The 110245-nt window shown below is 67.1% G+C and carries 123 protein-coding genes, 6 tRNA genes and 3 pseudogenes (1 of these 132 only partly in view); 22 read left to right on the top strand and 110 right to left on the bottom strand.

The genetic code is table 11. The features are described from left to right. Both senB and selD read left to right on the top strand, forming a co-directional pair. Positions 1 to 637: the 3' portion of a selenoneine biosynthesis selenosugar synthase SenB gene (gene senB / locus GBA63_RS13950; protein WP_207956791.1), read on the top strand. It extends 416 nt beyond the left edge of the window; the window shows 637 of its 1053 coding nt (coding positions 417-1053); its start codon lies beyond the left edge, outside the window; the stop codon is at positions 635 to 637. Then, a complete protein-coding gene (gene selD / locus GBA63_RS13955) occupies positions 616 to 1656 on the top strand; it encodes a selenide, water dikinase SelD (RefSeq protein ID WP_166177021.1) in 1041 nt (346 codons plus the stop codon). The genes senB and selD overlap by 22 nt, the downstream gene beginning before the upstream one ends. A 558-nt stretch (positions 1657 to 2214) precedes the next feature. Here selD and GBA63_RS13960 read toward each other — a convergent pair. After that, positions 2215 to 4695, bottom strand: coding sequence for a YfhO family protein (locus GBA63_RS13960; RefSeq protein ID WP_166177023.1), 2481 nt, complete (start codon positions 4693 to 4695; stop codon positions 2215 to 2217). 373 nt (positions 4696 to 5068) lie between these two features. Here GBA63_RS13960 and GBA63_RS13965 point away from each other — a divergent pair, with 373 nt between their 5' ends. After that, a complete protein-coding gene (locus GBA63_RS13965; RefSeq protein WP_166177025.1) occupies positions 5069 to 5323 on the top strand; it encodes a histidine kinase in 255 nt (84 codons plus the stop codon). Between the two features lie 55 nt (positions 5324 to 5378). Beyond that, entirely contained in the window at positions 5379 to 5612 is a 234-nt protein-coding gene (locus GBA63_RS13970) for a putative signal transducing protein (RefSeq protein ID WP_166177027.1), read from the top strand. Between the two features lie 54 nt (positions 5613 to 5666). Here GBA63_RS13970 and GBA63_RS13975 read toward each other — a convergent pair whose 3' ends face one another. Genes GBA63_RS13975 through GBA63_RS13985 form a run of 3 tightly spaced genes read right to left on the bottom strand, consistent with a single transcriptional unit; the run spans position 5667 to position 8022 of the window. Further along, entirely contained in the window at positions 5667 to 6434 is a 768-nt protein-coding gene (locus GBA63_RS13975; RefSeq protein ID WP_166177029.1) for an indole-3-glycerol phosphate synthase TrpC, read from the bottom strand. Continuing rightward, a complete protein-coding gene (gene trpD, locus GBA63_RS13980) occupies positions 6431 to 7456 on the bottom strand; it encodes an anthranilate phosphoribosyltransferase (RefSeq protein ID WP_166177031.1) in 1026 nt (341 codons plus the stop codon). Before trpD ends, GBA63_RS13975 begins: the two co-directional genes overlap by 4 nt. Before the next feature lie 2 nt (positions 7457 to 7458). Beyond that, on the bottom strand, positions 7459 to 8022 hold the full coding sequence (locus tag GBA63_RS13985; RefSeq protein ID WP_166177033.1) for an anthranilate synthase component II: 564 nt from the start codon (positions 8020 to 8022) through the stop codon (positions 7459 to 7461). 51 nt (positions 8023 to 8073) lie between these two features. Between GBA63_RS13985 and GBA63_RS13990 the strand changes: the two genes are divergently transcribed. From GBA63_RS13990 to GBA63_RS14005, 5 genes and pseudogenes are all read left to right on the top strand, one after another. Continuing rightward, a complete protein-coding gene (locus GBA63_RS13990) occupies positions 8074 to 9024 on the top strand; it encodes an ornithine cyclodeaminase family protein (RefSeq protein ID WP_166177035.1) in 951 nt (316 codons plus the stop codon). Between the two features lie 173 nt (positions 9025 to 9197). After that, complete coding sequence (locus GBA63_RS13995; protein ID WP_166177037.1) at positions 9198 to 10217, top strand: MFS transporter; 1020 nt, start codon at positions 9198 to 9200, stop codon at positions 10215 to 10217. Positions 10218 to 10464: 247 nt separating this feature from the next. Further along, positions 10465 to 12008, top strand: a pseudogene (locus GBA63_RS24585) (TIM-barrel domain-containing protein); the annotation flags it as partial. A gap of 15 nt (positions 12009 to 12023) precedes the next feature. Next, entirely contained in the window at positions 12024 to 12638 is a 615-nt protein-coding gene (locus GBA63_RS24040) for a DUF5110 domain-containing protein (RefSeq protein ID WP_456115166.1), read from the top strand. Positions 12639 to 12757: 119 nt separating this feature from the next. Continuing rightward, on the top strand, positions 12758 to 13648 hold the full coding sequence (locus GBA63_RS14005; RefSeq protein WP_207956795.1) for an alpha/beta hydrolase: 891 nt from the start codon (positions 12758 to 12760) through the stop codon (positions 13646 to 13648). 92 nt (positions 13649 to 13740) lie between these two features. Here the strand turns inward: GBA63_RS14005 and GBA63_RS14010 are convergent, their stop codons facing one another. The 3 genes from GBA63_RS14010 to GBA63_RS14020 form a co-directional block, all read right to left on the bottom strand. Next, a complete protein-coding gene (locus tag GBA63_RS14010) occupies positions 13741 to 14403 on the bottom strand; it encodes an HAD family hydrolase (RefSeq protein WP_166177039.1) in 663 nt (220 codons plus the stop codon). Next, entirely contained in the window at positions 14393 to 14674 is a 282-nt protein-coding gene (locus GBA63_RS14015; protein WP_207956796.1) for a hypothetical protein, read from the bottom strand. Before GBA63_RS14015 ends, GBA63_RS14010 begins: the two co-directional genes overlap by 11 nt. 102 nt (positions 14675 to 14776) lie before the next feature. After that, positions 14777 to 15259, bottom strand: coding sequence for a YbaK/EbsC family protein (locus tag GBA63_RS14020; protein ID WP_166177043.1), 483 nt, complete (start codon positions 15257 to 15259; stop codon positions 14777 to 14779). A 79-nt stretch (positions 15260 to 15338) separates the two neighbouring features. On the opposite strand from GBA63_RS14020, the gene GBA63_RS14025 reads away from it, so the two are divergent. Continuing rightward, a complete protein-coding gene (locus tag GBA63_RS14025; RefSeq protein WP_166177045.1) occupies positions 15339 to 16460 on the top strand; it encodes an MFS transporter in 1122 nt (373 codons plus the stop codon). Between the two features lie 132 nt (positions 16461 to 16592). Then, positions 16593 to 17291, top strand: a complete 699-nt coding sequence (locus GBA63_RS14030; protein WP_166177047.1) for a glutathione S-transferase N-terminal domain-containing protein — start codon at positions 16593 to 16595, stop codon at positions 17289 to 17291. Between the two features lie 73 nt (positions 17292 to 17364). Here GBA63_RS14030 and GBA63_RS14035 read toward each other — a convergent pair whose 3' ends face one another. The 3 genes from GBA63_RS14035 to GBA63_RS14045 form a co-directional block, all read right to left on the bottom strand. Continuing rightward, entirely contained in the window at positions 17365 to 17766 is a 402-nt protein-coding gene (locus GBA63_RS14035; RefSeq protein ID WP_166177049.1) for a GlcG/HbpS family heme-binding protein, read from the bottom strand. A gap of 14 nt (positions 17767 to 17780) precedes the next feature. Then, the gene (locus GBA63_RS14040; RefSeq protein ID WP_166177051.1) at positions 17781 to 18752 is read right to left on the bottom strand and encodes an ABC transporter substrate-binding protein; all 972 of its coding nucleotides are present in this window, start codon (positions 18750 to 18752) and stop codon (positions 17781 to 17783) included. 144 nt (positions 18753 to 18896) lie between these two features. Beyond that, positions 18897 to 19400, bottom strand: coding sequence for an ABC transporter substrate-binding protein (locus tag GBA63_RS14045; RefSeq protein WP_166177053.1), 504 nt, complete (start codon positions 19398 to 19400; stop codon positions 18897 to 18899). A gap of 184 nt (positions 19401 to 19584) precedes the next feature. On the opposite strand from GBA63_RS14045, the gene GBA63_RS14050 reads away from it, so the two are divergent. Then, a complete protein-coding gene (locus GBA63_RS14050; protein WP_228282577.1) occupies positions 19585 to 20136 on the top strand; it encodes a DUF998 domain-containing protein in 552 nt (183 codons plus the stop codon). On the opposite strand, the gene GBA63_RS14055 is transcribed toward GBA63_RS14050, so the two are convergent. From GBA63_RS14055 to plsY, 5 genes are all read right to left on the bottom strand, one after another. After that, positions 20133 to 21710, bottom strand: coding sequence for a lactate racemase domain-containing protein (locus GBA63_RS14055; RefSeq protein WP_166177055.1), 1578 nt, complete (start codon positions 21708 to 21710; stop codon positions 20133 to 20135). The genes GBA63_RS14050 and GBA63_RS14055 overlap by 4 nt on opposite strands. A gap of 202 nt (positions 21711 to 21912) precedes the next feature. After that, entirely contained in the window at positions 21913 to 22947 is a 1035-nt protein-coding gene (locus GBA63_RS14060) for a zinc-dependent alcohol dehydrogenase (protein WP_228282578.1), read from the bottom strand. Positions 22948 to 22964: 17 nt separating this feature from the next. After that, entirely contained in the window at positions 22965 to 23120 is a 156-nt protein-coding gene (locus tag GBA63_RS14065; RefSeq protein WP_166177059.1) for a hypothetical protein, read from the bottom strand. Between the two features lies 1 nt (position 23121). Beyond that, complete coding sequence (locus GBA63_RS14070; protein WP_166177061.1) at positions 23122 to 25374, bottom strand: HAD-IB family hydrolase; 2253 nt, start codon at positions 25372 to 25374, stop codon at positions 23122 to 23124. Further along, positions 25375 to 25977, bottom strand: a complete 603-nt coding sequence (gene plsY / locus GBA63_RS14075; protein WP_207956797.1) for a glycerol-3-phosphate 1-O-acyltransferase PlsY — start codon at positions 25975 to 25977, stop codon at positions 25375 to 25377. Positions 25978 to 26029: 52 nt separating this feature from the next. Here plsY and GBA63_RS14080 point away from each other — a divergent pair, with 52 nt between their 5' ends. Then, positions 26030 to 26218, top strand: a complete 189-nt coding sequence (locus GBA63_RS14080) for a hypothetical protein (RefSeq protein ID WP_166177063.1) — start codon at positions 26030 to 26032, stop codon at positions 26216 to 26218. Here the strand turns inward: GBA63_RS14080 and GBA63_RS14085 are convergent. Beyond that, positions 26215 to 26811, bottom strand: coding sequence for a TetR/AcrR family transcriptional regulator (locus tag GBA63_RS14085; protein ID WP_166177065.1), 597 nt, complete (start codon positions 26809 to 26811; stop codon positions 26215 to 26217). The two genes, GBA63_RS14080 and GBA63_RS14085, sit on opposite strands and share 4 nt — an antisense overlap. A 97-nt stretch (positions 26812 to 26908) precedes the next feature. On the opposite strand from GBA63_RS14085, the gene GBA63_RS14090 reads away from it, so the two are divergent. Then, complete coding sequence (locus GBA63_RS14090; protein WP_166177067.1) at positions 26909 to 28531, top strand: AMP-binding protein; 1623 nt, start codon at positions 26909 to 26911, stop codon at positions 28529 to 28531. A gap of 114 nt (positions 28532 to 28645) precedes the next feature. Here the strand turns inward: GBA63_RS14090 and GBA63_RS14095 are convergent, their stop codons facing one another. Continuing rightward, positions 28646 to 28900, bottom strand: a complete 255-nt coding sequence (locus GBA63_RS14095; RefSeq protein ID WP_166177069.1) for a hypothetical protein — start codon at positions 28898 to 28900, stop codon at positions 28646 to 28648. A gap of 275 nt (positions 28901 to 29175) precedes the next feature. Between GBA63_RS14095 and GBA63_RS14100 the strand changes: the two genes are divergently transcribed. Both GBA63_RS14100 and GBA63_RS14105 read left to right on the top strand, forming a co-directional pair. Beyond that, entirely contained in the window at positions 29176 to 29925 is a 750-nt protein-coding gene (locus GBA63_RS14100; protein ID WP_166177071.1) for a 3-keto-5-aminohexanoate cleavage protein, read from the top strand. A 639-nt stretch (positions 29926 to 30564) separates the two neighbouring features. Next, entirely contained in the window at positions 30565 to 31683 is a 1119-nt protein-coding gene (locus tag GBA63_RS14105) for an alpha/beta fold hydrolase (RefSeq protein ID WP_166177073.1), read from the top strand. Positions 31684 to 31738: 55 nt separating this feature from the next. On the opposite strand, the gene GBA63_RS14110 is transcribed toward GBA63_RS14105, so the two are convergent. The 17 genes from GBA63_RS14110 to GBA63_RS24045 form a co-directional block, all read right to left on the bottom strand. After that, a complete protein-coding gene (locus GBA63_RS14110) occupies positions 31739 to 32179 on the bottom strand; it encodes a hypothetical protein (protein WP_166177075.1) in 441 nt (146 codons plus the stop codon). 134 nt (positions 32180 to 32313) lie between these two features. Next, complete coding sequence (locus tag GBA63_RS14115) at positions 32314 to 32625, bottom strand: hypothetical protein (RefSeq protein WP_166177077.1); 312 nt, start codon at positions 32623 to 32625, stop codon at positions 32314 to 32316. A 274-nt stretch (positions 32626 to 32899) separates the two neighbouring features. Beyond that, positions 32900 to 33406, bottom strand: a complete 507-nt coding sequence (locus GBA63_RS14120) for a hypothetical protein (RefSeq protein WP_166177079.1) — start codon at positions 33404 to 33406, stop codon at positions 32900 to 32902. Between the two features lie 2 nt (positions 33407 to 33408). Further along, positions 33409 to 33783, bottom strand: coding sequence for a hypothetical protein (locus GBA63_RS14125; RefSeq protein WP_207956798.1), 375 nt, complete (start codon positions 33781 to 33783; stop codon positions 33409 to 33411). 376 nt (positions 33784 to 34159) lie between these two features. Continuing rightward, positions 34160 to 36319 (bottom strand): response regulator, encoded by a 2160-nt coding sequence (locus GBA63_RS14130; protein WP_166177083.1) that lies wholly within the window; start codon positions 36317 to 36319, stop codon positions 34160 to 34162. 456 nt (positions 36320 to 36775) lie between these two features. Then, on the bottom strand, positions 36776 to 38302 hold the full coding sequence (gene trpE, locus GBA63_RS14135) for an anthranilate synthase component I (protein WP_166177085.1): 1527 nt from the start codon (positions 38300 to 38302) through the stop codon (positions 36776 to 36778). Beyond that, on the bottom strand, positions 38286 to 38924 hold the full coding sequence (gene hisIE / locus GBA63_RS14140) for a bifunctional phosphoribosyl-AMP cyclohydrolase/phosphoribosyl-ATP diphosphatase HisIE (RefSeq protein WP_166177087.1): 639 nt from the start codon (positions 38922 to 38924) through the stop codon (positions 38286 to 38288). Before hisIE ends, trpE begins: the two co-directional genes overlap by 17 nt. After that, complete coding sequence (locus tag GBA63_RS14145) at positions 38921 to 39472, bottom strand: cysteine hydrolase family protein (RefSeq protein ID WP_166177089.1); 552 nt, start codon at positions 39470 to 39472, stop codon at positions 38921 to 38923. The genes hisIE and GBA63_RS14145 overlap by 4 nt, the downstream gene beginning before the upstream one ends. Then, the gene (hisF, locus tag GBA63_RS14150; RefSeq protein ID WP_207956799.1) at positions 39465 to 40250 is read right to left on the bottom strand and encodes an imidazole glycerol phosphate synthase subunit HisF; all 786 of its coding nucleotides are present in this window, start codon (positions 40248 to 40250) and stop codon (positions 39465 to 39467) included. The genes GBA63_RS14145 and hisF overlap by 8 nt, the downstream gene beginning before the upstream one ends. Before the next feature lie 182 nt (positions 40251 to 40432). Further along, entirely contained in the window at positions 40433 to 41284 is an 852-nt protein-coding gene (locus GBA63_RS14155) for a DUF429 domain-containing protein (protein WP_166177091.1), read from the bottom strand. Beyond that, the gene (gene glmM, locus GBA63_RS14160) at positions 41281 to 42609 is read right to left on the bottom strand and encodes a phosphoglucosamine mutase (RefSeq protein ID WP_228282580.1); all 1329 of its coding nucleotides are present in this window, start codon (positions 42607 to 42609) and stop codon (positions 41281 to 41283) included. The genes GBA63_RS14155 and glmM overlap by 4 nt, the downstream gene beginning before the upstream one ends. Then, entirely contained in the window at positions 42606 to 43043 is a 438-nt protein-coding gene (locus tag GBA63_RS14165) for a GNAT family N-acetyltransferase (RefSeq protein WP_207956800.1), read from the bottom strand. Before GBA63_RS14165 ends, glmM begins: the two co-directional genes overlap by 4 nt. Positions 43044 to 43121: 78 nt before the next feature. After that, on the bottom strand, positions 43122 to 43514 hold the full coding sequence (rpsI, locus tag GBA63_RS14170) for a 30S ribosomal protein S9 (RefSeq protein WP_166177093.1): 393 nt from the start codon (positions 43512 to 43514) through the stop codon (positions 43122 to 43124). Then, positions 43515 to 43946, bottom strand: a complete 432-nt coding sequence (rplM, locus tag GBA63_RS14175) for a 50S ribosomal protein L13 (protein ID WP_166177095.1) — start codon at positions 43944 to 43946, stop codon at positions 43515 to 43517. It lies immediately after the preceding gene. A 293-nt stretch (positions 43947 to 44239) separates the two neighbouring features. Next, a complete protein-coding gene (locus GBA63_RS14180; RefSeq protein WP_166177097.1) occupies positions 44240 to 44620 on the bottom strand; it encodes a Fur family transcriptional regulator in 381 nt (126 codons plus the stop codon). Positions 44621 to 44702: 82 nt separating this feature from the next. Next, positions 44703 to 44942 (bottom strand): membrane protein insertion efficiency factor YidD, encoded by a 240-nt coding sequence (gene yidD / locus GBA63_RS14185; RefSeq protein WP_166177099.1) that lies wholly within the window; start codon positions 44940 to 44942, stop codon positions 44703 to 44705. A gap of 1 nt (position 44943) precedes the next feature. Further along, positions 44944 to 45075, bottom strand: a complete 132-nt coding sequence (locus GBA63_RS24045) for a hypothetical protein (protein WP_266096274.1) — start codon at positions 45073 to 45075, stop codon at positions 44944 to 44946. Between the two features lie 114 nt (positions 45076 to 45189). On the opposite strand from GBA63_RS24045, the gene GBA63_RS14190 reads away from it, so the two are divergent. Genes GBA63_RS14190 through GBA63_RS14200 form a run of 3 tightly spaced genes read left to right on the top strand, consistent with a single transcriptional unit; the run spans position 45190 to position 47767 of the window. Continuing rightward, the gene (locus GBA63_RS14190) at positions 45190 to 46164 is read left to right on the top strand and encodes a metal ABC transporter solute-binding protein, Zn/Mn family (RefSeq protein ID WP_166177101.1); all 975 of its coding nucleotides are present in this window, start codon (positions 45190 to 45192) and stop codon (positions 46162 to 46164) included. Continuing rightward, positions 46161 to 46925 carry a metal ABC transporter ATP-binding protein gene (locus GBA63_RS14195; protein ID WP_207956803.1) on the top strand — a complete coding sequence of 255 codons (765 nt, stop codon included), beginning with the start codon at positions 46161 to 46163 and terminating at the stop codon, positions 46923 to 46925. The genes GBA63_RS14190 and GBA63_RS14195 overlap by 4 nt, the downstream gene beginning before the upstream one ends. Further along, complete coding sequence (locus tag GBA63_RS14200) at positions 46925 to 47767, top strand: metal ABC transporter permease (RefSeq protein ID WP_207956804.1); 843 nt, start codon at positions 46925 to 46927, stop codon at positions 47765 to 47767. The genes GBA63_RS14195 and GBA63_RS14200 overlap by 1 nt, the downstream gene beginning before the upstream one ends. A gap of 211 nt (positions 47768 to 47978) precedes the next feature. On the opposite strand, the gene GBA63_RS14205 is transcribed toward GBA63_RS14200, so the two are convergent. From GBA63_RS14205 to radA, 64 genes and pseudogenes are all read right to left on the bottom strand, one after another. Further along, entirely contained in the window at positions 47979 to 48653 is a 675-nt protein-coding gene (locus GBA63_RS14205; RefSeq protein WP_166177103.1) for an O-methyltransferase, read from the bottom strand. Between the two features lie 2 nt (positions 48654 to 48655). Further along, a complete protein-coding gene (truA, locus tag GBA63_RS14210) occupies positions 48656 to 49405 on the bottom strand; it encodes a tRNA pseudouridine(38-40) synthase TruA (RefSeq protein WP_166177105.1) in 750 nt (249 codons plus the stop codon). After that, positions 49402 to 50193, bottom strand: coding sequence for an energy-coupling factor transporter transmembrane component T family protein (locus tag GBA63_RS14215; RefSeq protein WP_166177107.1), 792 nt, complete (start codon positions 50191 to 50193; stop codon positions 49402 to 49404). The genes truA and GBA63_RS14215 overlap by 4 nt, the downstream gene beginning before the upstream one ends. Beyond that, entirely contained in the window at positions 50190 to 51011 is an 822-nt protein-coding gene (locus GBA63_RS14220; RefSeq protein ID WP_166177109.1) for an energy-coupling factor ABC transporter ATP-binding protein, read from the bottom strand. Before GBA63_RS14220 ends, GBA63_RS14215 begins: the two co-directional genes overlap by 4 nt. Further along, complete coding sequence (locus GBA63_RS14225; protein ID WP_228282127.1) at positions 51008 to 51838, bottom strand: ATP-binding cassette domain-containing protein; 831 nt, start codon at positions 51836 to 51838, stop codon at positions 51008 to 51010. The genes GBA63_RS14220 and GBA63_RS14225 overlap by 4 nt, the downstream gene beginning before the upstream one ends. After that, entirely contained in the window at positions 51831 to 52667 is an 837-nt protein-coding gene (locus GBA63_RS14230; protein ID WP_166177111.1) for an LLM class flavin-dependent oxidoreductase, read from the bottom strand. The genes GBA63_RS14225 and GBA63_RS14230 overlap by 8 nt, the downstream gene beginning before the upstream one ends. A gap of 29 nt (positions 52668 to 52696) precedes the next feature. Then, entirely contained in the window at positions 52697 to 53062 is a 366-nt protein-coding gene (rplQ, locus tag GBA63_RS14235; RefSeq protein ID WP_166177113.1) for a 50S ribosomal protein L17, read from the bottom strand. Then, positions 53049 to 53996 carry a DNA-directed RNA polymerase subunit alpha gene (locus GBA63_RS14240; protein ID WP_166180219.1) on the bottom strand — a complete coding sequence of 316 codons (948 nt, stop codon included), beginning with the start codon at positions 53994 to 53996 and terminating at the stop codon, positions 53049 to 53051. The genes rplQ and GBA63_RS14240 overlap by 14 nt, the downstream gene beginning before the upstream one ends. A gap of 33 nt (positions 53997 to 54029) precedes the next feature. Beyond that, positions 54030 to 54632: a 30S ribosomal protein S4 gene (gene rpsD / locus GBA63_RS14245; protein ID WP_166177115.1), complete on the bottom strand. Its 603-nt coding sequence runs from the start codon at positions 54630 to 54632 to the stop codon at positions 54030 to 54032. Between the two features lie 6 nt (positions 54633 to 54638). After that, on the bottom strand, positions 54639 to 55058 hold the full coding sequence (gene rpsK / locus GBA63_RS14250; RefSeq protein WP_166177116.1) for a 30S ribosomal protein S11: 420 nt from the start codon (positions 55056 to 55058) through the stop codon (positions 54639 to 54641). Then, the gene (rpsM, locus tag GBA63_RS14255; protein WP_166177117.1) at positions 55059 to 55433 is read right to left on the bottom strand and encodes a 30S ribosomal protein S13; all 375 of its coding nucleotides are present in this window, start codon (positions 55431 to 55433) and stop codon (positions 55059 to 55061) included. 1 nt (position 55434) lies between these two features. Next, on the bottom strand, positions 55435 to 55548 hold the full coding sequence (gene rpmJ / locus GBA63_RS14260) for a 50S ribosomal protein L36 (protein WP_166177118.1): 114 nt from the start codon (positions 55546 to 55548) through the stop codon (positions 55435 to 55437). A gap of 21 nt (positions 55549 to 55569) precedes the next feature. After that, positions 55570 to 55791: a translation initiation factor IF-1 gene (gene infA / locus GBA63_RS14265; RefSeq protein ID WP_166177119.1), complete on the bottom strand. Its 222-nt coding sequence runs from the start codon at positions 55789 to 55791 to the stop codon at positions 55570 to 55572. A gap of 94 nt (positions 55792 to 55885) precedes the next feature. Beyond that, complete coding sequence (gene map / locus GBA63_RS14270; protein WP_166177120.1) at positions 55886 to 56668, bottom strand: type I methionyl aminopeptidase; 783 nt, start codon at positions 56666 to 56668, stop codon at positions 55886 to 55888. After that, positions 56665 to 57303, bottom strand: a complete 639-nt coding sequence (locus GBA63_RS14275; RefSeq protein ID WP_166177121.1) for an adenylate kinase — start codon at positions 57301 to 57303, stop codon at positions 56665 to 56667. The genes map and GBA63_RS14275 overlap by 4 nt, the downstream gene beginning before the upstream one ends. After that, positions 57300 to 58583, bottom strand: coding sequence for a preprotein translocase subunit SecY (gene secY, locus GBA63_RS14280; RefSeq protein ID WP_166177122.1), 1284 nt, complete (start codon positions 58581 to 58583; stop codon positions 57300 to 57302). Before secY ends, GBA63_RS14275 begins: the two co-directional genes overlap by 4 nt. 1 nt (position 58584) lies before the next feature. Further along, positions 58585 to 59046 (bottom strand): 50S ribosomal protein L15, encoded by a 462-nt coding sequence (gene rplO, locus GBA63_RS14285; RefSeq protein ID WP_166177123.1) that lies wholly within the window; start codon positions 59044 to 59046, stop codon positions 58585 to 58587. Then, positions 59046 to 59231, bottom strand: a complete 186-nt coding sequence (rpmD, locus tag GBA63_RS14290; protein WP_166177124.1) for a 50S ribosomal protein L30 — start codon at positions 59229 to 59231, stop codon at positions 59046 to 59048. The genes rplO and rpmD overlap by 1 nt, the downstream gene beginning before the upstream one ends. Next, on the bottom strand, positions 59228 to 59863 hold the full coding sequence (gene rpsE, locus GBA63_RS14295; protein WP_166177125.1) for a 30S ribosomal protein S5: 636 nt from the start codon (positions 59861 to 59863) through the stop codon (positions 59228 to 59230). The genes rpmD and rpsE overlap by 4 nt, the downstream gene beginning before the upstream one ends. A gap of 13 nt (positions 59864 to 59876) precedes the next feature. After that, on the bottom strand, positions 59877 to 60227 hold the full coding sequence (gene rplR / locus GBA63_RS14300) for a 50S ribosomal protein L18 (RefSeq protein WP_166177126.1): 351 nt from the start codon (positions 60225 to 60227) through the stop codon (positions 59877 to 59879). A gap of 18 nt (positions 60228 to 60245) precedes the next feature. Continuing rightward, positions 60246 to 60779 (bottom strand): 50S ribosomal protein L6, encoded by a 534-nt coding sequence (gene rplF / locus GBA63_RS14305; RefSeq protein ID WP_166177127.1) that lies wholly within the window; start codon positions 60777 to 60779, stop codon positions 60246 to 60248. Between the two features lie 14 nt (positions 60780 to 60793). After that, entirely contained in the window at positions 60794 to 61192 is a 399-nt protein-coding gene (gene rpsH, locus GBA63_RS14310; protein WP_166177128.1) for a 30S ribosomal protein S8, read from the bottom strand. Positions 61193 to 61196: 4 nt separating this feature from the next. Beyond that, entirely contained in the window at positions 61197 to 61382 is a 186-nt protein-coding gene (locus GBA63_RS14315) for a type Z 30S ribosomal protein S14 (protein ID WP_166177129.1), read from the bottom strand. 2 nt (positions 61383 to 61384) lie between these two features. Further along, positions 61385 to 61927 (bottom strand): 50S ribosomal protein L5, encoded by a 543-nt coding sequence (gene rplE / locus GBA63_RS14320; protein WP_166177130.1) that lies wholly within the window; start codon positions 61925 to 61927, stop codon positions 61385 to 61387. After that, entirely contained in the window at positions 61920 to 62237 is a 318-nt protein-coding gene (gene rplX / locus GBA63_RS14325; protein ID WP_166177131.1) for a 50S ribosomal protein L24, read from the bottom strand. The genes rplE and rplX overlap by 8 nt, the downstream gene beginning before the upstream one ends. Positions 62238 to 62240: 3 nt before the next feature. Then, positions 62241 to 62609 carry a 50S ribosomal protein L14 gene (gene rplN, locus GBA63_RS14330; RefSeq protein ID WP_166177132.1) on the bottom strand — a complete coding sequence of 123 codons (369 nt, stop codon included), beginning with the start codon at positions 62607 to 62609 and terminating at the stop codon, positions 62241 to 62243. After that, on the bottom strand, positions 62609 to 63058 hold the full coding sequence (gene rpsQ / locus GBA63_RS24440) for a 30S ribosomal protein S17 (RefSeq protein WP_407690818.1): 450 nt from the start codon (positions 63056 to 63058) through the stop codon (positions 62609 to 62611). The genes rplN and rpsQ overlap by 1 nt, the downstream gene beginning before the upstream one ends. Next, on the bottom strand, positions 63058 to 63255 hold the full coding sequence (gene rpmC, locus GBA63_RS14340; protein WP_166177133.1) for a 50S ribosomal protein L29: 198 nt from the start codon (positions 63253 to 63255) through the stop codon (positions 63058 to 63060). The genes rpsQ and rpmC overlap by 1 nt, the downstream gene beginning before the upstream one ends. Beyond that, on the bottom strand, positions 63256 to 63672 hold the full coding sequence (rplP, locus tag GBA63_RS14345; RefSeq protein WP_166177134.1) for a 50S ribosomal protein L16: 417 nt from the start codon (positions 63670 to 63672) through the stop codon (positions 63256 to 63258). Between the two features lie 42 nt (positions 63673 to 63714). After that, positions 63715 to 64347 (bottom strand): annotated as a pseudogene (rpsC, locus tag GBA63_RS14350) (30S ribosomal protein S3); the annotation flags it as partial. Between the two features lies 1 nt (position 64348). Next, positions 64349 to 64717 (bottom strand): 50S ribosomal protein L22, encoded by a 369-nt coding sequence (rplV, locus tag GBA63_RS14355; RefSeq protein ID WP_166177136.1) that lies wholly within the window; start codon positions 64715 to 64717, stop codon positions 64349 to 64351. Next, the gene (rpsS, locus tag GBA63_RS14360) at positions 64714 to 64995 is read right to left on the bottom strand and encodes a 30S ribosomal protein S19 (protein WP_166177137.1); all 282 of its coding nucleotides are present in this window, start codon (positions 64993 to 64995) and stop codon (positions 64714 to 64716) included. Before rpsS ends, rplV begins: the two co-directional genes overlap by 4 nt. Then, positions 64996 to 65835 (bottom strand): 50S ribosomal protein L2, encoded by an 840-nt coding sequence (rplB, locus tag GBA63_RS14365; RefSeq protein ID WP_166177138.1) that lies wholly within the window; start codon positions 65833 to 65835, stop codon positions 64996 to 64998. Between the two features lies 1 nt (position 65836). Then, positions 65837 to 66124: a 50S ribosomal protein L23 gene (rplW, locus tag GBA63_RS14370; RefSeq protein ID WP_166177139.1), complete on the bottom strand. Its 288-nt coding sequence runs from the start codon at positions 66122 to 66124 to the stop codon at positions 65837 to 65839. Continuing rightward, the gene (gene rplD, locus GBA63_RS14375; RefSeq protein ID WP_228282581.1) at positions 66124 to 66759 is read right to left on the bottom strand and encodes a 50S ribosomal protein L4; all 636 of its coding nucleotides are present in this window, start codon (positions 66757 to 66759) and stop codon (positions 66124 to 66126) included. The genes rplW and rplD overlap by 1 nt, the downstream gene beginning before the upstream one ends. A gap of 1 nt (position 66760) precedes the next feature. Next, complete coding sequence (gene rplC / locus GBA63_RS14380; protein ID WP_166177141.1) at positions 66761 to 67378, bottom strand: 50S ribosomal protein L3; 618 nt, start codon at positions 67376 to 67378, stop codon at positions 66761 to 66763. A gap of 4 nt (positions 67379 to 67382) precedes the next feature. After that, entirely contained in the window at positions 67383 to 67694 is a 312-nt protein-coding gene (gene rpsJ / locus GBA63_RS14385) for a 30S ribosomal protein S10 (RefSeq protein WP_166177142.1), read from the bottom strand. A gap of 1 nt (position 67695) precedes the next feature. Then, a pseudogene (gene tuf, locus GBA63_RS14390) lies at positions 67696 to 68897 on the bottom strand (elongation factor Tu). 42 nt (positions 68898 to 68939) lie between these two features. Then, complete coding sequence (gene fusA, locus GBA63_RS14395; RefSeq protein ID WP_166177143.1) at positions 68940 to 71090, bottom strand: elongation factor G; 2151 nt, start codon at positions 71088 to 71090, stop codon at positions 68940 to 68942. 11 nt (positions 71091 to 71101) lie between these two features. Continuing rightward, entirely contained in the window at positions 71102 to 71572 is a 471-nt protein-coding gene (rpsG, locus tag GBA63_RS14400) for a 30S ribosomal protein S7 (RefSeq protein ID WP_166177144.1), read from the bottom strand. 8 nt (positions 71573 to 71580) lie between these two features. Next, positions 71581 to 71949, bottom strand: a complete 369-nt coding sequence (gene rpsL, locus GBA63_RS14405; RefSeq protein ID WP_166177145.1) for a 30S ribosomal protein S12 — start codon at positions 71947 to 71949, stop codon at positions 71581 to 71583. Positions 71950 to 72268: 319 nt separating this feature from the next. After that, positions 72269 to 76126 (bottom strand): DNA-directed RNA polymerase subunit beta', encoded by a 3858-nt coding sequence (locus GBA63_RS14410; protein WP_407690852.1) that lies wholly within the window; start codon positions 76124 to 76126, stop codon positions 72269 to 72271. A 30-nt stretch (positions 76127 to 76156) separates the two neighbouring features. Continuing rightward, complete coding sequence (rpoB, locus tag GBA63_RS14415; RefSeq protein ID WP_228282582.1) at positions 76157 to 79516, bottom strand: DNA-directed RNA polymerase subunit beta; 3360 nt, start codon at positions 79514 to 79516, stop codon at positions 76157 to 76159. A 373-nt stretch (positions 79517 to 79889) separates the two neighbouring features. After that, complete coding sequence (gene rplL, locus GBA63_RS14420; RefSeq protein WP_166177149.1) at positions 79890 to 80270, bottom strand: 50S ribosomal protein L7/L12; 381 nt, start codon at positions 80268 to 80270, stop codon at positions 79890 to 79892. Between the two features lie 25 nt (positions 80271 to 80295). Then, a complete protein-coding gene (gene rplJ / locus GBA63_RS14425; RefSeq protein ID WP_166177150.1) occupies positions 80296 to 80823 on the bottom strand; it encodes a 50S ribosomal protein L10 in 528 nt (175 codons plus the stop codon). Positions 80824 to 81001: 178 nt separating this feature from the next. After that, positions 81002 to 81691, bottom strand: coding sequence for a 50S ribosomal protein L1 (gene rplA / locus GBA63_RS14430; RefSeq protein WP_166177152.1), 690 nt, complete (start codon positions 81689 to 81691; stop codon positions 81002 to 81004). Then, positions 81684 to 82121, bottom strand: coding sequence for a 50S ribosomal protein L11 (gene rplK, locus GBA63_RS14435; RefSeq protein ID WP_166177154.1), 438 nt, complete (start codon positions 82119 to 82121; stop codon positions 81684 to 81686). The genes rplA and rplK overlap by 8 nt, the downstream gene beginning before the upstream one ends. A gap of 19 nt (positions 82122 to 82140) precedes the next feature. Continuing rightward, positions 82141 to 82677 carry a transcription termination/antitermination protein NusG gene (gene nusG, locus GBA63_RS14440; protein WP_166177156.1) on the bottom strand — a complete coding sequence of 179 codons (537 nt, stop codon included), beginning with the start codon at positions 82675 to 82677 and terminating at the stop codon, positions 82141 to 82143. 19 nt (positions 82678 to 82696) lie between these two features. Further along, positions 82697 to 82960, bottom strand: coding sequence for a preprotein translocase subunit SecE (secE, locus tag GBA63_RS14445; RefSeq protein ID WP_207956806.1), 264 nt, complete (start codon positions 82958 to 82960; stop codon positions 82697 to 82699). 30 nt (positions 82961 to 82990) lie between these two features. Beyond that, positions 82991 to 83063: transfer RNA gene (locus tag GBA63_RS14450), tRNA-Trp, on the bottom strand. 13 nt (positions 83064 to 83076) lie between these two features. Next, entirely contained in the window at positions 83077 to 83226 is a 150-nt protein-coding gene (gene rpmG / locus GBA63_RS14455) for a 50S ribosomal protein L33 (protein WP_228282128.1), read from the bottom strand. Between the two features lie 62 nt (positions 83227 to 83288). Then, on the bottom strand, positions 83289 to 84491 hold the full coding sequence (tuf, locus tag GBA63_RS14460; protein ID WP_166177158.1) for an elongation factor Tu: 1203 nt from the start codon (positions 84489 to 84491) through the stop codon (positions 83289 to 83291). Between the two features lie 43 nt (positions 84492 to 84534). Continuing rightward, positions 84535 to 84608 (bottom strand) — tRNA-Met (locus GBA63_RS14465). Between the two features lie 38 nt (positions 84609 to 84646). Continuing rightward, positions 84647 to 84718 (bottom strand) — tRNA-Thr (locus GBA63_RS14470). Positions 84719 to 84727: 9 nt separating this feature from the next. Beyond that, positions 84728 to 84812, bottom strand: a tRNA-Tyr gene (locus tag GBA63_RS14475). A gap of 92 nt (positions 84813 to 84904) precedes the next feature. Continuing rightward, positions 84905 to 84976, bottom strand: a tRNA-Thr gene (locus GBA63_RS14480). A 252-nt stretch (positions 84977 to 85228) separates the two neighbouring features. Next, the gene (locus tag GBA63_RS14485) at positions 85229 to 85720 is read right to left on the bottom strand and encodes an NYN domain-containing protein (protein WP_166177160.1); all 492 of its coding nucleotides are present in this window, start codon (positions 85718 to 85720) and stop codon (positions 85229 to 85231) included. 1 nt (position 85721) lies between these two features. Further along, positions 85722 to 86417 carry a 23S rRNA (guanosine(2251)-2'-O)-methyltransferase RlmB gene (gene rlmB / locus GBA63_RS14490; protein ID WP_166177162.1) on the bottom strand — a complete coding sequence of 232 codons (696 nt, stop codon included), beginning with the start codon at positions 86415 to 86417 and terminating at the stop codon, positions 85722 to 85724. 3 nt (positions 86418 to 86420) lie between these two features. Next, positions 86421 to 87836, bottom strand: a complete 1416-nt coding sequence (gene cysS / locus GBA63_RS14495; RefSeq protein ID WP_166177164.1) for a cysteine--tRNA ligase — start codon at positions 87834 to 87836, stop codon at positions 86421 to 86423. Positions 87837 to 87964: 128 nt separating this feature from the next. After that, complete coding sequence (locus GBA63_RS14500; protein ID WP_166177166.1) at positions 87965 to 89278, bottom strand: glutamate--tRNA ligase; 1314 nt, start codon at positions 89276 to 89278, stop codon at positions 87965 to 87967. Positions 89279 to 89282: 4 nt separating this feature from the next. Beyond that, on the bottom strand, positions 89283 to 89762 hold the full coding sequence (ispF, locus tag GBA63_RS14505; RefSeq protein ID WP_166177168.1) for a 2-C-methyl-D-erythritol 2,4-cyclodiphosphate synthase: 480 nt from the start codon (positions 89760 to 89762) through the stop codon (positions 89283 to 89285). Next, a complete protein-coding gene (ispD, locus tag GBA63_RS14510) occupies positions 89762 to 90490 on the bottom strand; it encodes a 2-C-methyl-D-erythritol 4-phosphate cytidylyltransferase (RefSeq protein ID WP_166177170.1) in 729 nt (242 codons plus the stop codon). The genes ispF and ispD overlap by 1 nt, the downstream gene beginning before the upstream one ends. Before the next feature lie 22 nt (positions 90491 to 90512). After that, a complete protein-coding gene (gene disA, locus GBA63_RS14515; RefSeq protein ID WP_166177172.1) occupies positions 90513 to 91577 on the bottom strand; it encodes a DNA integrity scanning diadenylate cyclase DisA in 1065 nt (354 codons plus the stop codon). 17 nt (positions 91578 to 91594) lie between these two features. Next, positions 91595 to 92977, bottom strand: coding sequence for a DNA repair protein RadA (gene radA / locus GBA63_RS14520; RefSeq protein WP_166177174.1), 1383 nt, complete (start codon positions 92975 to 92977; stop codon positions 91595 to 91597). 75 nt (positions 92978 to 93052) lie between these two features. On the opposite strand from radA, the gene GBA63_RS14525 reads away from it, so the two are divergent. Further along, a complete protein-coding gene (locus GBA63_RS14525; protein WP_207956807.1) occupies positions 93053 to 93697 on the top strand; it encodes a hypothetical protein in 645 nt (214 codons plus the stop codon). A gap of 324 nt (positions 93698 to 94021) precedes the next feature. After that, the gene (locus GBA63_RS14530) at positions 94022 to 95185 is read left to right on the top strand and encodes a DUF4352 domain-containing protein (protein WP_166177178.1); all 1164 of its coding nucleotides are present in this window, start codon (positions 94022 to 94024) and stop codon (positions 95183 to 95185) included. Positions 95186 to 95287: 102 nt separating this feature from the next. On the opposite strand, the gene GBA63_RS14535 is transcribed toward GBA63_RS14530, so the two are convergent. The 11 genes from GBA63_RS14535 to GBA63_RS14585 all read right to left on the bottom strand — a co-directional run bounded on the left by GBA63_RS14535 (position 95288) and on the right by GBA63_RS14585 (position 108770). Next, the gene (locus tag GBA63_RS14535; RefSeq protein WP_166177180.1) at positions 95288 to 97807 is read right to left on the bottom strand and encodes an ATP-dependent Clp protease ATP-binding subunit; all 2520 of its coding nucleotides are present in this window, start codon (positions 97805 to 97807) and stop codon (positions 95288 to 95290) included. A 378-nt stretch (positions 97808 to 98185) separates the two neighbouring features. Continuing rightward, positions 98186 to 99652, bottom strand: coding sequence for a lysine--tRNA ligase (gene lysS / locus GBA63_RS14540; protein WP_166177182.1), 1467 nt, complete (start codon positions 99650 to 99652; stop codon positions 98186 to 98188). A gap of 58 nt (positions 99653 to 99710) precedes the next feature. Continuing rightward, a complete protein-coding gene (greA, locus tag GBA63_RS14545; RefSeq protein ID WP_166177184.1) occupies positions 99711 to 100196 on the bottom strand; it encodes a transcription elongation factor GreA in 486 nt (161 codons plus the stop codon). Between the two features lie 348 nt (positions 100197 to 100544). After that, entirely contained in the window at positions 100545 to 101309 is a 765-nt protein-coding gene (locus GBA63_RS14550) for a type III pantothenate kinase (RefSeq protein WP_166177186.1), read from the bottom strand. Between the two features lie 7 nt (positions 101310 to 101316). Beyond that, positions 101317 to 101805, bottom strand: coding sequence for a 2-amino-4-hydroxy-6-hydroxymethyldihydropteridine diphosphokinase (folK, locus tag GBA63_RS14555; protein ID WP_207956808.1), 489 nt, complete (start codon positions 101803 to 101805; stop codon positions 101317 to 101319). Next, positions 101802 to 103163, bottom strand: a complete 1362-nt coding sequence (locus GBA63_RS24190; RefSeq protein ID WP_323127015.1) for a Clp protease N-terminal domain-containing protein — start codon at positions 103161 to 103163, stop codon at positions 101802 to 101804. The genes folK and GBA63_RS24190 overlap by 4 nt, the downstream gene beginning before the upstream one ends. 71 nt (positions 103164 to 103234) lie before the next feature. Then, positions 103235 to 104092 carry a dihydropteroate synthase gene (folP, locus tag GBA63_RS14565; RefSeq protein WP_207956809.1) on the bottom strand — a complete coding sequence of 286 codons (858 nt, stop codon included), beginning with the start codon at positions 104090 to 104092 and terminating at the stop codon, positions 103235 to 103237. Position 104093: 1 nt separating this feature from the next. After that, on the bottom strand, positions 104094 to 106004 hold the full coding sequence (ftsH, locus tag GBA63_RS14570) for an ATP-dependent zinc metalloprotease FtsH (protein WP_207956810.1): 1911 nt from the start codon (positions 106002 to 106004) through the stop codon (positions 104094 to 104096). A gap of 215 nt (positions 106005 to 106219) precedes the next feature. Next, on the bottom strand, positions 106220 to 106759 hold the full coding sequence (gene hpt, locus GBA63_RS14575) for a hypoxanthine phosphoribosyltransferase (RefSeq protein WP_166180233.1): 540 nt from the start codon (positions 106757 to 106759) through the stop codon (positions 106220 to 106222). After that, positions 106756 to 108105, bottom strand: coding sequence for a tRNA lysidine(34) synthetase TilS (tilS, locus tag GBA63_RS14580; protein WP_166177188.1), 1350 nt, complete (start codon positions 108103 to 108105; stop codon positions 106756 to 106758). The genes hpt and tilS overlap by 4 nt, the downstream gene beginning before the upstream one ends. Positions 108106 to 108311: 206 nt before the next feature. Further along, on the bottom strand, positions 108312 to 108770 hold the full coding sequence (locus GBA63_RS14585; RefSeq protein ID WP_166177190.1) for an Asp23/Gls24 family envelope stress response protein: 459 nt from the start codon (positions 108768 to 108770) through the stop codon (positions 108312 to 108314). A 212-nt stretch (positions 108771 to 108982) separates the two neighbouring features. Between GBA63_RS14585 and GBA63_RS14590 the strand changes: the two genes are divergently transcribed. Continuing rightward, on the top strand, positions 108983 to 110050 hold the full coding sequence (locus GBA63_RS14590; RefSeq protein WP_166177192.1) for an alpha/beta fold hydrolase: 1068 nt from the start codon (positions 108983 to 108985) through the stop codon (positions 110048 to 110050). A 51-nt stretch (positions 110051 to 110101) separates the two neighbouring features. On the opposite strand, the gene GBA63_RS14595 is transcribed toward GBA63_RS14590, so the two are convergent. After that, a tRNA-Met gene (locus GBA63_RS14595) sits at positions 110102 to 110175 on the bottom strand. Positions 110176 to 110245: the final 70 nt, after the last annotated feature.

Consider the following 110245-nt stretch of genomic DNA (forward strand, 5'->3'; position numbering starts at 1 on the left):
GCCCATCCGCCCGCAGCCGCGGGCGAAGACCTTCTTCGACGTCTGCGTGGTGGGCAACCTGCGCGCCGAGAAAGACCCCTTCCGCTGCGCCCTGGCCGCCCGGCTGCTTCCGCCCGCCTCGCGCGTCCGGATCACGCACGTAGGGAAGGCCCACAGCGAGGAGTTCGCGGATCGGGCCGCGGCGCTCGCATCGTCCGAACCGCGCTACCGATGGCTCGGGGAGGTACCCCGCTGGCGTGTGCGCCGGCTGCTGTCGCGGGTGCACCTGCTGGTGCAGAGCTCCATCATGGAGGGCGGGGCAAACGCGGTCGCCGAGGCGCTGGCAGCCGGGGTGCCCGTGATCGCCTCCCGCATAGCAGGCAACGTCGGGATGCTCGGCGAAGACTACCCCGGTTACTACCCGGTCGGGGATGAGAGTGCCCTGGCCCTGCTGCTGGAACGGACCGAGACAGACGTCGCTTTCCACGAGTTGCTAGAGGCGCGGTGCGCCGCGCGCCGCCCACTGACCCTGCCCGAACGCGAACGCGGGGCGCTGGGCGGCCTTGTCGAAGAAGTCGCTGGAGGCTTCCCGAACGGCCGGGCGCAGGCCACGGGCGAGGGGGTTATACTCGCGCCATGGACGAAAAGACGCGCATAAGGATGACGAAGTACTCGCAGAAGGCCGGTTGAGGCTCTAAATTCGCTCCAGGGGTCCTGGAGCAGGTGCTTCACTCGTTAACGCCGGGCTCGCCCTCCGCGGACAGCTTCGTGAGCAGCATGGAGACCCGCGACGACGCGGGGTACGTCCCGTTCGGCGGCGGCCTGCTGCTGCAGTCCGTGGACTTCTTCCCGCCGATCGTGGACGACCCCTACAGGTTCGGCCAGATCGCCGCCGCCAACGCCCTCTCGGACGTCTACGCGATGGGCGGCGAGCCTTTGACTGCTATGAACCTCGTCGGCTTCCCCGAGAGGCTGGATCTCGGCATCCTGCGCGAGATCCTGGCCGGGGGGCAGTCCAAGATCGAGGAGTCCGGCGCGAAGCTCTGCGGCGGCCACTCGGTGCAGGACGACGAGCCTAAGTACGGCCTCTCCGTGACGGGCTTCGTGGAGGAGGACCGGGTGGTGCGCAACACCGGCGCGCGGGCCGGCGACGCTCTCGTGCTGACGAAACCATTAGGCTTTGGCATCCTGACGACGGCCCTGAAACGCGACCTCGTCTCCGAATCCGAGATAGAGGACGCCGTCGAGGTGGCGGCGACCCTGAACAAGGGCGGGCGCGCCGCGCTGCGCGAGGTCGAGGTCTCTGCCGCGACCGACGTTACGGGCTACGGTTTTCTGGGCCACCTCTCCGAAATGCTGGAGGCGTCGGGGCTCGGGGCCGTGGTACGCAGGGGCGACGTGCCCGTCTGGGAGCGATCCGTCTCCCTCGCCGCGGAGGGGTGCTATCCCGGCGGCCTCAAGAACAACCGGGAGTACCTCGGCGACAAGGTATCCGCGGACGGGGTCGGCCCGGACGACCTGCTGCCCCTGTACGACCCGCAGACGAGCGGCGGCCTGCTCGTGGCCGTGCCGGAGCAGCAGGCTCCAGCGTTCGTGCGGGCCCTGGAGAAGAACGCCACGCTCGCCGCGGTGGTCGGCGAGGTCGTCGAAGGCCAGACGATCAGGGTCGTAACGTAAGCGCACCCGGGTTTCGCTCCAACGCTAGATCCGGTAACCGTCGATGTCGGGCTTGCGCCGGGCGTAATCTCGGCGCCCATGGCCGGTTCGTAGACCCCGCTTTGGGGATCGCATCGTGCCTCGGCGGCTTCTACGCGCACGATTCACCACGGAGCATCGAATGCTTCGCACGGACCGTGGGCGGGGCGCGTAGGCCTTCTCTTCGTCCGAGACGTCGCCCGGCGGGCGAGAGGGCGGAGAAATCCTAAGCCTGCCGGGTGCAGACCCCGCCGCCTGGTGTATTCGACCTGCTTTTCGCGCCAGAGCTCCGAGAAGCGGTCGGCTTTCTGCCCAACCAACCCCCTCCGATGCTCGTTCATGTCCAGAGGGTCGACGAGCGTACCTTAAATGTCGAAACCTAGCGACTCGGGCACGTCAAACCTCCCTTACACCACGATTTCCGCGTGGACTCCGCGCGCGTTTCGACGGAGTCCCGTTCCATCCTCGACGTCCCGGCGCAGGCGCCCCTGCTGACCTCTGGCTGGCCCTCGTACGTCCGAATCGGTTGCGCCCGCCCTCTCAACGGGCGATCCCGGCGTCGGATTCGGGTGGGCGGCACGCGCTCGTCGGCTTTTCCGGCCGGTGCCTTGCTCTGGCGGCCACAAGGCCGACGAGCGCCAGGCAAGAGCCGAGCGAGATGGCCATCCCGGTGCGCAGGGACCACGACTCGTAGCGCAGCTCGACGGTGTGCTCGCCGGCGGGCACCGGTACCGCGCGCAGAACGTGGTCGGCGGCGTAGAGGGGGACCGGTTGGCCGTCGACGTAAGCCTTCCACGCCGGGTAGTACGCCTCGCTGAGCACGAGCAGGCCCCGCGCCCCGGTTGAGGTCTCGAGCTCTATCTGATCTGCTTCGTACTTCGTTACCGTGGCGCGGTCGGCGGAGGGGTCCGCCGGACGTTCGAGATCCGGCGGTGGCCGCTCCAGAAGCGCCGTCTGCCTCGGGTCTACCGCGCCGGAGCCCAGTCGCTCGAGCGTCTCCGCCCGCGGGGCCTGTCTTGCCGAGTGGACGATCCAGGCCCGGGGAAGCGCGTCGCGGTTCTCGAGGACCTCCACCCGCCCGTCCGCGTACACGGTTGGGTGGTCACCCTTCAACTCCAGCAGTTCGTCCTGGTCCGCGTCCACGTCCGCCGGCACGATCACGTACCGGACGTTGAGTAGATCCAGCAAAGGGGAATCGAGCCCCCGGGGGACCACGTCCGCGTTGTGGTACCCCTGCGACCTCCCGTTGAGCGCCTTCATGTACTCGTCGTAGCGGGCGATGTGGACGGCGTTGTAACCCTGGATGCCGTCTAGCCCCATCGGGGTCGCCATGTTGCTCGCCAGGAGCGCGCTCGTGTCCCGCTCGGCAAACCAGTTGTTGTAGTTGAAGCTCCATCCATCGCCCAGGCGGCGAGGACCGTAGCCGAAGTAGCGGGCCGGCTCGTTCTCGGTCTCGGCCCTGATGAATTTCGCCGCGCCCGTGGGCTCGAAAAACCGCGGCAGGTCCACCTTCACCAAATCCTTCCCAAGGTCGGCGGTCGCACGCTCCGCGACGGTCGCCCGCCCCGCGGCGAGCAGGTCCGCGAACAGCACGAGCACCATTAGCAATACCGCGCCCCGGCGTCCGGCCGGGGCGCGAGCGTAGACCACCAGGCACCCGTTGATTACGACGAGGGCCGACAGCGAGACCAGCGAAACGCCGATTCCATGGCCGGCCGGGGGGCCTTCCGTCGCGAGAAGCGCGACGGCGCAGATCGCCAGCAAGAGCGAGGTCACGACCGGGACGGCGAGCAGGGTCCCCGTGTTTCGCTCTCCCAGGCGGCTCAGCGTGGCGCCGGCCAAGAGGGCTAAGCCGAGGTACAGGATCACTTTTATCCGCCCGGGGCCGTGGGGGTGCATCCATTCGAAACCGGGCAACAATTGGTACAGCGCCGAATGAAGCACCGTCCCGTCCGGGGCCGACAGGACGAGCGCGCAGAGGGAGAGGACGAGGAAGAAAGGCACGGCGTGCCGCCCGCGGGCGACCAGGGGCGCCGCGAGCGCCAGCGCAAGGACCGCAATGCCCGGGTACACGAGCCCGGGCGTCAGCAACCTCTGCCAATCTTCGGACGTCCATCCCCCCCAGGCGGCCCTCACGCCCTCGATGTTGCCGTAGCCGTCCGCCAGGGTGGAGAGCGTCTGGTACTCCACCCGGGGGAGCAGCCCGGCGGCGGCCAGGCCGAACCCGCACAGCAGCACCCCGCCACCGTAGAGCAGAAAGGTGAGGGTCCGGCCCCGAAGACCCCGGACGTACTCGGGCGGGGAGAGGAGCGTGCGGTAGGCCACGTAACCGCCCAGGGCGAGCAGGGCGTAGTAGGAGCCCTGCCCGGGCCACGCGGCCATTATCTGGCTCAACGCCAGCCCCCCCACCCCGAGCCAGAAGCCCCTGTCCGTCCGGCGGGGACTCCGGATCGCCAGCTCCACGCCCAGGATCGCGAGCGGGAGCCAGGCCATGACGCTGGCGTACGGGGAGCAGCACAGGTTACGCCAGTACATGAACACGTTGAACTCGTAGGCCACCGCCGCCAGCAAGGCACCGGCGAGGTTCATGCGGAGCGCCCGCGCCAGGGCGTACGTGAAGACCCCGGCGAGCAGCAGGTGGACGAACAGGTAGCTCTTGGCCGCCGCCGACACCGGCAGCGCGGTGAACAGGACCATCGCCGGCAGGTAGGTCCAGCCGGACAGGGGATCGCCCGCGAACGGAGCCCCCGAGAACTGGTGCGGGTTCCAGGCCGGAACGTCCCCGGAGCGCAACCTCTCGCCCAGGTACGAGTACCAGGTGTAGTACTGGGTGATGGTGTCCTTACCGACGACGGTCCCGCCGGCCACGAGGTCGCGCACAGCGACCAGGCTGAGGACGACCAGCAAGATCCCGACGGCGAGATCCTTGTGGCGTTCGACGCCGGGGAGCAGCCGGGAACGGAAGAGCTTGGCCGCGAGGTTCACTCGCCGGTCCAGCCCCTCCTCGCGGACCGCGGACACCTGGCGTGAGCCTCTCCGCCGCGCGACGCTCCGCGGTTGCGCCCGGACAGGAACCCGCAAATCTTTCGCACGCCGTTCCCTTTCCGTGGGGGGTTCTTTGTGGGCCATTGTGCCACCAGCAGGGTAGCAGCGTGGGACGATAGGCACGAAGACGTTTATCCCCTGGCCGGGGCCCGCCAGCGAGATTTAAGCCTGTCGCAATGAGCCCGTAACCGTCGCGTAAGCGCGTCGGGGTAGTGTACCGATAATGTCGAAAATCTACTTGCAGAGAGCTGACCGGCACCGCCAGGCGGCCAGGGACCGGGGACATGATGCGCGGTGCCGGTCGACGGCGGGATATAATCCGGCGGAGAAGAGAGGAACAGGTTCAGCGGTGGCCAAGGTCCTGATCGTCGACGACGAACGGAACCTCCTGGAGGTGGTCGCCGGTGCCCGCTACCTCTCCTCGGCCCGCCGCGAGCTCGCCGAACTCAGCAGCCTAATCGACGATCTCTTCGAGCTCGCCGGGGTGCCGCAACTCACCCCGGAAGAGGTTTCCCTGCACGACCTGATCTCCGACACCATCTCAAGCGTCCAATGCGACCCCGGACGGGGCTCGCGCTTCTGCTTCACGCTTCGCCGCTCCTAGCCGGACGGCTTCGCGAATACGAGCTTCGGGGGACGGCCCGGGGTAGGATACGTTTATGGAAGAGAGGTGGGTGAAGGTGGCCGCGGCCCCGAACGAAACCGACGCGCTGCTGATGGACGGCGTGCTGAAGGACGCCGGCATCCCGGCGTTGATCCAACGCGCGGCAGGCTTCGATGCGCCGGACTTCCTGGCTGCCGGTCCGAGGGACGTGCTGGTGCCGGGTGCGTTTTTCGAGGAAGCCAGGCAGGTACTCGAAGACACCACGGGGCTCGGGTCGTACGCATCTTAGCGGTGCCGCGGTAGCCTACCGGCTGCGAATTGGCGGCCCATCAGGCCCGTTTAGTCAGGTGAGCGAAGCCATCCTCGCAACGAGTTCCGGATTCCGCATCGCCGCCTCCCCGACAAGCACCGCGTCGGCCCCGGCGTCGCGCATCCTGCGGGCGTCTTCGACGGTCCTGACACCACTCTCGGCGACTAGCGTGGCGCCGGCGAGCTTCGGGGCTAGGCGCTCGAAGGTGCCGAGGTCGACGGTGAAATCCTTAAGGTTTCGGTTGTTGACGCCAATGACCCTGGCGCCGGATTCCAGGGCGAGGTCGGCCTCCTCTTCGTCGTGGATCTCCACGAGCGGCGTCAGGCCGACTTCTACGGCTAAAGAGACGTAGCGGGCGAGCGTTGCGGCGTCGAAGAGGGCCGCGATGAGAAGAACTGCGTCGGCGCGGGTGCCGGCTTCGAGGACCTGGGCCTCGTCCACGGTGAAGTCTTTGCGGATCACGGGGATGGTGGTATTGTTCCTGGCCGCGTCGAGGTCTTCGAGGGAGCCCTTGAAGCGATCCGGCTCCGTCAGGACGGAGAGGCAACTCGCGCCTTCCCGCTGGTAGCCCCCGCCCCACTCGGCCGGGTCGACCTCCCGAATGGCGCCCGCCGAGGGCGAGGCCCGCTTTATCTCGCTTACGACGGAGAGGCCGGGGTTGCCGAGCGCAGCGGCGAAGTCGCGCTTCTCGAAGAGGAGCGCCTCCTGGTAGAGGGTGTCGAGGTCCGTCCCTTCTCGGAGCTCGCCCGCGCGGAGGAGTGCCGCGGCGGCGAGCTCTTCGAGCACGGTCGCCCGGCTCATGGGGTTCCCACTTTCCGGCGGGTGGCTTTTACGAAGTCTTCCAGGGCCCTTTCGGCCGAGCCCGTCTCTATGGACTCCTCCGCCCGGCGGACGCCCTCCTCGATAGTGTCGGTCTTGCCCGAGACGAAGACGGCGGCGCCGGCGTTGAGGAGTACGACGTCGCGGGCCGCGCCGGTCTCTTTGCCCGAGAGGACGTCGCGCAGGATGCGGGCGTTCAGGTGGGCGTCGCCGCCGAGCAGGCCGTCCGGGGCGTGCCGCCTCAGACCGAAGTCTTCGGGGGAGATCTCGTACTCTTTCAGCCCTCCGTTCGAGACCTCCGCGACGATCGTCTCGGCGCTCGTCGTGATCTCGTCCATCCCGTCCGTCCCGTGGACCACGAGCGCCCGCTCGGCCCCGAGGTCCCGTAAAGCCTCGGCCACCGGCCGCACGTAGGCCCCGCCGAAGACGCCGACGAGCTGTCGCTTGGCGCCCGCGGGGTTCGTAAGGGGGCCGAGCAGGTTGAAGATCGTTCGGAACGGCAACTCGGCCCGCACGGGGGCGACGAAGCGCATGGCCGGGTGGTGCGTCCTGGCGAACATGAACCCGATGCCGGCCTCCTCGATGCACCGCGAGACCTGCTCGGGCGCGAGCTCTATCTCGGCGCCGAGGGCTTCGAGCACGTCGGCGCTGCCGGCCCGGCTCGTAGCGGCCCGGTTGCCGTGCTTGGCGATCACGACACCGGCACCCCGGGCCACGAACGCGGCTGCGGTCGAGACGTTTATGGTCCCCTTGGCGTCGCCGCCGGTGCCGCACGTGTCGACGACGTCGGGAGGGGCCTCGACCGAGGCGGCGAAGCGGCGCATGGCGCGGGCGAAGCCGACGATCTCGGGCACCGTCTCGCCCTTGACCCTGAGCGCGGTGAGGAGCGCCGCGGTCGCCGCCGGGGGGACCGTCCCCTCCATGATGGCCTCGAGCGCCCTCTCCGCCTCGCCCTCCGTCAGGGACTCTCCGCCGGCGGCCTTTCGGAGCGTCTCGCGCAGCACTTCTAGGACCCCAGGAAGTTCTTGAGGAGGTCGCGTCCGTGGCGGGTCAGGACGCTCTCGGGGTGGAACTGGACGCCCTCGACGGCGTACTCGCGGTGGCGGACGCCCATGATCGTGCCGTCCTCGGACCGGCTCGTCACTACCAGGCAATCGGGCAAGGAATCTGGCTCTATCACGAGGGAGTGGTACCTGGTCGCCTCGAAGTTCTGGTCTATCCCGGCGTAGACGCCCTCTCCGTCGTGGGCTATCTTCGCGGTCTTCCCGTGGACGGGCTCGCCGCGCACGATCCTGGCCCCGTACGCCTGCCCGATGCTCTGGTGCCCCAGACAAACACCGAGCAGCGGCACGTCTTTTCCGACCTTCTCTATGAGCTCCACGGAAATTCCCGCCTCGTTCGGCGTGCAGGGGCCCGGCGAGACGACTATCCTGTCCGGGCGGAGCGCGGCCACCTCCTCGGGCGTTACCTCGTCGTTGCGGCGCACGAGGACCTCGGCCCCGAGCTCCCCCAGATACTGGACGAGGTTGTACGTAAAGGAGTCGTAGTTGTCTATGACGAGAACCCGCATGAGCCACGGGATTTTAACGGATACTCCCCGGACGAACAGGGGGGAGGCTTCGTGACCCTGCTCCTCACTGAAGGCCAGGTCGAAGAGCTCATCGACATGCCGGCCACGCTCGACGCCGTCGAGGCCGTCCTGCGCCAGCAGGCGGAGGGCCGGGCCACCAACCGCGCCCGCCGCCGCGTCGCCCTCCCCAAGAGCGGCCTCAACGTGATGTTCGCCGGCGCACCGGAGATAGACGCCCTGGGCCTCAAGGCCTACACCGTCGCCAGGGGCGGGGCCCGCTTCTACACTATGCTCTTCGACCCCGAGACGGGCGGGCTGCTCTCGATCCTGCAGTCGGACAAGATGGGCCAGATGAGGACCGGGGCGGCGAGCGGCGTCGCCACCAGGCACCTCGCCCGCGAGGACGCGAGAACTCTGGGCATCTACGGGGCTGGCTGGCAGGCGGAGAGCCAGCTGGAGGCGATCGCGGCTGTCAGGGACCTCGAACGCGTGATCGTCTACAGCCGCAACGAGCAGTCGCGCAAGAGGTTCGCCGCGAAGATGGGCGAGAGGCTGGGGATGGACATAGAGACCACCCACGCGGCCGAGGAGCCGGCGGCCCAGGACATCGTCGTGACCGTGACCTCGTCGGGGGGGCCGGTCCTGCACGGCGAATGGCTCAGGCCGGGGACCCACGTAAACGCCGCCGGGTCCAACTTCCTGTTCAAGACCGAGATAGACCGCGAGGTCGTCAAGCGCGCAGCCTTCGTCTGCGCCGACGCCCGCGAGGAGCTCGGCCTCGAGGCCGGCGACCTGATGCCCTCCCTCGAGACGGGCGCCATCCTCCCCGAGGCCGTCTACGAGCTAGGCCAGGTCATCGCAGGCCACGTCCCCGGCCGCAAGAGCCCCGAAGACATAACCCTCTTCGCCAGCCAGGGCCTCGCGCTGGAGGACCTCGCCGCCGCCCGCGTCGTCTACGACCGCGCCGTCGAGCGGGGCGTCGGCCAGAAGATAGAGTTCTGAGCCCGGTCGGCGGGGCGGCCCGGGTCCGATGACGCCCTCGACGACGCCGGACCTCCGGCGCGCGCGGCTGGCGGTGCTCGCCGTCTTCGCCCTCAACGGGTTCGCGCTCGGGCCTGGTTCGTCAGGATACCCGCCGTGCAGGACGGGTTGGGGATCGGGGAGGGCCTGCTCGGGTGGCACTGCTGGGCGCTGCGGTCGGGGCGCTGCTCTCGATGACCGTGGTGGGGGCCCTGATCTCGCGCCTCGGCAGCCGCCGGATGGTGGGGGCAACGGCGCTCCTTCTCCCCTTCTCCCTGATACCGCTGGCCCTCGCCCCGAACGTCGCCGCCCTGACCGCAGCACTCGTCTTCGTCGGGGCGTGCAACGGCGCCTTGGACGTCTCGATGAACGCCCACGCCGTCGCGGTCGAGACGCGCTACGAACGCCGCATCATGTCCTCCTTCCACGCGGCCTTCAGCTTCGGGGCGCTTGCCGGCTCCGTGCTCGGCGGCGGGGTCGCCTACCTCGGCATCGGCGTCCTCCCCCACTTCCTCACGGTCTTCGTCATCGCGACGCTCGCCGCCGTCCCGGCCTACCTGGCGCTCCTGCCCTCCGACGCGGACGCCGCAGACGGCGGGGCGCCGGCGTTTGCCCGCCCGACGCGGGCCCTGCTCGGCCTCGGCATCATCTCCTTCTGCGTACTCCTCGGCGAGGGCGCGATGTCCGACTGGTCCGCGGTCTACCTGGACGACACCCTGAGCACCGGCCCCGGCTTCGCCGCGGCGGGCTACGCCGCCTTCTCCCTCGCCATGGCCCTCGGCCGCCTTTTCGGCGACGGCCTCGCGGAGAGGTTCGGCCCCACCAACCTGGTCCGCCTCTGCGGCGCCGTGGCCGCCGCGGGCCTCGGCACGGCCCTCGCCGTCGGAAACCCCGTCTTCGCCCTCGTGGGCTTCGCCTGTGCCGGCGCCGGCTTCTCCGTGGTCTTCCCGCTCGCCCTCAGCGCCGCCGGACAGACGGAGGACGTGGCAACGGGCCCGGCGCTCGCCGCCGTCTCGACCGCGGCCTACACCGGCTTCCTCGTCGGCCCGCCCACCATCGGGTTCCTGGCCGAGCTCACGGGCCTCGGCACGGCCCTCTACCTGGTCGTCGGCCTGAGCACCGCGATCTTCGTCCTCGGCGGCACCGTTCGCCCCAAGAGCGGAAAGAAAACGTAGCCCCTAAAATGCGCACCCAACCGATACCCGGCCATACCCAAACAAAACCGTAAAGGCGGGCTTCAGACCCGCCCGCGAACCGAGCGGAGGTACGCCAGTGATCGAGAAACAACCGGAGACCGGCGGTGAGTACCAGCCCCTCGGCGCGGGCAAGCTCGCGGGCCACCACGATCACGGCCTGCGCCTGAGATCCGGCACGACCACGGTCGAGGTGACGGCCCTGGCCCCCGACCTGTTTCGCGTCGGCATGTTCCCGGAAGGCCGCACGCCCCGGTACAAAACCGAGGCAATAGCGAAAGATGATTGGGGTAGCGTCGAGGTCTCCATGCACGAGTCCGAGCAGGAGGTTACGCTCTCTACGGCCGCGGCCACGGCCCACGTCGCCCTGAATCCCCTTCGCGTCCGCTTCACGGACGGCTCGGGCAGGGAGTTCGCGGCGGACGACGAGGACCTCGGCATGGGCCCCGTCGTGGCGTCCGGGGCCGACGTGTTCAGCCAGCCGCTCGGGAGCCCGGTCAGGCTGTACAAGAAGCGGGCCGCGGGCGAGCGGTACTTCGGGTGCGGGGAAAGGACTAGCGGGCTGGAGAAGACGGGCTCGTACCAGGTCTTCTGGAACGTCGACCCGCCCGGCGGGCACACCGCGGATTTCAACAACCTCTACTCCTCGATCCCCTTCCTCTTCTCGATGACGGGCGGCAAGGCCCACGGCCTCTTCTTCGACAACACCCACCGCATCGAGTTCGACCTGGCCCTCGAAGACGAGGACCGCGCCTACTTCGGCGCCGAGGGCGGGGACGTCGTCTACTACGTCTTCTGCGGCCCGACGCCCGCCGACGTCCTCGACCGCTACACCGGGCTGACCGGCCGTATCCCGATGCCGCCGATGTGGTCGTTGGGCAACCAGCAGTGCCGCTACTCCTACATGGACGAGGCCGAGGTCAGGAGCGTGGCCCGAAACTTCAGGGAACGGGACATCCCGTGCGACGTGATCTACCTCGACATCCACTACATGGACGGCTACCGCGTCTTCACCTGGAACGACGAGAGGTTCCCCGACCCTGAAGGGCTGATCTCGGATTTGCACGAGCAGGGATTCCACGTCGTTACCATCGTCGATCCCGGCGTAAAGATTGACGAGGACTACCCGTCTACGTCGAGGGCCGGGACCGCGACCTCTACTGCAAGACGAAAGAGGGCGAGGAGTACCACAACGTCGTCTGGCCCGGCCTGTGCGCCTTCCCGGACTTCACGAGCCCGGAGGCCCGCGAATGGTGGGCGGGAACCACAGGGTCCTGACGGACGCCGGGTCGATGGGATCTGGTGCGACATGAACGAGCCCTCCCTGTTCGTTCCCCGCCAGTCGACCATGCCGGACGAGGTCGTGCATCCGGGCGGCCCGGGCGGCGAGTCGAAGTGGCACGCCCAGGTCCACAACACCTACGGCTCCCTCGTCGCCCGAGCCGCCCGCGAGGGCCTACTGAAGCTGAAGCCCGGCGATCGGCCCTTCGTCATTACGCGGGCCGGCTACGCGGGGCTGCAGCGGCACGCGATGCAGTGGACGGGGATAACTCCTCGTGGTGGGAGCACCTCTGGATGACGATGCCCAGCTCCAGAACCTGGGCCTCTCCGGCGTCGCCTGGGCCGGCGTGGACATCGGGGGTTCTTCGGGACGCCAACGGGGAGCTCCTCGCCCGCTGGACTGAGATGGGGGTCTTCCAGCCTTTCTGCCGCAACCACACGGCCATAGACACCAAACACCAGGAGCCGTGGGCCTTCGGAGAACCCTACGAGTCCGTCTGCCGCGAGATGCTGAAGCTCCGCCAACGCCTCCTCCCCCACCTCTACACGCTCTTCGAAGAGTGCCACCGCACGGGGGCCCCGATCCTGCGCCCCCTCCTCTTCGAGTACCCCGCCGACGAGACCACCTACACCGCGGACGACGAGTTCCTGCTGGGCAGGGATCTCCTCGTCGCCCCCATCTCCCGCCCCGGCATCGAGCACCGCCACGTCTACCTGCCCGAGGGGACGTGGTTCCACTTCTGGACGGGCGAGCGCCTCGACGGGCCGGCCCACGTCCTGGCCCACGCCCCTCTGGGCAAGCCGGCGGTCTATCTCAAGGCGAACACCCCGCTCCCCCTGGGACCGGACGCGGGCCACACCGGCGAGAAGCCCACGGACCCGCTCACCGTGCTGGTACACCCCGCAACGGGCGAAAAGGCGGGCGCCACGTCTCTGTACGAGGACGCCGGCGACGGCTTCGGCTACGAGACCGGCGAGTACGCCCGCCGCGAGATCTCCTGCGAAGCGACAAACGAACGGATAATCGTCCGCTTCGGGGAACGCGAGGGCACGTTCGTACCGGAGAGGGGACGGTCCTCGTGGAGCTGCGCGGCGTCGATTCCGCTCGGGGCGTCTCGGTGAACGGCGAGGCAACGGAGCCGCAGTCCTCCGATGGGGCATCGTGGTTGCGCTGGCCGAGACGGGGCGGAGACCACGATAGAGGTGGTCCTCTAACGGAGATTCCGCAAAAAAGAGGCGTGTTGCGGAGAGCCTTGGTCCTGCTCTGCGCCCTGGCGCTCGGGTACGTGGGCATAAGTTTCCTCGTCGTCTTCAGGATGACCTCCCCGAGCCGCCGGCGGCCCGGGGAGACGCCCACGAGCGCGGGTCTCGCCTACGAAGAGGTGGGGCTACTCAGTACCGATGGGATCAGGCTGAAGGCGTGGTGGGTTCCCATCGAGGGCTCCTCGCGGGCGGCCGTGCTGGTTCACGGCTGGGGTGGGCACCGCTCCGACGAGCACGTCCTGAAGACCGCGCCCGTCTACCTTCGCGAGGGCTACAGCGTTCTCATCATAGACCTGAGGGCGCAAGGGGAGTCAGGCGGGCGGCGCCGCACGTTGGGCTACCGCGAGGTACGCGACGTGCGCGGGGCGCTTCTCTGGCTGAAAGGGCGCGGCTACGGGCCCGGGGAGACCGTGCTACACGGGTGGTCCATGGGGGGCGCGACCGTCGTGCGGGCCGCGCCCGGTACGGGGGTGGCCGCGGTCGTTGAAGAGGCGGGGTACGCCGACCTGCCGCTCCTGCTCGAACGGGCGATACCCAGGATCGCCGGCCTTCCCCGGCTCTTCGTGCCGGGCGTCCTGCTGGCGGGCAAGCTCTGGCCGGACTTCGACGCCTGGGACGTGCAGCCCGACCGGGAGGCTTCAGAACTCCTGAGGGAAGGCGTGCCGCTGTTCATCATCCACTCCTCCGAAGACGGGCTCATCCCCGTCGAACACGCGGAGAAATTCGCCGCGGCCCACCCCGAGGCGGCGGTCTGGATCCTCCCCGACCACGACCACGTCGAGGCCTTCGCCCACCCGGAATACGAAGAGAGGCTGCGGTCCTTCCTGAGAACCGTTACGACCAAACGCCGCCCCGCCCCACCAACGTAGCGACGATCCCGAACCGCAACAAATCTTCGTCCGCCCCCAAACGTAGGGACGGGTTTCGAACCCGCCCCTGGGAAACCCGACCGCGGGATGCGTCAGCCCCGGATCAGGGCCAGCAGCCCGGGGTCCGTGAAGTCCTCGACCACCACGAAGACCCCGGCCTCTGAGAGCCGGCCCGGTTCCTGGGTCGAGGCTACGCCGACGGTCGGGATGCCGGCGTCGACGGCCGAGGTTATGCCAGAGACGGAGTCCTCGAAGGCCAGGGCTTCCTCGGGTGACACGCCGAGTCGCTTCAGGGCTTCGTTGTAGGGGGCGGGGTCGGGCTTCACCGCCTCCGTCTCGTCGGAGAGGACTATGGTGTCGAAGAAGTCCTGGAGCTTCAGGGCCGGCAGGATCGCCTCGACGTTCTCCCCGGGCGCGTTGGTGACGAGGCCGGTCGCGAGGCCGCGGCCCTTTGTCTCCCGCAGGAAATCCAGGAGTCCGGGGAGCGGCTCTAGTTCCCCGGCGCGCTCCCGGAAGCTCGCTTCCTTCGCCTCGAAGATTGAACGCCCCTCCTCGTCCGAAAGGTTTGGCAGAAGGTCGCGCACGATGTCGGCGCTCGACTTGCCGCTGATGTTCTCTTTGTAGAACGCCTCGTCGACCTCTATGCCCCGCGGCGCGAGGACCTCAACCCACGTCGGCAGGTGCAGCGAGTCGGTCTCGGCGAGGGTGCCGTCGAGGTCGAAGAGAAGGGCCCGGTACGAGACGCTAGAGCTCATACAGGACCATGTTGAGGGCGCGGGTCACGATGAGGAGCGCGCCGATGTACAGGAGGATGAACAGGTGGCCCCTCTCTTTGCGTTTCCTGAGCGGGCTCGTCTTGTACTCGGCCATGGCGAGGAGCACCCCGAGCGCGCAGAGGCCCCACACCCAGTAGAACGCGAAGTACCGGGCGGCGTTGCCCGGGTCCGGATGAAGCGTCGCCCACGCGAACGCCAGCGTCACGAAGGCGGCCACCGAGATCGAGAGCACGAAAAACACCCTGTTCACCCGGCGCCTGCGGTTCCAGGCGAGCCAACCATTGAATGTCGATACCAGTGAGTTCACGACGGCTATGTTAGCAGCCGGGAGGGGGTGATCCGGTGAAAAGTTTCAAGGTTTCACCCGGACGACGCGGGCGCCGGTGATGTTTTGCAGATCATCCGGGTCGAGGCCGAAGACGACGTGCGTGTGGCCCGCTGCGGCCCAGACCTCATCCTGCTCGAGCAGGTCCTCGTCGAAGAACGCAACGGGCGTCTCGGCGTGTGCCAGGGGCGGCACGCCACCTATGGCGAAGCCGGTCTTCTCGCGGACGAAGGCGGCGTCGGCCTTCTCGACGGGCTCCCCGAGGTGGTCCGAGATCCTCCGCTCGCCCACCCGGTTGGGGCCGCTCGCCAGGACCAGCACGGGCCCGCCGGTATCCGCGCCCTTGAAGACGAGGGACTTTACGATCTGCTCGACCCGGCAACCCAGCGCCGCCGCCGCGTCCGCGGCGCTCCGCGCGGTCTGGTCCAGCTCCACGAACTCGGGGAAGAGCCCCCGCTCCTCCACCGCGGCCCGTACCCGCCTGACGCTCTCCCTGTCCCCGTAAGCCATCGCCCAACCTCCGCGTCTCTCTTCCTTCGAGCGAGCAATACCGGTGGCAGCGTCCCTCGCTGGCAGTAGAATAACCGCCGTGCGCCGACTCCTCACACTCTGCTGCGCGATAGTCCTGGTCGACACGATCTTCTACGCCGCCCTGACCCCGCTGGTTCCTTACTTCAACGACGAGTTCGGCCTCTCGAAGTCGGCGGTGGGGCTCCTCGGGGGCGCGTTCGGGGCTGGGGTGCTCGCAGGCGCCGCGCCGGGCGGCTACCTGGCCTCGCGGGCCGGCGTGAAGGCCGCCGCGCTCGTCGGGCTCGCCCTGATGTCCGTCACGAGCATGGCGTTCGCCGTGGCGGACACCACCTGGCTGCTCTTGCTGACCCGGTTCGTCGGCGGTTTCGGCAGCGCGCTCTCGTGGGTGGCCGCGTTCACCTGGCTCGTCGCCCGGGCGCCGGAGGGGCGGCGCGGGGAACTCATAGGCGTGATGCTCAGCGCCGCCGTCGTCGGCGCCCTGCTCGGTCCGGTCCTCGGGAGCGCCGCGGCAATCGTCGGCCTCGTTCCGGCCTTTACGGGCGTCGCCCTGGCCGGCCTCGCCATCGCCCTGTGGGCCGTCTTCGAGCCCGCGCCGGCGCCGACCGGGGACGGCTCGCCCGTCGGCGCCCTGGGGGTCCTGCGACGGCCGAGGCTCCTCACCGGGCTCCTCTTCGTGGCGTTCTCGCCGCTTCTCTTCTCCGCCCTCACCGTGCTCGTCCCGCTCGACCTCTCGGCCGTCGGCTGGGGGGCCGCGGCGGTCGGGGCGGTCTTCCTGGTCAGCGCGGGCTTCGAGGCCCTCGTCCACCCGCTCTTCGGGCGCTGGACGGACCGCAGCGGCTACCGGCCGCCCGTCCTCGCGGCCCTCCTGGCCTCGATAGCGATACTCGCCGCGCTCGCCTACTCGGCCAACCCATGGCTGCTCGCGCTCCTCGTCGTGCTCGCGGGCGTCGCCTTCAACGCCCCTCTCGTCCCCGGCACGGCCCTCTTCTCCCGCGGCACCGAGAAGGCAGGCCTCGACCAGGCGGTCGCCTTCGCCATAACCAACTTCGCCTGGGCCTCGGGCTACGCCGTCGGCGCACCCCTAGGCGGCTTCCTCGCCGACCTCGGCGGCGACGCCCTCTCCTACGTTTTCCTTATAGGCGTCTGCCTCGCGGCGATGTTGCTGTTGCGGGCCGAGTGACGCGGGTTGCGGCCTGGCGGGTTTGAAACCCGCCCCCACGTTTGGGGGTCGGGCCCGGGTGTTGGGCCGTGACGTGGGCCGGTTCTTTCATATACTGTGAACCGTAGATAAAACTATCGACAGGAGCGAAGCGTGACCCAGCCCATAGACCTCCACTACTGGCCGACGCCCAACGGGTGGAAGGCTTCCATCATCCTGGAAGAGCTCGGGTTGCCTTACGAGGTGAAGCCCGTGAACATCGCGGAGGGCGACCAGTTCGAGCCCGAGTTTCTCAAGATCAGCCCCAACAACAAGATGCCGGCCATCGTCGACCCGGATGGGCCTGACGGGGAGCCGATCTCCGTCTTCGAGTCCGGGGCCATCCTGATCTACCTCGCCGAGAAGACCGGCCGCTTCCTCCCCGCCGATCCGCGCGGAAAGTACCGCGTTCTCGAGTGGCTGATGTTCCAGATGGGCTCCGTCGGGCCGATGCTCGGGCAGGCCCACCACTTCCGCCAGTACGCCCCCGAGACGATCCCCTACGCGATCCAGCGCTACACGGACGAGGCGGCCAGGATCTACCGCGTCATCGACCGCCGGCTCGCCGAATCCGAGTACATAGCCGCCGACGAATACACCATCGCCGACGTGGCCGTCTTCCCCTGGCTCGTCCCCCACGAGAACCAGGGCCAGAACCTCGACGACTACCCGAACCTCAAGCGCTGGTACGAGGCGGTGGAGTCACGCCCGGCGGTTCAGCGCGGCCTTGAAGTCTTCGCGGAGCAACGCCGCCAGCTCACCCGCGACATGGACGAGGAGACCCGCAGCACCCTCTTCGGCAACAAGAGGTAAGGCCGGCGCGGAGCGCCGGCCGCGGTCAGCTTCTTGTCTTTTGCTGAAAGCTGACCGCTGAAGGCTGACAGCTCTAAAACGCCGCCGCGCCTGCTTCGGCGACCTGCTGGTCCTGGTCCACGGTTCCCGTGCTGACGCCGACGGCGCCGACGATGTCGTCTCCGCGCCGCAGGGGTATGCCGCCGGCGAAGATGACCAGCCTGCCCCCGTGCGCGTCGCTTAGGCCGAAGAGCTCCTGTCCGGACTGGGTCAGCGCGGCCAAGTCCTTCGTCTCGGTCTGGAAGGCTATCGAGGTGTAGGCCTTGTTTATGGAGATGGAGATGCTGCCTATAAAGGCGCCGTCCATGCGGACGTGGGACTTGAGGTGGCCCCCCGCGTCCACGACGGCTATGTCCATCGGGCAGCCGATCTCGGCCGCCTTCTCCTCGGCCGCCGCGATGACCCGGCGCGCGTCCTCGAGCGTTATGGTCTCCATGTCTCTCCTTTCGTCTACCCGCCGCCCCGGCGCGACCAGTGTCCCTCGTCCACCTCGGTCTCGGCCAGCTCCAGGGTGGCGGCGTGGCCGGTGAAGTCCACGTGCTTGTTGACGGCGACGAGCGCCTGCGGGCAGCACAGGAAGACGTTCAGGGCCTCGTCGTAGACGAGCCTGTCGAGTTCCTTGCCGAGGTCGCCGAGCTTTTCCGGGTCGGTCTCGACGACGGAGCGGCCCATGAGGTCCTCGAACTCGGGCAGCACCGGCCCGGCCCGGAAGGCGCCGCCGGAGTGGAAGTACTCGCGGTGGATGACCGCGGGCGGGTAGCCGGCGGCCAGGTCGAACCAGGCGTGGACGAGCACGTCGAAGGGCACGGGCAGTTTCTTCTCGACGAGCGCCCGCTGCGCGGCGACCAGGTTTTCGTCCGGGATCGTAACGAGATCCACCCCGATCCCCAAAGATTCCCCGAAGCTTTCGGCCAGGTAACGGGCCACCGCCTCGACGTCGCCCGTGGTCGCCAGCCTGAGCGCCCGGTCGGGCGGCCACCCGGCCTCGGCCAGAAGCCTCTTGCCCTCCTCAGGGTCGTGCGGGTAGGGTTCGAGGTCGTCCGGCGACTCCCAGGAGTAGGGCGGCGCCATCGCTGCGACCGGGTGGGCGTACCCGAAGAAGACCTCGCGTACCAGGCGGTCGCGGTCCACGGCGAGGTTGAGCGCTTTGCGGACCCGGACGTCGTCCAGGGGCGCCGAGTTGCGGTTTATGAGGCCGGATACGACGCGCATGGCGTCGATGGTCACGAGGTTCGCGTGATCCGAGTCCCTGACCCTCCCGGCGTCGGCCGGGGAGACCTCGGTGACTATGTCGACCTCGCCCTCCGCGTCGCAGACGAGGCCGAGCGCCTCGGCGGGCCCGACGTCGTTTCGGAAGACCACCTTTTCCAGGCGCGGGCCGCGTTCCTTGTTCCAGTGGTCGGGGTTGGCTTCGAGGACCACCCTATCGCTGCGCGGCAGGTTCGTCGGGAGCCAGGTGCAGGTGAAAGGTTCGGCCTCGATGATGGCGATCTCGGCCTCCCAGGAGGAGAAGCCCTCGACGAGGGTGAACGGTCCCGAGCCCCACGGGCCCGGAGCGTCGATGGCTCACCAGTGTCCTTCGCCGGTGCCGTACTTACGGTACCCGAACCCCTCCTCCTCCCAGAAGCGGGTGCTAGCTATGTGAAAACCCCTGAACTTCGCGAGCGCCAGCCCGTCCGGCTCGGGGAACACAAAGCGCGCGGTGTGGTCGTCGGGGCACTCCACGCGCGTGTCCGGGTGGAAGTTCAGGTAAGTCCCGGGCGGGTGCGGGGCCTTCCACTTCTGCACCTCGTCAAAAGACCTCTTGATGCTGTGGGATGTCAGCGGCTCGCCGTCCTGGAAGCGCACGCCCTCGCGGACCTTGACGATGAGGGTGCTGCCCTCCCACCCGGAGTCCTCCATGCAGGCCCCGACGATGTTGCCCCTCTCGTCGGTGCGGACCGGCTCCTCCATCGTGTTCCAGGTTATGAACAACCAGTTGAGCGGGTGCGGGTCGACGACGTGAACGGTGCCAACCGGCGCACGGACGCCCCCTTCGGCGGCGGGCTGCCGCGTGGCCTGACCTGTCATGTTTGCTTCCTTTCCCCAGAAACCAACGGTTACAAGGTTAACAGGGGCCCCGCCCCGCGCAACTCGTTGAAACCGCCGGGCGGGGGTAGGGGGATACCCGGATCAGGCAACGATCGGGGAGAATCCGTCGAATAGATCAACGACCATCCGCGCGGCGGCGCTCGCGGGCATCTTCGGCCCCGCCATCTTCGCCGCCGCGCTCCTCACGCTGACGGCGCTCCAGTACGACTTCATGCGCGGGATCGGCTGGAAACCGCTCGAAGACCCCGCAGGCGCCTGGCCGAGCGGGCTCGCCCTCGGCCCCCACGGCTGGCTCCTGGACACAAGCTTCGTCCTGTCCGGCGCGCTGCTTTGCGTGTTCGCCCTGGGCCTTCACCGGGGCATGGGCCGGGGCTCGAAGTTAGGCCCGGCCCTGCTCCTCCTCGCCGGCGCGGCGATGGCGCTGCTGGCCTTCGAGACCGACCCCATCCGGCGCGCGGGACCGAGGACCTGGCCAGGCTTCGTCCACGACGCCGCCTTCGTCGTCTTCGCGCTGGCCCTGCTGCTCTCGCTCCTCTTTCTCTGGCGCCGCATGCAAGGGGGTGCGCGCTGGCGCGGCCACGCCCGGTTCACCCTCGTAACCGCCCTCGTCTGCGCGGCGTGCCTCGTCCTTCCTGGCGTCGCCTACTACGTCTTTCTCGCCGCGGCGCTCCTGTGGATAGAGCTCACGGCCTTTCGCCTCCTGCGCCTCTCCTAACTCACCTCGACCATAAACAGCGGCGGGATGTGCATGTACGTGATGCTAGGGCTCGCGCCGACGATGGGCTCGGCGACCTGGAGGGCTTCGGCCACGGTGTCGGCGCGTTTGTAGCCCATCCTGGACGTCGTGTGGGGATCGCCGCCGACGAAGACGACGCCGCCCAGGTGGTCGAGGGCGTGGGCGCCCCACTGCCAGGTGGTGAACGGGTGGAAGCCGTGGTAGGCGTGGGAGGACCGGTAGAGGGTCCGGTACCACGGGTCCAGGGCGTACTTGTCCTGGAACCTTCTCTCGCCCTCGTGCGGGTCGGTGGTCTCGGCGATCACCTCGTCGAAGTACGGCTTGTAGCTCGGGTGGTAGGCGTCGTCCCACTCGTTCGGGACGGGGTGGGTGGCTATTATGACGCCGCCCTCGCGAACCAGCGGCCTGCCCTTGTAGAGGTTGAAGAGGTAGCCGAGGACGTAGTTGTGGACCAGTATCGGGTTCATGATCGAGTTCACGTTGTACGGCCCGACGTACGGCACGCCGAGGAGTAGCACGTCGGCCTGGCCCTCCACGCGAACGAGCTGCTGGCGGTATATGTGCTCAAGGGTCTCGGCGTGTACCGGTTCGGTGGCGCCGGCCTGGACGCTCGTCATACGGTGCGGGGCGACTATCGACTGGAAGACCTTGCGCGCGGCCTTCCGGGGCATGAACTGCGTCGCCTTGTGATTGGCGAGGAAGTTAGCCTTGGTGATCGCGTTCCACTCGTGCTCGGGCTTCGCCATGAAGTCGAACATGGAGGGGAACGCGGCGTTGTTGAGGGTCGTCTCGATGTGGAAGACCTTTACGGCGTTGTCCAGGATCTCGCCCATCCTGTTTATGGAGCCGTGCATAGCCGAGTTCGGCGGGTCCATCAGCGAACGGGTGTTCCTGAGCGTCTCGGCGTTGTGGTGGTGGCGGATCGAAGAGTAGGGCGAGATCCCCGTGTGGACCGACTTGTGCCCCCCGTTCATCGCTACCAGGTTGATGTTCACGTACACGACGAGGTCGCTCTCGGCGGCCCGGCGGCTGATGCGCACCTCCTCCCCCCGCTCGGTGTGCCCGATCACCGTGTTCCCCTCTTCGTCCTCGGCGTCGTAGTTGTACAGCCGGTCGGGATAGAAGGACGACATGATGTCTTTCCCCAACGCCCACCGGAGCTCCTTCTCCGTCATGCGCCGGTGCAGCCCGAGGGCGGCGATGAGGTGGATGTCATCCACACCTTTTGCGTAAGCCTTCTCCAGGACCTTCTCAATTACGAGCTGCCGGTTGTCCGGCGGCTTCATCGGCGGCAGCGGGCAGGAGACGTCGTCGAAGACGATCGTCAACTTCATGCCCGGATGTAAAAGCTCGTGCAGAGGCTCCATCCCCATCGGCTCGAGCAGCGCCCGCTCGATGGCGACCTTCGGGTCCGCGAGCGGCTCGACCGGACCTGGAGGGTATATAACGCGCGTCCCCTCGGGCAGCTTCTCGTAGTGAAAACCGTCCCCCGCGTTGAACATCATCGGAGGGCTGGACTTTTCGAGGGTGGTGACGAATCCGGGTCGGGTCATTGCGCTCCCTTCGGTCGCTTGAGCTGGTCAGCCGGTCAGCATTTCAGCCTGTCAGCTTTTGGTGGAGACTCTCGGGCCGGATGATAACCCCGGCGAGGGTACAGATCCGCAGTGTCGATCCTTACCGCCTTTGGCTGACGGGCTGAGAGCCGCCGCAGGCGGCGTGCTGAGAGCCGCCGCAGGCGGCGTGCTGAGATGCTGACTAGCTCCTGTGATCGAACACCACCTTCACGTTTCCTTCGCGCCCCGCCGAGCGGGCGGCGGCTATCGCCTCGCGGTACTCTTCGAGGCGGAAATGTGGGCCCACCATGGTCTCGAGCTTTATCTCGGGCGCGAGCCGCATCGCCAGATCGAAGCTGCTGGCCCGTTCCCCGCGGTGCTCCTCGACGCCGTAGGCGTATGTTCCGGCTAGGCTTATCTCTTTGTACCAGAGCGCGGTGAGGTCTAGGACGCTTCTCGCCGCGGGCATACCGACCAGTGCGACCTTTCCGCCGGGTCTCGTCAGGCGGAGGGCGTCTTCCATGGTGCCGGACGAGCCTACGCATTCGAGGACGTTGTCGGCGCCGCCCATCACCACGGGCTTGCCCAGCTCGGGTTTGAGGGCCTCGGTGCCGAGCATTTCGGGGAGGTCGGAGTAGGTCTGCTTCGGGTGGACCACTTCGTCGGCGCCGAGCCGGATGGCCTCTTCGCGTTGACGCCCGTGCTTGGCGACGCAGATTATGCGGCCCGCGTCGGTCAGGCGGCGGAGGGCCGCGACGGTGAAGAGGCCGATGTTTCCGGCCCCGATGACGAGGGCCGTCTCGTGGGGCCTGGGGTTCGTCTTGAGGGCGGCGTGGGCGGCGCAGGCGAGCGGCTCGATGGCGACGGCCGCCTCGTCGGGGAGGCCCTCCGGGACGCGGTGGAGCTGGGTCGGGTGGGCGACCAGCGTCCTCTGGGTCCAGCCGCCGCCCGTGTCGTGGCAGAAGCCGGTCTGGATGCCGGGGCCTATGTCTCCCTTCGCGACGTTCAGGCACAGGGCGTGCCGGCCGGCGGCGCAGTAGGGGCAGGGCGGGTCGATGCCCCGGACGGCGCAGCCGAGGGCGGGCTCCACGACTACCCGCTCCCCGGCGCGGAAGCCCGAGTTGTCGTCCGCAACGGCGCCGACGACCTCGTGGCCCATCACGAAAGGGGGGCTCGTTATCGGGGAGAAGTACGGCGAGTTCTCCGAGGAGAGCGTGCCGAGGTCCGAGCCACAGATGCCGGAGAGGAGCGGCTTTACGCGGACCCAGTCAGGGCCGGGAGTTCGGGTTCCGGTGCGTCCTCCAGTTGCAGGGGGGCGAAACGGCCCGTTTCGAGGTTCTTTACCCTTTTCGCGCCGGCGCGCATCAACAAGTAACGCGGGACGGACTTGCGGTAGACGAGGGAGAGCATCCTAGATCTTCTTGGCGACGCGCTCTTTGCCCCAGTCCCGGATCTGCCACCCCCGCTCCTCCGCCGCCGCCCTGAGCCTCCTGTCCGGGTTGACGGCGACGGGACGCCCGACGGCCTCCAGCATCGGCAAATCCGAGATGGCGTCCGCGTAGGCGTAGGAGCGCGACAGGTCCACGTTGCGCTTCCTCGCGAACGAGGCGAGCATCCTGGCGCGGGCGTCGCCGGCGACGGGTGTCCCCACGAGCTCGCCGGTGTAGGTCCCGTTCTCCTGGGCCAGGGTGGAGCAGAGCACGTCGTCTGCCAAATCCTTCATCGGTTCGAGCAGGAAGTCCAGAGCGCCCGAGAGGAGGACGACGCGGTGGCCGAGGGCCTTGTGCTCGCGCAGCCTTTCGAGGGCGTCGGGGAAGATGCGCTCCAGGGTGAAGCCCGCGAAGCTCTCGCGGCCGAGGTGCTTCGCGCGTTCGGGTTTCCAGCCGGCGTAGTTCTTGTAGAAGGCGCGGTTGAAGTGGGCGCGGCTGATCTTGTCGAGGCCCCAGTAGTACGGGATCTTGGTCATAAACGCCGCTAGCCACAGGGGCCGCACGGCGGCCGGCAACTCCTGCATCCTGAGCCACGCGTAGTACGAGACGACGTTGGAGCCGACCAGCGTGCCGTCGACGTCGAAGATCGCGGCCACCTCCCCCGGCTTCTCCTCGACCTTCCGCCGCCTCTTGCGGTTGGGCCGCGTCGTGAGCGCCGGCAAATGCGTCCCGTGCAACCACTCCCGCCACCGGACCTCCGTAACGTCGAACGGGAAGGTCTCCTTGTCCTCTGGTTCGAGCCCCTCGTACAGGGCCTTCGTCCTGTCGGTAGAGAAGACGGCGTACATGTTCGCGTAGGCGCCGTAGATGCGGCTGTAGTAGAGGCTCATCCTGGCCCGCTTCTCGGCCCGGGCCATCCTCTGGCGGGCGTCCGAGACCATGTGCCCGTCCGGGAGCCTGTCCGCCACCTTCCCGCCGACCTGCAGGGCGGTGAGCTGCGCCTTGAGCGCCAGCTCCACCTTGCCCCGCCCGGGAAAGCTCCACTCCGGCACCTGCACCGGGCGCCCGCCCGAGTCCCGCAAGGGGTTCTCCACGAAGTAGTCGCGGACGTGGTCGTAGAGGTCGCGGTAGCGCAAGGGGTTTCGCTGGCCGGAGGCGACGTGGAAGACCTCGGGCTCCTCCGGGCGCCTGATACCGGCGGCGAGGATGGCGTTCACCACGTGGTCTACGGGGACTATGTCGACCAGGGTCTCGGGATCGCCGGGGAACTCGCGCAGGAGGCCCTTGGCGTAGGCCATGATTATCGGGTCGGCCATGCGGGAGCCCTGGATCCAGCCCGGGTAAGGCTCCCTGAAGCTGCTCTCTATGATCGCGGGCCGCAGGATGACGAGCGGAGAATCGCCCCGCTCCCGCACCACGGTCCTCTCGGCGAGCGACTTCGTAAAGGTGTAGACGTCGTTCCACCCGAGCTCGCGCGCCCGCTCCGTGCCTCTTTCGACGAGCCGCTCGCGCATCCAGGCCCGCCTGAGCTGGTCGACCCTTTCGGCGACCTCCTCCTGGCTGCCGACCATCCCGAGCTCGTTGCGGGCCTCGGACTCGAAGCGCCTGAGAAGGCCCCGCTCCTGCGAGGCGTTCTCGACCTCGCCCACGACGGCCTCGAGGCCCAGGATCTCCTCCCCCGCGTCGAGCGTGGTCCCGTTCGGCGTCGTCTTCCCGGGCGGCTCTTCCGGCGCATCCCCCTCGATGTTCCCCGCGACGTAGGCGGTCGAGATGTGCATGAACAGCGGCCTCTTCGACCATTCGCGGGCGAGCTTCAACAGGCCTACGGTTCCACGGACGTTCGAGTCCACGGCGGCGTCGAGCGGGGCGTCGAAGACGACGGAGGCGGCGGAGTGGATCACGACGTCCACGTTCTCCGAAAGCTCCCGCAGGTCCTCCTCCCCTAGCCCGAGCGAGGGCGCGTGAACGTCCCCTTCGAGCACCCTTACCTTCTCCGCGACGCGCCCGTCGAACCCGTCCCCGAGCTCCTCGCGCAGCCTCCTGAAGGCGGCGGAGCCGAGCATGTCCTTGTGGAAGCGGTAGTCGGCGCTCTTGTCCTTCGAGGGGCGGACGACGAGGTAGAGCCGGCCGAGGTCGGGGAGGGAACGCAGCGTCTTCTCCACGATCGCGGTGCCGAGAAATCCCGTCCCGCCCGTGAGCAGCACGCATTTACCCCTGTAAGATTCTGCCAGCACCTAGCCCTCCGCCTTCTGTCCGACCTTGCGTTCTCTGCCCTCGATCAGGGCCCGCGCGTTCTCCCTGTGCCGCCAGAGCACGAGGGCTCCGCCCACGACCGTGTAGAGCACGTACGGAAGCGGCTGCCCCGTCAACACGAACGCGAACGGGCTGACGACCATGACCGAGATCGCGCCGAGCGAAGTGTAGCGGCTCAACAGCACCACGGCCCACCAGAACGCGAAGAGCCCGAGCCCGAGGAGAGGCGCGAGCCCGATAGAGGTTCCCGCCCCCGTCGCGACCGCTTTCCCGCCCTTGAAGCGCAGAAAGACCGGCCAGCAGTGGCCCACCACCGCCGCGAGCGCCACGGCCGCGTGCAGCCACTCGCTCTCGACGAGGACCGTCGCCAGGACCACCGGAACCAACCCTTTCAGCATGTCCCCGGCGAGCGTCAGGATGGCGGGCCACTTCCCCGCCGCCCTCAAGACGTTCGCCGTCCCGATGTTGCCGCTCCCGACCCGGCGCACGTCCACGCCGAAAGCGCGTCCGACCAGATAACCGACCGGAACAGCCCCAGGAGGTAACCGAAAAGCACGAGCAGAATCCCCATCATGGCGGGGCAAGTATAGCGGAATGACGCCCCCCGGCCGCGCCCGGGTCGTCTAATATGGACCCATGAACAGCCCCACGAGAGACGGCACCGAGATCCGGCCCATGACGCCCGAGGACGTGGACGCGGCGTACCAGGCGGCAAGCGTCGCCCTCTACGAATCGGCCGAACCACCTGCGCTCCGTCTACCGCAAGCTCGGGGTAAAGAACCGCACGGTGGCCGTTCGAGAAGCCGCCGAACGGGCCTGATCTAAGCCCCACCGGACGACACGACCTCTTCGAGGATCGAACGCACGGTGCGCTCCTCGTAGTCCTCCGAAACCCAGCCGCGCTCGACGACCAGGTGCTGCCAGCCTTCGAGGTGGCCGCGGGCCCAGACCCAATCGGCCGCCGTCTCGATAGTCCAGCCGTCGGCGAGCCGGCCGTCCCGCTCAACCCTCTCGACGGCGGCGCGGAAGACGTCCCGCAGGCTGCCCATCCGGTCCCGCCAGGCCGCCCCGCCCTCCTCGCCCGTGATCTCGGCCGCCTCAAGCGCCCGCGCCACCGGAAGTATCTCCGGCACGTAGCCCAACCACGCCCGTAACAACGCCTCCAACCCCTCCACGGGCGGCAACGCCCCGCAGGCCGCGATCCTCTCTTTGAAGCCGCTCGCCGCGTCGTGGTGGCGCGCCATCGCCGCCAACAACCCGGCCCGGTTCTCGAAGTGGAAGTACACGAGCTGCCGCGAAACCCCCGCCCCGGCGGCGATGTCCGCAATCCTCACCGCCCTCGTGGTCCCACGCTCCCCAACCAGCCCCCACGCAACCTCCAGAATGCGCGAGCGCGTGTCCGTCCCCGCGGTAGTCACCAAGACACCCCTTTACTTGACACGTGTCAAATCGTCGGTTATTGTACCCGCATCTACTTTGACACGTGTCAAACAAAACCTCTGGGAAGGAGGAAGGATGAAGGGCACGGTTTCCGGTGGGTGGGGCCGGGTTGGCGTCTCGCGGGGCCCGTACCCCGATGTCGAGGTACGCGACGTTCCGCTGACGGATTTCGTGTTGTCGCGGGCGGAGGAGCTGGGTCGAAAGTCTGCCTTTGTGGACGGTCCGAGCGGCCGGGTCCTGACCTACGCCGGGCTGGCAGATGCTGCCGGGCGGGCCGCTGCCGGGCTCGCCGAGCGCGGCTTCGGGAAGGGCGACGTGCTCGCCATCCACGCTCCCAACATGCCCGAGTACGCCGTCGCGGTCCATGCGGCGGCTTCCCTCGGCGGGGTCGTTACGACGTCGAACCCGCTCAACACGGCGGGCGAGCTCGCCCGGCAGTTGTACGACTCTGGCGCGGGGTGGCTGCTGACCGCGCCGCCGTTCCTAGCGGCGGCGCGCGAGGCGGCGGGGCTGGCGGGCGTGCGCGAGATCTTCGTTTTCGGAGAAGCGGAGGGGGCGACGCCATTTTCGGCGCTGCTGAAGGGAGAAGGGGGGCCGCCGGAGGTCGAGGTGGACCCGGCAGAAGACCCGGTCTTCCTGCCGTACTCTAGCGGGACGACGGGGATACCCAAGGGGGTGATGCTCACGCACCGAAACGTGGTGGCGAACATCGCGCAGGTCACGGCGCCGGGGTTGGACGTCTTCCGGGAGGACGACACGGTGCTCGCCTCGCCGTTCTTTCACATCTCCGGGCTCGGGCCCGTGATGAACGCCAACCTGCGCGTCGGGGCGACGGTGGTGACGATGCCGGGTTTCGATCTTGGGGCGTTCCTCCAGACGATCCAGGACCATCGGGTGACAGTGGTGTGGGCCGTCCCGCCGATCGTGCTCGCCCTGGCGCGGCATCCGATCGTGGAGGGCTACGACCTCTCGTCTTTGCGTCTGGTTTTCTCCAGCGCGGCGCCGCTGGGCGACACGTTGGCGCGGGAGTGCGCCGAAAGGCTCGGATGCCGGGTCAGGAACGGCTACGGCACCACAGAGACCAGCCCGGCGCTCTGCGTGACGCCGGCCGACGCCTCCCTGGCGAAAGCGGGGGCCATCGGGCCCCCGATCCCCAACACCGGGTGCGAGATCGTGGACGTCCGAAGCGGCGCCCCGCTCGGCCCGAACGAGCCGGGCGAGGTGCTGGTGCGAGGCCCGCAGGTCATGAAGGGTTACCTGAACCGTCCGGGGGCGACCGCGGCGGCATTCGCCGAAGACGGCTGGCTGCGCACGGGGGATCTCGGGTACCTGGACGAAGATGGGTACCTTTACCTCGTGGACCGGCTGAAGGAGATGATCAAACACGGGGGCACGCAGGTCGCCCCCGCCGAGCTGGAGGCGGTCCTCATCTCCCACCCTGAGGTGGACGACGCCGCCGTGGTCGGCCTTCCCGACGAAGAAGCGGGGGAAGTCCCGAAGGCCTTCGTCGTGACGAGCGGTGAGGCGGACGCGGACGAGCTCAAGGCCTTCGTGGCCGGGCGCGTCGCCCCGCACAAGAAAATACACGAGGTCGAGTTCGTCGGGGAGATACCCAGAACCGTGACGGGCAAGATACTGCGGCGGGCGCTCGTCGAGGGGGAGCGAGGGGGGCGGCAAGCGTCTCCGCTTCGGGGGTAAACGGACGCCGCCCGGGAAAGCCCAACCGCACAGAAGGGGCGCTGAGTAAGAAATACTCACCTTTCGCCTCTTCCCGTGACAGAGTAATTCTTCCGATGCCCGCCGGGATAGCGTTTATTCGCAACCCGCGAAGGCGCCGGGCCAAGGAGGTATCGGGATGCGCGTTTTGGCGGCGAGGTCGCGGTCCACCCCATCGAGTTCGGCCGGATCACGCGCGGCCGCGTAGTGCGCGAGTGGCAGGTGGTCCAGGAAGGGCGGCTCTTGCGGGTCCTTGTGGTCCCGCGCCGCGTCGAGGCCCGTGAGGCGGAGGGCGAAGAGCGAGAGCGCATCTGGAAGCGGGCAAACCTCGCCGTTATTGGCGTTACCCACGGGTGGAGCCGGGTTGACGGGCGAGGAGTGGTGCTACTGTAGAGGACCTCGTAGAATGTGCGACCCGTGAGCGTGAGAGGAACGGTAGGATTCTTGTTGGGCGTAGCAGACCTGCTCGTGAACCCTGCGAAGCATTACCGGAGTAGGGCCGAAAGAGTGGCGGTTGCCGGTTTGGGACCGGCTCGCCCTCTTCGACGGTCGGTTGCCATTTCGGACCGTTGCCTTATGCTACGGGCTGACCATGCCGACCTCCCGGGGAGTAGGAACCCGCCACGATGTACGGCGATGACGCCCGCGTAGACCGGCCGCGCCTGCTGCAGGCGGCGCTCAACGGCGACCGCGAGCACCCCGCTACGCCCCGCACGCCCGAGGAGATCGCCGCCGAGGCGCGCGCCGCGGTCGACGCCGGCGCGGCGTCCCTGCACCTGCACCCCTACGACGGGGACGGCCGCGAGACGCTCTCGGCGGGGCCGTGCGCCGCGGCGCTGCGGGCGGTGCGCGCCGCGTGCCCCGGGGTCCCGATCTCGCTGAGCACCTCGGCGGCCATAGAGCCGGACCCCGACAGGCGCTCGGCGCTCGTCGCCGCCTGGACGGATCTCCCCGACCTGGTGACCGCCAACCAGGGCGAGGAGGGCATCCTCGAGCTGTGCGACCGTCTCGTCGCGCGCGGTGTGGGGATCGAGGCCGGCCTGCTCTCACTCGACGACGCGCGCGCCTTTGTCGCCTCGGGGATCGCGCCGCGATGCGCGCGGGCGATGGTGGAACCTTTGGACGCCGACCCCGAAGACGCGGTCGCCCACGCGGAGGCCATCGAGCGGGCGCTAACCGAGAGCGGCGTCGGGCTCGAGCAGGTCCACCACGGCTACGGCGTCGCCTCCTGGGCGGTCAACCGGCGCGCCGTGACGCGCGGCCACGGCATCCGCACCGGCCTTGAGGACACCGCCGTCCTGCCCGACGGCCGCGAGACCTCCGGCAACGGGGAACTCGTCGCCGCGGCCGCGCTGCTGCTGGCACGAGGCGGGTGAAGCCGGACGGGTGTCCTCCCTGGTTCGCGGCGACAAAAGGGCACGGCCGCTGTACCGGTTCTGGCTGCAACGGCGGCGTCGGACGGCTTCGGTGTAGGCGAAGAGGGCTCGCTGGAGCATCCCCGGGCGTCGTGTCCTCCCGGGGGCGTAGTCCCCGAGCCTCAAGGCTTCGAGCCAGCCCTCTTCGCCGCGGGTCTCGGACAGGCCGAAGAGCCTCGGCTGGCCCGGGACGAACGGCGTCTCGAACAGGACCGGCTTCCTCACCTCGAGCAGCCTGCCGACGCCGCTCCTGCCGCCCGCGGCGGCGTACTCGATTTCGTAGGCCGAAGGGGCTCCCCGCGTGCTACGCGGTGAGGGTGTGCTCCAGGAGCCACAGCAGCTCCGCCTCCTTGCCGACCAGGACCTCCTCGGCCTGGAGCCTCCAGCGCATCAGCGTGGCGTAGCCGAGGGCGTCGAGCACGCAGAACGCGAGAAAGACCGCCGGGGGGCGGCACGACGAAGACGCAGGTTCGCCCTTGGGGTAGTGTGAGCTCCGAGTCCTCGGCTGCCGACCTCTTCTCCCAAATCCAAGATTACCCGGTGCGCTTGTTGAGCGCGGCGTCTCCTGCTAAGAACAGGAAGGGGAAGAAGGTAAACAGAATGGCCTCGCACGGCAGTACCCCGTTCCACCCGTTTCGCGTCGGCAGCTACGACAACCCGGAGACCGTGCGCTGGAGGAAGTACGCCACGGGCGCCCACCTGGTTTTGCGAGGAGCCCCGGTAATGGTCGGCCGGACCCCTAAAGAAGTCGTGTGGGCGGAAGGCACGGCCAGGCTCTACCGTTACCGGCCCGACTCCGAGAAGCGGCATCCGGTCCCTATCTTGCTCGTCTACGCGCTCATACTCAAGCCGTACATTCTGGACCTGATCCCGGGCAACAGCTTCGTCGAGTACCTCGTGGGGGAAGGTTTCGACGTCTACATGCTCGACTGGGGCGCTCCGGGCAGCGAGGATGAAAACCTGTGTTTCGACACCTACATACTGGACTACATGCCGGAGGTGGTGGCGCGGGTCCTCCACCTCTCCCGGGCGGAAGGGTTGATCCTCTTCGGGTACTGTCAGGGCGGCACGATGGCCGTCATGTACGCGGCCATCTCGGCCGGGGAGTCCTTGAGGGGGCTCGTTCTTCTCGCCGCTCCGGTAGACTTCGCGCCCGACGAACCGGGCCTTACGGGGCTCTGGACCCTCTGGAGCAGGAACAGCGGGGCGTTCCTGGGTCCCGTGTCGCGGACGCTCGGGAACCTCCCCGCCGACCGCGCCGGTCGATTCGTCGAGAGGGCGACGGCCGTTGCGGCAACCGTCACCCGATGGCCCGCCGTCTACGCGGGGTTGCGGGCGTGGGCGGAGCGGGACGAGGCCGTGGGGTCGTTCCTCGCCGTCGGCAAGTGGGTGGACGACGGTGTGGCGTTCCCCGGCGCGGCCTTCGGGCGCTGGATCCGCGAGTTCTACCAGCAGGACAAGCTGGCCAGGGGAGAGATCCACCTCCGCGGCCGGCGGGTCGACCTTTCGAAGATTGCCTGCCCCCTACTGGGCATCGCGGGCGCCAGGGACTACATCTGCCCCGTATCCCAGGCCGAGGCCGTTATGCGCCTCACCGGCAGCCGGGACAAGGAATTCCTCGTTCTGGACGCCGGACACGTGGGACTCATGGCCGGCCCGGTGGCGAAGGAGGTGCTCTGGCCCCGGGTTAGGGACTGGCTCGAGATCCACCTCGGATGACACCCCCGTCCGGTCGGATACGGGCCGCCATCGAAAGGCAGTAGGTTCGCGGCCCTCACCCGCCCGCGCGAAGGGCCGCGAACCCCTCGCGGTCCAGGCTCATGAGCTCGACCAGCACGTCGGCTTCGAGCCCCGGCACGGGATCCAGGGCCACCCTCTCGACCCCGCCGCGGGGCCCGAAGAGTACGTGAAGCACGTCTTCGGGGGCGGCCTCTTCAGCCTGCCACTCGCGCCCGGAGGCCTCGAGGAGGATGAACAACCCGGCCTCCTCTTCGGAGCTGAAGATCGGCAGAACTCCTTCGCCATCAGGTAGAGCGATGGTGAAGACCGCCGCGACGTCGCTTTCGCGGTCCAGGATCAGCCAGTACCTAGAACACGGGGCTTGCGCTTGGGCGTGGCTTCCGGCGCCCGGTTGCGGGTTTTTGGTGTCTCGGGACGAACGCTTCGCCCTGTTGTGGACTTCGTACCACGCGTCTGACGCGAAGCCTACGCCCATCCAAACCTCCATTCTTCTACGCCATCTATGCGCCGACGCCGTGTGGACGCCCTTGCGGCGAGAGCGAGCGGTTCCACGGGGCATCGCTTTAAAGCGGCCCGCGGCGTCGCCGGTCGGGTGTGGCTTCTACCCTTCTACCCGCGGGCGTTCGTCCCGGCTTCGGGCGGCCCCAGGGTGATGGCCAGCCCCTTCGGCGTCTCTTCCAGGTCCAGGACGCACCCGTCGTAGGTTGCGCTCATCACAGGCGAGACATAGAGGAGGGCGTCACTGCCGAGCTCGACCGGCTCGTCGCCCTCCCTGGGTTCTCCGACCTCCATGACAACCTTCGGCTCGTCGTGCCAGATCGTCCTGTTCTTCTCCAGGCGCAGGGACATCCCCTCGGAGATATCCGCGGCCCTGGCGGTGGTGCGGACGAGCCTCTTGGCTTCTTCAGTAACGATGATCATAACCCTCCTTCTCCGGCTTCCGGTGTCACCAGGGCGGCCGAAAGAAGCAACGGCCTTCCGGTCCGGTTGCGAGCAGCGCCACGCCTCCACCACCTCGAGACCGGCGATCGAACCAATGCGGTGGGTGTCCCTGGCGGGACGGGTGCGCCCAATGACCGGGCACCCGTTCCGCACGGCTCCTCGCGCACGATCGACCATCCCGGCAGCGGGATAAACGGGTAGAGGCTTTGGGGGGCGGTAATCGTCCCCGCCGGCCGCTCAGCTTGCGCGACGCCTAACCCAGGCTGCGCTCGAAACGTTCGATGAGGGCAGGCCTGTTCTTGTGCGTCCTCTCGTAGGTTTTGAGTTCCTCTTTCTCCCTGGCGTCGAGCTCCTCCAGCCTGCGGCTCACCTCCTCGACGCTGAGACGATCGTAATCTTCTATCGGCAGGTGCTGACCGTTCGTCCTCTCCTTCGCCTGCCGGATATCCCCCTCCGTGGCCCCGGGCTCCTCGCCCGAGATCGGGGCGAACAGGAGGTCCGTCAAGGCTCCGGTCGTCTCCCGCGCCAGGGTATGCAGGGCCTCGGCCTGCTTCTCGGACTGCTCCGTCAGGGTGCGCGTCAGGCGCGCGTTCGTCTCGGCCTGCCCCTTGAGCATCCCGATCGATTCGTCGATCCACCCCAGGGTGAGCCTCGCGGCCTGCTCTTGTTGAAGCACCGCCGCATCCGCGATCGCCCGCCAGGACTCCCGCGTTGCCCCGGCTAGTAGCTCCATACCGCCGTTGATCTTTTCGTCGTTCATCTCTACGCCTCCCGTGGTAGGTCGTTTTCTTTTCGCCATCCGGCGGGATCCATCGCCCGTTCCTGAGCCCCGGTCCGCCCGGCGTCCGTAATGCTCCGGTCTTCGGGGTCGAGGCCCGCGCGGTCGTCCCCGAATTCTTCGAGGCGCAGGATCTCCCACCTGGCCTGCTTCAAGACTTCGTTAACTCGGGCTCTTGCCCCCTCGTTGTCCAAACTACTAACGCGGGAGCGAGCGATAGCCAGTTCAAGCAGTAGGGTGGCTTCTTTCGTGGCCTCCGTGCGATCCAACCTAGCCTCGTTCCTCCTGGCGGACATCCCGTAAGTACCGACGCTCACGCGCGCCAGCCGGCCAACCGTCCCGTCGAGCTCGTCCACCACTCGCACAACCTCCTCTCGTGTCCTCGCTCGCGCTTCGCGGTGGGCCCGCTCCCCCACCGGTCGGTGGGGGAGGTAATGGAGGATGGCGCGCCGGTGATTCCCGACTCTCTCCTCCTCTGGCCCCGCGTCGCCTTCGGTTCCGAAGCAAGCGCTTCGAGAGAGCCGCGGTATCCGCGTAGCCGCTAGATCGCCCTCAGGGTGCCGAGCTTAGCAGGTGACCGAAACGCCCTTCATCTTGTAAATTTCTCATTTTGTCGTAGTAGATATCTCCCACTAGAAGAGGGGGACATCTCCTCGTCCACGCCCTAATCCACGCGAACACGAGGAAGAAAGCTCGCGCAAGCGGGGTCCACCGTACCCCGGGCCGGCGCTGCTCCTAGCGGACGCGTACCACGCCGTGGCGGATGGCGAACACCAGGGCCTGAAGCCTGGAGTGCACCCCGAGCTTGTTCAGGATGCTCGTCGTGTGGTTCCTCTCCGTCTTGACGCTTATGTGCAGCCGCTCGGCCACCTTCCCGCTGTCTAGCCCTTCGGCCAGCGCCTGCAGCACCTCCACCTCCCTGGAGGTAAGCCGCCCTATCGCCTGGCGGGCCTCGTGCTCCTCCTCCCTCCGCGAGCCGGCGAAGCGCAGCAGCTCCACGGCCTCCTGCAGGGGCATCAAGGTCTCTCCTGCCTGAAGGCGCCTGACGGCGCCCACCACCTCGTTCAGGTGGGCCATCTTGTTCAGGACGCCCGCGGCCCCCGCCTCGACCGCCCTGGCTATCTCCGCGCGGTCGGGGTTCGCGCTCAGGACGATCGCCTGCGCCCCGGGGTTGACTCCCCTGAGGTCCCGGATCAGATCCCCACCGAAGCCGTCCGGGAGGCCGAGGTCGACGACGGCGACGTCCACCCCTTCCAACATGCCGCGGGCCTCCTCGAGCGACCCGGCCTGGGCGGCGACCTCGAAGCCGGCCTCCTGCTCGAAGGCGGCGGCTATGGCCTCGCGGACGGCGGCGTGGTCCTCGACGAGCAGGACGCGAACCTCTTCGTCAGGCCCGGCCCGCTCCCCCCTCGGGGCCATCTCGAAGCGCACCGTCGTGCCCTCGCCGGGCGCGCTGTCTACCCTCAGGTCCGCGCCCAGCAGGCGTGCCCTCTCGCGCATGCCCCTGGTCCCCGTCCCGCCGGGACCGCCCGCCGACGGGTCGAAGCCGCGGCCATCGTCGGAGACCTCGACGGACAGCGTGTCCCCCGGAGACCACACGGCGACCCGCACGTTGTTCGCCCCCGAGTGGCGCCGGGCGTTGGTCAACGCCTCCCCGATGATGCGCAACAGCTCCGTACCCGTCTCGCCGAGGGGGCCGGAGAGGAGCCCGTCTCGCACGTCCGTGCTTATGCGGAGGTCCGGGGCCATGGTGCGGTGCAGCTCCACCAACGTATCCAGCAGGTCGGTGAAGGGCCTTTCCCGCTCCTGGCCGAGGCGCAGATCGTAGACGGCGCCCCTCAGCTGCTCTCCCACCCGCTTTAACGCGGCCGCCAGCCGACCCAGGCGTTGGGCCGCCTCCTCCTCGGTGCAGATCGACTGCACGTGCTGGGCCTCGGCCACGGCGTAGGTGAGATCCCCCAGAGCCTCGTCGTGCAGGTCGCGTGCCACGCGACTGCGCTCGGCCTCCCTGACCCTGTCCAGTTCCTCTTGGGCCTCCTCGCGCTCTACGCGCATGGCGAGGACGTTTGCGACGCCTTGCAGGAAGTTGGCGTCGTCTTCGGTGAACGCGCGGCGGCCCCCGGTGTGCGCCCCCAGCACCCCGAAAGGCCCGTCCCAGCCGGGGATCGCGACCGTCGCGCCGCCCACCACCCCGTGCTCGACCAGCAGCGGGGGTCGGCCGAAACGCGTCTCCGTGCTAAGCTCCTCGACTATCACCGGCCCCTCCGAGAGGAGGGTGTAGCCGGCCTGAGAGCCGAGGTCCGCCCCCTCCGTCGTTCGTCCCACGACGCCCTCGTCCCAGCCCACCCCGGCGCGCACCAGCAGTTCCTCGCCGCCGGGGAGCAGTTCGACCACCTTCGCGTACTCGACGCCGAGGGCCCGGGCGACGAAGGCCACGGCATCGTCCATCAAGGCCGAGGCGTCGCCGCCGGCCAGGGCCCTCTTTCCCAGCTCGGCCAGGACGGCTTGCCGGTGGGCGCGTGTCTCCGCCTCCTCCTGGGCCCTCTTGCGCTCGGTGATGTCGCAGGAGTAGATCGACAACCCCTCCTCGGAAGGGTAGAGGCGCATCTCGTACCACGGGCCGTCGGGAGACGGGTACTGCTGCTCGAACTCCGTCGCCTTCTGCTCGCGCACGGCTTCGTGGTACTTGCGGTAGATCGTGGTGCCCACCGCGTCGGGGAACATCTCCCACACGTTCTTGCCCAGGAGATCTTCGCGGGCCAGCTCTTCACCCTTTAGTTCTCGCAAGGCGAGCAACGCCCGGTCGTTGACGTAGGTGAAGCGCCACCCGCGATCGAAGGCGTGGAAGAGATCGGTGATGCGTTCGAAGACGTCCTCGTACCGTCGATCCGGCATCCGGCAGTACCTCCTCCGCCCGCTTGCGTCAGGACGCGTCGTCCGACGGCGCAGGGCCGTCGTGACATAGGTCATGCTCCTATCCGCGCAACCCCCGAGCAGTCCAACGATGCAGATGGTTTCGGAATGGCTACACAGATTGGACAGCCGTTTCTGGGGAAGGGTTACGCTCGCCGTCACGAAGGGCAAAGTCGCGGCGGCTTGGGGCACCCAGTTCGGTCAACAACTAGACCGGTTCGCGGAAGTATCTGGCCCGTTGCGAACAGGTTCCTGGGTTTTCGGGGGTGGGGGCTCGCCTCCGGTTCCGTGGCGCACCCCCAAGAACCTCGGTGCCTCAAGACCTCACGCACGACGAGGGTCGGTCCTTGTGCAAACCGCCGTAGAGGGGTACGCGCCTGCTCCCACGGTTCAGTTTCGGGACGCTCGGGGGGACCCCACGTACCGCGTGTTCCGCCGTTACAGCCACATGCCGCGGCTTCGGGCGACCTCCAGGGCCTGCCGGATCGCGCCGGCCTTGTTGCGTGTCTCCTCGTACTCCGATGATGGGACCGAATCGGCAACGACGCCGCCGCCGGCCTGGAAGTAGGCAACACCGTCTTTGAGGAGGGCCGTTCTCAGGGTTATGCAGGTGTCGAGGCGGCCGTCGATGCCGTAGTAGCCCGTGGCGCCGGCGTAGGGACCGCGGCGGGTCGGCTCCAGCTCGTCTATGATCTCCATCGCCCGAACCTTCGGCGCCCCCGAGACGGTCCCCGCGGGGAAGGCAGCCGCCAGGGCGTCCAGCGCCGTGAGGTCTTTCCTCAAGTTCGCCTCGACGGTCGAGACGATGTGCATGACGTGGGAGTAGCGCTCGACCTCCATGAAGCCCGCGAGCTCCACCGAGCCGATCTCACCGACGCGCCCGAGGTCGTTGCGCCCGAGGTCGACGAGCATTACGTGCTCGGCCCTCTCCTTCTCGTCCGCGAGAAGCTCCTCCGCGAGGGCCGCGTCCTCTTCGGGGGTCCCGCCCCTCCACCGGGTGCCCGCGACGGGCCTGGTCATCACCCGCCGTCCCTCGACCCTCACCAGCGGCTCGGGCGAGGCCCCGACGATCGTCAGGTCACCCATCTTCAAATAGGTCATGTACGGGGACGGGTTGACCGTGCGCAGGCCGCGGTACAGGAGCAGGGGGTCGAGGTCCCCGACCTCGGCCGAGAACCTCTGGGAGGGCACGATCTGGAACGCGTCCCCGGCCCTGATGTACTCCTTGGCCTTACCCACGGCCTCTTCGTAACCCGCCCTGGTGAAGTTCGAGGACACCTCGATGGAGCCGTCCCCGAAACGCGGCGCCCGGCGGGCGAGCGGCGCCGAGAGCCTTTCGGAGATCCTGCGTATGTCGTCCGCAGCCCGCCGGTAGGCCGCCGCGAAGCCCTCGCCCTCCACGTCGCGCAGCCCGGCGGCGTCGACCAGGGAGACGACGAGCACCTTGTGCCTGAGGTGGTCGAAGACCACGAGCGTGTCCGTGACGGCGAAGAGCGCCTCGGGGACGCCGAGGTCGTCGGGCGGGGCTAGCTCCGCCGGGAGCTTCTCCAGGTAGCGGACGGCGTCGTAGGAGAAGAAGCCGACGGCGCCGCCGACGAAGGCCGGGAGGTGCGGGAGCGGGGCGACGCTCTTTTTGCCGACGATCTCGGCCAGCCCACGAAACGGGTCTTTCGCCGGCACCTCCCGCACCCCGTCCGCGTCGACGACCGTGTAGACGCCGTCGCGGTAGGAGAGCGTGCGCTTCGGGTCGAAGCCAAGGAAAGAGTAGCGTCCGAAACGTTCTGCGGCCTCCGCGCTCTCGAGCAGGAAGACCGTGTCTTCTTCCGCAAAGCGCAGGACGGCCGAGATGGGGGTCTCGAGGTCGCCTATGAACTCGGCGTACAGCGGCACGACGTCGTAGGAGCGGGCGAGTTCCCTCGCCTCGCCGATGGATGGCGTGAGGTTCAAGTCAGCCGTGCCGGTCACTCAGGATCCCCGCCACCTCTTCGATGCCAACGCCCCGTTCTTCAAGCAGGACGAGCAGGTGGTAGACGAGGTCGGCCGTCTCCTCTGCCAGCCTCTCCTCGCGCAGCGCCGCTATGACGACCTCCACGGCCTCTTCGCCCACCTTCTGGGCCACCCTCTCGGGGCCGCGCCGGATCAGACCTGCCGTGTAAGATCCCTCCGGCATCTCCCTGTGCCGCTGGGCTATGGTCCCGGCCAGCCTCTCCAGCGTCGCCCCGAAGGCCTCCCCGTCCGCCTTCTTGGTGGCAATGCCGACGCCCTCGCCGGCCAGGGTGGTGAAGAAGCAGGTCCCGGCGCCCGTGTGGCAGGCGGGCCCCCGCGGCTCCACCTTGTAGAGCAGCGCGTCCCCGTCGCAGTCCAGGCGCACCTCGACCACGCTTTGCGTGTTGCCGCTCGTCTCCCCCTTGCGCCAGAGCTCCGCGCGCGAGCGCGAGTAGTAGTGGGCCTCCCCGGTCGCGAGCGTCTTCTCGACGGCCTCGCTGTTCGCGTAGGCGAGCGTCAGGACCTCGCCGGTGTTCGTGTCTTGGGCGACGACCGGCACCAGGCCGCTGGCATCGAAGCGGACGTGCTCGACGGCCGTCACGCTTCGACCGGCTCTCTGAAGGAGATCTCCCCCGACGGGACGACCTCGGCGAAGCCGTTGCCCATCACCTCGTTGTGGTGGGCGACGATCTGGCCCGCCGAGAGGGCGGCGTCGTCCCAGGTGCCGTGCGCGTCGGCGGCGAGCGTGACGTCGTAGCCCAGGCTGAAGGCCCGCCGGCAGGTCGTGTCCACGCAGTACTCGGTCTGCATTCCGGCCAGGATCAGGCGTCCTATCCCCCTGGACTCGAGCTCTTCCCGGAGCGTGGTGTTCAAAAACGAGTCCGGCGTCTCCTTCTCGACCACCAACTCCCCGTCCAGCGGCGCGACCCGCGGGTGTATCCGCCAGCCGTCCGTGCCCTTCTCCAGCGGGTGTCCGGGGCCGCCCGCGTGCTGGACGTGGACCACCGTTACGTCCGCGCCGCGCGCTCTCTCGATCAGGCCCTCGATACTTTGAAGCAGGCGTTCGCCGTCCGGGACCGGCGGAACGCCTGGGGTCTCGAACATCCCGAGTTGCGTGTCTATGACGACGAGGGCCAGGTTTCTAGCCACTTTGCACCTCCGCTTCCGTCCGGCGGACCGGTATCCCCGACCGCTCCATCTCCTCCTTGACCTGCGCGATGCTGTACTCCCCGAAGTGGAAGATGCTGGCGGCCAGAACGGCCCCAGCGCCCGCCCTCACCGCCGAGATCATGTGCTCCGGTCCCCCCGCCCCGCCCGAGGCGACTATCGGGACGCTGGTCTTTTCGGCCACGGACGAGATCAGATCCAGGTCGTACCCGCTCTCGGTCCCGTCGGCGTCCATGCTGTTGAGCACGAACTCCCCGGCCCCCCGCCTCTCCCCCTCTACGAGCCACCCGATAGCGTCCATCCCCGTGTTGAGCCGCCCGCCGTTGAGGTAGACCTCCCATCCGGGCCCCTCCTCCTTGCGCTTGACGTCCACGCTCAGGACCACGCACTGGGCGCCGAACCGCTCGGCGCCCGCGTCTATGAGCCCGGGGTCCCGCACCGCGGCGCTGTTGACGGAGACCTTGTCCGCACCAGCCCGCAGCATGGCCCGCATGTCGTCCGCGGTCCTGACGCCGCCCCCTATCGTGTAAGGAACAAAGACCTCCTCGGCGGCGGCCCTGGCGAGGGCAGACGCGGTCTCCCGCCGCTCGTGGGAGGCGGTGATGTCGTAGAAGACGATCTCATCAGCCCCCTCCCTGTCATACAACGCCGCAAGCTCGACCGGGTCCCCCGCGTCCCTCAGGTTCTTGAAGTTCGTCCCCTTGACCACCCGGCCGCCATCCACGTCAAGACAAGGAATGATCCGCACCTTCAGCCCCAAGACACCACCTTTACAAACGCTATATCTACTTTACGTCTTACATTTAGAGGTTAAGGTACTCCCACGCGACTTGCCAACACCGCGCGCCAGCCCCGCCAACCACCCAAAAGCTGAAAGGCGCGAAGCGCCGGGCTGAAAGCGCAGGCGAAGCCAGAGCGTGCCGCGGTTCGCTTTGCGAACCGCTAAACGTACGGCACCCCGGAGGCGCGCGCCTCCTCCGCTATGCGGTCGCGCAGGGCCCCCTTCGCCGGCAGGAGGACGGAGCCCTCGGTCCCCGTCCCCACGACCATCGAGCCGTCCCGACCACGCCAGTGGCGGTGGACCGTGTAGGCCGCCAGGGTACCCTCGACGAGCGACAGGATGCGGTCGAGCTCGGCGTGGGACATCGAGGCCGACACCTCGAGCTTGGAGACGTCTATGTTCTCCTCGGCTGAGAGGTCCGCCGACAGGTTACCCGTTCGGAGGCGCAGGCCGGGCGTATCCCAGAGGACCTCGATGGCGCCCCGGATCGCCGCCGCCCGCCCTTCCTTGTTGCCCTTGCGAAGCTTCGGGTCGGCCATACCCCGCAAGACGGTTCCGGGGTCCCCGTCCTCTCCCGCGCGCTCCAGCGAGAGAACCTTCAGCGTGGCGGCCGAGTCGACCTCGACGACCACCCTCTGGCCCCTCTCCCTCGGGAACGGGTAGTCGGTGTACTCCATGCCGATCTTCTCCAGCTCCTCGAGAAGGTCCTCGGAGAGCGGAGAACCGCCGAACATCTTGCGGCTTGCAGAGTAGGCGGGAAGGGCGACCTTGGATAGTATGCGTTCGATCCTGCGGGTCCCCCGCTCGTTGGGCACGGCGAGCGGCGCGTCGACGCCGACGATCACGCCGCGCCGCTCCTCCCCGTAGGCTTCGATGGCCCCGCGCAACTCCTCGGTGCTCCCCGCGAAGGTGTTCGCGATGATGCTCCCCCGCTCGTCCATTACCACCAGGCACGAGTCTTTCTCCCCGGCCTCGCCGGGCCTCCACGCAAGCGCGCATCCAACGAACCTCAAACTTCCTCCCTCCCGGCCGCCTCGACGACCCGCGCGACCTCCGCGCAGACCTCCCGGCAGACCGCCTCGTCCTCGTGCTCGACCATTACCCTCACCACGGGCTCCGTACCGCTCGGCCTTAGCAGGATACGCCCCCCGTCACCCAAGGTCTTCTCCGCCCCCGCAACGGCCCCCTCGACGACGTCGAGCGCGGCGACGGCCTTCGCCGATGCGGCCCCGCCCACGGCGACGTTTATGAGCTTCTGGGGGTATACGTCCATCACGCTGGCAAGCTCGGAGAGCGGCTTCCCGCTCCGGACCATCACGTCGAGAAGCGCGAGCGCCGTCACGAGCCCGTCGCCCGTCGTCGCGTGCTCCGAGAGGATGACGTGCCCGGACTGCTCCCCGCCGACGGAAGCGCCGATGCGCAGCATCTCCCCGGCGACGTGCCTGTCCCCGACGGGCGTAACCAGATAGGGGACTCCCATCGCGTCCATCGCCTTGAAGAAGCCGAGGTTGCTCATCACGGTGACGACTACCCCGCCGCCGAGGGCCCCCCGCTCCTGAAGATCTCGGGCGAGGATGGCTATTATCTTGTCCCCGTCGACGACGTCGCCCCGCTCGTCCACGGCAAGCACCCTGTCCGCGTCCCCGTCGAACGCGAACGCGACGTCGTGGCCCGAAGCATCCAGTTCCCCAACGTGCGTCGACCCGCATCCCTCGTTTATGTTCGTGCCCGTCGGCTCCGCCCCGACGACCGACAGCTCGGCCCCGATCCGGCCGAATGCCTCGGGCGCAGCCCTGTATGCCGCGCCGTTCGCGCAGTCGAGCAGGACCTTCACGCCCCGGGCGTCCGGGCTCAACAGCTTAAGCGCCCCGTCCACGTACAGGCCCGCCCCCTCGTCGAGGGTCTCGACCGCGCCGACGCCGTCGCCCGTAGGACGCGGGAAGTCTGTCCCGGTCAGCTCCTCGATCTCGCGCTCCCGCCCGAGCGGCAGCTTCCTACCTTCGCCCGAGAAGAACTTGATGCCGTTGTCCGGGTAGGGGTTGTGCGACGCGCTGACCACGGCCGCGGCGGTGGCACCCAGCCGCGGCGCGAGGGCGGCGACGCCCGGCGTCGGGATGACGCCGAGGTCGACCACGCCGGCCCCGCCCGCCGAGAGGCCGGCTACCAGGGCGCCGGAGAGCATCCCGCCGGAGATGCGGGTGTCCCGCCCGACGACTATCCTGCCGCCGAAGGCGCGGGCCGCCGCGAGGCCGAGGCGCGTGGCGTCTTCGGGCGTGAGGTCCCTGTTCGCGACCCCGCGCACCCCGTCGGTGCCGAAACTGATGGTTTTTTCTTTCAGCTTTCCTCCTCCCTGCCCGCGTAGACCCTGAACCCGGCCTGCTCCCTGTGCCGCAGAGACCTGTAGAAGCCCAGGCTCTCGTCCGACGCTATAAGGTCCATGCGCTCCGCCCCGGTTCTGGCGAAAGCCTCTCGCACGAGCCCACGTCCGATACCCCTGCGACGCCACTTCTCGTCCACCGCGAGCAGGCCCAGATGGGCCTGGAACACGCCGTCGCCGAAGACCTGGGCGAACCCGACGACCTCGGCGGCATCACGCGCCACGGCGACAACCGCCGTCACCCCGGGCGCGGTGAGGGACCGCCGGGTGAGGTCAGGGTCGTAGCGGAAGTTATCCCACCCGAGCGAGCGGCAGATCCCGGTCACCCCGGAGAGGTGCGGGCCCGCGTCGAACGCTTCGTAGGTTATCGTCACGCTCTTCTCCTGGGACCGCACACCGGCCTCCTCTCGAACGCGAGACGGGTCCCCTTCGCAACGCGAAAGGAACCCGCCGGTGACCCGCCCCGCTTGGCGCTAGCGCTTGGAGAACTGCGGGCGCTTGCGGGCCTTCTTGAGGCCGTACTTCTTGCGCTCGACGGCCCTATCGTCCCTGGTGAGCATCCCGGCGGCCTTGAGCTCGCCGCGCGACTCCTGGGACTCCTCCGCGAGCGCCCTGGCTATGCCGTGGCGCAAAGCCTCGGCCTGCCCGGTGAGGCCGCCGCCCTCGATCTTGGCGACCACGTCGTAGCGGCCCGCGGAACCGAGAAGCTCGAGCGGGGACCTTACGGCAGTCTGGTAGGACGGACGGGGGAAGAACTCGGCCAGCTCGCGGCCGTTCACCGTGATCTTGCCGTCCCCGGGAAGCAGCCGCACCCTCGCCACCGCGGTCTTTCGCCTTCCCGTTCCTCTGTAAAGGGCCTCTGCCATTTATCCCACCTCGAGCGTCTGCGGGTCCTGGGCACCGTGGGGATGCTCGGGACCGGCGTAGAGTTTCAACTTCTTGAACTGCTGGCGGGAGAGCCGGCTCTTCGGCATCATCCCGTAGACGGCCTTGCGCAACACCTCCGTCGGCTTGCGAGAGAGCATCTGCTCGTAGGAGGTCTCCTTCATCCCGCCCGGGTACCCCGAGTGGCGCCGGTAGACCTTCTGCTCGGCCTTCCTGCCCGTGACCACCACCTTCTCGGCGTTCACCACGACCACGAAGTCGCCGACGTCCACGTGCGGCGTGTACTGCGCCTTGTGCTTGCCGCGCAACACCCGCGCGATCTCGGTCGAAAGCCGCCCGAGGGTCTTGCCCTCTGCGTCAACGACGTACCACTTCCGCTCGACCTCGAGGGGCCGCGCCATGAAACTCTTCATCATCCTCCGGAGGTTTTACGAACTACCCTATAAATAGGCCTCTGATCGGATCAAATAGTAGCATACATCGAGAATAAGCCCAATCGCCGCCCGTGTTGCCCCCGCGCCGCTCGCCGGGCACGGCGGTCGACGCCGAGGTTGAGACACAGGAGGTTTCAGGCCTCAGGTTTCAGGGGTGGTGGGCAAGGACCCTAACGGTTGCCTCGTTCCGCACTATTCCGTCCCCGATCGTGGGCGGCGCCCCCCGGCTCCGGTCCGCGTACCGCACCCCTGAAACCTGAGGCCTGATGCCTCTAAGCGCAGTCGGAGCAACGGCCGTAGAGCGTCAGTTTGTGCTCTTCGACGGTAAACCCCCCAGGCAACGTCGTCCCCCGGGGGATACCCACCGGACAACCCGCCAGATCGAAGGTCTGATCGCACGAGAGGCACCGGAAATGGTGGTGGTGCCCACGGCCGACGGGCTCGTAACGCGGCTCCTCGCCGGGCAACTCCACGAGCACGACCTCGCCCTCCTCGCGCAGCGCCTTGACGGCCCGGTAGACGGTGGCTATCCCAAGCCCGGGTATCTCGGTCCTCGACCGGACGTGGATCTCCCCAACCGAGAGCGGCCCCTCCGCATCCCGGATGCTCTTGAGAATGGCGTTTCGTTGCCTCGTGTTCCGCGTCTTCCCCACGCTTCGGAATATACCATCCACCGATGGACGGCTCTACAGATACCGGATTACCATCTGCAAGAGGCGATCCGCGTCGTCCCGCTCATTTCACGGGGTCGTACCCGCCTTTCGAGAAGGGGTTGCAGCGGAGTATGCGCCACGCCCCCATCGCACCTCCTCGGATAGGACCGTACTTCTGGATCGCCTGGATGGTGTACCTGGAACAGCTAGGCGTAAACCTGCAAGAGGGCGGCAACAGCGGCGATACGAACCTCTGATAGCCCCTGATGACCCACACGAAAAACCGCCCGATCACGCCATCCCTCTCTACGCCTGCGACCATCCTACCACCACCTGCCGGAGACGGGCGTCGCCCTACCCAACCCACCGACGAAAAACACCCGTATCGCCACCCGATTATCCACCAGACGCCCTCGCTCGAACCTGATCGCCGCGTAGATCCAGGCCGTCTCCATCGCTTATCGATAACACGCTTTCATTTTTTCTGATAACCGGGTATCATTTGTCCTGTTACATCGCTCGTCGGACATAACTCCGGCCGCGGTTGGAGATGGATCGGGAGGGGCGGCATGAACTTTGGCAGAATCGCAACGGTGGTGGTTGGCGCGTTGCTCGTCCCCTTGCTAGCGTCCTGCGGGGGTAGCCAGCGGGAGGATTCGGCGGGCGGCGCCGTCAGGGTGGTTGCCACGTACAGCATTCTTGGGGACCTGGTCGAAAACGTCGGCGGTGAGGGCGTGGAGTCGACGACCCTGGTGGGGCCAAACAGCGACGCCCACACCTTCGAGCCCGCCCCGTCGGACAACGCCGAGTTGGCGGAGGCCGACATCGTGTTCGAGAACGGCCTGGAGTTCGAGACGTGGCTAGACGACCTGTACGAGTCCTCGGGCTCCGGGGCGGAGCGCGCGGTCGTGACTCGGGGCCTGGATCCCCTGCCCATCGCCGGAGAGGAGCATGGTCACGAGGCAGAAGACGAACACGCCGAAGAACACGAGACGGAAGAAGAGCACGGGGAGTACGACCCGCACGTCTGGCACGACCCGACGAACGCGGTGGTGATGGTTGAGGAGATCCGGGATACGCTCGTCGAGGCCGACCCGGGCAACGCCGGCGCCTACCGGTCCAACGCCGAAAGGTACATCTCCGAGCTCGAAGACCTGGACGCCGGGGTGACGGATCTCGTGGACTCCATCCCCGGTGAGAACCGCACGCTCTTCACCTCCCACGACACCTTCGGCTACTTCGCGGAGCGCTACGGCTTCGAGGTGGACACGGCCCTGGCTTCAGTCTCTACGGAGACCTCTGACCCGTCGGCCGGCGAGACGGCAGGGCTCGTTCGGGAGATCGAGAGATCGGGGGTGCCCGCCATCTTCGCCGAGAACGTCTCCAACCCGACGGTCATGCAGAACATAGCCGACGAGGCCGGGGTGGAGTTGGCCCCGACGCTCTACACCGACGCGCTCGGCGAGCTGGGCAGCGGCGCCGGAACCTACGTCGGGATGGTCCGCCACAACGCGAGGACGATCTCCGGGGCGCTCGGCGGGTGAGCTATCCGCTCCTCGCATACGGCGGGCGGCGGCACGTGGACCCCGTGCCCGGTGCCCCGGCGCTTCTGACGCGGTCGGTGGAGGCCGGGTACGCGGGGTCTTCCGGGCTCGCGTTGCGGGGGGTCAGCCTACGAGTTCCGGCGGGGACGCGGGTGGCGCTCGTGGGGCCGAACGGCTCGGGCAAGTCCACCCTGCTCAAGGCCGTGGCCGGCCTGCTGCCCGTGTATTCGGGCGAGGTCCGAGTCTACGGTAACCCGATCGGCGCGTGCCACCACAGGGTCGCCTACCTGCCGCAACGCGGCGAGGTGGACTGGCGGTTCCCGATAAGCGTAAGAAAGCTCGTGACGAGCGGTCGCTACGTCCACCTCGGCTGGCTCCGGCGACCCGGACAAGAGGACAGAGAGATCGTGGCCGACGTCCTGGATAAGCTCGGGTTGTCCCACCTGGCGGGGCGTCAGATCGGCCAGCTCTCCGGCGGCCAGCAGCAGCGCGCGCTGCTCGCCCGGGCGCTCGTCCAGGAGGGGGACCTGCTGCTCCTGGACGAGCCCCTCAACGCCGTCGACGCCCGCACGCGCGAGACCATATCGGAGGTCCTCTCCGGCCTCAGGCAGGCCGGGAAGACAACCATCGTGGCCACCCACGACCTCGCCAGCCTCGCCTCGGAGTTCGACGGGGCGATCTACCTCAGGGAGGGCCGCGAAGCGGAACCGGAACCCGGCGCGTTCGTCGGGCTGCCGGTCGGACGGGGGGCTGCGGGTTAGTGGGTTGGCTGCTGGAGCCGCTGCAGTTCTCGTTCATGCGCACGGGCCTGCTCGCCGCCGTGCTCGTGGGCGTGACGTGCGCGGTGCTCGGGGTCTACGTGGTCCTGCGAAGCATGGCCTTCATCGGGGACGCGCTGGCGCACACCGTACTGCCGGGACTCGTCTCGGCGTACCTGCTCGGCCTGAACCTGCTCGGCGGGGCGGTCGTGGCCGGGGTGGCGACCGCGCTCGGCATCGGGTGGCTCTCGCGGCGGGGTACGGTCAGGGAGGACACAGCCATCGGCATAACGTTCACCGGCATGTTCGCCCTCGGCGTGCTGCTCATGAGCACGGCCGATTCGTTCAGGGACTTCTCGCACATGCTCTTCGGCAACATCCTCGGCATAACCCCATCGGACGTGGCCCTGATCTCGGTCCTCGCCCTGGCCGTGCTCGCCGCGATCTACCTCTTCCACAAAGAGCTCGAGTTGACCTCGTTCGACCCGGTGCACGCCAGGGCCATCGGCCTCAGCGCAGACACGGTGCGTTACGGGCTATTGGTCCTGCTCTCGCTCACGGTAGTGGCGGGGATACAGGCCGTTGGGGTAGTCCTGATCAGCGCCCTCCTCATAACCCCGGCCGCGGCCGCATCCCTACTGACGAAGAGCCTCCCCCGCATGATGGCGATCTCGGCCTCCATCGCCGTGGTCTCCAGCGTAACCGGCCTCTACGCCTCCTACTACCTCGACGTCGCCTCGGGCGCCGCCATCGTCCTCGCCTGCACCGCCTGCTTCGTCGTCGCGTCCGCGATCCGCGCGCTGCGCCAAATTCCGGGGAACAAGGAAGCCTTACCCCCCGGGTAGAAAAGGGGCCGGAGCCCCCTTGCCAACCCGGCCTTCACCGGCGAGACAGTACCCTAAAGCGGTTTTCGGAAGCTGATTGCTTCCGAAAACCGTGCCGTCAGCGATCAGCCCGCTTCGGCCTGGCGGCTTACGCTCTCGGCCATCGGCTTTTTTGCTCCTGGCTGAAAGCCGATGGCCGAGAGCTGACGGCTTTACGAATCCCGGGCTGTCCCTACGGTTCCAGGACCCGGGCTATCGCGAGGCCGTCTATGCGGTCCCGGATCAGGGGCAGGACCAGGGCCGAGAGGCGCGGATCTTTCGCCAGCTTCTCGTTGAACTCGCGCATAGCGCGGGAAGAAGGATCGTCCGGGTCCATAACGCTTCCCCCGCGGATGGCGTTGTCGCCGAGGATGAGGGTGCCCGGCCGGGAGAGGCGCATGGACCAGTCGAGGTATTCCGGGTAGCCTTCCTTGTCCGCGTCTATAAAGATCAAATCGAACGGGCCTTCTCCGTTCTCGACGAGACCCGCGAGCGCGTCGCGGGCGTCGCCAACCCGGATCTCGACCCTCTCCGACAGGCCGGCCCGCTCGATGTTCCGGCGGGCGACCTCGGCGTGGCGTTCTTCTAGCTCCAGCGAGATCAGGCGCCCGTCATCGGGCAGGGCGCGGGCGAAGTGGATGGCGCTGTAACCGCCGAGCGTCCCGATCTCAAGCGCGCGCCGGGAGCCGGAGATCTCGACGAGCATCTGAAGGAGCTTACCCTCGCTCGCCGACACGTTTATCTGCGGAAGCCCGGCCCTTTCGGACTCCCGCAAAGCCGCCGTGAGCGCCTCGTCAGCGGGCGCATAGAGATCCGCGACGTAGGCGTCTATGTTCTTCAATAGCTCGCGCGTGCTGTCCCCGTCCATCTCTACCTCCAGAGATCTTTTTCGTACCCGACGTTTACGAGGGTCAGTCCCCGGGCCGGTGCTGCGGGGCCGGCCTCCGTGCGTCGCCCACCGGAGAGCAGCGCCTCGAAGCTCCCGCGATCACGCTTCCCCAGCGCCACCTCCCGCATGGTGCCGACTAGTGTTCTGACCATACCGTACAGGAACGAGTCGGCGCTGATGCGGTACAGGAGGAGATCCCCCTCCCTCGTCCAGCCCGACTCCGCGACCACCCGCTCGAACCGCACGTGGTAGCCCTTGGAAGGCGTAAAGGCGCTGAAGTCGTGGACGCCCCCGACCATCTCCCCGGCCTCCTTCAAGAGTCCGAAGTCGAGCTCGCGCGGCTCGTAGGCGGCCCGCAGGCGCCGCAGGGGGGACCGGATCTCATCGTTGACCAGCCTGTATTCGTAGCCCCTGCTCCTCGCGTCCCGACGGGCGTCGAACGTCTCGGGAACGGCGACGCACCGCCTGAGCGCCACGTCCTCGGGCAGCACGGCCGTCGCCTTGTAGGCGATCAGCGAAGGGGAAAGTTCCGTCTCGGCGACGAAAGAGACTACCTGCCCGTCCGCGTGTACGCCCGCGTCGGTGCGTCCCGCGACGGAGAGCTTTATGGGCTGCCGCAGGACGGTGCGCAGGGCTCTTGAGAGCTCGCCCTCGACGGTCCTGCGGTCGGGCTGGGCGGCCCATCCGGCGAAACGGGCGCCGTCGTACTCGACGAGGCCGGCGAGCTTCACAGGAGCGCCGCGGTCCCGACCGCGAGGACCGCGAGAACGAGCGCCAGGGCGTCCCGGACACGGAAGCTGAGCTCGCGGTAGCGGACACGGCCCCGGCCGCCCCGGTAGCCGCGGCTCTCCATCGCCTCGGCCAGCTCGTCGGCCCGCCGGAAGGCCCCGACGGTCAGGGGGACCAGAATCGGGACGAAGGATTTGGCGCGGGCGATGGGTCCGCCGCTCGTGAAGTCCGCGCCGCGGGCGGCCTGGGCGCGGGAGATCTTCTGCGCCTCCTGCCCGAGCGTCGGGATGAAGCGCAGGGCTATGGTCATCATCATCGCGACCTCGTGGGCCGGAAAACGCAGCCTCTTCAACGGAGATAGAAGGTCTTCTATGCCGTCGGTGAGCGCGACCGGGGCCGTCGTCGCCGTCAACAGGCCCGCCGTGGTCACCAGGATCAGGAGCCGGGCCGCGAGCAGCAAGCCCATCCTCAACCCTCCCTCGTGCACCTCCACGAACCCCCACTGAAAGAGCGTCGCCCCCTCCCGCAGAAAGAGGACCTGAAACAAGAACGTGAGCGCCACTATGAACGCCACGGGCCGCAGAAGGCCGACGAAAGCCCGAAGCGGCACCCGGCTCACCGCGACGAGCAACGCCGTGACGGTCCCGGCCACCAGAAACCCGGCCGCGGAGTCGACGAAGAAGAGCCCGGCCACCAGGACGGCCGTCGCCACCACCTTCGCCCTTGGGTCGAGCGCGTGCAGGGGCGAACCAACGGGGTAGAACTGCCCGACGCCCCGAACTGCCGTCACGGAACCTCCCCCATCAATCCCCGCAGGGCCGCGAGCGCCTCCGCGTAACGCACCGGCCTCCCGATACCGGAACGCCTCTCTCCCACCATCGCGGCGACGCGCACGGTCGCAGGCGCCAGCGAGGGATCATCGTAGAAGACGTCGGCCGGCTTTCCTAACGCCTTGACCTTTCCCCTATCGAGCACGCAGATCCGGTCCGCGACCTCGGCCACCTCGTCGAGGTCGTGGGAGACGAAGACGACGGTCACGCCCGAGTCCTTCAGGCGTCCGACGAGGCCCATGAGGTCGGCCCGGGCGGTCGGGTCGAGACCCGCCGTCGGCTCGTCGAGGACGAGTACCTCGGGGCCCATGGCGAGCACCCCGGCTATGGCGACCCGCCGCCGCTCCCCGCCGGAGAGCGCGAAGGGAGAACGCCCCGCGAGGTGCCCGGCATCCAGCAAACCAAGCGTCTCGCGGACGCGTTCTAGCACCTCGTCTTCGGCCAACCCGAGTCTCCGGGGAGCGAATGCCACGTCTTCTTCGACCGTTGGGGCGAAGAGGCCCTGCTCCGGGTTCTGGAAGACGAGTCCGACCCGACGCCGGAGCGTTGTCCGGTTCATCGAGATGGCGCTCTCGCCGTCGACCAGGACCTCCCCCGCGGTGGGAAGAAGGAGCAGGTTCAGGTGCTGGACGAGGGTGCTCTTGCCCGAGCCCGTGCCCCCGATCACGCCCAGCACCTCCCCCGGTTCGACCGTCAGGGAAACACCCCCGAGCGCCTCGACCGCGAAGGGCGTCCCCGGAGAGTAGACGTGGCGCACTTCCCGGAGCTCGATCCTCACCGCGCCTCCACCCCGGAGCCGTCCCTGGTCTTGTGGATGACAGCTTCGGCCAACTCCCCCGGTGTCCGGCAGAACGGCAGGCCGAGGTCGGCCGCGAGCCGCGGCACCGTCGGAAGCGCGAGGCGGTTCTCGCGCAGGAGGCCTGCGTCGGAGAACAGTTTCTCCGGCGCGGCGTCGGCCACGAGCCTGCCGCCGTTCAGGACGAGCACCCGGTCGGCGTCGAAGAGCTCTTCGAGGTGGTGCGTTACGTGCAGGACGGTTCTCGAAGACCGGAGATCCCGGACCCGTTCCAGCACCTCGCGCCGGCCCGGGGGGTCGAGCATGGCCGTCGGTTCGTCTAGGAGCAGGATCTCCGGCCCGACCGCCAGAAGCCCCGCGAGCGCCACCCGCTGCTTCTCCCCGCCGGATAACGTGTGGGGCTCCCGCCGCTCGTACCCGGCCAGGCCCACGGCCCTTATGGCCTCGCCCACGCGCTCGCGCATCTCGGCCCGCTCCACACCGAGGTTCTCCAGCCCGAACGCGACGTCGTCCTCGACGAAGGGCGCGACCAGCCCATTATCCGGGTTCTGGAAGAGCACGCCGGCCCTGCGCCGCACCTCGAACGGCTCGGTAGCAGGGTCGAAACCCGCGACGCGTACTCGCCCGGAGTCCGCGGCCAGCAGGCCGTTCAGGAGGCGCAGGAGGGTGGATTTGCCGCCGCCGTTGGGGCCGACGACGCCTACGTACTCGCCGGCCCGGACCTCGAAAGTCACGCCCGAGAGCGCGGGGGCCGCGCCCGGGTAGGAGTAGGTCAGGTGCTCGCAGGAGATGGAGGTGGGATCAGCCAAAGTCCGGGGGACCGAGCCTGACGCGTTCGCGCGCCTCCTCCAGCGACATGCCCGAGGGCGGGAGGTTTTCGTCCCACCACGTCGCCCCGGCCTCCGCGAACCGCGCCGCCTTCCGGCGGGCCTCGTCGGAGCTCTCGCCGTTCGTGGAGCCCGTGACCCTGATGTCGAAAGGCCGGTCTCCGCCGCGTTGGTCGGACACGAAGCCGCTCATCTCGCGGACGTCTTCCGGGGTCAGAGGGGACCCGGCCTTCCCGACCGGGGCGTAACCGTCCCAGCGCAGGGCGCGAAGGAACGGTTTTTTGCGCGGCCAGGTTCCGGCGATCCAGACCGGGATGCGCGGACGCTGGGCGGGCGGGGGCGTGAGGTGGGCTTCGGTGATCTCGTAGTGCGTACCCCGGTGCGTGAAGGGTTCCGCTTCCCACATCTTCGTCAGAATTTCGAGTCCTTCGTCGAGCATCGCGGCCCGGCGTTTGGGGTCCGGCTCCTCGTCGAAGAAGCCGAACTCCCGCTCGCGCCCGCCGAGGCCGACGCCTAAAGTCAGGCGCCCCTCGGAGAGGCGGTCCAGGGTCGCGGCCTCGTGGGCCACCTTCCAGGGCCGGCGCCGGGGCAGCGGGGTGACCATCGGCCCGATCCTGATAGTGTTCGTCTCGACCGCGATGGCCGCGAGCGAGATCCAGGGGTCCGCGTAGTGGGCGGCGCCCTCCCAGGCGATGTGGTCCCAGACGAAGAAACCGTCCCAGCCGCACTCCTCGGCCTCGCGGGCGAGCCCCGCCAGCACCCGCGCGTCCCCGTACTCGCCGAAGTTGGGTACGTTGAGCGCGAACCGCACGCGGCCCTCCCCGGACTACGAAATACCGGCTACTCGGCCCTGTAGTTGACGAGCTCCAGGTAGACGTTCTCGGCGCCGTCACCGAGGCGCGGGCCGAGCTTCAGGATGCGGGTGTAGCCCGAGGTGCGGCCGTCGAGGTCGGGGGCGACGTCCTCGAAGAGCCTGCGGACGACGGTCTTGTCCTTGAGGACCTTGACCGCCTGCCTACGCGCGTGGAGGTCGTCCTTCTTCGCGGTGTTTATGAGCTTGTCCACGACGCCGCGCAGCTCCTTGGCCTTGGGGGCCGTGGTCTTTATGCGGCCGTGGGTTATGACCTGGCCGGCCATCGTGCCGAGCATGGCCTTGCGGTGCTGGGCCTCGCGGCCGAGCTTGCGGCCCCTCCTAGCGTGCCTCATCTAGACCCTCGCTCTCCAGAGAATAGCCGTACTCCAGAAGCTTGGAGCGGATCTCGTCGACGCTCTTCATCCCGAGGTTGCGGATGTTCATCAGCTCTTCCTCGGTCATCGTCGCGAGCTGCCCGATGGTGTCGACACCCTCGCGCTTGAGGCAGTTGTACGAACGGACCGTGAGCTCCAGGTCCTCGACCGGCCGCTCGTCCTGAATAACCGCCCGGCCGCCGCGCTGCCTGCTGTCGACGGCGCCCTGCACCTGGTAGCCGTCCGTGAACAGCCCGAGGTAGTCCATGAGCTGCTTGGAGGCGTCCTGCACGGCCTCCTGCGGCTCGACGCGGCCGTCGGTGAAGACCTCCATCCGAAGCGAGTCGAGGTCGGCGCGGGCGCCGGCGCGGGTCTCCGTGACGGAGTAGTTCACGCGCTGGACCGGCGAGAACAGCGAGTCGACGGCGATGACCCCTATCGGGTCGGCGTCGCTCTTGTTGCCCTCCGCCCTGCGGTAGCCCTGGCCCCGCTCGACGGTCAGGCGCATGTCGAGGTGCCCGCCGGAGGAGACGCTCGCTATGTAGACCGAAGGGTCTACGACCTCGACATCGGCCTTGAGCTCGATGTCGGCGGCGGTCACCTCGCCGGGTCCGTCTTTCTGGATCTGGAGCTCGATGGGCTCGTCGCGCTCCAGCTTGAACTTGAGCCCCTTGATGTTGAGGATGATGTCGACCACATCCTCTTTGACCCCGGGGATCGTCGAGAACTCGTGGCTGACGCCCTCGACCCTTATCTTGGTGACCGCGGCGCCCGTGAGCCCGCTGAGCATCACGCGCCGAAGGCTATTGCCTATGGTGTGGCCGAGACCCCTCGGGAGCGGCTCGGCGACAAAGGTGCCGCGCTGGCCCTCTTCTTCTTCCACCCTGAAACGGGGCGGTGCTATGTCCAACATCGTCAAAAAACCACCTGCTAAAGGAAACTTGCGTTAACGGCTGTAGAACTCGATGATGAGCTGCTCTTCGACGGGCGTGTCGATCTCGTCGCGCCCCGGCGTGTGGAGCAGCCTGCCCGTGAAGTTGTCGTGGTCGGCCTCGAGCCAGGCCGGGACCGCCACCACGTTCTCGACGGCGCCCTGTATGGGCTCCAGGTTGCGGCTCTTCTCCCTGATCGACACCACGTCGCCCGGCTTGAGTATCGCGGACGGGATGTTGTGCTTGCGGCCGTTGAGGAGGAAGTGGCCGTGGACGACGAGCTGGCGGGCCTGCGGCCTGCTGCTCGCGAAGCCCATCCGGAAGACGACGTTGTCCATCCGGAGCTCCATGAGCCTCAAGAGGTTCTCGCCCGAGACGCCCTGCATCCTGGTCGCCTTGTCGTAGGCCTTCCTGAACTGCTTCTCGGAGACCCCGTAGTACCAGCGGGCCTTCTGCTTCTCCAAGAGCCGCATCCCGTACTCCGTCTGCCTCTGGCGGCCCCGGCCGTGCTCGCCGGGGGGATACGGCTTCTTTTCGAGCGGGTTCTTCCGCATCGACGAGAGCATTACCCCCGCCCGCCGGTCGCGCCGGCCCCTCGGTCCCGTGTATCTGGCCATCTCTAACTACCCCCTGCGCCTCTTGGGCGGCCGGCAACCGTTGTGCGGCTGGCCCGTCACGTCCCTGATACCGAGGACCTCAACACCCATGGACTGGAAGGTCCTGGCGGCCATGTCCCGGCCCGAGCCGTGGCCCTTGACCTCTATGTCCACGCGCCTCACACCCTGGTCCATCGCCTTGTTCGCGCAGGACTCGGCCGTCATCTGGGCCGCGTAGGGCGTGCTCTTGCGGCTTCCCTTGAAGCCGAGCGAGCCCGCAGACTCCCAGGCTATGACGTTGCCCTCCTGGTCGCTCACGGAGACGATGGTGTTGTTGAAGGAGCTCTTTATGTGGACGATGCCGGTCGTGACGTTGCGGCGCACCTTGCGCCGCTGCCGGCTCGCGCCGCGCTGGTTGCCCCTGCGCTGCTGCCTCTGCCTACCCATTTACCTGGCCCTCTTTCTTCCGCCGATGGACGGCTTCGGTCCCTTGCGCTGGCGGGCGTTCGTCTTCGTCCGCTGGCCGCGCACCGGGAGACCCCTGCGGTGCCGGATGCCCCTGTAGGTGCCAATCTCGATTAGCCGCCTGATGTTCTGGGTGTTCTCCCGCCGAAGGTCGCCCTCGACCTCGAGGTTCTGGTCGATGTAGGCCCGGATCTTGCCGACCTCGCCCTCGGCCAGATCCCTGACCTTCGTGTTCGGGTCGACCTCCGTCTCGCGGCAGATCTTCTTCGCCGTCGAGCGGCCGACGCCGAAGACGTATGTGAGGCCTATCTCGACCCGCTTCTCGCGCGGCAGGTCTACGCCTGCTACTCGTGCCATGTTATCCCTGCCTCTGCTTGTGCCGGGGGTTGGGGCAGATCACCCTGACCACTCCCCGGCGGCGTATAACCTTGCACCTCTCGCACATAGGCTTCACGCTCGCCCGTACTTTCACAACCGTCTCCCGTCTCTGTTCTTACGTCCTGAACCTGTAAGTGATGCGTCCCCGGCTCAAGTCGTAGGGGCTCAACTCCACCTTCACCCGATCGCCCGGAAGTATCCGGATGTAGTTCATCCGCATCTTCCCGGAGATGTGCGCCAACACGTTGTGCCCGTTGTCGAGCTCGACACGGAACTGCGTGTTCGGCAGCGCCTCGGTGACGGCGCCTTCGACCTCTATGACGTCTTCCTTGGCCAAGGACCTCCTCTTTCCAAGTAGTTACAAAATGATTGGAGCCAAACGGATATCTTATCACGCTGATGCGGCCTCTCACACCGCGAATCCGGCCTTTCTACCCGCCAGACCCCCCGTTTTCGGTCAACACCCAGGGGCCGTTCTCCGTCACGGCGATGGTGTGCTCGAAGTGGGCCGAGAGCGAGCGGTCGGCGGTGTAGATCGACCACCTGTCGCCCTCGTCGAGGTCTATCGCGTAGTCGCCGAGCGTGATCATGGGCTCTATAGCGAACGTCATGCCTGGCTGGAGCCTGACCCCCGTCCCCTTCTCACCGTAGTTCGGTATCTGCGGGTCCTCGTGCATGTCCCGTCCGACCCCGTGCGAAACCAGGTCGCGGACCACCCCGTAGCCCCGCGCCTCGGCGACGGACTGTATCGCGTGCCCGACGTCCCCGAGCCTGTTACCGGCCCGCATCTGCTCGGTCGCGGCCGCCAGGCACTCTTGCGTGACCTCCAGCAGCCCGCGCGTCTCCTCGGGCACCTCGCCGACGGCGACCGTGGTGGCCGAGTCGGTGACGAAGCCCTTGTAGCGGACGCCGACGTCGATGGAGAGTATGTCGCCCTCTTCCAGGCGGTAGGAGCCGGGGATGCCGTGGACGATCATGGCGTTCGGGGAGGCGCAGATGGAGCCTGGAAAGTCGGGAGCTCCGGGACCGCCCGGGTAGCCCTTGAACTCGGGGGTGCCGCCGTGGGAGCGGATAAAGTCCTCGGCCATCCTGTCGAGGTCGCCGGTCGTAACGCCTGGTCGGGCGTTCTCGGCGAGCATCTTCAGGCAGGCGGCCGTGATCCTGCCGCCCTCCTCCATGGCCATAAGCTCCGTCTTGCTCTTGCGGACGATCAAGCCCGCCCCTCGCCGACGGCCGCCAGGATCTCCTCCGTTACCTCGTCGATGGACTGCCTCGCGTCGACGGTGGTGAGCAGGCCCCGCTCGGCGTAGTAGTCCTTCAGCGGCTCCGTCTGCTCGTGGTAGATGTCCAGGCGTCGCCGGATCGCCTCTTCGGTGTCGTCCTTGCGCTGCACGAACGGCCCCGGATCTTCGTCGCTGTTCTCCGGCGGCGGGTCGTGCTCGACGTGGTAGACCCGGCCCGTCGCGTCGCTCGTCCGGCGGCCCGAGAGCCTCTGGACGAGATCGTCGTCCGGGGCTTCCAGGGCGACGGCCGCGTCCAGCTCGATGCCGAGGTCCTTGAGGGCGTCGTCCAGGGCTTTGGCCTGGGCCTCGTTGCGGGGGAAGCCGTCGAGCAGCCAGGCGTCCGCGTCGTCCAGGTACGGCTTCGCCATCTCGACGATGATCTCGTCGGGGACCAGCTCGCCGCGGTCGTTGAAGTCCTGCACCTTCTGGCCGAGCTCCGAGCCCGACTTTATCTCGGCCCGGACGATGTCCCCGGTGGAGATGTGCTTGGCCCCGGTTCTCTGAGAGAGGCGTTGCGCCTGCGTGCCCTTACCGGCCCCCTGGGGGCCCAAAAGAATGATCTTCATCGTTTCTTCAAGAACCCTTCGTAGTTGCGCATCATGAGCTGGCTTTCGAGCTGGCGGACCGTGTCCAGCGAGACGCCGACCACGATCAGCATCGAGGTGCCGCCGAGCAGGATAGTCTGCCCGAGGCCCAGAAGCGGCGAGATGATGTACGGAACGATCGCCACCAGCGCCAGGAAGACCGCCCCGAAGAGCGTGATCCTGGTAAGCACGTTGTTCAGGTAAAGCGCCGTCTGCTGCCCCGGCCTGATGCCCGGCACGTACCCGCCGCTCTTCTTCAGGTTGTCCGCGTGCTCGACGGGGTTGAACTGGACCGCCGTGTAGAAGTACGTGAACATGATGATCAAGAGCGCGTACAGGAAGAGGTACGGTGCCCCGTCCGTGTCGAAGAAGCCCGCGAGCCGGCTCAGGAACGAGTCCGGGTTGCCGCCGCCTGCGAACTCGGCCAGGATCACGGGGAACAGGAGCAGCGAGGAGGCGAAGATGATCGGGATGACCCCCGCCATGTTCACCTTCAGGGGCAGGTACGTCGTCCCGCCCTGGCTCATCCTGCGCCCGACCTGCCGCTTGGCGTAGGTGATGGGTATTCTCCGCTGCCCCTCGTTCACGAACACGATGGCGGCGATGATCATGACCGCCAGCAAGGCGAGGATCACCATCACCAGGATGCTGCCGTTCTCTATGAGAGACCGGATCGCGAAGGGAGCCTGCGAAAGGATCGACGCGGTGATTATCAGGGAGATCCCGTTTCCGAGGCCCCGCTGGCTTATGAGCTCGCCCATCCACATGGTGAGCATCACGCCCGTCGTCAGGGTGAAGATGACGACGACGAGATCCAGGACGCCGGCCCCCGCGAGCGCGCTCCCGCCGGCGGGAGCCCTGAAATAGAAGACCATGGCGGTCGATTGGATCAGGGCGAGCGCCAGCGTAAAGTAACGGGTGTACTGCGTGATCTTCTGCTGCCCGGCCTCGCCCTCCTTGGAAAGCTCCTGCAACCGCGGGATCGCCACCGTCATCAGCTGCATGACGATGGCCGCGGTGATGTACGGCATGATACCGAGCGAGAAGATCGCGAAGTTGTTGAAGGCCCCGCCGGTGAAGGCCCCGAAGAGCCCCGCCACGGCGCTGTTGCCCCCGGGTCCCGCCCCGCTCAACACCGTCGGGTCGATCCCGGGCAGGGGTATGTACGCGCCGAGCCTGTAGAGGGCCAGGATCATGGCCGTGAACAGGAGCCTCTGGCGAAGCTCCGGGACTTTCCAGGCGTTGGCAAGGGATCCCAACATCTTAGCGCTCCAGTACCTCGACGCTTCCGCCGCCAGCCTCTATCTTGCCCTTCGCCGTCTCGGAGAAGGCGTGGGCCCTGACCGTGACGGCCCGCCCGATCTCGCCGTTGCCGAGGATCTTGACGAGCTTGGCCTTCTTCCTGACGAGCCCGGCGGCCCGCAGCTCGTCCGGCCCTATCGTATCACCGGAGACCCCCTCGAGGTCCGAGATGTTGACCGGCGCGTAGTTGACCGGGCGGGCGACCGTGTGCCGTCCCCTGGCCTCGCCCTTGAGGCGCGGCAGGCGCCGCTGCAGCGGCATCTGGCCGCCCTCGTAGGCGGCGTGGGTGGAGGCGCCGGAGCGGGAGCCCGCGCCCTTGTGGCCGCGGCCGCTGGTCTTGCCGTGCCCCGAGCCCGTGCCGCGCCCGACGCGCTTGCGTCCGCGCGTAGAACCGGGGGCCGGGGAGATGTCGTTGAGCCTCATTATTCGTCCACCTCCTCGACGTGGACCAGGTGGCGCACCTTGTGGAGCATGCCCCTGATCTGGGGCGTGTCCCCGTGGACGCGCGAGTGCCTGATCCGCTTCAGGCCCAGGGCCTTGACCGTACGCTTCTGGTCGCCCTTCTGACCGATAACGCTCTTCATCTGTGTAACCTTCAGGGGGCTCATGACGTGATCTTCACCCCCCGCGCCTGCTCGATGTCGGCCTTGGTGCGGAGCCTCTGAAGCCCCTCGACCGTGGCCTGGACAAGGTTCACGGAAGTCGTAGAACCGAGCGCCTTCGTCAAGACGTCCTTGATCCCGGCGAGCTCCAAGACCGCCCGAACCCCGCCGCCCGCGATAACCCCCGTACCCTCGGAGGCCGGCTTGAGCAGCACGTCCGAACTCTCGAACTTGCCGATGACCTCGTGCGGGATGGTGGTGTTGCGCATGGCCACCTGGAACATGTTCCGCTTGGCGCGCTCCTGTCCCTTCTGGATGGCGGCCGGCACGGTGTTGGCCTTGCCGAGCCCGGCGCCTACCCTCCCCTTGCCGTCGCCTACGACGACGAGCGCGCTGAAGTTGAAGCGCCTGCCGCCCTTGACGACCTTGGCGACGCGACGGATCTCGACGACCCTGTCCTGGAACTCGCTGTCGCGCTGCCCACGCCCGCCACGGCCTCCGCCGCCACGGTTGTCCCTGCCGCCACGGCCGCCGGGGCCGCCACCGCGGCCGCCCTGGCCGCCGGGACCAGCCGGGCCGCCGCCACGACCGGGTCCACCCGGCGCGCCGCCCCTGTTATTTCCTCTGCCTCGACCCAAAACTTCCTCCTGGTTAGAGCTTTAGTCCGGCCTCGCGGGCGCCCTCAGCGAGCGCCGCGACGCGGCCGTGGTACTTGTTCCCGCCCCGGTCGAAGACCGCCACCTCGATGCCGGCCTCTTTGGCCTTCCTCGCGATGAGCTCCCCGACCTTGCGGGCCGCGTCCGTGCGGTTCTCGGCCTCCCCCACCTCGCGGGAGTCGGCCGCGGCAAGCGTGCGGGCCGCGTCGTCGTCGATGAGCTGGGCGTAGATGTTCACGTTCGAGCGGTACACCGAGAGGCGCGGGCGGTTCGCGGTGCCGGCGAGCTTGCGCCGGACGCGCTTGCGCCGCTTCTCCCTGTGGGCCCGCTTCTGAAGAACTGCCATTGCTTCCTCCTAGCTTCGCTAGCCGGCCTTGCCGACCTTGCGGCGGACCTGCTCGTCGCTGTAGCGGATGCCCTTGCCCTTGTACGGCTCGGGCGGGCGAACCTTCCGGATCTCCGCCGCCATCTGGCCTACCTGCTGCTTGTCGTTTCCGCGCACGATGATCGTCGTGGCGTTCGGCACCTCGAACTCGATGCCCTCCCGCGGCGCGATGGCGACGGGGTGCGAATACCCGACCTGCAGGTTCACGTCGCGCCCCTGCAAGGCGGCCCTGTAACCGACGCCGGCGATGTTCAGGGTCCTGGTGAACCCGTCCGTCACGCCCGTTACGGCGTTGTGGAGCAGGGAGCGGGTAAGCCCGTGCATCGCCCTGTCCGGCGGCGCGTCGGAGTTTCGCTGGACGACGAGGTTGCCGTCCTCCTGCTCGACCCTGACGCCGCGACCGATCGGCACGGTCAGCTCGCCCCTCGGGCCCGTGACCTTTATGCTCCGGTCAGAGAGCTCGACGTTGACGCCGTTCGGGACCTCTACGGGTGCCCTACCGATTCTCGACATCTCTTACGACCTCCCTAGTAGACGAAGCACAGGACTTCGCCGCCGATGCCCTGGCGCCTGGCCTGGTGGTCCGTCAGGACGCCCTGCGAGGTCGAGAGGATCGCCACTCCGAGCCCGTCGAGCACGCGGGGTATGTTCGTCTGCTTGCGGTAAACCCGGCGGCCGGGACGGCTCATGCGCCTGAGCCCCGTTATGCCGCGACGGCCGTCGGGGCCGTACTTCAGGCTAATGACGAGGCGCTTGTCCACGCCGGCGCCCTGCTCGGAGACCTCCTGCACGTAGCCCTCCTGCTGGAGGATGCGCGCTATCTCCGCCTTCATCTTCGAGTGCGGGATCCTCACCACTTCCTGCTTCGCCATGTGGGCGTTGCGGATGCGGGTAAGGAAATCCGCTATCGGATCCGTAACCGTCATCTTGCTACCAACTCGCTTTCGTTACGCCCGGGATCTTGCCCTCGTGCGCCAGCTCGCGCAGGCAGATCCTGCACAGCCCGAACTTCCTGTAGTAACCGTGCGCCCGGCCGCAGCGCTGGCACCGGTTGTACTCCCTTACCTTGAACTTCTGCGGCTTCTGCTGCTTGGCCAGCAACGCTTTCCTCGTCATCTCTAACTCTCCCTGAAGGGCATACCTAAGAGCCGCAAAAGCTCCCGAGCCTCTTCGTCGCTCTCGGTCGTCGTCACCACCGCGACGTCAAGGCCCCGCGTGGCGTCTATGGCGTCGTAGCTGATCTCGGGGAAAATGACCTGCTCCCGAAGACCTATGGCGTAATTGCCCCGCCCGTCGAAGCTGTTGGGGTTGATCCCCCGAAAGTCCCTCACCCGCGGCAAGGCCACGGAGATGAACCTGTCGAGGAACTCCCACATCCGCTCGTTGCGAAGCGTTACCCGAGCACCCACCGGCATCCCCTCGCGGATCTTGAACCCGGCGATGCTCTTGCGGGCCCGCCTGAGCTGGGGCTTCTGGCCGGTGATCTTCGCCAGATCCTCCATCGCGCCGTCCATCGCGCGGCTGTTGACCACGGCCTCGCCGACGCCCATGTTGACGACGATCTTCTCGAGGCCCGGGATCCTCATGGGGTTCTCGATCTCGAACCGCTCCTTGAGGGCCGGGGCGATCTCTTCCCTGTACTTGTCTTTTAGCCTAGCCATCGATGTCCCTCCCGGTCTTCCTGGCGACCCGGATCTTCTCACCCGAGTCCGTGAACCGGTAACCGACCTTCGTCGGCTCCCCGCTTCCGGGGTCGACCAGCATCACGTTCGAGATGTCTATCGGGGCGTCGAAGGTGAAGAGCCCCTGCTGGTTGTTCTGGCTCGGCCTCGCGTGGCGCGTGCGCTCGTTGACGCCCTCGACGACGAGGCGGTTCTTCTTCGGTTGAACCTCTTTTACCTCGCCGCGCTTGCCTTTCTCCTTGCCGGAGATCACGACGACCGTGTCCCCGCGCTTTATCTTGAGACCCATAAGCTAGAGCACCTCCGGGGCCAGCGAGATGATCCTCGTGTAGCCCTTCTCTCTGAGCTCGCGCGCCACCGGCCCGAAGATGCGGGTCCCCCTCGGGGCCCCGTCCTGGTTGATGATGACGCCGGCGTTTTCGCCGAAGCGGATGTACGAGCCGTCGTCCCGGCGCGTCTCCTTCTTCGTTCGCACCACCACGGCCCGCACGACCTCGCCCTTCTTGACGGCACCCCCTGGCGTGGCCTCCTTGACCGTCGCCACGATGACGTCGCCGACCCCGGCATTCCTTCTTTTACTGCCGCCGAGAACCCGGATCGTCAGAATACTCCTGGCGCCCGTGTTGTCCGCGACCCTCAGTCTGGATTCTTGCTGGATCACTACTCGGCCCTCGAAACGATGTTTGCCAGCCGCCAGCGCTTGCGCGCAGAGATCGGGCGGGTCTCGATGATCCTGACCGTGTCCCCGATGCGGGCCTCGTTGCCCTCGTCGTGCACCATGAACTTCTTGGAGCGGCGCACGCGCTTCTTGTACTTCGGATGGCGCACCAGCGCCTCCACCGCGACCGTAACGGTCTTCTCCGGGGCGTCGGAAACGACCAGGCCGACCCGTTCCTTGCGGCGGTTGCGCTCGGTGTCGTGCTGGATCTGGCCCTCGTCCTGGTCGAGCGCCGGGCCCTTGGCCGGACCGAGGTCCAGGCCGGCCTCTACGGCCTCGCCGCTCTCGGCGCCCTCTATCAGGTCCTGCGGCGTCTCGGGAGGCCGCTCTTCGGTTGCGCCCTCCGGGGTACCCTCGGGCGCCCCGTTCTGGTTTTTCTCTTCCTCAGTCACTATCCGTTCTCCTGCTGTTTCTGGTTCAGGACGGTGAGTATCCGGGCTATGTTCTTGCGGACCTCTTTGATCTGTCCCGTGTTCTCCAACTGCCCGGTGGCGTGCTGGAAGCGCAGGTTGAAGAGCTCGCGCCGCGTCTCGGCGAGGCGGTTCTCAAGCTGCGTTACGTCCAGCTCGCGCACTTCCGCGACCTTCATCTACTGTCCACCCCCCCGCGCCAGGAAGCGGGTTTTTATGGGGAGCTTCTGGGCGGCGAGGCTCATGGCCTCCCGCGCGAGCTCCTCGTTCACGCCGCTCATCTCGAACATCACGCGCCCCGGCTTGACCACGGCGACGTAGCCCTCGGGAGAGCCCTTGCCCGAGCCCATGCGGGTCTCGGCGGCCTTCTTGGTGAAGGGCTTGTGGGGGAAGATGTTGATCCAGACCTTCCCTCCGCGCTTGATCTTCCTGGTCATCGCGATACGGGCCGCCTCTATCTGGCGGTTGCTGATCCAGGCCGGCTCCAGCGCCTGCAGCCCATACTCGCCGAACTGCACGTCGGTGCCGCCCTTGGCCTGGCCCCGCATCCTGCCCCTGTGGGGCTTCCTGTACTTGAGCTTCTTCGGTACTAGCATCGCCCTCTACCGCCTGATCGCTTCTGGCTGCTCGTCGTGAACGCCGTGGTTGATCCAGACCTTTACCCCGATCTGGCCCATCTGCGTCTTCGCCTCGCGGAACCCGTAATCTATGTCCGCATCCAAAGTATGGAGCGGTACCCGGCCCTCGGAGATGGTCTCGGAACGGCTCATCTCGATACCGCCCAAACGACCGCCGCACTGGATCCTGGCCCCCTCTGCCCCACTCCGCATGGAACTCGTCAGGGCCCGCTTCATGGTCCGCCGGAACGCGGCCCGGCTCACGAGTTGCTCCGCGATGGACTCCGCAACGAGCGCGGCGTTGAGCTCGGGCCGCGGGACCTCGCGCACGTTGACCTGGACCTTCTTCTTGGTGAGGCGCTCCAACTCGTTGCGCAGGGCGTCCACTTCGCTGCCGCCCTTGCCGATAACGATGCCGGGGCGGGCGGTGTGGATGTCCACCGCGACCTCGCCCTGCTCGGCGGCCTTGCGGATCTTGACGTCCGCTATGCCGGCCCGCGTGAGCTTCTTCTCGATGTGCTCCCGGATCTTGAGGTCCTCGCCGAGCAACGCGGCGTAATCCCTGTCCGAGTACCAGCTGCTCTTGAAATCTACCTTCTCGCCCTTGCGCTTGACGCCGAGGCGGAAGCCCTCTGGATGTACTTTCTGACCCATACTACTCCTCGTCCTCGCTTCCGGGCGTGCCCACCGTGACTCCGGCGGGGACACCAAGCACGACGCTTATGTGGCTGGTGCGCTTGCGGATCATGGTCGCCCGCCCCATGGCGCGGGCCCTGTACCTCTTGATGGTCGGCCCCTCGTCCACCCTGACGTCCCGCACGAACAGGTCGTCTATGGCGACGTCGTCGTTGTGCTCCGCGTTCGCGGCGGCGCTCTTTATGACGTCGCCGACGATGCCGGCGGCCCGCTTGTTGGTGAACTGCAGGGTGGTGACGGCCTCGGGGACACTCTTGCCCCTGACCTCGTCGGCCACCAGCCGCGCCTTGCGCGGGGCTATGCGGACGAACTTCGCGACGGCCTTCATCGGCGCCTCGCGGTCCGGTCGCTCTTGAGGTGGGTGCGGAAGGTCCGCGTCGGGGCGAACTCGCCGAGCTTGTGGCCCACCATCGACTCCGTGCAGTAGACGGGCACGTGCTTGCGCCCGTCGTGGACGGCGATGGTGTGGCCGACGAACTCGGGGTAGACCACAGACGCCCGGCTCCACGTCTTGAGCATCCGCTTTTCGTTGTTCTCGTTCATGCGGAGGATGCGCTCCATCAGGCGCTCCTCTACGAACGGCTCTTTTTTCGATGAGCGCGTCACCTAGCGCCTCCTTCCTTTCCTGCGCCGGCGCACGATCATGGCGTCCGAACGCTTGTGCTTCTTGCGGGTCGGCGACCCCTGGGTGATCTTGCCCCAAGGCGTGACGGGCGCACGACCCGGCGTGCTCTTGCCCTCGCCACCACCATGAGGGTGGTCGACCGGGTTCATGACCGTACCACGCACCGTGGGACGGATCCCGAGGTGGCGCTTCCGGCCGGCCTTGCCCCACCGGACATTCTGGTGCGACTGGTTCCCGACGACCCCGACGGTCGCCCGGCACTCGGAGCGGACCCTGCGGCGCTCGCCGCTAGGCAGCCTGAGCGTAACCAGGCTCCCCTCGCGCGCCGTGAGCTGGGCGCTCGTCCCGGCGCTGCGGGCCATCTGGGCCCCGCGGCCAGGCTCTAGCTCGACCGCGTGGACCACGGTGCCGACCGGGATCCTGTTCAGCGGCAGCGTGTTCCCGACGTCCACCTCTGCGTCGGGGCCGCTCATCACGAGCGAGCCGACGGTCAGGTTCCTCGGGGCGAGGATGTAGCGCTTCTCGCCGTCGTGGTAGTGGAGCAAGGCTATGTTGGCCGAGCGGTTCGGGTCGTACTCGATGGCGGCGACCGTCGCCGGCACGCCGTCCTTGCGCCGCTTGAAATCTATGAGGCGGTAGCGCCGCTTGTGGCCGCCGCCGATGTGGCGGGTCGTTATGCGGCCCTTGTTGTTCCGGCCGCCGGTCTTGTGCAGCTTGGTAGTAAGCTTCTTCTCCGGCTTGTCTCTGGTAACCGAGTCGCGCGTGAGGACCGAGGAGTTCCTGCGGCCAGCGCTCGTCGGCTTGTAACGTCTCGCAGGCATCCTAGACTCCCTCGAACAGCTCTATGCTCTCGCCCGGCGCCAGCTTCACGACGGCCTTCTTCCACACGGCCGTCCGGCCCCTGGTGAGGCCCTGACGCTTGGGCTTGCTCTTGACGTTCACCGTGTTGACCCTCGCGACGCTGACGTCGAAGGCCCCCTCCACGGCGCGTTTGATCTGGTTCTTGTTCGCCCGCCGGTCTACCTGGAAGGTGTACTGCCCCTCCGTCTCGATGAGGTTGTAGCTCCTCTCCGAGATGACCGGACGGATGATTACCTGATGCGGATCCATTACCCTTCCTCCCGGTTCCCGGCGAGCTTGGAGTACGCCGCCCGCGAGAAAACGACCTCGCGCGCCCTCAAGAGCTCGTAGACCCCGTACTCGCGCGGCCCTGTGACCGTGACTTTCGGCAGGTTCCTGAAAGAGAGCGCCGCGTTCGCGTCGTCCTCCGTAAGAACCACCAGCACCGGCCCCTGGACCCCCATGTTCCCGAGCAGCTCTTTGGCCTGCTTGGTGGAGGGCTTCTCGAAGGCGAGCGAGTCGACTACGTAGACCTCGCCGTCGGCGGCCTTGGCGGAGAGCGCGCCGTCGAAGGCGGCCCTCGCTTCCTTGCGGTTTATGCGCTTGCCGTAGCGGGCCGGCTTGGTCTTGGGGCCGCCCCAGGTGCCGCCGCCGTAGCGGGTCGGGGACTGGGCGTCGCCCGCCCGGGCGCGGCCCGTGCCCTTCTGCCGGTACAGCTTCGCGCCCGAGCCCCGGACGTCGCTGCGGCCCTTGGTGTGGGCCGTGTACGCGCGCCGGTTGTCGAGCTCGGCGACGACGGCCCTGTGGATCACGTGCTCGTTCGGCTCCGTGCCGAAGCGCGGGCCTTCGAGGTCCAGCGAGGACTTGTTGCCGCTGCGGGCGTCGAAGAGGTGCGCCTGCGCCATCCTACTCACCCGCCTTTCTGATCTTCACAACGGCGTTCCTGCCGCCCGGGACGCCGCCCCGGACCCACAGCTCGCCCTTCTCGGCGTCGACCGCGACGACCTCGAGGTTGCGCACGGTCGCCGTCTTGTTGCCCATCTGCCCGGGCATCTTCTGGCCCTTGAAGATACGGGCCGGGTCGGCCGAAGCACCCGCCGAACCGGGGGCCCGCACGTTGTGCGAGCCGTGGCTCACCGGGCCACGACCGAAGCCGTGGCGCTTGACGGTGCCCTGGAAGCCCTTTCCCTTGGAGGTGGAGCTAACGTGGACCCTGTCACCGACCTCGAAGACGTCGGCGCCGATGGTGCCGCCGACCTCGCCCGAAACGCCGCGAAGCTCCTTGAGGTGCCTGCGGGGCGGGGCGTCGACCTTGGCGAAGGTGCCCGAGTGGGCCCTGTTCGTGCGGCTCGACTTCGCGGTGCCGAAGCCGACCTGAACGGCCTCGTAGCCGTCTTCGTCAGGGGTGCGGACCGCGGTCACCAGGTTCGGCTCGACCTCGATCACGGTTACGCCGACCAGCGTGCCGTCGTCCTGGAAGGCCCGGGTCATCTGTTTCTTCTTTCCGAAAACTGCCGTAGCCATAACTCTAGGTCGCCTTGATCTCGATATTCACGCCGGACGGCAGGTCCAGCCGCTGCAACGAGTCGACCGTGCGCGGCGTGGGCTGCTGGATGTCTATGAGGCGCTTGTGGGTGTGCAACTGGAAGTGCTCGCGGGAGTCCTTGTCCTTGAAGGGACCACGGATCACCGTGTAGCGGCTCTTCTTCGTCGGCAGCGGGACGGGGCCGAAGACAAAGGCCCCCGTCCGCTCCGCCGTCTCGACTATCGACTTCGCGGTCTTGTCTATAACCTCGTGGTCGTAAGCCTTGAGCTTTATCCTGATCTTCGATACGGCCATGCTATTCCACTATTTCCGTTACGACGCCGGCGCCGACGGTGCGGCCGCCCTCGCGGATGGCGAAGTTGAGCCCCTCGTCCATCGCTATCGGGCTTATCAGCTCAACCTCCATCACCGTGTTGTCCCCGGGCATCACCATCTCCACCCCCTCCTCGAGCCTTATCTCCCCGTCACGTCGGTGGTGCGGAAGTAGAACTGCGGCCGGTAGTTGGTGAAGAACGGCGTGTGGCGCCCCCCCTCCTCCTTGGAAAGCACGTACACCTCCGCCTTGAAGCGGGTGTGGGGCGTTATCGTGCCGGGCTTGGCCAAAACCTGCCCACGCTCCACGTCGTCGCGCTTGAGCCCGCGAAGCAGGGCGCCTATGTTGTCGCCGGCCTGGGCCGAGTCCATCGACTTGTTGAACATCTCGACCCCCGTCACCACCGTCTTGCGCGTGGGCCGGATGCCGACGATCTCCACCTCCGTGTTGACCGCTATCTGGCCGGTCTCCACGCGCCCGGTGGCCACCGTGCCTCGCCCCTGGATCGTGAAGACGTCCTCGACGGCCAACAAAAAGTCGCGGTCTATGTCCCGCTCGGGCTCGGGCACGTACGAGTCGACCGCCTCCATCAGCCTGAGGATGGCCGGCTCCCCGTACTCCGAGTCGTCCCCCTCCAGCGCCTTCAAGGCGGAGCCCACGACAACCGGCACGTCGTCGCCCGGGAAGTCGTACTCGGACAAAAGCTCCCGAACCTCCATCTCCACCAGCTCCAAAAGCTCCTCGTCGTCGACCATGTCGGCCTTGTTCAAAAAGACCACTATGTAGGGCACCCCCACCTGGCGCGCCAAGAGGATGTGCTCGCGCGTCTGGGGCATCGGCCCGTCGGCGGCGGAGACCACCAGGATCGCCCCGTCCATCTGGGCGGCGCCGGTGATCATGTTCTTCACGTAGTCGGCGTGGCCCGGGCAGTCGACGTGGGCGTAGTGGCGGTTCTCGGTGGCGTACTCCTGGTGGCTGGTGGCTATGGTGATCCCGCGCTGGCGCTCCTCGGGGGCGTTGTCTATCTGGTCGAAGGCGACCTCGCGGTTGGCCGGGTCGTTGGGCACGGCCTTGGCCAGGGTCTTGGTGATCGCCGCGGTGAGCGTGGTCTTGCCGTGGTCGACGTGGCCTATGGTGCCCACGTTCAGGTGCGGCTTGTTCCTCTCGAACTTCCCTCTGGACATCGGGTTCTCCTCTCCTGTTTCTATTAACGCCGGAGGGGGGCTCTAGCCCCTCTCGGCGATCTCCTGCGCGATGCTCTTCGGCACCTCGTCGTAGTGGTCGAACTGCATGGTGAACGTGGCGCGCCCTTGAGTCTTGGAGCGGACGGTGGTCGCGTAACCGAACATCTCGGAGAGCGGCACCATAGCCCGGATGACCTGCCCGCCGCCGCGGGAGTCCATGCCCTGAATCTGTCCCCGGCGGCTGCTCAGGTCGCCCATGACGTCGCCCATGAACTCCTCGGGCATGACGACCTCGACGTCCATTATCGGCTCCAGCAGAACCGGGTTGGCCCTCTTGAGCGCCTCCTGCGCGGCCATCGAACCCGCGATCTGGAACGCCATCTCGGAGGAGTCCACGTCGTGGAAAGAACCGTCGACGAGCTCGACCCTGATGTCGACGACCGGGAACCCGGCCACGACACCGGAATCCATGGCGCCCTTGATGCCCTTATCCACGCTCGGGATGTACTCGCGGGGGATCACACCGCCGACGATCTTGTTCTCGAACTCGTAGCCCTGCTCCTCGTTGTGCTCCATGTTGATGACCGCGTGGCCGTACTGGCCGCGACCACCGGTCTGGCGCACGAAGCGGCCCTCGATGCCCTCGACGCGCTTGCGGATGGTCTCCCTGTAGGCGACCTGCGGGCGGCCGATGTTGGCGTCCACCCTGAACTCGCGAAGCAACCTGTCGACGATGATCTCCAGGTGCAGCTCGCCCATGCCCGCGATAACGGTCTGGCCCGTCTCCTCGTCGCTGCGCACGGAGAACGTCGGGTCCTCCTCGGCGAGACGCTGGAGGGCGACGGTAAGCTTCTCCTGGTCGGCCTTCGTCTTCGGCTCGATGGCCTGGTCGATGACCGGCTCCGGGAAGATCATCTCCTCGAGCACGATCTGCTCGGAGTCGTCGGCCGCAACGAGCGTGTCGCCCGTCCCGGAGTTCGAGAGCCCGATGGCGGCCACCAGCTCACCCGCGTAAACCTCGTCGCGCTGCTCGCGGCTGTTCGCGTGTAGCTGCAAGAGACGTCCCACCCGCTCGCGGCGCCCCTTGGTCGTGTTCATGACGTAGGAACCGGCCTTGAGCGTACCGGAGTAGACCCTCATGTACGTCAGCTTGCCGACGTGCGGGTCGCTCTGCACCTTGAAGACGAGCGCGGAGAGCGGGCCGTTCTCGTCGGCCTCGCGGGTGACGGGCTCGCCTTCGAGCGTCTTGCCCTCGACGGGCGGCACGTCGAGCGGGCTCGGCAGGTAGTCCACCACACCGTCGAGCAGCGGCTGGACGCCCTTGTTCTTGAAGGCCGAACCGACGAAGACGGGGGTCATCTGGTTCGCGAGGGTGGCCTTGCGGATGGCGGCGCGGATCTGCTCCACGTCCATCTCCTCACCCTCCAGGTACATCATCATCAACTCTTCGTCCTGGTCGGCGACGGCCTCGAGCAGCTTCTCCCGGTACTCGTCGGCGAGACCCTGAATGTCCTCGGGGATGTCCGTCACTTCCCAGGTCGCGCCCAGGTCGTCCGTGTAGACGATGGCACGCATCTCGACGAGGTCGACGATGCCCTGGAACTCGCTCTCGGCCCCTATCGGCAACTGGACCGGCACGGCGTTGGCGTTCAAACGATCGACCATGGTCCCAACGGCCTTGTAGAAGTCGGCCCCGATGCGGTCCATCTTGTTGACGAACGCTATTCGGGGAACCCCGTACTTGTCCGCCTGGCGCCACACCGTCTCCGACTGCGGCTCCACACCGGCGACAGAGTCGAACAGCGCTATCGAACCGTCGAGCACGCGCAGGCTCCGCTCCACCTCTACGGTGAAGTCCACGTGCCCGGGCGTGTCTATGATGTTGATGCGGTGCTGCTCGGGGATGCGGCTATGGACGCCCTCGTGCTCGCCCTTGCCGTTCTTGCCCGAGCCCTCGGTGCCGCCCCAGAAGACCGTGGTCGCGGCGGAGGTGATCGTGATGCCGCGCTCGCGCTCCTGGGCCATCCAGTCCATAACGGCGTTGCCGTCGTGGACCTCGCCCAGTTTGTGGGTAAGGCCCGTGTAGAGCAGGATGCGCTCGGTGGTCGTCGTCTTGCCGGCATCGATGTGGGCCATGATGCCGATATTTCTCACTCGCCTTAGCGGCGTCTTTTTAGGAACTTGTACAGCCATCTTCTACCTCGCTACCACCTGTAGTGTGCGAACGCCCGGTTGGCCTCTGCCATCCGGTGGGTGTCCTCTTTACGCTTCACGCTGGAGCCGATGTTGTCCTTGGCGTCCAGGATCTCCCCGGCCAGCCTCCGGCCCATCGTCTTCTCGCGGCGCGCCCGGGCGAACCCGACCATCCAGCGCAGCGCCAGCGTGTTCGCCCTGCGCGGAACCACCTCGACCGGCACCTGGTAGGTAGCGCCACCGACGCGGCGGCTCTTGACCTCGATGCGCGGACGGATGTTGTCCAGGGCGTTGTTCAGGACCGTCACAGGGCTCGTGCCGGTGCGCTCCTCGATGTACGAGAGGGCGTCGTAGACGATCTTCTCGGACGTGCTCTTCTTGCCGTCCAGCATTATCTTGTTGATCAACTGCTGGACCGTCACGCTCCCGTAGACGGGATCTCCGGTTATCTTTTTCTTCGGCGGCGCTGCTCTCCTGGGCATCTCTCCTCCTACCCCTTCTTCGTTCCGTACTTGGAGCGCCCCTGCTTGCGGTTGTTGACCCCGAGCGTGTCGAGCGCGCCGCGCACGATCTTGTAGCGCACGCCGGGCAGGTCCTTCACCCGGCCGCCGCGCACCAGCACCACGGAGTGCTCCTGCAGGTTGTGCCCCTCGCCCGGCACGTAGGCGGTAACCTCGTGCCCGTTCTTGAGCCTGACGCGGGCGATCTTACGCAGCGCCGAGTTCGGCTTCTTGGGCGTGGTCGTCGAGACGCGGGTGCAGACCCCCGCCTGCTGTGGCGCCCCCTGCAGCGCGGGCGTCGCCGTCTTCTGTGTCTGTCGCTCGCGCTCGTGGCGCACGAGTTGGTTGGTCGTCGGCATGGCCGCGCCTCTCTCTCTGCTTGAAAAGGGGGCTTCTACAACGTCACAAATCGCGGTACAAGAACAGGGTTACCCGAAAGCAACAGTTCGTAACCGCGATGCATGATTTTAGGCGCAGAGCCCAGCTATGTCAAGCTGGGCTGGCTGCCAGCTTTCAGCTTTCAGCCGTCAGCTTTCTGCTCCACTCATGGCCTCTCCAGACGTCTGGACTTTTCCACGCTACAGGTCGCGCGCAGAACCCGCGCTGACCGCATCCCTAACAAAAAAGCGGTCAACCCCCAGCCCAAAAAGCTGAAGGCTGACCGCTGATAGCTGATAGCTATGAAGCAGCGATATCCAGCTCGTCCACCTCGCGGGCCTTGTACCCCTCGACGGCGACGGTGAGTTGCCTGTAGCGGGGCAAGCCGGTTGCCGCGGGGATGAGCTTGCCGATGATGACGTTCTCCTTGAGGCCGGCGAGCGCGTCCTGCTTGCCCTCGATGGCCGCGTCGGTGAGGACGCGGGCGGTCTCCTGGAAAGAGGCGGCGGAGAGGAAGCTGTCCGTGGCGAGCGAGGCCTTGGTGATGCCGAGCAGGATCGTGTGGTAGGTGGCGGGCTTGCCCTCCTCCTCTTCGACCCTGGCGTTCTCGGCCAGGACGTTGAACTTGTCGGCGACCTGCTCGGGGAGGAGCTTCGTGTCGCCCGGGTCGTCTATGACGACCTTGCGCAGCATCTGGCGGACTATCACCTCGATGTGCTTGTCGTGGATGTCCACGCCCTGGGCCCGGTAGACCTTCTGGACCTCGCCCACCAGGTAGCGCTCGGTGGTGGTGGTGCCGCGGTCGTAGCGCAGGTCGTTCTCGAGGATGGCGTGCGGGTAGACGGAGCCGTCCGTGATCGGGGTGTTCGCCCGGACCTCGGCGCCTTCCACGAACTCCGGCTTCAAGAGCCTCCGCTCGACCTTGTAGTCCCTCACCTCGGTGTTATCCGGGGAGGTGATGGTCACCGTGATCATGCGGTCTGAGTCAGCCTCTTCCAGGCTGACGATCCCGTCGATCTCGGCCAGCGTCGCCTCCGCCTTGGGGTGCCTGGCCTCGAAGAGCTCGACCACCCTCGGGAGCCCCGCGGTGATGTCCTCGCCGGCGATGCCGCCGGTGTGGAAGGTACGCATCGTGAGCTGTGTGCCCGGCTCGCCGATAGACTGGGCCGCGATGATGCCGACGGCCTCGCCCACGTCTACCGCTCGGTAGGTGGAGAGGGCTCGTCCGTAGCAAGCCTGGCAGACGCCGTGCGGGTTCTCGCACTTCGCCGGTGTCCTTACCGGCACCAGCGTCTCGCGCGGCAGCTCCTCCCGCCACTTCGCGAGGAGGCGCGGCATGATGTCCGTGCCGGCCTCGGCGACGACCTCGCCCGTCTCCGGGTTCACGAGGTCGCGGGCCAGAAAGCGGGCCGCGACGGAGTCGTTCGCGTCTCCCCTTCCGCCTTCGAGGTAGAGCGGCAGGTCGACGTAACCGTTGGTGCCGCAGTCCTCGTCGTTCACGACGACGTCCTGGGAGACGTCGACGAGGCGGCGGGTCAGGTAGCCCGAGTCCGCCGTACGCAGGGCCGTGTCGGCCTGGCCCTTCCTGGCGCCGTGGGTGGAGGTGAAGTACTCGAGGACCGAGAGGCCTTCTATGAAGTTGGACTTCACGGGCTCCGGGATGATCTCGCCCTTCGTGTTGGTCATCAGGCCTCGCATGCCGGCGAGCTGGGTGAAGTTCGAGTAGTTACCGCGGGCGCCGGAGTCGGCCATCATGAAGATCGGGTTCAGGCGCCAGAGGTTGCCCTTCATGGCGTCCTCGACCTCGTTCTTGGCCTGCGTCCACAGGGCGATGGTCCGCTCCAGGCTCTCCTCGTCGGAGATAAAGCCCTGGTCCCACTGCTCCTCGACCTCGTCGACCTGCCCCTGGTAGTTCTCCAGGATGCCTTCCTTCTGCTCCGGCACGACTATGTCGTTCTTGCCGACGGAGATGCCAGCCTTCGTAGCCGTGTGGAAGCCCACCCTCTTGAGGGTGTCGAGAAGCTGGCTCACGAGCTCGGTCGGGTAGCGCTCGACGAACTCGGAGACGAGCGACTTGATCTCGCCCTTCTTCAACACGTGGTTGACGTAGGGGTATTCGGCCGGGTCGTAGGAGTCGCCCAGATAATCCCTCAAGGTCTGCTCGACGTTCTCGTTGAAGAGGACGCGCCCGAGGGTCGTCTCTATCCGACCGCCGTTGCGCCGGGCGATGACCTTGTTGTGGATCTTGAGCGTCCCCTCCTTGTACGCGGCCTCGGCCTCGTCGTAGGAGGAGATGAGCGCCTTCGGCTCCTCGTTCTCGAAATCATCGCCGGTGGAGGTGATGTAGTAGAGACCGAGCACCATGTCCTGCGAGGGAACGGCGATCGGGAACCCGTTGGCCGGAAGCAGGATGTTCTGCGTCGAGAGCATCAGGACGCGGGCCTCGGCCTGCGCCTCGGGCGAGAGCGGCACGTGGACCGCCATCTGGTCGCCGTCGAAGTCCGCGTTGAACGCGGAACACACGAGCGGATGGACCTGGATGGCCTTGCCCTCGACCAGCACCGGCTCGAAGGCCTGGATGCCCAGGCGGTGGAGCGTCGGCGCGCGGTTGAGCAGCACCGGGTGCTCCTTGATCACGTCCTCCAAGACGTCCCAGACCTCGGGACGCAGCCGCTCGACCATCTGCTTGGCGCTCCGGATGTTCGGGGCCAATGCCCGGTCGACGAGCACCTTCATCACGAACGGCTTGAACAGCTCGACCGCCATCAGGCGCGGCAGGCCGCACTGGTGCATCTTGAGCCCGGGGCCGACCACGATGACGGAACGGCCGGAGTAGTCGACGCGCTTGCCGAGCAGGTTCTGGCGGAACCTGCCCTGCTTGCCCTTGAGCATATCGCTGAGCGACTTCAGGGCGCGGTTGCCGGCGCCGGTGACGGCGCGGCCACGGCGGCCGTTATCGAAGAGGGCGTCGACCGCCTCCTGGAGCATCCGCTTCTCGTTGTTCACGATCACGTCGGGAGCCCCGAGGTCGAGCAGGCGACGAAGCCTGTTGTTCCGGTTTATGACGCGCCGGTACAGGTCGTTCAGGTCGGAGGTCGCGAAGCGTCCGCCGTCGAGCTGGACCATCGGGCGGAGGTCGGGCGGGAGGACCGGGATGGCCTCCATGATCATCCACTCGGGTCCGTTGCCGCTGGTGCGGAACGCGTCGACGACCTTCAGGCGCTTGATGGCCTTCTGGCGCTTCTGGCCCTTGGAGGAGACGACGGTGTCGCGCAGGTCCTGGGCCTCCTCGACGAGGTCGACCTGCTGGATGAGGTCCTTGACGGCCTCGGCGCCCATGCCGCCGCGGAAGTACACGCCGTAGCCGTACTCGTCGCCGAAGCGGTCCTTCATCTCGCGGAACAATTCCTCGTCGTCCACGATCTGGCGCGGCTCCAGGGTCTGGAACTCCTCCCAGGAACGCCTGACGAGCGCGATCTGGTCCGTCGTGGAGCGCTGGATGTCCGCTATGGAATCCTCGGCCTCCTTGTGGACCTTGGCGACCGTCGCCTCGCGGTTCTCTTCCTCGATCTCCGCGAACTCCTCGGTGAACTCGTCCGGGGAGCTGTCGCCGTTTATGACGCTCTCGCGCTTGGTGCGCAGGGCGTGGACCTGGTCGATCTCCTCGTCCCTGTCCTGCTCTAGCTGCTTGATCTCATCCTCGACCCGCCCGCGGAGCAGGTCTATGTCGTTCGCCCGCTCCTCGCGGTCCACCCACGTAACGATGGAGCTCGCGAAGTACAGAACCCGATCGAGCTCCTTCGGGCTGATGTCGAGCAAATAGCCCATCCGGCTCGGAACGCCCTTGACGAACCACACGTGCGCCACGGGCGCGGCGAGCTCGATGTGGCCCATCCGGTCGCGGCGCACCCTCGCCCGCGTCACCTCGACGCCGCAGCGCTCGCAGATGATGCCCTTGAACCGGATCCTCTTGTACTTGCCGCAGTAGCACTCCCAGTCCTTCGACGGGCCGAAGATGCGCTCGTCGAAGAGGCCGTCCTTCTCGGGACGCAAAGTGCGGTAGTTGATGGTCTCGGGCTTGGTTACTTCGCCGCGGGACCACTCCCGGATCTCCTCGGCCGAGGCGAGGCCGATGGAGATCTTCTCCAGTTTGTTTATGTCTATGTCGCGCTCAAGTCCCTGCACGCTCTATGCTCCTCCCCTGCCGAAGGCGTCCGGCACGTCGTCCAGGTTGCCCGTCGGTTCGTCGCGGCTGAGGTTGATCCCCAGAGCCCTGGCGGCCTCGTCCCAGTCGCGCCGCTCGGTGTCCTCCGCGGCGGCCTCGGCGTTGTAGACCGGCTTGACCGAGAGACCCAAGGACTGCATCTCCTTGAGAAGCACCTTGAAGCTCGCCGGCACCCCGGGCTCGGGTATGTTCTCGCCCTTCACTATCGACTCGTAGCTCTTGACGCGGCCGACCCTGTCGTCGCTCTTGATGGTCAAGAGCTCCTGCAGGGTGTGCGCGGCGCCGTAGGCTTCGAGCGCCCACACCTCCATCTCGCCGAAGCGCTGGCCGCCGAACTGGGCCTTACCGCCCAAAGGCTGCTGCGTGACGAGGGAGTACGGGCCCGTGCTCCTCGCGTGGATCTTGTCGTCCACGAGGTGGAGGAGCTTAAGGATGTACATGTAGCCGACCGTGATCCTGCCGTCGAACGGCTCCCCGGTGCGCCCGTCGTAGAGCGTCACCTTGCCGCCGCGGCCCATCCCGGTCTTCGCCCCACCGTTGTTGTTGACCTTCTCGATGGCCTTGTCGATGTCCTCGATCTCGGCGCCTGAGAAGACCGGCGTGGAGACGAACGTGGGCTCCTCGCTCTCGCCGAGCCCCTGGCTCGCGGCCCAGACCAGGTGGGTCTCCAGGATCTGGCCGATGTTCATGCGGCTCGGCACGCCGAGGGGGGACAGAATGACGTCCACCGGGCGGCCGTCCTCCATGAACGGCATGTCCTCCTCCGGCACGATCTTGGAGATGACGCCCTTGTTGCCGTGCCGACCGGCGAGCTTGTCGCCCTCCGCGATCTTGCGCTTCTTGGCCACGAAGACCCGGACCTGCTCGTTGACGCCGGGCTGCAGCTCGTCGCCCGCGTCGCGGCTGAACCGCTTCACGTCGATGACGACGCCGCCCTCGCCGTGGGGCACCTTGAGGGAGGAGTCCTTCACCTCGCGGGCCTTCTCGCCGAAGATGGCGCGAAGCAGCTTCTCCTCCGGCGTCGGCTCGGACTCGCCCTTGGGCGTCACCTTGCCGACCAGCACGTCGCCGGAGCCCACCTCGGCGCCTATGCGGATGATGCCGTCCATGTCCAGGTTCATCAGCACGTCGTCCGAGGCGTTCGGGATGTCGCGCGTGATCTCCTCGGGGCCGAGCTTGGTGTCCCTGGCCTGGATCTCGTGCTCCTGGATGTGGATGGAGGAGAGGACGTCGTCCTTGACTATCCGCTCGGAGATGATGATCGCGTCCTCGAAGTTGAACCCTTCCCACGGCATGAAAGCCACGAGCATGTTCTTGCCCAGGGCGAGTTCGCCCTGATCCGTCGAGGACCCGTCGGCCATGACCGTACCGGCCTCGACCTCCTCGCCCTCCGTGACGAGCGGCCTCTGGTTGACGCAGGTGCCCTGGTTGGAGCGGGCGAACTTGCGCAGCGGGTACTCGTCCACCCCGCCGTCGTTGCGGCGGACCGAGATCCTGCTGGCCACGACCCGCTCGACCTTGCCGGCGTTGCGCGCCAGGATGACGTCGCCCGTGTCGGCCGCGGCCCTAAACTCCATGCCGGTCCCGACGTACGGGGCCTCGCTGCGGAGCAGCGGCACGGCCTGGCGCTGCATGTTCGCGCCCATGAGAGCGCGGTTTGCGTCGTCGTGCTCGAGAAACGGGATGAGCGCGGTGCCGACGGAGACCGTCTGCAGGGGCGCCACGTCCACGTAATCGACCTCGTCGGGGCTGACCGAGGAGACCTCGCCCCCCTTGCGGCGGGCCAGGATCTGCTCGCCCTCGGCTATCTGGCCGGTCTCCATGTCGACCGGCGTGTTGGCCTGGGCGATCGTGAACTCCTCCTCCTCGTCGGCGGAGAGGTACTCGATCTCGTCGGTCAGCTTGCCGTCGACGACCTTGCGGTAAGGAGTCTGGACGAACCCGTAGTCGTCCACGGTCGCGAACGTCGAGAGCTGCCCTATAAGCCCGATGTTCGGGCCCTCGGGCGTCTCGATGGGGCACATCCGCCCGTAGTGGGTCGGATGCACGTCGCGAACCTCTATGGGGGCCCGCTCACGCGAGAGACCGCCGGCGCCCATGGCGCTCAGGCGGCGCCTGTGCGAGAGGCCGGAGAGCGTGTTCGTCTGGTCCATGAACTGCGAGAGCTGGGAGGAGCCGAAGAACTCCTTTATGGCGCTCGACACGGGCTTGACGTTGACCACCGACTGGGGGGTTATGGACTCCTCGTCCTGGGTCGTCATCCGCTCGCGGACGACGCGCTCCATGCGGTACATCCCGATCCGGAAAGCCTCCTGAACCAACTCTCCCACGGTCCTCAGGCGCCTGTTGCCGAAGTGCTCGTACTCGTCGAGCTTGTGCCGGATGCGCTCGTAGTTGATCCTGCCGAACTCTTCCTCCTCCGCAACCTCCTCGGAGGTCTGGATGAGCCGGCCGAGCAACCCCTCGATGTCCTCGATGGTGAGCGTGTGGTTCTCCAGCGGCACTTCGAGCCTGAGCTTCTTGTTGACCTTGTAACGCCCGACCTCGGAAAGGTCGTAGCGCTTCGGGTCGAAGAAGAGGGTGTTGACGAGGCCCTCGGCGTTCTCCTTGTTGACCGGCTCGCCGGGACGCTGACGCCTGAAGACTTCGAGCAGCGCCTCCTCCTGCGAGGCGATGTCGTCGCGCTCCAGGGTGTTGCGGATCAGCCACGAGTCGTCGAAGCGGGAGAGGATCTCCTCCGGCCCGCCCATCCCGAGCGCCTTCAAGAGCACGGTAACGGGCAGCTTCCTCTTGCGGTCTATACGAACCGAGACGTAGCCCTTGGTCTCGACCTCGAACTCGAGCCAGGACCCCCGGCTCGGCATGAGGCTCGCCGTCAAAACCTGCTTGGTCTGGTCCTTGGGCTCCATGATGTACGCGCCGGGCGACCGCACGAGCTGCGTCACCACCACCCGCTCGGTCCCGTTGATGATAAAGGTCCCCGAGCGCGTCATGAGCGGGAAGTCGCCCATAAAGACGTCCTGCTCCCTGACCTCGCCCGTCTCCTTGACTATGAAACGCACCTTGACGAAGAGCGGCGCCGCGTACGTCTTGTCCTTCGTCATGCACTCTTCGGCGGAGACGGGCGGCTCCTCGAAGCGGCTCTCGCCGAACTCCACGGCGTAAGAGCCCGTGTAATCTTCGATGGGTGAAATATCCGTAAAGGTCTTCTGAATACCCTCGTTCAGGAATTTCTCAAAAGAGTTCAACTGGATCTCGACGAGGTCCGGCAACTGAACTTCAGTGGACTGCAACCGAGCGTAAGGGTGCCGTTTCCGGCGCACGACAGGGGTTACCAAATTAACTCTCCTCCGCAAGGATTGTTGAAAAAAGGCCGAGCACGCAAACGAGTATGTTACCCCCCGAAGGGGGCATAGTCAAGACGATTTCTGAAAAGTATGTCGCTAGCCTTTCACCAACGGACGCAGTGTAGCACAACCGCACGGGGTCATGCCACAAACAGAGCTTTCAGCGGTCAGCTATCAGCTTTCAGCTCCTGGTTCCGTCCACCCCGCGACCCCGCGAAGACCACGATGCTCAGGTAAGCAATCGCTACAAAAAGAGGCGGCGCCCCCTCGCGGGGGCGCCGCCTACGCCGGTCTCCAGCTGACCGCTGAGAGCTGATAGCTAACAGCGTAGAGCTGAAGTAGGCAGAGCCTACTTCAGCTCTACCGTACCGCCGGCCTCTTCGATCTGGGTCTTGAGGGCCTCGGCGTCCTCCTTGGAGATCGCCTCCTTGACGGGGTTCGGGGCCTCGTCGACGAGGGCCTTGGCCTCCTTCAGGCCCAGGCCGGTGGCCGCGCGGACTACCTTGATGACCTGGATCTTCTTCTCGCCGGCGCCCGTGAGCACGACGTCGAACTCGGTCTGCTCCTCCTCGGCGGCCGCGCCATCGGCGGCGGCGCCGGCGGCGGGGGCCGCGGCGACGGCCGTGGCGGAGACGCCGAAGCGCTCCTCGAGGGCCTTTACGAGCTCGGAGAGCTCGAGAACGGTCATGTTCTCGATAGACTCCATCAGTTCCTGCTGGTTTACCGCCATTTCAAATCCTCCTGGACTCGACTTTTTACGACTGTTCCGCGTTCTGCTTCTGCTCGGCGATCTGGCCGAGCGCCACCACGAGACCCTGAACGGTGTTGTTCAAGACCGTCACCAGGCCCGTGAGCGGCGACGAGATGCCGCCGACGACCTGGGCTATGAGCTGCTCCCTGGCCGGCAGCTTGGACAACGCCACCACGTCCGCCTCGTCCAGCACGCGCCCGCCTTCGAGCAGGCCGCCCTTGAGGGCGAACGTCTCGACCTGGTCGGCGAACTCGGCCATGAGCTTCGCGCTCGCGACCGGGTCCTCCGAGAACGCCAGCGCGGTCGGACCGGTCAGGAACTCTTCGAGACCCTCGACGCCCGCCTCGTCGGCCGCGCGCTTGGTAAGGGTGTTCTTGGCGACGACGAACTCGACCCCCGACTCGCGGCTGCGACGCCTAAGGTCCGTGGTGCGGGCGACGTCCATGCCCTGGTAGTCCACCAGGACCGCCGAGCCCGCCCGCAGCTTGCCCGCGAGGCGCTCGATCACCTGCGCTTTCTCTTCCCTCTTCACCTCGACTCCTCTGCAATAGAAAACCCCGGGGCCGCAGAGGCGCCCGGGGTTCTGAGAAGAATCCGTAAGGTGCTTTCCGCGACCTCGGCCGGAAGATTAAGTCCTGGGCGCTAGCCCCGGACCCCGGCTGTCTGTGGTCTGCTGTGGACTATAGCTCCGCTATCGTCCGCGCGAGATCTTACTCCCTCTCGACCGCCGGGTCAACCTTGACCGAAGGACCCATCGTGGTCGTGAGGGTGACGGTCTTGAAGTACCGGCCCTTGACCGGCGCCGGCCTCGCCCGCTGCAGCTCCTCGCGCAGGGCGAAGTAGTTCTGGACCAGGCTGTCCTCGTCGAAGGACTTCTTGCCGATGATGCCGTGGATGATGCCGTAGCGGTCGACGCGGTACTCGATCTTGCCGCGCTTGATCTCCTCGACGGCCCTACCGACGTCCATCGTGACGGTCCCGCTCTTAGGGTTCGGCATGAGCCCCCGCGGACCGAGCACCGGACCTAGCTGGCCGACGGACCGCATCTGGTCCGGCGTGGCGACCGCCACGTCGAAGTCCATGAAGCCCTGCTCGCGGATGCGGGAGGCGAGGTCGTCGGAGCCGACGACGTCGGCGCCAGCCTCCTCGGCCTCGCGGGCCTTCTCGCCCTCGGCGAAGACGGCGACGCGGCGGGTCTTGCCCGTGCCGTTCGGGAGCATCAGGGTGCCGCGAACCATCTGGTCGGCGCGGCGCGGGTCCACGTTCAGGTGGACGTGGGCCTCGACGCTCTCGTCGAACTTGGCGCCGTCGAGGCTCTTGAGAAGCTCGATCGCCTCGCGCGGGGCGTAGTAGCGCTCCGGGTCTATCTTTGCCTTCTGTTCCAAAAGTCGTCTACCCATTGACCGTAATCCCCATGCTCCGGGCCGTACCCTCGACGATCTTCGACGCGCCTTCCACGTCGGCGGCGTTGAGGTCAGGCATCTTGGTCCTGGCAATCTCCTCGACCTGCGCGCGGCTCACGGTGCCGACCTTCGAGCGGTTCGGCTCGCCGCTGCCCTTGTCTACGCCGGCGGCCTGGCGGAGCAGGTACGCCGCGGGGGAGGTCTTGGTGACGAACGTGAACGAGCGGTCCTCGTAGACCGTGATCTCGACCGGCACCACCTGGCCCATCCGGTCGCGCGTGGCGTCGTTGAACTGCCGCACGAACTCCCCGATGTTGACCTGCGCCTGGCCGAGCGCAGGACCCACCGGCGGGGCCGGGTTGGCCTGACCGCCCGTGATCTGCAACTTCAATTTGCGCGCTACGCGGCGCCCGCGTCCTCTGCCCATAAGATTCCTCTCGTTCGTTTTAGAGCTTGGCTACCTGGCTGAAAGACAGCTCAACCGGCGTCTCCCGCCCGAAGATGGAGACCAGCACCTTCAGCCGCGACTGGTCCACGTTGATGTCCGAGATCGACCCGGTGAAGTCCGAGAGCGGCCCGCCGATCACCTTGACGGTCTCCCCGACGGTGTAGTCAACCGTCGTCTTGACCTTCTCGCGCTGCTCGGCGGCGGCCTCGTTCGGGTGGAGCAGCCGCTCTACCTCGGCGCGGGAGAGCGCAAGGGGTTTGTCCCCGGCGCCGACGATCTGGGTCACGCCCGGCGTTTGGCGGACGAGGCTCCAGGAGCTGTCGTTCATGTCCATGTTCACCAGGACGTAGCCGGGGAACTGGCGCTGGACCGTCGGGACCTTCTTGCCGTCTTTGATCTCGATGACGTTCTCGGTCGGGATGGAGATCTCGCCGAAGTGCCGGTTGAGGCCCATCGACTCGATGCGACGCTCCAGCGTCGTTCGGACCTTGTTCTCATGGCCCGAGTATGTGTTGACGACGTACCACTTCTTCAAGGGAATAGACTCCTAGACTTTACGTGAAGATCAAACGCGCTAGCCTGCCGAAAAGAAAGTCCCAGACGGCGACGTAAGCGGCGAGCGTCAGCACGATGATGAGCACGACCGCCGTGCTCTGGCGCAACTGCTCCCGGTTCGGCCAGCTCACCCGCCGGAGCTCGCCCCGCACGTCGCGCGCGAACTTCCTCGGACCGGCCAGGAACCCACCGCTCTTCTGCTGTTGTTGCGCCTTCCCGCCGCCCTTGCCGGACGGCGCCTGGGCGCCCCGCTTCTTACCCACTAGTTCCTCGCATGGCTTCGCCTCTCGGAGCAGGGCAGGAGGGACTCGAACCCACGACCTGCGGTTTTGGAGACCGCTGCTCTTCCAACTGAGCTACTGCCCTCTATCAGAACGTCCTACCGGGTCTCCCGGTGCGCCGTGTGCTGCCGGCACCACGGACAATACTTCTGCAACTGGATGCGATCCGGGGTGTTGCGCCGGTTCTTGCGGCTACTGTAGTTCCGACGCTTGCACTCGTCGCAAGCCAGCGTTACCAATTGTCGCACAATAGTCCTCCAAATCACAGGGGCGGCACCATTGCCGCCCCCGCCAAACCTACGTTATACCGCTACTCGATTATCTCTGTTACGACGCCGGCGCCGACGGTGCGGCCGCCCTCGCGGATGGCGAAGTTGAGCCCCTCGTCCATCGCTATCGGGCTTATCAGCTCAACCTCCATCACCGTGTTGTCCCCGGGCATCACCATCTCCACCCCCTCCTCGAGCCTTATCTCCCCCGTCACGTCGGTGGTGCGGAAGTAGAACTGCGGCCGGTAGTTGGTGAAGAACGGCGTGTGGCGCCCCCCCTCCTCCTTGGAAAGCACGTACACCTCCGCCTTGAAGCGGGTGTGGGGCGTTATCGTGCCGGGCTTGGCCAAAACCTGCCCACGCTCCACGTCGTCGCGCTTGAGCCCGCGAAGCAGGGCGCCTATGTTGTCGCCGGCCTGGGCCGAGTCCATCGACTTGTTGAACATCTCGACCCCCGTCACCACCGTCTTGCGCGTGGGCCGGATGCCGACGATCTCCACCTCCGTGTTGACCGCTATCTGGCCGGTCTCCACGCGCCCGGTGGCCACCGTGCCTCGCCCCTGGATCGTGAAGACGTCCTCGACGGCCAACAAAAAGTCGCGGTCTATGTCCCGCTCGGGCTCGGGCACGTACGAGTCGACCGCCTCCATCAGCCTGAGGATGGCCGGCTCCCCGTACTCCGAGTCGTCCCCCTCCAGCGCCTTCAAGGCGGAGCCCACGACAACCGGCACGTCGTCGCCCGGGAAGTCGTACTCGGACAAAAGCTCCCGAACCTCCATCTCCACCAGCTCCAAAAGCTCCTCGTCGTCGACCATGTCGGCCTTGTTCAAAAAGACCACTATGTAGGGCACCCCCACCTGGCGCGCCAAGAGGATGTGCTCGCGCGTCTGGGGCATCGGCCCGTCGGCGGCGGAGACCACCAGGATCGCCCCGTCCATCTGGGCGGCGCCGGTGATCATGTTCTTCACGTAGTCGGCGTGGCCCGGGCAGTCGACGTGGGCGTAGTGGCGGTTCTCGGTGGCGTACTCCTGGTGGCTGGTGGCTATGGTGATCCCGCGCTGGCGCTCCTCGGGGGCGTTGTCTATCTGGTCGAAGGCGACCTCGCGGTTGGCCGGGTCGTTGGGCACGGCCTTGGCCAGGGTCTTGGTGATCGCCGCGGTGAGCGTGGTCTTGCCGTGGTCGACGTGGCCTATGGTGCCCACGTTCAGGTGCGGCTTGTTCCTCTCGAACTTCCCTCTGGACATCCGTGATCCTTTCTCGTTACCACAACTCTGGGGACAAAAATAGTAGCGGCGGCAGGACTCGAACCTGCGACACGCGGATTATGATTCCGCTGCTCTAACCGACTGAGCTACGCCGCCACGCCTATGTCGCGGACCGGGCCGAAACCCTATCCAAGAGCCCCCGAGCGGACTTGAACCGCTGACCCCCTCCTTACCATGGAGGTGCTCTACCACTGAGCTACAGGGGCGTATCCTTCTGGTGGGGGCGGGAGGATTCGAACCTCCGTAGGCGAAGCCGGCAGATTTACAGTCTGCTCCCTTTGGCCACTCGGGCACACCCCCGGCCACGCCTCGCAACACCCTCGTGCGGAGCGCCCGAATATGGTAGCAAACGCAAGGTACTTTTCAACAAGCCACGGCACCACCAAAAACAGAGCCCGGGAAGGGAATCGAACCCCCGACCGGCCGCTTACAAGGCGGCTGCTCTACCTCTGAGCTACCCGGGCGCCTCGCCGCAGGCGACGCGCCGCACGCTTCGCCCTTCGGGCTTCGCTTGTCAGCACGCTCCGGCCCTCGCTTTCAGCTAAAAGCCTTCTGAGGCCAACTCGCTGACTCGTACCATGCGCCTCGGAGATTGTAACAGCGCAAACCCCACGCCGACATCGCTATTGTTCTTTGCTGAAAGCCGGAGGTCGAAGACCGGAGCGTGCTGACAAGCGAAGCGCCGGGCTGAGAGCGGAGGCGACAGCCGGAGCGTGCTACGTCCCTCGCCTGCGTATCTCTTCTAACTTTCGGATGGTCTCGGGCGACAGCCTGTCTGCAACACGGGACTTCCGCGGGACGTTGGGGTTCCGTGTTATTGCGGGGAGCTCGTCGAGGAGGTTGGCGAACTCGTGGGGGTGGCGCGGGTGGACCCGCGGGCGAGTGCTGTGCGTTGGAGGGCGAAGTCGGCCGTGTAGACGGTGGCGGAATCTTCCAGTCTCGAGAGGAGGCGCTCTATTTCGTCGTCGGCGGACTGGCCGGGGCGCTGTAGACGATGCGGACGGCGCCGCCGGCGAGGGATTCTTCTTTGCGGGGGTCGGGGCGCGGTGGGCGTCGAAGACGACGATGATGGCGCGGCCGATCCAGCCCGCCGCTTTCAGGGCGTCGGTTATGAGGAGTTCGCGGGCGGCGTCGAAGGTTTCGGCGTCGCGGTAGCGGTCCAGGGCGCCTATGACGTTGTAGGCGTCCAGGATGAGGTACGACGGCACGCTACCCCCTCTGCCTGCGCGCCTCGTACGCCAGCACGGCCGCGGCCACGGAGACGTTCAGGGACGAGACGGCGCCCAGCATCGGTACGGACACTGTCCCGTCGCACGCCTCGCGTACCAGCCGCCTCACGCCCTTGCCCTCGCTGCCCAGAACGAAGGCCACGGGCCCGTCCAGGTCGAGCTTCGCGTAGTCCGTCCCCCCGGCTTCCGCGGCGTAGACCCAGACGTTCGCCGCCTTCATCTCGTCGACCGCCCGCTTCAGGTTCGTCACCCTGGCGACGCGGACGTGTTCGCTGGCGCCGGCGCTCGCCTTGACGGCCGCCGCCGTCACCCCGACGGCCTTGTCCTTCGGGATCACGACCCCGCTCGCCCCCGCCCCGTCCGCGGCCCGCAACACCGCCCCGAGGTTGCGCGGGTCCGTCACGCCGTCAAGAACCAGGATCAAAGGCTCGGGGATGGCCAGGATCTCCTCCAGGCCGGAGTACGGATAGGATTCCACCCGCGCCACGACGCCCTGGTGGACCCCGCCCCGCGCCAAATCCTCCACCCTGTCCCGAAGAACTTTCTTGACGGGCACGCCGCCGGCCGCCGCCCGGACTTCCCCGTTGCCCGAAGAATCGAGGACTTCCAGGACCTTCCGCCGACGGCTCTTCAGCGCCTCGACGACGGGACGGATGCCGTAGATGGTCTCGGGCATGGACTACCGGCGGCTCAGGATGGGACCATCCGGGGTGTCCTCGACGGCCCATCCGGCCTCCGCGAGCTCCTCGCGCAGCCGGTCCGCCGTGGCCCAGTCCTTCGCCCGCCGGGCCAACTCCCTGTTGGCGGCCAGGCCGAGGACCTCTTCGCCCGGCTCCTCCGTATACCGGACGCGCACGCCGCCCACCTCCACGGCAAGCTCCCGCGCGAGGTCGAACCCGAAGACGGTCATGACCTCCTCTATCGCCCCCGCAAGCGACCCGAACTCGCCCGCGGACTCGGGTCGGTCGGAGATCTCGCGCGCCGCCCGGTTGGCCGCCTCGAAGAGCGTCGCCACTACCTCGGGCGTGTTGAAATCGTCCCGCATCGCCTCGTCGAACCGCCCGCGAAGTCCGGCCGCGAGTTCGTCGGAGAGTTCGGAGGACGTATCCGGGTCCGAGATCTGGCGGTAGAGGCGGAGCAACCGTTCGTAGGAGCGGCGTTTCTCTTCCAGGATCTCCGCTGAATACTCGATTGGCTGCGAGTAGTGGCTCTGGAGCAGCCACATCCTGACGGCGTTGCGTCCGTGGAGTTTCACGGCACGCTGGACGTCGAGCACGTTGCCGACGGACTTCGCCATCTTGTCCGTCCCCCCGAAGGTCACCATCCCGTGGTGCGCCCAGGCTCGGACGAACGTGTGCTCCGGGTGGGCCGCGGCGCTCTGGGCGAGCTCGTTCTCGTGGTGCGGGAACCGGATGTCCGTGCCGCCACCGTGGATGTCCGCGCCTTCCGGCAGGTGCTTTTCGACCATCGCCGAGCACTCGATGTGCCAACCGGGACGGCCCCGCCCCCACGGGCTCTCCCATTCGGGCTCGCCCGGTTTGGAGGCTTTCCAGAGCGCGAAGTCTAGCGGGCTCCGCTTGTCGTCCGTCTGGCCTTTCTCCGTCTCTCGCATCTCCCTCGGGTTCTGGTGGCTCAAGGAGCCGTAGCCCGGAAAGCTCTCGACCGAGTAGTAGACGTCGCCGTTGCCCGGGGCGTAGGCGTGGCCCTTCTCGACGAGTTCCTCTATCAGGGAGATCATCTCGGGTATATGCTGCGTCGCCCGCGGCTCTACGTCAGGCAGACCTATGCCGAGCATCTCCAGCCGCCCGTGGAACGAGTCCGTGTAGCGGTCGACGACCTCCTGCCAGGAGGCGCCCTCGGCGTTGGCCTTGGCAATGATCTTGTCCTCGATGTCCGTGATGTTCTGGACGAACGTCACGTCGTAATCCCGGCTCCTCAGGTACCGGACCACCACGTCCCAGAACAAAGGGGCCCGCGCGTTCCCTATGTGGATGTGGTCGTAGACCGTGGGACCACAGACGTACAGGCCGACCTTCCCGTCCCGCCCGACCTCGACCATCCCGCCGCTCAAGCTGTCCCGCACGAATACGCTCATGGCCTTAGTCTAGCCTGTCTACGAGACTCTATCCGGCGGAGACCCGACCGCACGTCGCTTCGATCTTCCAAAACGGAACGCCGGAGAAGGAGTGCGCCCAGATAGTCCCCGAGATCTTTGTGCCAAACTCAGTCGAACTCCTCGGCGGACGGTTTGCTCCGAACTCCATCCTTTGCATACTTGATCCGCTTTCGAGCTTCTTTGGTACCGAGCACTGCGAGCACCAGCCCCATCTCAGGCCCCCTGTTCTTGCCCGTGAGGGCCAGGCGTAGCGGGTGCAACAGGTCACGGATCTTCATGCTCCGCTCCTTTGCCCAGGCGCGCAGTTCCTGGACAATATCCCTTGCTTCGCTCACGTCCGAGAGGGATCGGCATTCGAGCATCGTCGCCGTGTGGGCAAAGACCTCCGTGGCGGAGTCCGGCAGTTCTTCCAGGAAAGTCGCGGGGTCTATTGGAGCCATGATCTCGTCCAGCAGACGGGGGGCGTCGGAGAGCACGCGGGCCTCCTCCCGGATCACCTCCAGAGCCGCCGCCTCCCGCCCCTCCGGCAACGGACCGTCTAAGAACGGCTCGACGCGCCGGCGAAGTTCGTCTGGCGACAACCTTCTGATGTGCCTGGCGTCGAAGAAGAGCAGGCGGTCGATGTCGAAGGTGGACGGGCTCGCGCCGAGACGCGAAGGGTCCCACTCACGAACCAGTTCGTCCAGGTCGGCGAAGTCTTCTTTGCCCGCCGGGTGGGTCCAGCCGAGGAGCGCGAGGTGGTTGATGAGGGCTTCCGGCAAGTAACCTTCCTGCCGGTAGTCGGCGACGCTGGCGGCGCCGTGGCGTTTGGAGAGCTTCTTGCCGTCGGGGCCGAGGATGACGCCGAGGTGGACGAAGCCCGGCTCCGCGAGGCCGAGCGCCCGGTACAGGAGGACTTGGCGGCCGGTGTTCGGGAGGTGCTCCTCGCCCCGGATGACGTGCGAGATGTTCATGTTCGCGTCGTCTACCACCGCGGCGAAGTTGTAGGAAGGGGTGCCGTCGGACTTCCGGATCACGAAGTCCTCCACCCGGCTGAACGGGACCTCGCCACGCAAGGCGTCACGAAACGTCCCGCTCCTGTCAGGCGGACGGAAGTAGAGCGCCCGCCGGCCGTCCTGGTCCGCGCTCTCGTAGGTCAGGCCCGCTTGCGTTAGGTTCTCAATCCCCTCTTCGTACGACTCCCCGCGTTCGCTCTGGCGGTACGGACCTTCGTCGAAGGAGAGGCCTAGCCATTCGAGGTCTTCGAGAAGCGCGGCCTCGAAATCGCGCGTGCTCCGGGACCGGTCCGTGTCCTCGATGCGGAGGAGGAGCCCGCCGCCGTGGTACTTCGCGAAGAGGAAGTTGAAGAGGGCCGTACGGGCGCCGCCGAGGTGGAGCATCCCAGTCGGGCTCGGGGCGAAGCGCGTCTTCGGCTCCGCCATCGGCCTAACGCTCCTGCAGGAGGCAGACGGCCTGGGCGGCGATCCCCTCCCCCCTGCCGGTGAAGCCGAGCCGCTCCGTCGTGGTGCCGCGCACGCTGACCCGCGAGAAGTCTACTTCCAGGGCGCCGGCGAGGTTCTTACGCATGGCGTCGCGGTGGTCCCGGATCTTGGGCCGCTCGCACATCACGACGGCGTCCACGTTGGCGACCTCCCACGAGCCGCCGACGATGCGGCGAACCTCGCGCAGAAGCCCGATAGAGTCAGCGTCTCTCCACCGGGCATCCGTGTCCGGGAAGTAGTGGCCGATGTCTTCGAGGCCGGCGGCCCCCAGCAGCGCGTCGGTGACGGCGTGGGCGAGAACGTCCGCGTCGGAGTGGCCGAGGAGCCCCCGGTCGAACGGGATGTCCACGCCGCCGAGGACGAGCTTCCTGCCGTCCTCCGCCGCCGCGAACGCGTGGACGTCAACGCCGAGCCCAACCCGCATCAGGTAGACGCTCCTGGTCGTGGGTCCCCTTCGCGCGCGGCGAGTATCGCCTCGGCGAGCACAAGATCTTCGGGCGAGGTCAGCTTTATGTTCGTTTTGTCGCCCTCGATCAAGAGCACCCGCCCCCCGTTCCGCTCGACGAGTGAGGCGTCGTCGGTTGCCGCGCCGAGGTACTCGTCGGGCGCCTCGTGGAGCCGCCGCAACAGACCGAGACGGAACGCCTGCGGGGTCTGGACGGCCCGGAGCTCCGTCCGGTCGAGCGTCTTCACGACCTCGCCGCCCCGCGCGACTTTTATGGTGTCCGAGACGGGGGTCGCAGGCACGACGCCGTCGGGATGGTCTTCGGCCGTCGCGGCCCCCACGATACGGTCTATGAGGTCAGGGGTGACGAGGCAGCGCGAGCCGTCGTGCACGAGGACGACGGTCTCGGGGTCCTCCTCGCAGAGTAAGAGCCCGCTCTTGGTGGACAACTGCCGGAAGGGACCCGGCTCGGCGCAACCGACGTACTTCGAGATGCCGGCCTCCTTCGCGAGCGACTCGACGCGGGGCCGGTCGCCGACGGCGTAGACCCTGCCGACCGAGTCCGCCTCCTCGAAGGCCCGAAGCGTGTGGTAGAGCGCTGGCCTACCGCGGAGGGTCAGGAACTGTTTGGGTCGGCCCATGCGGGTGCCGAGCCCGCCGGCCAGCACGAGCGCTACAGCGGGAGGGTTCGCCATGGCGTTCGCCAACGCGCGGGGTCCTCGGAATTCGTCACATAACCTCGCCCGAGGTCTCCAAACTCCGCTGGCGTTCGAGGCCGCGCTGGATGGCGCGGGCGCGGGCCTGGCCGACGCCCTCGACCTCGTCGAGCTCCGCCTCGCTCGCTTCCAGAAGGTCCTTCAGGGAGCCGAACTCCCGGATCAGGCTCTCGGCCACCCGCCGCGGCAGACGCGGCACCCTCTCCAGCTGGCGGTAGCCCCGGGGTTTCAGGAAGAAGTCCTCCGTCCGGCCGACCGAATCGTAGCCGAGGGCGCGCGTGATCTCCTCGGCCTCCGAGAGCTGCTCGGGGGAGAAGTTCCTCAACCGCGTTCGGACCTCCCCGCAATCCACGCCTTCGGCGGCGTAGTCCCGGATCAGGGCATCGTACTGCTCCGGCACGTCGTGGAAGGCCTGCTCCAGCTGCATCTCGACCAGACGCCCCTCGCTCCCGAGCTCCCGCACGTAGGCCTCGACCTCCTCGGCTATCCGCACGGAATACTCGAAGTTGCCGATCGCCCCGACGACTTCCCGCAACGTGACGGCGCCGTCGTACTCGTGGACGGTCAGGGCGCGGGCCTCCTCGCGCAGCCTCCTCGTGAACTTCTCCAGGGTCGCTATCGCGGAGTTCGCCTTGGAGAGCACGACGCCGATGTCTTCCAGGACGAGCGGCCCGAAGTCGCCCTGGTACAGGCTCACGACGCGCCGCCGCTCGGAGACGACTATGACGAGGTCCCCGCTCTGCTGGGCCGTTCGGTGGCCCGCGAGGTGGCGCATCCCGGTCTCGTGAGACTCCAGGGTCGGGTCCGGGCTGAGCTGGACGTTGGCGTAGTGGATCACCGAGACGTTCGGCGAGAGGACTATGGCCCCGTCCATCTTCGCGAGCTCGTAGAGCCGCATCGGCGCGAAGTCCAGCCCGAGCTTCATCCCGCCCGAGATGATGCCGAGGTTTTCGAGCTTCTCGGGCCTGGAGACGACGATGAGCGCGCCGTTGTGAGCCCGGATCACGTTCTCTATGGCCTCCCTGAGGTCCGTTCCGGGGGCCACGAGCCTGAGCGCGCCGACCAGTTCGTCCGGCATCGTTCTGCGGGACGGGCTCACAGTAGCGCCACCGCCACGGCCTCCTCGAGCGTACTGACCTCGATCACGCTCGCGTCCTTCCTGGTTCTTGCATCAAACCCCTCGTCCGACGTTCCTTCGGGCCTGATTATACGCCCATACCCCATCTTCAAGACTTCCCCCGTACGCCGCGGCGCCCCGGAGACGAACCTCACGTCCCCGGTCAACCCGACCTCCCCGAAGCAGGCCGTCCCTTTTCCGACGGGCTTGTCCCGCAGCGCGGAGGCTATCGCGAGCGCCACCCCGAGGTCGGCCGCCGGCTCCTCGACCCGCACCCCGCCCGTCACGTTGACGTAGACGTCCTGGTCGGCCAGCGAGAGGCCGGCGCGCCGCGCCAGCACCGCGCAGAGCATGTTCACCCGGCCCGTATCGACGCCGTTGGCGATCCTGCGCGGGTTCGCGAGCGGGCTGGGTGCTACCAGGCTCTCTATCTCGACCAGCATCGGCCGCGTCCCCTCCAGCAAACACACCGTCGCCACCCCCGAGGGCATCTTCTCCTCCCTCTTGGAGAGGAAGAAAGCCGACGGGTCCTCGACCTCGACCATCCCCCGGCCCGTCATCTCGAAGACCCCGATCTCGTTGGTCGAACCGAACCGGTTCTTCAAGGCCCGCAAAACCCGGAAAGACTGGAACCTGTCCCCCTCGAACTGGAGGACCGTGTCGACCATGTGCTCCAAAACCCGCGGCCCCGCGATGGACCCGTCCTTCGTGACGTGGCCCACCAGGACCACGGCTATCCCCTCGCTCTTTGCCAGCCGCATCAGCCTGGCCGCGCACTCGCGCACCTGCCCGACCCCTCCCGGGGCACCGGAGAGTTCGGGCGAGTAGAGCGTCTGGATCGAATCGACGACGACGACGGTCGGGCGCTCCTCCAGTATGGTCGCCTCGATGACGTCCACGTCCGTCTCCGAGAGCACGCTGAAACCCGCGCCCTGCACCCCGAGCCGCTTCGCGGAGAGCGCCACCTGCCGCGGCGACTCCTCGCCGGAGACCATCAGGCAGCCCTCGCCGAGGTGGCCCATCACCTGCAACAGCAGCGTGCTCTTGCCGACGCCGGGCTCCCCGCCGACGAGGACCATAGAGCCCGGGACTATGCCGCCGCCGAGTACCCGGTCGAGTTCCGCGACGCTCGTGCCGATCCGGCCTCCGTCGGCGGCTGCCTCGACCTGATCCAACCTCAGCGTCCTGCCTGCCGCCCCCGTCTTCTTCCTCGTCGCCCGCTCCGCGAAGCCGACCACCTTCTTCGCCTCGCGCGCCTCCTCGACGAACGTACTCCACTCCCCGCAATCGGGACAGCGCCCGAGCCACTTCGGAGCCTGGTGCCCGCAGTTCGAGCAAACGTAAAGCGTCTTTGTAGCCATGACCTGATTGTACGGGATAGGACCTTGCAGGACGGCGCCTTGTTTGACGTTCACTCCCGTCGCTACAATGGCTTCATGCTTGGCGGAATCGCAAGGTCGAGGGCGTTGGGCCGCGTCGTTTTAACGGTCGCGACGATCCTGCCGGCCGTGTCCGCCTGCGGCGCCGGGGGAGGCTTCGACGACGCCGATCCCCGTTACGCCAGCGAGCGCGAGAGGCTGCTGGCGACCTGCCCGGCCAGAGCGCAGGCTTTCTTCGCCTGGCAACAAGAGTTGGCGGAGGGAAAGGGACTCGAAAGGCCCGTCGACGAGAACGATCTCGTACTGGATCCCACCGCGAACCTCGCGCAGAATCACCTGCTGACGCTGCCGGACGATCAGCGCGGCGGAGTCGTAATAGACAGCGTCCGGGACCGTGTGATCGTCCAGGTGACGCGCGGCGAGGACGAGGTGCTGGCCGATCTGCGCGAGAAAATCGAAGATCCCGAGACCGTTGCGGTCGAGACCGTCCGCTGGTCGGAGGGCGATCTGTCGTCGTTCGCGCGCCGGATAGAGGACATACCCGGCTCGGATTCTTGGGGCTATGGGTTCGGCAACGCGAACGGGAGGATCGAGGTAGACGTTCCCGGCGACGCTAACGAGGCCCGCCGCAAGATCGCCGGTGTCATCGACCCGTGCGCCTTCACGGTCAGGGGAAACGCGCCCCCCATGCGACCAGAATAATCCTGGCGTGGACATTCACATCCGTCTCCAGGACGTTCCGCGGGCAGCAACCCCGAGGGTGTCCTAGACTGTCGGGGTTCGAGACGGATCTTGCGAGGGGAAATGGCCGGAAGAGGAAGCCCCGTTTACTGCGCGCAGTGTGGAAGCATCGTCGATGCCGCGGACAAGTTCTGCGGGGCATGTGGCGCCAGGGTATCCCCTTCGGCGCAAGATGCGGTTCCAACGCACGAGACGCAAGCCCGGGCCTATGCCCCGCCGCCCACCTCGAACCGTAGCAACAGTCGGGCGCTGCCCCTGGTTCTGGGCCTCTCGGCCGTCCTGATCGTGCTGGCCGGCGTAGGCGCCATAGTGGGCTTCGCCCTCGTCGGCGGCGACGATACAAAGGCCCCGCAAGCCTCGGCCAACGAACCGGCACCCGCGAAAGACCCGGAGCCGGCAAGTGAGGAGGCCGGTGGCAACACCGAAGCCTCCCAACCTTCGACCGAGCAGGATCTCGGCATCGGCGACTCCATCGAGGCCGAGGGCGTAGAGGCGACCTTGAACGGGGTGCGTATCCTGCCGACCACGGACCTAGACCAGCCCATCGAGAACCCGGACAATCGCTTTCTCGCCGCGGACCTCACCTTCGAGAACGTCTCGGATGAGGCCGTCTCCGTATCGAGCCTGCTGGAGTTCGTGCTCAAGAACGAGGAGGGCTATTCCGCCTCCCAGACCGTCCACACCCAGCAAAAGGGGCTGGCCGAAGGCGAGATAGCCCCGGACGAGAAGGCGAGCGGCGAGATCGTCTACGAGGTACCACCCGAATCCAGGGGCCTCCAACTGGACTACAAACCGTTCGCCAGCGGCGGCACCTACACCTGGACCATCGGCGACGCGCAGGGCATAGCCACCGCGCCCCAACCCGAAGAAGCCACGTCACCTACCCCCGAACCCACGACGGCCGCCTCGCCAGCCTCCGAAACCGAAGTCGCCGGGGCGGCCGAGGACTACTACCAGGCCGTCGATCGCGAGGACTGGGCCTACACTTACGCCAACCTCGACGCCGCCACCAGGGCGCTCTACCCGGAGGACGAGTGGTACCTCAAGAACCAGTACTTCGCCGACACCGAGGGCCTGAAGCTGTCCACCATAGACGTCGTAGTAGAGAACTCCACCTCGGACCCCGAGGTCGGCGTCACCGTCTACAGGACCTTCAAGGACGGCACCTCCATAAACCGCTACACCCTCTTCGTCCAGGAGGACGGCGCCTGGAAGCACCGCTTCACCGAAGAAGAGAACGCCATCTTCGAGCCGGGCGTCCCCTACGAAGAGTTCGTCGCGGGGAGCAGCGCCTCGGCAACAGCCGATTCCTCCGCCTCGGCAGCCGCGGACGGCGACATCAACTGCGACGAGGTAAGCCAGGCGCAGGCTCAGGCGATCCTGGAGAGCGACGGCAGCGACCCGAACGACCTCGACGGCGACGACAACGGCACGGCCTGCGACGGTTAGGGCTGACGATAGAAGCCACCGCGCCGCGTTGGCAAAGCACGCGAAAGGGGGCGGGGGCGCTTATCGCGCCCCCGCCCCCGGATACTTCGGTTTCGGTTTTCCTTACTCGGACTCGACCTTGACGATCTCCTTGGGCTGGCTGACCTTGATGTCCACTATCGACTCGTCCTCGGAGATGTCGTCTGAAGACTTGTCGTTCGGCTCGATGGTCACCTTGGAGCCGTTGGGGATCTCGCCCTTGAGGATCATCTCGCTCATGGGGTCTTCGATCATGCGCTGCAGCACGCGGCGCAAAGGCCTCGCCCCGAACGCCGGGTCGTAGCCCTCCTCGGCGAGCTTGTCCAGGGCCTCGGTCGTGAACTCGACCGTGACCTCGCGCTCGGCGAGCTGCTTGCGGAAGCGCTTGACCTGGACCTCGATGATCTCGCGCATCTGCGCCCGCTCCAGCTTGTGGAAGACGATGATCTCGTCGATCCTGTTCAGGAGCTCGGGACGGAAGATCTTGCGCAACTCGCTCGTTACGCGGCCCTTCATCTCCTTGTAGGAGAGCCCCTCTTCGCCCCCGCCGAAGCCCAGGGACTGAGTCTTGTTGATCGTCTGGGCCCCGACGTTGGAGGTCATGATGATCACGACGTTCTTGAAGTCGACGGTGCGCCCTTGGGCGTCGGTGAGCTGCCCGTCCTCGAGGATCTGCAACATGATGTTGAAGACGTCCGGGTGGGCCTTCTCGATCTCGTCGAAGAGAACGACGCTGTACGGACGGCGCCTGACCTTCTCGGTGAGCTGCCCGCCCTCGTCGTAGCCGACGTATCCGGGCGGCGAGCCGACCAGACGCGAGACCGTGTGGCGCTCCATGTACTCGGACATGTCGAGCCGGATCATTGACTCCTGGTCGCCGAAGAGGTACTCGGCCAGCGTCCTCGCGAGCTCCGTCTTACCGACGCCCGTGGGGCCGAGGAAGACGAACGAGCCGGAGGGCCGGTTCGGGTCCTTGATGCCGGCGAAGGTGCGGCGAATAGAGCGGGAGACGGCCTTGATGGCCTCGTTCTGCCCGACCACGCGGCCGTGCAGCGCATCCTCCATCTGCAAGAGCCTCGCGGACTCCTCCTCGGTCATCTTCTTGACCGGGATGCCCGTCCACATAGAGACGATCTCCGCGATCTCGTTCTCGCCGATGGAGACCCGCTTCTCCTCGACCTTGCCCTCGCGCCAGGCCTTCTCGAGCTCTCTACGCTGGGCGACGAGCTTGCGCTCCGAATCGCGGAAGCGGGCGGCCTTCTCGAACTCCTGGCCGTCGATAGCCGCTTCCTTCTCCGTGCGGACCTGGGTGAGCTCCTCGTCGATCTCGCGGTAGTAAGGCGGCGAAGACATGGTCTTGATCCTCATCTTGGAGGCCGCCTCGTCGACGAGGTCTATTGCCTTGTCGGGCAGGAACCTGTCGGCGATGTACCGGTCACCGAGCTGCGAGGCGGCCTTCAAGGCCTCGTCTGTGATGTCGATGTTGTGGTGGTCCTCGTACTTCTCGCGCAGGCCCTTGAGGATGAGCTCCGTCTCCTCGACGGACGGCTCGCCGACCTGGATGGTCTGGAAGCGACGCTCCAGCGCCTTGTCCTTCTCGACGTACTTGCGGTACTCGTCGATGGTCGTGGCACCTATAACCTGGATCTCACCCCGGGCGAGAGCCGGCTTCAGGATGGAAGCGGCGTCGATCGCGCCCTCGGCCGCACCCGCCCCGACGAGGTTATGGATCTCGTCGATGAACAGGATGATGTCGCCGTGGTCGGTGATCTCCTTCATTATCTTCTTGAGCCGCTCCTCGAACTCACCCCTGTACTTGGAGCCCGCGACCAGCGCCCCGAGGTCGAGCGTGTAGACCTCTTTGTTGGCGAGGATGTCCGGGACCCTATCCTCGGCTATCTCCTCGGCAAGCCCCTCGACGATGGCGGTCTTGCCGACGCCGGGCTCGCCGATGATGACGGGGTTGTTCTTGGTGCGGCGGACGAGGATCTGCATGATGCGCGCGATCTCGTCGTTCCGCCCGATTACCGGGTCGAGCTTCTCCTCCTCGGCGTAGGCCGTGAGGTTCCGCCCGTACTGGTCGAGCTGGCGGGTCTTGGGCCGCTTGGCCTCCACCCCGCCGCGGCCACCGGCCGCCTCGCCAGCGCCGCCGCCCCGGCTCCTGCCGCGACCACCGCCGAGACGCCGGACGACCTCGCGCCTGACCTTGTCCGGGTCGACGTCGAGGTTCGAGAGCACGCGCGCCGCCACACCCTCGGACTCGCGCACCAGGCCAAGCAGGATGTGCTCGGTGCCTATGTAGTTGTGGCCGAGCTGCAGCGCCTCGCGCAAAGCCAGCTCGAGCACCTTTTTGGAGCGCGGGGTGAAGGGCGCCTGGGCCCCTGTCCCCTCTTCACCGTAGCCGACTATGCTCTCGACCTGCTCGCGCACCTCGTCGAGGGTGACGTTCAGAGAGGAGAGCGCCTGGGCGGCCACGCCCTCGTCCTCGCGAAGGAGGCCGAGGAGCAGGTGCTCGGTGCCTATGTAGTTGTGGTTGAAATGACGGGCCTCGTCCTGCGCGAGCACCACGACCTTGCGGGCCCGCTCCGTGAATCGTTCGAACATCAGCGGGATCCTCCTCCGCTCCGAGGGATCTTCACGGCGTAGGGAATACGAACGGTCTGCTCTTGTATACGACTGTCTGAGATTTCCAGATTACACATCTCTAAAATTTGCCTTTCGAAAATGACGTTCTCCTCTTGCCGGCCTCCGCCCCTAGAGTATACAGGCGATACCCCCGGAAATTCTGGAGCCGGGCCCACTTTACGCTCTGAGCGCTATCCCTTGTGTCGTACGAAACTCGACCATCCTTCCATCGCGCTGCAAAGAGGTTACTCTGGCCTCCCTCGTCCTTCGGTGTCCCGACTCACACGGAGGCCTCGAGGTTTTCAGGCTCTAAGGCTTTGAGGGTTTGGGGATCGGACCCCGTCCCGGCAAGCACCCCTAAGAACCTAAGAACCTCCGATGCACCTCCTCGGGCGGCAAGCCCGCTATAAACGGCCCGGCCTTCGGCCCGCTGGTCTTGCCGAGCAGCGTCTTGTAGACGGCGGCGAAGGCCCGCTTGGGCTTCAGGCCGCGTCCGACGGCGGTTGAGTAGAGAAGGTCCTGCACCTCGTCCCCGCCCATCTCCGGCCCGAGGCTCGCGGCGACGGCGCCGAGGTACTCGCGCTGCTCCGCGTCGAGCCCGGCCGCGAACTCGCGCGACTCCTCCGGCTCTAAAAGCCCGATCCTCATGGATTCGGGCGCCCAGTCGCGCGCCCAGTTGCGGGCGTAGTAGAGGTCCTGCGCGAGCTGCTCGGGGTCCCCGGCCGCCCCTTCGTAGCCCCCGCGCCGGAGCATCGTGGCCGCCGCTTCGACGTCCTCTCCTACCGTCTGGGCGACGAGCGCGAGGTGGTTGAAAGGGACCTCGCTCCCCCCCGTCTCCTCGTTGAACTCGTCCATGAAGCGGGGAAAGCCTTCCCAGAGGTCCAGCTCGATGGCGCGGGCCGGGTCGCGGCCCAGGAAGAGGCGCCGCAGAGCGTCGGGCGGCATGATCTTCAGCAGGTCCTTCGGCAGGAGCACTATGCCCTTGGAGCTGCTCATCGCGCCCTGGCCCTTTATGTAGTTCCACTCGTACTCGAAGCGGCCGGGGATCGGGTAATGGAAGACCTCGCGGCTCATCCTGTCCGCCGTGTCGGTCGAGCCCCCGCGGCTGGTGTGGTCCTTGCCGAAAGGCTCGAACGTGACGCCGAGCGCCTTCCACCGCGCCGCGAGCTCGACCCGCCAGCCGAGCTTGCCCTCCCCTTTCGAGTAGTCGGCGGTCTCCTCGAAACCGTCCTCGTCAACGAAGACGACGCAGTGCTCCTCGGGCAGGTGCTCCAGAACGCGGGCGCCGGTCAACTTTCCGGAGGTCCTGCGCGGCAGGTACGGTGACCAGTGTCCGGGCATCTCGCGCCCGCTTGCCTCCTGAAGGATGCCGCGCAACCGCTCCGTGTGCTCGATCGCCTCGCGCGTGACGTCCGTGTAGACGCCGTCCTCGTACAGCTCGTGCGAGCGGAGGACCTCTATGTCCATGCCCATCTCGTGAAGCGCCTCCTCGAACGGGACGAGGAAGTGGTCGGAGTAGGACGCGTGGCAGCCCTCCGGGTCCGGGACGCGCGAGAGGCTGTGGCCGAAATACTCCTCGTAGCTCTCCGGAACCCCGGGGGCCACCTTGCGCAAGGGGTCTATGGTGTCCGCGTGGAAGACGAAGCGGACCTCTTCGCCCCTGTTCCTGAGGGCGTTCGCCACGGCTTCGGCGACCAGGACCTCGCGCAGGTTGTGGATGTGGCCGGAGGGGCTTATGCCGGTGACGACCACGTGAGGGCCGCCGCCCAGCCTGTCGGCCACCCTCTCGGCCCATGAGGGTACGGGGATGCCGGTGTCGCCCATACGTCGCTCCACTAGGGGTAGTTTACGGAAAACTCGGGGAACTTCGAGGCCGGAGGTGTTAGCTCGCCGCCTCGACGTTGACGATCTCGTACTCCGTCGCGCCGCGCGGGGTCGAGACCGTTACCTTCTCGCCCACCTTGCGCTTGAGCACCGCGCGGCCGACGGGCGAGGCGTGGGAGAGCTTGCCGCTCCCCGGATCGGACTCGTTCGCGCCCACGATCTGGAAGGTCCGCTCCTGACCGCCGTCGACGCCCCGCAACGTGACCCGCGTCCCGAGGTCGACCGAGCTGGCGTCGGCCTGGGAAGGGTCCACGACCTTCGCGTTTCGGACGCGGCGTTGGATCTCGCTGATCCTACGCTCCAGAAGCCCCTGCTCGGCCTTCGCATCGTCGTACTCGGAGTTCTCCGAGATGTCCCCAAACTCCCGCGCCTGCCGGATGCGGTCGGCAACCTCCTTGCGACGGACGTCCATGAGGTAAGAGAGCTCCTTCTGAAGCTTCTCCAGCCCCTCGGGGGTAACGAGTTCTTGGTTTCTGTCGGTCATGAGCCGCGAGATTATACGGGCGGGTCAGAAAGCTGTCAATGCGAAACGCTGCGCGTTTCGGCACGCTGCCTTTGGCAGCTTTCAGCACGCTACGCCCTATGGGCTCCGCTTTCGGCACGCGTCGGCCTGCTCCGCAGTCCTCGCTCTCAGCCCGTCAGCTTCTTGCTGCGTAAGGCCAGACCGGGCCGCGCATGACGAAGCGGTTCGGGTGTCGGGAGGCGTAACGTGTACAGACGACTCGCTGAAAGTCCCCGAAGGGGACGTGCTGAAAGCGAAAGCCGAAGGCTGGAGCGGGCTGACAAGGCGCGACAGCGCCGGGCTGATAAGCCGCCGTAGGCGACGTGCTCTCTACGAGTTTATCTCGTAGAGAACGCGGAGTCCCTTCAGCGTGAGATCCGGGTCGAAGGTCTGTATCTCCTCGCAGTACGGGACCACGACGCCGGCCGGGCCGCCGGTGGCTATTACGTGTGGGTTATCGGAGTTCATCTCTTCGCGGCTGCGCCGGATCAGGGCGTCCAGGGCGCCGGCGTAGCCGTAGATGAAGCCGCTCCGCAGGGAGTCGGGTGTGTTGGTGGCAATGACCCTTCGCGGCGCCTCTTCGAGGTCCACGCTCGGGAGCTTGGCCGTCCTGGCGACGAGGGCTTCGAGGGCGACGTTCAGGCCAGTAAGGATGGCGCCGCCGAGGTAGTTGCTCTCGGCGTCTACCGCCTCGACGGTGGTGGCCGTCCCGATGTCCACGATGATCGCCGGGAAACCGTAATGTTTGCCCGTCGCCACGGCATTCACTATCCTGTCGGCGCCCACCGCCCCGGGATCGTCGTAGCGGTTCGTGAGGCCGGTCTTCATCCCGGCCGTGACGCCGTAGAAGGGCACGTCGAAGACCTTGGATGCCAGGTCCTTGTAGGAGCGGGTGAGGGCCGGCACGACGCTCGAGACGATCATGGCGTGTACCTGTCCGAGCCTGAGCCCCTGCATCTCCAGCAAGCCCGCGAAGACGACGGCGAGCTCGTCCGCGGTCCTGTGCTCCTCGGTGGAGACGCGCCACTGCCCGCGCGTCTCCTCACCATCAAAAAGCCCGAGTACCGTCTGCGTGTTCCCGATGTCGACCGCCATTAACACCCTACACGCCCTTCCCGAACTCCCGTATGCCCGTCAAATCAGCGGAGGCCAGCAAGTCTCCGACCGCGCCACGGCCAGGAATATACAGATCCGGGTCGAGGTCCGCGAGGCCAACGAGGTTGAAGGCGCGCGGGATCCCCCGGTGCGGCACCCCGAAATCCGGTTCATCTATTTCCTCATTCCCGAACAGCAACACGTCTACGTCCACCGTCCGCGGGGCCTTCTCGCCTTTCCGTTCCCGGCCCAGCGCCGCCTCGACGCCCTGGCAGAAGCGCAGGAGCTCGACGGCAGAAACCCCGCACTCCAGATCGACGACGCGGTTCAGGTAGTCGGGCTGGTCTCCGTCCACCTCGACGGGCGCCGTCTCGTAGACCTTCGACACGCCGCGAACCTCCATAGAAGGTCCGCGTCCGAGGGCATCGACGGCCGCCCGCAGGTACGCCATCCTGTCGCCGAGGTTGCTGCCGAGGCTCAGGAAGGCACGGGTCACCTGCGGAACGTGGTGGAGACGGAGAAGGTGGAAGCGGGTGGGTTCGCCGGTTCCGGAGCACCGGAGATGGTGACGCCGAGCTCCAGCATCGCGGGGAACGATCCCATCAACCGCTCGCCCAGCGCCATTGCCGCGGCCTCCAGGCTTCGGGCTTCGGTCTCGAGGAGTTCGTCCCGGATCATGTCCGCGACGTCCCCCAATTCTACGCTGGTCGACCCGACCGCGAACTCCGGTGAGACCCGGTAAGAGTAGTCTGCATCGGCGCTTACGGTCAGCGGGCGCGGGAGGTTCAACTCCGCCCTGATCCCCTCCACCTTCCCCCGGAACAGCTTCCAGCCTGCTTCCTCCGTGCTCCGCCCGACTTGGTCTAGCGAATCGTACTCGACTCCGCTGCCAGCAAGCCTGCGCATGACCTCGCGGCGAACGACATCGGGGTCCACGTCCAGGTTCAGGAGCACGCGGGCGGCGACACCCTCGGACTCGCGCACCAACCCGAGCAGGACGTGCTCGGTGCTGACGTAGTCGTGGCCGAGCTGCGCGGCCTCCCTGAGCGCGATCCGCAAGACCTTGTTGACGCGGGGCGTGAAGGGCGCCTGGGCGCCTGTCATCTCTTCGCCGTAGCCGACGATGCTCTCGACCTGCTCGCGCGCCTCGTCCAGGTGTACCCCGAGCGCCTCCAGAACCTCGGCGGCTATGCCGTCTTCTTCGCGGATCAGGCCCAGCAGGATATGTTCGGTGCCTATGTAGTTGTGGTTGAAGTGACGGGCCTCGTCCTGCGCGAGCACCACGACCTTGCGGGCCCGCTCCGTGAACTTTTCGAACGATGCCCGGTCCTCTTCCCGCGGATAGCGGCCGAACGACCTCTGGAGCGCCCCCCGCGCCCAGCCTAGCGGGGATGGAGTCGCCCGTGACCGAAAGCGGGTCCCTCCGCCCATCCTGCGCAGAGTCTCTCCACGAATCTTTTCCGGCTCGATGCCGAGGTTGGAGAGCGCTGTCGTGGAGACACCCCCGCCTTCGGCCAGCAACCCGAGCAGGATATGCTCGGTGCCTATGTAGTTGTGCCCGAGACGAAGCGACTCTCCGAGAGAGAGTTCCAGAACGTCCTTGGAGCCCTGCGTAAACGGCGCCTGGGAGCCGGTTTCCTCGTCACCGAACCCTACGATGTTCTCTACCTGCTCACGAACTCCATCGAGGGTGGCGCCACAGGCACGCAGAGCTTGGGCCGCCACGCCTTCCTCCTCGCGGATCAGACCCATCAGCAGATGTTCCGTGCCTATGTAATCGTGCCTGAGACGCGCGGCCTCGTCCTGGGCAAGCACGACCACCTTCCGGGCCCGTTCGGTGAACCGCTCGAACATCCTGGCTTATCCTCCTTCTCATCCCCGATGAGCGGGTCCAGTCTACCCCCTCAAAGGACGCTACGAAGGTTTCAAACCCTCCAGACGGCCTCCGCGACGGCGAGCGCCTCCCGGTTTGCCCTGACGTCGTGGACGCGAAAGAGGGTGGCGCCTCTCTCGTAGCCGAGAACGGTGGTCGCCACCGTGCCGAAGACCCGGTCCTTCGCCTCCTCTGTGCCCGTGATCCTGCCGAGGAACCTCTTGCGCGAAGCGCCCAAAAGAACGGGGAATCCGAGGCCAACTATGGCTTCGAGGTTACGGAGGAGCGCGAGGTTGTGCTCCAGGGTCTTTCCGAACCCTATGCCGGGATCGAGTGCTACGTTCTCGGCGTCCACGCCGGCCGCGATGGCGTGGTCGGCCCGCCGCGCCAGGAAGTCTCGCACCTCGCGCACCACGTCGTCGTAGCGGGGTTCTTTTTGCATGGTCTTCGGTTCGCCGAGCATGTGCATCAGGATGAGGGGACAACCGGCGTCCGCGACGAGCGCGGCCATGCGCCGATCACCCCGCAGCGCGGTCACGTCGTTGACGATTCGCGCCCCCGCTTCGAGGGCGGCTTCGGCGGTGGAAGCGCGGTAGGTGTCCACGGAGACGCCGGCATCGGGATGGGCTTGGAGGATCGCCCGGATCACGGGGACTACCCTGCGAAGCTCTTCTTCTTCGGTAACGGGGTCTGAGCCGGGCCTGGTGGATTCGCCGCCGATGTCTATGGCGTCGGCGCCTTCTTCGAGCATGCCCGCGGCGTGGCGTGCGGCGGCCTCCGGGTCGAGGAAGTCGCCGCCGTCCGAAAAGGAGTCGGGGGTTACGTTCAGGATGCCGAAAAGGGCGGGGCCGGGACCCTGCAGCGGGTTCCCGGCCCTCGCCCCTCGGCGCGTCGCCCGTTCGCGGGACACGTTAGTCCAGGAAGCGGTTCCGCTGGTGGCCGTCGCCGTCGGGGATAGCGCCGTTCGGTGAGACGTTGTCCACGGCGTACTCCTCCACCAGACGCTTGAGGTGCTTGGCGTCGACGGTCTCGTACTCGATCAGGTCTGCCGAGAGCCGGTTCATCAGCTCGCGGTTTCGGACCAGCAAGTCCTCCGCCGTGTCGTAAGACTCGTCGACTATGCGCCGGATCTCCTTGTCTATCTGGAAGGCGATCTCGTCCGAGTAGTCGGGCTGGTTGTTGAAGTCCCGCCCCATAAAGACCTGCCCCTGCTGGTGCCCGAGCGCCATGGGACCCAGCTTCTCGCTCATCCCGTACCTCGTGACCATCTGGCGGGCCGTCTGCGTCACCCGCTCCAGGTCGTTGGAGGCGCCCGTGGTGATCTCGTCGAAGGTTACCCTCTCGGCGGCCCGGCCGCCGAGCATCATCGCGAGCTGGGCCATGAGCTGGCCACGGCTCATCATGAAGCGGTCCTCGGTCGGAAGGCTCATGGTGACGCCGAGCGCCTGGCCGCGCGGGATTATGGAGATCTTGTGGACCGGATCGGCCTCGGGCAGCAGGGCGCCGACGACGGCGTGTCCGGCCTCGTGGTAGGCCGTGATCTCCTTCTCCTTCTCGGAGATGAGCCTGGTCTTGCGCTCCGGCCCCGCGATGACGCGGTCGATGGCCTCCTCCATCTCCTCCATCTCGATCTGGTCCTTGTCGTGGCGGGCCGCCAGGAGCGCCGCCTCGTTGACGAGGTTGGCGAGGTCCGCGCCCGTGAAGCCCGGCGTTCCCCTGGCGAGCGTGCCGACCTCGATGTCCGGGCCGAGCGGCTTGCCGCGGGTGTGGACGCGCAAGATCTGCTCCCGCCCCGGAAGGTCCGGCCGGTCCACCACTATCTGCCGGTCGAAACGCCCCGGACGCAAGAGCGCCGGGTCGAGGATGTCCGCCCGGTTCGTCGCCGCGAGCATGATGATCCCGCTCTTCGAGTCGAACCCGTCCATCTCGACGAGCAGCTGGTTGAGGGTCTGCTCGCGCTCGTCGTGCCCGCCACCGAGGCCGGCGCCCCTCTGCCTACCGACGGCGTCGATCTCGTCCATGAAGATGATGCACGGCGAGTTCTGCTTGGCCTGCTCGAACAGGTCGCGCACCCGGCTCGCGCCGACGCCGACGAACATCTCGACGAAGTCGGAGCCCGATATGCTGAAGAACGGCACCCCCGCCTCGCCCGCCACGGCCCGCGCGAGCAACGTCTTGCCCGTTCCCGGAGGGCCGACTAGGAGGGCGCCCTTGGGTATCCTGGCGCCGAGCTTCTGGAACTTCTGGGGTGACTCCAGGAACTCCTTGATTTCCGTGAGCTCCTGCACGGCCTCCTCTGCCCCCGCGACGTCGGAGAACGTGACCTTCGGCGAGTCCTTGGTCATCTTGCGCGCCCGGCTCTTGCCGAAGCTCATCACCCGGTTGCCGCCCCCCTGCATGGAGCTCATGAACAGGACGAAGAACAGGACGATCAGCAGTATCGGCGCGAGCGTGCCGAGCAGCGTGAGCCAGAAGCCCGTGTTCTGCGGGTCCACGTCGTAGGCGATGTTCTGCTCGTCGAGCTGGTTCGCGATGTCCGTGAGCTGCGTGTAGGAGTGCTCGAAGTTGACGGGCTCGCCGCCGCCCTTGGGCTCCACGAGGCCCTTGACCGTCTGGTCCTCGTCGAGGACTGTCAGCCGGTCCTCGCTCGTCTTGTCCTGGACGTTGACGAGGCGCCCGTCTTGCACGGCCTGCTGCCACTGCTGGGAGTCGAGCTCGCGCACCTCCGGGTTCCCCCGGCTCAGCATGTTCACCAGAACGACGGCGAGGACTATGAGGATGATGAAATAGAGTAACCCGCCGCCTCTAAGGATTCTGCCCAAAACCTCTTTACCTTCCCTGAATGCGTTTAGGACAGGCGGATTATACTACCTGCCGGCTTACAGGGACCCTGTACGTTCACAAAGGCATCAGGTTTCAGGCCGCAGGCTTCAGGTTACAGGCTTTGGGCATCAGGGGTGCTTTTCGGGCCGGGGTTCGCGATCGAAGATCTGAGGCCTGACAGCCTCCGAAGGAGGCGACCCGAAGCCTGAAGCCTCTAGGACGCGAAGACTTCCTCTTTCAAGATACAGATATCCGGGAGGTTGCGGTAGGCGCCGGCGAAGTCGAGGCCGTAGCCGACCACGAATTCGTCGGGGACCTCGAAGCCGAGGTACTTGACGTCGAGGTCGACCTTGCGGCGGGAAGGTTTGGTGAGCAGGGCGCAGATCTCTAAAGAGGCTGGTTTTCTGGCCTTAAGGGAACGCATGAGGTAAGAGAGGGTGAGGCCGGTGTCGATGATGTCTTCGACCACGAGGACGTGGCGGCCCGTCACGTCTTCTTCGAGGTCCTTGAGGATCCGGACCACGCCGCTGGAAGAGGTGCCGGAGCCGTAGGAGCTTATGTCCATGAAGTCGAGCTCGCACGGCAAATCGATGTTGCGCATGAGGTCGCTCATGACCACGACGGCGCCGCGCAGGACGCCGACGAGCAGCGGCCTCTCGCCCTCGTAGTCCTCCGTGATCCGGGCGCCCAACTCGCGCACTTTGGCCTGCACCTCGGAGGAGGGGATCAAGACTTCCTTCACGTCTGGCATCATGCTGGACATGTCCACGGGCTCTTCGCCACCTCCACTTTGAGTATCCGTCCTGTCTGCGTCTTTACACCGAACCCCTCGCCGAGCTCGCCGAAGGGGACCCAGGCCACCTCGCCCAGCCGGTCGACCACCACCGGCGTCCGGCGCCTCACGTCTTTGGGCACCTTCCTGTCCATCATCGCCCGCAGCACCTTCTTCGTCCCGCCGAGGCCCAACGGCCGGATCATATCCCCCTCCCGCACCGCCCGCACGCGGTAAGGCCCCAGGGAAGCGTCGAGGTAGGCCACCCCGGGCCGCGCGGCGTCCCCCGCGTCGAACCGGGCGACTTCTTCCGCATGGATCTCCCACCCCCCCAACGAGGTCTCCCCCTCATCCAGCACCTGCTCTCCGGCCAGCGGTTCGGCCCGCAAGTAGAAGGAGATCTCACCGTCCCCGCGCGCGGCGGCGACGACCCCGCCGGGCAGATCGAGCAAACGGGTACCGGAACCGGTCTCCCGGAGCGCGAGAACAGCCTCGACGTGCCGGAACTCGGGCGGCGGCGCGCCGGGAAGCACCTTCGAGTAGGCGGCGCGCACGGCGTGGCGCCTTAGGGCCGGCGGGAGCCCCTGAAGAGCCCCACGGGCCAGGACGGCCTCACCCCCCCTCTCCTCGACCGCGGCGGCGGCGAGCCCCTCCAGAGCCGCGAGGTCTTCGCGAACCGTGGAGGCGGCCCGGGCCAGGTTCCGGGCCGCGCCGGGATGCAGCTTCTCCAGGACGGGCAACACTTCCAGGCGGACGCGATTGCGGGCGTACTTGGCCGAAAGGTTCGTGGAATCCGTGCGGTAGGGCTGGTCGAGTTCGGCGAGGTAGCGGAGGACCTCCTGGCGCGTGCGTTCGATCAGGGGGCGCACTATGCCGCCGCGCACGGGAGGGATGCCGGCGAGGCCGCGCATCCCGGTCCCGCGCGCGAGGTTCAGGATGACGGTCTCGGCTACGTCGTCCGCGGTGTGCCCGGTCGCCACGACCCGCAGCCCGAACCGGGCCGCGACCTCCCGCGCGAGCCTGTACCTCTCGTCGCGCGCCCGCTCTTGCAGGTTGGACGTCCCCGAAAGGTCGATTTCGGCGATCTCACAGCGAACCCCGAGCCCGTCGCACAGCCGGCGCACGAACCCGGCATCCCGCCCGGACTCCCCCCCGCGCAGCCCGTGATCGACGTGGAGCACCGCCGGCTCCCCGCCGAGGGCGACAACCGCCCTCAGAAGAGCAACGGAGTCCGGGCCGCCGGAGACGAGGACGAGCGGCCGTCCCAGGTCCATGCCGTGGCGCTCCGCCGTCAGCCGCACACCGCCCACGAAGTCGTCCGATGCCATGGGTGCAGTTTATAGGAAGCTGTCAGCCGTCAGCTTTCGGCCGTCAGCCGGTCGTTTCGGGGCGATGGACCGCGCGGACTACGTTTCTCGTGGGGTTCCTGAAAAACGGAGCGCCGCCGGGGCGGTTTACCCCCGGCGGCGCTCCGTCAACGGAAAGCTAAAAGCTGACAGCTGATGGCTGACAGCGCGGTTCGCGAAGCGAACCGCTAGGCGCGCTGCTCCTGACGCCGGGCCATCTCCTCGGTCTGCTCCTGCTCCCCGAGCCTCGGGCGTTCCTCGGGCACCTGCACGTCGTTGACGACGATGTTCACCTCGGTCACGCGCAGGCCCACGAGGCTCTCGACCTTGTTGATGACGTTGCGGCGCGCGGCCTCCGTCAGTTGCGGGATCGACTGCCCGTACTCGATGGCCATGGTCAGGTCGATGGCCGCCTCTTCCTGGCCGACCTCCACGGAGACGCCCTTAGAGGCGTTGCCGCCGGGGGCGCTGCCGGTCACGCTCGACAGGAAGCTGCCGACGGCCGCGCTGGCCCCGCCGCCCATCTGTACCTTCTCGATCTCCTGCGCCGCGATACCCGCGATCTGGGCGACCACCGCGTCGCTTATGTTGGTAACGCCCTTGTCGGTCTTCAACGGGCTCGAACCCTGGCTGCTCGTCTCGGTCATGCTCTGTCCTTTCCCACTCTCGTCCAAAAATCTTTGCACACGATTACCAGAACTGACTACCCTACCCCCTGCCTTCTTAAACTAGAAAAACGACCCGAGCCATCGACGCAAACGTCCCCGCCAATCCCGTCGACGCCGACCACCCGTGGCGTCGGGCGAACGATCCCGCTAGATTGGACGGGAGAAGGTCCACACCACCGGAAGGGGAACGCATGACCACTGAGGGCCTGATCGAAGGGGTACGTTCGACGACCGTGCGGACCTCGAGGTTGGCCACGCACCTCCTCCACAGCGGCCCGGAAGACGGCGTCCCCGTTCTCTTCGTCCACGGCAACGCCTCGAGCGGGCGGTTCTTCGAGGAGACGCTGGCGGCGCTGCCCGGTTACAGAGGTCTCGCCCCCGACCTGCGCGGTTTCGGCGCCTCCGAGACGAAGCCGCTCGACGCCACCCGTGGGGTCGCCGACTTCTCGGACGACCTTTTCGCGCTCGTGGAGTCACTCGGCCTCGAACGTCCGGTCCACCTGGTCGGGTGGTCGGCGGGCGGGACGGTCGCGATGCAGTACGCGATCGACCGTCCCGAAGCTATCGCCTCGCTCGCCCTCGTCAACCCCATGAGCCCCTACGGTTTCGGCGGCACCAAAGACGCGGCCGGGACGCCCTGCTGGCCCGACTTCGCCGGGTCGGGCGGCGGCACCGCCAACCCCGAGTTCGTCGGCCGACTCGCCGCCAGGGACCGGACCGAGACCGACCCTAACTCCCCGAGAAACGTCATGAACAACTTCTACTTCGCCCCACCCTTCAAAGCCCCGCCGGAGCGCGAGGAGATCCTGCTCTCCTCCGTCCTCTCCACGGCGACCGGCGACGACAACTACCCGGGCGACATGACGACCTCGGAGAACTGGCCCGGCGTGGCCCCCGGCGAGAGGGGCATGAACAACGCCATCTCACCGAAGTACTGCGACGTCTCCGGCTTCGCCCGAATAGAACCGAAGCCGCCCGTGATCTGGGTCCGGGGTTCAGCGGACGCGATAGTCTCCGACGCCTCCCTTTTGGATTTCGGCACCCTGGGCAGGATGGAGGCCGTGCCGGGCTGGCCCGGCGAGGAGGCCTTCCCCCCTCAGCCGATGCTCTCCCAGACGCGGGCCGTGCTGGACGAGTACGCCGCGGCCGGCGGGTCCTACCGAGAAGAGGTCCTTGAGGGCTGCGGCCACACCCCGCACGTCGAGCGCCCGGAGGAGTTCCGCGAGTTCTTGATCGACTTTATCGACGGCGCGAGGTGATCCGGGGCGCGCAGAAAAAGAAGAGGCCCGGCGTTTGCCGGACCTCTGTAGTAGCGGGGGTAGGATTTGAACCTACGACCTTCGGGTTATGAGCCCGACGAGCTACCAGACTGCTCCACCCCGCGTCGCAGCATAATCGCGGATGTGAGCAACCCGAGTTAGAGGGTTTGACGACACTCTCTGACGACATAAGCC

The organism is Rubrobacter tropicus (assembly GCF_011492945.1).
Lineage (GTDB): Bacteria > Actinomycetota > Rubrobacteria > Rubrobacterales > Rubrobacteraceae > Rubrobacter_D > Rubrobacter_D tropicus.

What these genes read in the sequence shown, in the direction of transcription:
- GBA63_RS13970 (WP_166177027.1), top strand. Translation starts at nt 5,379, where the DNA reads ATGGAAGAGAGGTGGGTGAAGGTGGCCGCGGCCCCGAACGAAACCGAC.
- GBA63_RS13975 (WP_166177029.1), bottom strand. Translation starts at nt 6,434, where the DNA reads ATGAGCCGGGCGACCGTGCTCGAAGAGCTCGCCGCCGCGGCACTCCTC.
- GBA63_RS13985 (WP_166177033.1), bottom strand. Translation starts at nt 8,022, where the DNA reads ATGCGGGTTCTCGTCATAGACAACTACGACTCCTTTACGTACAACCTC.
- GBA63_RS24040 (WP_456115166.1), top strand. Translation starts at nt 12,024, where the DNA reads ATGCTGAAGCTCCGCCAACGCCTCCTCCCCCACCTCTACACGCTCTTC.
- GBA63_RS14010 (WP_166177039.1), bottom strand. Translation starts at nt 14,403, where the DNA reads ATGAGCTCTAGCGTCTCGTACCGGGCCCTTCTCTTCGACCTCGACGGC.
- GBA63_RS14020 (WP_166177043.1), bottom strand. Translation starts at nt 15,259, where the DNA reads ATGGCTTACGGGGACAGGGAGAGCGTCAGGCGGGTACGGGCCGCGGTG.
- GBA63_RS14035 (WP_166177049.1), bottom strand. Translation starts at nt 17,766, where the DNA reads ATGGAGACCATAACGCTCGAGGACGCGCGCCGGGTCATCGCGGCGGCC.
- GBA63_RS14045 (WP_166177053.1), bottom strand. Translation starts at nt 19,400, where the DNA reads ATGACAGGTCAGGCCACGCGGCAGCCCGCCGCCGAAGGGGGCGTCCGT.
- GBA63_RS14055 (WP_166177055.1), bottom strand. Translation starts at nt 21,710, where the DNA reads ATGACCCGACCCGGATTCGTCACCACCCTCGAAAAGTCCAGCCCTCCG.
- GBA63_RS14065 (WP_166177059.1), bottom strand. Translation starts at nt 23,120, where the DNA reads ATGCTCTCCCTCGTCTACCGCAAGTCCGTCCCGCGTTACTTGTTGATG.
- GBA63_RS14080 (WP_166177063.1), top strand. Translation starts at nt 26,030, where the DNA reads ATGAACAGCCCCACGAGAGACGGCACCGAGATCCGGCCCATGACGCCC.
- GBA63_RS14090 (WP_166177067.1), top strand. Translation starts at nt 26,909, where the DNA reads ATGAAGGGCACGGTTTCCGGTGGGTGGGGCCGGGTTGGCGTCTCGCGG.
- GBA63_RS14100 (WP_166177071.1), top strand. Translation starts at nt 29,176, where the DNA reads ATGTACGGCGATGACGCCCGCGTAGACCGGCCGCGCCTGCTGCAGGCG.
- GBA63_RS14105 (WP_166177073.1), top strand. Translation starts at nt 30,565, where the DNA reads ATGGCCTCGCACGGCAGTACCCCGTTCCACCCGTTTCGCGTCGGCAGC.
- GBA63_RS14110 (WP_166177075.1), bottom strand. Translation starts at nt 32,179, where the DNA reads ATGGGCGTAGGCTTCGCGTCAGACGCGTGGTACGAAGTCCACAACAGG.
- GBA63_RS14115 (WP_166177077.1), bottom strand. Translation starts at nt 32,625, where the DNA reads ATGATCATCGTTACTGAAGAAGCCAAGAGGCTCGTCCGCACCACCGCC.
- GBA63_RS14120 (WP_166177079.1), bottom strand. Translation starts at nt 33,406, where the DNA reads ATGAACGACGAAAAGATCAACGGCGGTATGGAGCTACTAGCCGGGGCA.
- GBA63_RS14130 (WP_166177083.1), bottom strand. Translation starts at nt 36,319, where the DNA reads ATGCCGGATCGACGGTACGAGGACGTCTTCGAACGCATCACCGATCTC.
- rpsI (WP_166177093.1), bottom strand. Translation starts at nt 43,514, where the DNA reads ATGGCAGAGGCCCTTTACAGAGGAACGGGAAGGCGAAAGACCGCGGTG.
- rplM (WP_166177095.1), bottom strand. Translation starts at nt 43,946, where the DNA reads ATGAAGAGTTTCATGGCGCGGCCCCTCGAGGTCGAGCGGAAGTGGTAC.
- yidD (WP_166177099.1), bottom strand. Translation starts at nt 44,942, where the DNA reads ATGGTCGCAGGCGTAGAGAGGGATGGCGTGATCGGGCGGTTTTTCGTG.
- GBA63_RS24045 (WP_266096274.1), bottom strand. Translation starts at nt 45,075, where the DNA reads ATGGAGACGGCCTGGATCTACGCGGCGATCAGGTTCGAGCGAGGGCGT.
- GBA63_RS14190 (WP_166177101.1), top strand. Translation starts at nt 45,190, where the DNA reads ATGAACTTTGGCAGAATCGCAACGGTGGTGGTTGGCGCGTTGCTCGTC.
- GBA63_RS14205 (WP_166177103.1), bottom strand. Translation starts at nt 48,653, where the DNA reads ATGGACGGGGACAGCACGCGCGAGCTATTGAAGAACATAGACGCCTAC.
- rplQ (WP_166177113.1), bottom strand. Translation starts at nt 53,062, where the DNA reads ATGAGGCACGCTAGGAGGGGCCGCAAGCTCGGCCGCGAGGCCCAGCAC.
- GBA63_RS14240 (WP_166180219.1), bottom strand. Translation starts at nt 53,996, where the DNA reads ATGTTGGACATAGCACCGCCCCGTTTCAGGGTGGAAGAAGAAGAGGGC.
- rpsD (WP_166177115.1), bottom strand. Translation starts at nt 54,632, where the DNA reads ATGGCCAGATACACGGGACCGAGGGGCCGGCGCGACCGGCGGGCGGGG.
- rpsK (WP_166177116.1), bottom strand. Translation starts at nt 55,058, where the DNA reads ATGGGTAGGCAGAGGCAGCAGCGCAGGGGCAACCAGCGCGGCGCGAGC.
- rpsM (WP_166177117.1), bottom strand. Translation starts at nt 55,433, where the DNA reads ATGGCACGAGTAGCAGGCGTAGACCTGCCGCGCGAGAAGCGGGTCGAG.
- GBA63_RS14275 (WP_166177121.1), bottom strand. Translation starts at nt 57,303, where the DNA reads ATGAAGATCATTCTTTTGGGCCCCCAGGGGGCCGGTAAGGGCACGCAG.
- secY (WP_166177122.1), bottom strand. Translation starts at nt 58,583, where the DNA reads ATGTTGGGATCCCTTGCCAACGCCTGGAAAGTCCCGGAGCTTCGCCAG.
- rplO (WP_166177123.1), bottom strand. Translation starts at nt 59,046, where the DNA reads ATGAGGCTCAACGACATCTCCCCGGCCCCCGGTTCTACGCGCGGACGC.
- rpmD (WP_166177124.1), bottom strand. Translation starts at nt 59,231, where the DNA reads ATGAGCCCCCTGAAGGTTACACAGATGAAGAGCGTTATCGGTCAGAAG.
- rplR (WP_166177126.1), bottom strand. Translation starts at nt 60,227, where the DNA reads ATGGCAGTTCTTCAGAAGCGGGCCCACAGGGAGAAGCGGCGCAAGCGC.
- rplF (WP_166177127.1), bottom strand. Translation starts at nt 60,779, where the DNA reads ATGTCGAGAATCGGTAGGGCACCCGTAGAGGTCCCGAACGGCGTCAAC.
- rpsH (WP_166177128.1), bottom strand. Translation starts at nt 61,192, where the DNA reads ATGACGGTTACGGATCCGATAGCGGATTTCCTTACCCGCATCCGCAAC.
- GBA63_RS14315 (WP_166177129.1), bottom strand. Translation starts at nt 61,382, where the DNA reads ATGACGAGGAAAGCGTTGCTGGCCAAGCAGCAGAAGCCGCAGAAGTTC.
- rplE (WP_166177130.1), bottom strand. Translation starts at nt 61,927, where the DNA reads ATGGCTAGGCTAAAAGACAAGTACAGGGAAGAGATCGCCCCGGCCCTC.
- rplX (WP_166177131.1), bottom strand. Translation starts at nt 62,237, where the DNA reads ATGGGTCTCAAGATAAAGCGCGGGGACACGGTCGTCGTGATCTCCGGC.
- rpmC (WP_166177133.1), bottom strand. Translation starts at nt 63,255, where the DNA reads ATGAAGGTCGCGGAAGTGCGCGAGCTGGACGTAACGCAGCTTGAGAAC.
- rplP (WP_166177134.1), bottom strand. Translation starts at nt 63,672, where the DNA reads ATGCTAGTACCGAAGAAGCTCAAGTACAGGAAGCCCCACAGGGGCAGG.
- rplV (WP_166177136.1), bottom strand. Translation starts at nt 64,717, where the DNA reads ATGAAGGCCGTCGCGAAGTTCGTCCGCATAGCCCCGCGCAAGGCGCGG.
- rplB (WP_166177138.1), bottom strand. Translation starts at nt 65,835, where the DNA reads ATGCCTGCGAGACGTTACAAGCCGACGAGCGCTGGCCGCAGGAACTCC.
- rplW (WP_166177139.1), bottom strand. Translation starts at nt 66,124, where the DNA reads ATGGATCCGCATCAGGTAATCATCCGTCCGGTCATCTCGGAGAGGAGC.
- rplD (WP_228282581.1), bottom strand. Translation starts at nt 66,759, where the DNA reads ATGGCGCAGGCGCACCTCTTCGACGCCCGCAGCGGCAACAAGTCCTCG.
- rplC (WP_166177141.1), bottom strand. Translation starts at nt 67,378, where the DNA reads ATGGCTACGGCAGTTTTCGGAAAGAAGAAACAGATGACCCGGGCCTTC.
- rpsJ (WP_166177142.1), bottom strand. Translation starts at nt 67,694, where the DNA reads ATGGCCGTATCGAAGATCAGGATAAAGCTCAAGGCTTACGACCACGAG.
- fusA (WP_166177143.1), bottom strand. Translation starts at nt 71,090, where the DNA reads ATGGCTGTACAAGTTCCTAAAAAGACGCCGCTAAGGCGAGTGAGAAAT.
- rpsG (WP_166177144.1), bottom strand. Translation starts at nt 71,572, where the DNA reads ATGCCCAGGAGAGCAGCGCCGCCGAAGAAAAAGATAACCGGAGATCCC.
- rpsL (WP_166177145.1), bottom strand. Translation starts at nt 71,949, where the DNA reads ATGCCGACGACCAACCAACTCGTGCGCCACGAGCGCGAGCGACAGACA.
- rplL (WP_166177149.1), bottom strand. Translation starts at nt 80,270, where the DNA reads ATGGCGGTAAACCAGCAGGAACTGATGGAGTCTATCGAGAACATGACC.
- rplA (WP_166177152.1), bottom strand. Translation starts at nt 81,691, where the DNA reads ATGGGTAGACGACTTTTGGAACAGAAGGCAAAGATAGACCCGGAGCGC.
- rplK (WP_166177154.1), bottom strand. Translation starts at nt 82,121, where the DNA reads ATGGGCAGAGGACGCGGGCGCCGCGTAGCGCGCAAATTGAAGTTGCAG.
- tuf (WP_166177158.1), bottom strand. Translation starts at nt 84,491, where the DNA reads ATGTCCAGAGGGAAGTTCGAGAGGAACAAGCCGCACCTGAACGTGGGC.
- rlmB (WP_166177162.1), bottom strand. Translation starts at nt 86,417, where the DNA reads ATGCCCGAGACCATCTACGGCATCCGTCCCGTCGTCGAGGCGCTGAAG.
- cysS (WP_166177164.1), bottom strand. Translation starts at nt 87,836, where the DNA reads ATGAGCGTATTCGTGCGGGACAGCTTGAGCGGCGGGATGGTCGAGGTC.
- GBA63_RS14500 (WP_166177166.1), bottom strand. Translation starts at nt 89,278, where the DNA reads ATGGCGGAGCCGAAGACGCGCTTCGCCCCGAGCCCGACTGGGATGCTC.
- ispF (WP_166177168.1), bottom strand. Translation starts at nt 89,762, where the DNA reads ATGCGGGTTGGGCTCGGCGTTGACGTCCACGCGTTCGCGGCGGCGGAG.
- disA (WP_166177172.1), bottom strand. Translation starts at nt 91,577, where the DNA reads ATGCCGGACGAACTGGTCGGCGCGCTCAGGCTCGTGGCCCCCGGAACG.
- radA (WP_166177174.1), bottom strand. Translation starts at nt 92,977, where the DNA reads ATGGCTACAAAGACGCTTTACGTTTGCTCGAACTGCGGGCACCAGGCT.
- GBA63_RS14525 (WP_207956807.1), top strand. Translation starts at nt 93,053, where the DNA reads ATGCTTGGCGGAATCGCAAGGTCGAGGGCGTTGGGCCGCGTCGTTTTA.
- GBA63_RS14535 (WP_166177180.1), bottom strand. Translation starts at nt 97,807, where the DNA reads ATGTTCGAACGATTCACGGAGCGGGCCCGCAAGGTCGTGGTGCTCGCG.
- lysS (WP_166177182.1), bottom strand. Translation starts at nt 99,652, where the DNA reads ATGGGCGACACCGGCATCCCCGTACCCTCATGGGCCGAGAGGGTGGCC.
- greA (WP_166177184.1), bottom strand. Translation starts at nt 100,196, where the DNA reads ATGACCGACAGAAACCAAGAACTCGTTACCCCCGAGGGGCTGGAGAAG.
- GBA63_RS14550 (WP_166177186.1), bottom strand. Translation starts at nt 101,309, where the DNA reads ATGGCGGTCGACATCGGGAACACGCAGACGGTACTCGGGCTTTTTGAT.
- GBA63_RS24190 (WP_323127015.1), bottom strand. Translation starts at nt 103,163, where the DNA reads ATGTTCGAGCGGTTCACCGAACGGGCCCGGAAGGTGGTCGTGCTTGCC.
- hpt (WP_166180233.1), bottom strand. Translation starts at nt 106,759, where the DNA reads ATGATGCCAGACGTGAAGGAAGTCTTGATCCCCTCCTCCGAGGTGCAG.
- tilS (WP_166177188.1), bottom strand. Translation starts at nt 108,105, where the DNA reads ATGGCATCGGACGACTTCGTGGGCGGTGTGCGGCTGACGGCGGAGCGC.
- GBA63_RS14585 (WP_166177190.1), bottom strand. Translation starts at nt 108,770, where the DNA reads ATGACCGAGACGAGCAGCCAGGGTTCGAGCCCGTTGAAGACCGACAAG.
- GBA63_RS14590 (WP_166177192.1), top strand. Translation starts at nt 108,983, where the DNA reads ATGACCACTGAGGGCCTGATCGAAGGGGTACGTTCGACGACCGTGCGG.